At 67.6% G+C, this 115,343-nt stretch carries 105 protein-coding genes, 5 pseudogenes and 2 riboswitches (2 of these 112 only partly in view); of the genes and pseudogenes, 67 read left to right on the top strand and 43 right to left on the bottom strand.

All coding sequences use genetic code 11. From position 1 onward, the window contains the following. From K0O64_RS16515 to dtd, 5 genes and pseudogenes are all read left to right on the top strand, one after another. Nucleotides 1-794, top strand: the 3' portion of a protein-coding gene (locus tag K0O64_RS16515; RefSeq protein ID WP_071944129.1) for an acyl-CoA dehydrogenase family protein. The gene continues 373 nt to the left of window position 1, outside the view; only the last 794 of its 1,167 coding nucleotides appear in the window; its start codon lies beyond the left edge, outside the window; its stop codon occupies nt 792-794. After that, nucleotides 794-1,741 carry an acyl-CoA dehydrogenase family protein gene (locus tag K0O64_RS16510; RefSeq protein WP_071944131.1) on the top strand — a complete coding sequence of 316 codons (948 nt, stop codon included), beginning with the start codon at nt 794-796 and terminating at the stop codon, nt 1,739-1,741. Before K0O64_RS16515 ends, K0O64_RS16510 begins: the two co-directional genes overlap by 1 nt. Nucleotides 1,742-1,760: 19 nt before the next feature. Next, nucleotides 1,761-3,474, top strand: a pseudogene (locus K0O64_RS16505) (thiamine pyrophosphate-binding protein). 38 nt (nt 3,475-3,512) lie between these two features. After that, a complete protein-coding gene (locus K0O64_RS16500; protein ID WP_071944133.1) occupies nt 3,513-4,949 on the top strand; it encodes an aldehyde dehydrogenase family protein in 1,437 nt (478 codons plus the stop codon). A gap of 36 nt (nt 4,950-4,985) precedes the next feature. Continuing rightward, complete coding sequence (gene dtd / locus K0O64_RS16495) at nt 4,986-5,417, top strand: D-aminoacyl-tRNA deacylase (protein ID WP_071944135.1); 432 nt, start codon at nt 4,986-4,988, stop codon at nt 5,415-5,417. On the opposite strand, the gene K0O64_RS16490 is transcribed toward dtd, so the two are convergent. Both K0O64_RS16490 and K0O64_RS16485 read right to left on the bottom strand, forming a co-directional pair. After that, nucleotides 5,395-6,669 carry an MFS transporter gene (locus tag K0O64_RS16490; RefSeq protein ID WP_225933469.1) on the bottom strand — a complete coding sequence of 425 codons (1,275 nt, stop codon included), beginning with the start codon at nt 6,667-6,669 and terminating at the stop codon, nt 5,395-5,397. The genes dtd and K0O64_RS16490 overlap by 23 nt on opposite strands. Before the next feature lie 136 nt (nt 6,670-6,805). Next, nucleotides 6,806-7,471, bottom strand: coding sequence for a hypothetical protein (locus K0O64_RS16485; RefSeq protein WP_071944137.1), 666 nt, complete (start codon nt 7,469-7,471; stop codon nt 6,806-6,808). A gap of 143 nt (nt 7,472-7,614) precedes the next feature. On the opposite strand from K0O64_RS16485, the gene K0O64_RS16480 reads away from it, so the two are divergent. Beyond that, the gene (locus K0O64_RS16480; RefSeq protein ID WP_225933468.1) at nt 7,615-8,214 is read left to right on the top strand and encodes a TetR-like C-terminal domain-containing protein; all 600 of its coding nucleotides are present in this window, start codon (nt 7,615-7,617) and stop codon (nt 8,212-8,214) included. Nucleotides 8,215-8,224: 10 nt separating this feature from the next. Here K0O64_RS16480 and K0O64_RS16475 read toward each other — a convergent pair whose 3' ends face one another. Then, nucleotides 8,225-8,749, bottom strand: a complete 525-nt coding sequence (locus tag K0O64_RS16475) for a DUF421 domain-containing protein (protein ID WP_071944139.1) — start codon at nt 8,747-8,749, stop codon at nt 8,225-8,227. Between the two features lie 74 nt (nt 8,750-8,823). On the opposite strand from K0O64_RS16475, the gene K0O64_RS16470 reads away from it, so the two are divergent. The 10 genes and pseudogenes from K0O64_RS16470 to K0O64_RS16425 form a co-directional block, all read left to right on the top strand. After that, nucleotides 8,824-10,308, top strand: coding sequence for a phytoene desaturase family protein (locus tag K0O64_RS16470; RefSeq protein ID WP_198044411.1), 1,485 nt, complete (start codon nt 8,824-8,826; stop codon nt 10,306-10,308). Nucleotides 10,309-10,406: 98 nt separating this feature from the next. Beyond that, nucleotides 10,407-12,188, top strand: a complete 1,782-nt coding sequence (locus K0O64_RS16465) for a glycoside hydrolase family 15 protein (protein WP_071944143.1) — start codon at nt 10,407-10,409, stop codon at nt 12,186-12,188. Then, nucleotides 12,185-13,192 (top strand): SDR family oxidoreductase, encoded by a 1,008-nt coding sequence (locus K0O64_RS16460; protein WP_071944145.1) that lies wholly within the window; start codon nt 12,185-12,187, stop codon nt 13,190-13,192. Before K0O64_RS16465 ends, K0O64_RS16460 begins: the two co-directional genes overlap by 4 nt. Nucleotides 13,193-13,435: 243 nt before the next feature. Continuing rightward, on the top strand, nt 13,436-14,428 hold the full coding sequence (locus K0O64_RS16455; RefSeq protein WP_225933467.1) for a ferredoxin reductase: 993 nt from the start codon (nt 13,436-13,438) through the stop codon (nt 14,426-14,428). A gap of 13 nt (nt 14,429-14,441) precedes the next feature. Then, complete coding sequence (locus tag K0O64_RS16450) at nt 14,442-15,830, top strand: fatty acid desaturase family protein (RefSeq protein ID WP_071944147.1); 1,389 nt, start codon at nt 14,442-14,444, stop codon at nt 15,828-15,830. A gap of 125 nt (nt 15,831-15,955) precedes the next feature. Continuing rightward, nucleotides 15,956-16,432, top strand: coding sequence for a nitroreductase family deazaflavin-dependent oxidoreductase (locus K0O64_RS16445; protein WP_225933466.1), 477 nt, complete (start codon nt 15,956-15,958; stop codon nt 16,430-16,432). Nucleotides 16,433-16,534: 102 nt separating this feature from the next. After that, nucleotides 16,535-17,035: a MarR family transcriptional regulator gene (locus K0O64_RS16440; RefSeq protein ID WP_071944151.1), complete on the top strand. Its 501-nt coding sequence runs from the start codon at nt 16,535-16,537 to the stop codon at nt 17,033-17,035. A 64-nt stretch (nt 17,036-17,099) separates the two neighbouring features. Further along, the gene (locus K0O64_RS16435; RefSeq protein WP_071944153.1) at nt 17,100-17,657 is read left to right on the top strand and encodes a hypothetical protein; all 558 of its coding nucleotides are present in this window, start codon (nt 17,100-17,102) and stop codon (nt 17,655-17,657) included. A 9-nt stretch (nt 17,658-17,666) separates the two neighbouring features. Further along, nucleotides 17,667-18,434, top strand: coding sequence for an alpha/beta fold hydrolase (locus tag K0O64_RS16430; protein ID WP_071944155.1), 768 nt, complete (start codon nt 17,667-17,669; stop codon nt 18,432-18,434). A 67-nt stretch (nt 18,435-18,501) separates the two neighbouring features. Continuing rightward, nucleotides 18,502-19,539: pseudogene (locus K0O64_RS16425) on the top strand (phosphatase PAP2 family protein); the annotation flags it as partial. On the opposite strand, the gene K0O64_RS29920 reads toward K0O64_RS16425, so the two are convergent. Next, nucleotides 19,525-20,304 carry a hypothetical protein gene (locus K0O64_RS29920; protein ID WP_396928623.1) on the bottom strand — a complete coding sequence of 260 codons (780 nt, stop codon included), beginning with the start codon at nt 20,302-20,304 and terminating at the stop codon, nt 19,525-19,527. The pseudogene K0O64_RS16425 and the gene K0O64_RS29920 sit on opposite strands and share 15 nt — an antisense overlap. Before the next feature lie 89 nt (nt 20,305-20,393). Here K0O64_RS29920 and K0O64_RS16420 point away from each other — a divergent pair, with 89 nt between their 5' ends. Further along, entirely contained in the window at nt 20,394-21,704 is a 1,311-nt protein-coding gene (locus tag K0O64_RS16420; protein ID WP_096311587.1) for an NAD(P)/FAD-dependent oxidoreductase, read from the top strand. On the opposite strand, the gene K0O64_RS16415 is transcribed toward K0O64_RS16420, so the two are convergent. From K0O64_RS16415 to K0O64_RS16390, 6 genes are all read right to left on the bottom strand, one after another. Further along, a complete protein-coding gene (locus tag K0O64_RS16415) occupies nt 21,705-22,748 on the bottom strand; it encodes a PDR/VanB family oxidoreductase (RefSeq protein ID WP_225933465.1) in 1,044 nt (347 codons plus the stop codon). It lies immediately after the preceding gene. A gap of 53 nt (nt 22,749-22,801) precedes the next feature. Continuing rightward, nucleotides 22,802-23,701 (bottom strand): metal-dependent hydrolase, encoded by a 900-nt coding sequence (locus K0O64_RS16410; protein ID WP_096311585.1) that lies wholly within the window; start codon nt 23,699-23,701, stop codon nt 22,802-22,804. Between the two features lie 49 nt (nt 23,702-23,750). After that, nucleotides 23,751-24,164, bottom strand: coding sequence for a hypothetical protein (locus K0O64_RS16405; RefSeq protein WP_071944168.1), 414 nt, complete (start codon nt 24,162-24,164; stop codon nt 23,751-23,753). A 129-nt stretch (nt 24,165-24,293) separates the two neighbouring features. After that, complete coding sequence (locus K0O64_RS16400) at nt 24,294-25,778, bottom strand: cryptochrome/photolyase family protein (protein WP_096311584.1); 1,485 nt, start codon at nt 25,776-25,778, stop codon at nt 24,294-24,296. 10 nt (nt 25,779-25,788) lie between these two features. Further along, nucleotides 25,789-27,231 carry a serine/threonine-protein kinase gene (locus K0O64_RS16395; protein WP_096311583.1) on the bottom strand — a complete coding sequence of 481 codons (1,443 nt, stop codon included), beginning with the start codon at nt 27,229-27,231 and terminating at the stop codon, nt 25,789-25,791. Between the two features lie 9 nt (nt 27,232-27,240). Then, nucleotides 27,241-27,894 (bottom strand): TetR/AcrR family transcriptional regulator, encoded by a 654-nt coding sequence (locus K0O64_RS16390; protein ID WP_096312881.1) that lies wholly within the window; start codon nt 27,892-27,894, stop codon nt 27,241-27,243. A 218-nt stretch (nt 27,895-28,112) separates the two neighbouring features. Here K0O64_RS16390 and K0O64_RS16385 point away from each other — a divergent pair, with 218 nt between their 5' ends. The 11 genes from K0O64_RS16385 to K0O64_RS16335 are packed head-to-tail and all read left to right on the top strand — an operon-like array spanning nt 28,113 to nt 39,746. Beyond that, nucleotides 28,113-30,110 (top strand): dipeptide ABC transporter ATP-binding protein, encoded by a 1,998-nt coding sequence (locus K0O64_RS16385; RefSeq protein ID WP_096311582.1) that lies wholly within the window; start codon nt 28,113-28,115, stop codon nt 30,108-30,110. After that, nucleotides 30,110-30,979, top strand: a complete 870-nt coding sequence (locus K0O64_RS16380) for an ABC transporter permease (protein ID WP_071944176.1) — start codon at nt 30,110-30,112, stop codon at nt 30,977-30,979. Before K0O64_RS16385 ends, K0O64_RS16380 begins: the two co-directional genes overlap by 1 nt. Nucleotides 30,980-30,990: 11 nt before the next feature. Then, nucleotides 30,991-31,995: an ABC transporter permease gene (locus K0O64_RS16375; protein WP_096311581.1), complete on the top strand. Its 1,005-nt coding sequence runs from the start codon at nt 30,991-30,993 to the stop codon at nt 31,993-31,995. Beyond that, nucleotides 31,996-32,637 (top strand): cysteine hydrolase family protein, encoded by a 642-nt coding sequence (locus K0O64_RS16370; RefSeq protein ID WP_071944180.1) that lies wholly within the window; start codon nt 31,996-31,998, stop codon nt 32,635-32,637. Further along, the gene (locus K0O64_RS16365) at nt 32,634-34,214 is read left to right on the top strand and encodes an ABC transporter substrate-binding protein (RefSeq protein ID WP_071944182.1); all 1,581 of its coding nucleotides are present in this window, start codon (nt 32,634-32,636) and stop codon (nt 34,212-34,214) included. The genes K0O64_RS16370 and K0O64_RS16365 overlap by 4 nt, the downstream gene beginning before the upstream one ends. Nucleotides 34,215-34,219: 5 nt before the next feature. Further along, nucleotides 34,220-35,053: an N-acyl homoserine lactonase family protein gene (locus K0O64_RS16360; RefSeq protein ID WP_096311580.1), complete on the top strand. Its 834-nt coding sequence runs from the start codon at nt 34,220-34,222 to the stop codon at nt 35,051-35,053. Continuing rightward, the gene (allB, locus tag K0O64_RS16355) at nt 35,050-36,396 is read left to right on the top strand and encodes an allantoinase AllB (protein ID WP_096311579.1); all 1,347 of its coding nucleotides are present in this window, start codon (nt 35,050-35,052) and stop codon (nt 36,394-36,396) included. Before K0O64_RS16360 ends, allB begins: the two co-directional genes overlap by 4 nt. Further along, complete coding sequence (locus K0O64_RS16350) at nt 36,393-37,139, top strand: aspartate/glutamate racemase family protein (RefSeq protein ID WP_096311578.1); 747 nt, start codon at nt 36,393-36,395, stop codon at nt 37,137-37,139. Before allB ends, K0O64_RS16350 begins: the two co-directional genes overlap by 4 nt. After that, the gene (locus tag K0O64_RS16345) at nt 37,136-38,146 is read left to right on the top strand and encodes an allantoicase (RefSeq protein WP_096311577.1); all 1,011 of its coding nucleotides are present in this window, start codon (nt 37,136-37,138) and stop codon (nt 38,144-38,146) included. The genes K0O64_RS16350 and K0O64_RS16345 overlap by 4 nt, the downstream gene beginning before the upstream one ends. Before the next feature lie 5 nt (nt 38,147-38,151). Continuing rightward, nucleotides 38,152-38,718 carry a hypothetical protein gene (locus K0O64_RS16340; protein WP_225933464.1) on the top strand — a complete coding sequence of 189 codons (567 nt, stop codon included), beginning with the start codon at nt 38,152-38,154 and terminating at the stop codon, nt 38,716-38,718. Beyond that, nucleotides 38,715-39,746: an isopenicillin N synthase family dioxygenase gene (locus tag K0O64_RS16335; RefSeq protein WP_096311576.1), complete on the top strand. Its 1,032-nt coding sequence runs from the start codon at nt 38,715-38,717 to the stop codon at nt 39,744-39,746. Before K0O64_RS16340 ends, K0O64_RS16335 begins: the two co-directional genes overlap by 4 nt. A 24-nt stretch (nt 39,747-39,770) precedes the next feature. Here the strand turns inward: K0O64_RS16335 and K0O64_RS16330 are convergent, their stop codons facing one another. From K0O64_RS16330 to malQ, 4 genes are read right to left on the bottom strand one after another with little or no spacing between them, the layout of a single operon-like run. Beyond that, the gene (locus K0O64_RS16330) at nt 39,771-40,226 is read right to left on the bottom strand and encodes a nuclear transport factor 2 family protein (protein ID WP_071944194.1); all 456 of its coding nucleotides are present in this window, start codon (nt 40,224-40,226) and stop codon (nt 39,771-39,773) included. Then, nucleotides 40,223-41,104: an LLM class F420-dependent oxidoreductase gene (locus K0O64_RS16325; RefSeq protein ID WP_096311575.1), complete on the bottom strand. Its 882-nt coding sequence runs from the start codon at nt 41,102-41,104 to the stop codon at nt 40,223-40,225. Before K0O64_RS16325 ends, K0O64_RS16330 begins: the two co-directional genes overlap by 4 nt. A 9-nt stretch (nt 41,105-41,113) precedes the next feature. Further along, nucleotides 41,114-41,614: an NUDIX hydrolase gene (locus tag K0O64_RS16320; protein WP_096312879.1), complete on the bottom strand. Its 501-nt coding sequence runs from the start codon at nt 41,612-41,614 to the stop codon at nt 41,114-41,116. 2 nt (nt 41,615-41,616) lie between these two features. Further along, nucleotides 41,617-43,758 carry a 4-alpha-glucanotransferase gene (gene malQ, locus K0O64_RS16315; protein WP_425574771.1) on the bottom strand — a complete coding sequence of 714 codons (2,142 nt, stop codon included), beginning with the start codon at nt 43,756-43,758 and terminating at the stop codon, nt 41,617-41,619. A gap of 30 nt (nt 43,759-43,788) precedes the next feature. Between malQ and K0O64_RS16310 the strand changes: the two genes are divergently transcribed. Then, complete coding sequence (locus K0O64_RS16310) at nt 43,789-44,982, top strand: MFS transporter (RefSeq protein ID WP_096311573.1); 1,194 nt, start codon at nt 43,789-43,791, stop codon at nt 44,980-44,982. On the opposite strand, the gene K0O64_RS16305 is transcribed toward K0O64_RS16310, so the two are convergent. Both K0O64_RS16305 and K0O64_RS16300 read right to left on the bottom strand, forming a co-directional pair. Beyond that, the gene (locus tag K0O64_RS16305; RefSeq protein ID WP_071944199.1) at nt 44,951-45,274 is read right to left on the bottom strand and encodes a DMT family transporter; all 324 of its coding nucleotides are present in this window, start codon (nt 45,272-45,274) and stop codon (nt 44,951-44,953) included. The two genes, K0O64_RS16310 and K0O64_RS16305, sit on opposite strands and share 32 nt — an antisense overlap. Continuing rightward, nucleotides 45,274-45,618 carry a DMT family transporter gene (locus tag K0O64_RS16300; RefSeq protein ID WP_071944201.1) on the bottom strand — a complete coding sequence of 115 codons (345 nt, stop codon included), beginning with the start codon at nt 45,616-45,618 and terminating at the stop codon, nt 45,274-45,276. Before K0O64_RS16300 ends, K0O64_RS16305 begins: the two co-directional genes overlap by 1 nt. Before the next feature lie 160 nt (nt 45,619-45,778). On the opposite strand from K0O64_RS16300, the gene K0O64_RS16295 reads away from it, so the two are divergent. From K0O64_RS16295 to K0O64_RS16270, 6 genes are all read left to right on the top strand, one after another. Continuing rightward, nucleotides 45,779-47,323 carry a carboxylesterase/lipase family protein gene (locus K0O64_RS16295; RefSeq protein WP_096311572.1) on the top strand — a complete coding sequence of 515 codons (1,545 nt, stop codon included), beginning with the start codon at nt 45,779-45,781 and terminating at the stop codon, nt 47,321-47,323. 109 nt (nt 47,324-47,432) lie between these two features. After that, the gene (locus K0O64_RS16290; protein ID WP_071949789.1) at nt 47,433-48,314 is read left to right on the top strand and encodes a sterol desaturase family protein; all 882 of its coding nucleotides are present in this window, start codon (nt 47,433-47,435) and stop codon (nt 48,312-48,314) included. 33 nt (nt 48,315-48,347) lie between these two features. Continuing rightward, a complete protein-coding gene (locus tag K0O64_RS16285; protein ID WP_071944205.1) occupies nt 48,348-48,830 on the top strand; it encodes a cation:proton antiporter regulatory subunit in 483 nt (160 codons plus the stop codon). A gap of 5 nt (nt 48,831-48,835) precedes the next feature. Further along, nucleotides 48,836-49,960 carry a cation:proton antiporter gene (locus K0O64_RS16280; RefSeq protein WP_071944207.1) on the top strand — a complete coding sequence of 375 codons (1,125 nt, stop codon included), beginning with the start codon at nt 48,836-48,838 and terminating at the stop codon, nt 49,958-49,960. 28 nt (nt 49,961-49,988) lie between these two features. Next, a complete protein-coding gene (locus tag K0O64_RS16275; protein ID WP_096311571.1) occupies nt 49,989-51,395 on the top strand; it encodes an NAD(P)/FAD-dependent oxidoreductase in 1,407 nt (468 codons plus the stop codon). Nucleotides 51,396-51,535: 140 nt separating this feature from the next. Continuing rightward, a complete protein-coding gene (locus tag K0O64_RS16270) occupies nt 51,536-52,228 on the top strand; it encodes an Rv1815 family serine proteinase (RefSeq protein ID WP_096311570.1) in 693 nt (230 codons plus the stop codon). Nucleotides 52,229-52,289: 61 nt separating this feature from the next. On the opposite strand, the gene K0O64_RS16265 is transcribed toward K0O64_RS16270, so the two are convergent. Beyond that, a complete protein-coding gene (locus tag K0O64_RS16265) occupies nt 52,290-52,730 on the bottom strand; it encodes a nitroreductase/quinone reductase family protein (RefSeq protein ID WP_071944211.1) in 441 nt (146 codons plus the stop codon). Nucleotides 52,731-52,831: 101 nt separating this feature from the next. Between K0O64_RS16265 and K0O64_RS16260 the strand changes: the two genes are divergently transcribed. Genes K0O64_RS16260 through K0O64_RS16250 form a run of 3 tightly spaced genes read left to right on the top strand, consistent with a single transcriptional unit; the run spans nt 52,832 to nt 55,521 of the window. Further along, a complete protein-coding gene (locus K0O64_RS16260) occupies nt 52,832-53,524 on the top strand; it encodes a TetR/AcrR family transcriptional regulator (RefSeq protein WP_071944213.1) in 693 nt (230 codons plus the stop codon). A 45-nt stretch (nt 53,525-53,569) separates the two neighbouring features. Next, on the top strand, nt 53,570-54,061 hold the full coding sequence (locus tag K0O64_RS16255; protein ID WP_071944215.1) for a VOC family protein: 492 nt from the start codon (nt 53,570-53,572) through the stop codon (nt 54,059-54,061). Next, a complete protein-coding gene (locus K0O64_RS16250; RefSeq protein WP_096311569.1) occupies nt 54,058-55,521 on the top strand; it encodes an FAD-binding protein in 1,464 nt (487 codons plus the stop codon). Before K0O64_RS16255 ends, K0O64_RS16250 begins: the two co-directional genes overlap by 4 nt. Nucleotides 55,522-55,526: 5 nt before the next feature. On the opposite strand, the gene K0O64_RS16245 is transcribed toward K0O64_RS16250, so the two are convergent. The 5 genes from K0O64_RS16245 to K0O64_RS16230 form a co-directional block, all read right to left on the bottom strand. Continuing rightward, nucleotides 55,527-56,192 (bottom strand): response regulator transcription factor, encoded by a 666-nt coding sequence (locus K0O64_RS16245; protein WP_096312877.1) that lies wholly within the window; start codon nt 56,190-56,192, stop codon nt 55,527-55,529. Then, entirely contained in the window at nt 56,189-57,370 is a 1,182-nt protein-coding gene (locus K0O64_RS16240; RefSeq protein WP_225933463.1) for a sensor histidine kinase, read from the bottom strand. The genes K0O64_RS16245 and K0O64_RS16240 overlap by 4 nt, the downstream gene beginning before the upstream one ends. A gap of 86 nt (nt 57,371-57,456) precedes the next feature. Further along, nucleotides 57,457-57,585 carry a hypothetical protein gene (locus K0O64_RS30175; RefSeq protein ID WP_256385459.1) on the bottom strand — a complete coding sequence of 43 codons (129 nt, stop codon included), beginning with the start codon at nt 57,583-57,585 and terminating at the stop codon, nt 57,457-57,459. 174 nt (nt 57,586-57,759) lie between these two features. Further along, nucleotides 57,760-58,320: a cadmium resistance transporter gene (locus tag K0O64_RS16235; protein ID WP_096312876.1), complete on the bottom strand. Its 561-nt coding sequence runs from the start codon at nt 58,318-58,320 to the stop codon at nt 57,760-57,762. Nucleotides 58,321-58,365: 45 nt separating this feature from the next. Further along, entirely contained in the window at nt 58,366-60,279 is a 1,914-nt protein-coding gene (locus K0O64_RS16230) for an ABC transporter ATP-binding protein/permease (protein ID WP_096311568.1), read from the bottom strand. A gap of 150 nt (nt 60,280-60,429) precedes the next feature. On the opposite strand from K0O64_RS16230, the gene secA2 reads away from it, so the two are divergent. The 11 genes from secA2 (at nt 60,430) to gcvP (ending at nt 71,707) form a co-directional block, all read left to right on the top strand. Further along, complete coding sequence (gene secA2 / locus K0O64_RS16225) at nt 60,430-62,763, top strand: accessory Sec system translocase SecA2 (RefSeq protein WP_096311567.1); 2,334 nt, start codon at nt 60,430-60,432, stop codon at nt 62,761-62,763. 15 nt (nt 62,764-62,778) lie between these two features. Continuing rightward, a complete protein-coding gene (locus K0O64_RS16220; protein WP_071944225.1) occupies nt 62,779-63,381 on the top strand; it encodes a CDP-alcohol phosphatidyltransferase family protein in 603 nt (200 codons plus the stop codon). Next, nucleotides 63,368-64,282 carry a DUF881 domain-containing protein gene (locus tag K0O64_RS16215; protein ID WP_071944227.1) on the top strand — a complete coding sequence of 305 codons (915 nt, stop codon included), beginning with the start codon at nt 63,368-63,370 and terminating at the stop codon, nt 64,280-64,282. Before K0O64_RS16220 ends, K0O64_RS16215 begins: the two co-directional genes overlap by 14 nt. Nucleotides 64,283-64,294: 12 nt before the next feature. Next, nucleotides 64,295-64,627 carry a small basic family protein gene (locus K0O64_RS16210; RefSeq protein WP_036344963.1) on the top strand — a complete coding sequence of 111 codons (333 nt, stop codon included), beginning with the start codon at nt 64,295-64,297 and terminating at the stop codon, nt 64,625-64,627. 1 nt (nt 64,628) lies between these two features. After that, nucleotides 64,629-65,384 (top strand): DUF881 domain-containing protein, encoded by a 756-nt coding sequence (locus K0O64_RS16205; RefSeq protein ID WP_071944229.1) that lies wholly within the window; start codon nt 64,629-64,631, stop codon nt 65,382-65,384. Nucleotides 65,385-65,406: 22 nt separating this feature from the next. Next, nucleotides 65,407-65,802, top strand: a complete 396-nt coding sequence (gene gcvH, locus K0O64_RS16200; RefSeq protein WP_071944231.1) for a glycine cleavage system protein GcvH — start codon at nt 65,407-65,409, stop codon at nt 65,800-65,802. A gap of 155 nt (nt 65,803-65,957) precedes the next feature. Further along, nucleotides 65,958-66,425, top strand: a complete 468-nt coding sequence (garA, locus tag K0O64_RS16195; RefSeq protein ID WP_071944233.1) for a glycogen accumulation regulator GarA — start codon at nt 65,958-65,960, stop codon at nt 66,423-66,425. Next, nucleotides 66,425-67,165: a transcriptional regulator FtsR gene (gene ftsR / locus K0O64_RS16190; RefSeq protein WP_096311566.1), complete on the top strand. Its 741-nt coding sequence runs from the start codon at nt 66,425-66,427 to the stop codon at nt 67,163-67,165. The genes garA and ftsR overlap by 1 nt, the downstream gene beginning before the upstream one ends. Nucleotides 67,166-67,213: 48 nt before the next feature. Then, nucleotides 67,214-67,708, top strand: coding sequence for a bifunctional nuclease family protein (locus tag K0O64_RS16185; RefSeq protein ID WP_071944237.1), 495 nt, complete (start codon nt 67,214-67,216; stop codon nt 67,706-67,708). A gap of 245 nt (nt 67,709-67,953) precedes the next feature. Further along, entirely contained in the window at nt 67,954-68,598 is a 645-nt protein-coding gene (locus tag K0O64_RS16180) for a MerR family transcriptional regulator (protein ID WP_071944239.1), read from the top strand. A gap of 13 nt (nt 68,599-68,611) precedes the next feature. Then, nucleotides 68,612-68,709, top strand: a riboswitch (glycine riboswitch). Then, a riboswitch (glycine riboswitch) is annotated at nt 68,710-68,831 on the top strand. A 35-nt stretch (nt 68,832-68,866) separates the two neighbouring features. Next, nucleotides 68,867-71,707, top strand: coding sequence for an aminomethyl-transferring glycine dehydrogenase (gcvP, locus tag K0O64_RS16175; protein WP_096311565.1), 2,841 nt, complete (start codon nt 68,867-68,869; stop codon nt 71,705-71,707). Here gcvP and K0O64_RS16170 read toward each other — a convergent pair whose 3' ends face one another. From K0O64_RS16170 to K0O64_RS16125, 10 genes are all read right to left on the bottom strand, one after another. Further along, a complete protein-coding gene (locus K0O64_RS16170) occupies nt 71,708-72,019 on the bottom strand; it encodes a hypothetical protein (protein WP_096311564.1) in 312 nt (103 codons plus the stop codon). A gap of 48 nt (nt 72,020-72,067) precedes the next feature. Next, nucleotides 72,068-73,948: a substrate-binding domain-containing protein gene (locus K0O64_RS16165; protein ID WP_096311563.1), complete on the bottom strand. Its 1,881-nt coding sequence runs from the start codon at nt 73,946-73,948 to the stop codon at nt 72,068-72,070. Between the two features lie 51 nt (nt 73,949-73,999). Further along, nucleotides 74,000-76,183 carry a malate synthase G gene (locus K0O64_RS16160; RefSeq protein WP_096311562.1) on the bottom strand — a complete coding sequence of 728 codons (2,184 nt, stop codon included), beginning with the start codon at nt 76,181-76,183 and terminating at the stop codon, nt 74,000-74,002. 19 nt (nt 76,184-76,202) lie between these two features. After that, nucleotides 76,203-77,120 carry a 3-methyladenine DNA glycosylase gene (locus K0O64_RS16155; RefSeq protein ID WP_096311561.1) on the bottom strand — a complete coding sequence of 306 codons (918 nt, stop codon included), beginning with the start codon at nt 77,118-77,120 and terminating at the stop codon, nt 76,203-76,205. Then, nucleotides 77,113-78,168: a hemolysin family protein gene (locus K0O64_RS16150; RefSeq protein ID WP_071949793.1), complete on the bottom strand. Its 1,056-nt coding sequence runs from the start codon at nt 78,166-78,168 to the stop codon at nt 77,113-77,115. The genes K0O64_RS16155 and K0O64_RS16150 overlap by 8 nt, the downstream gene beginning before the upstream one ends. Beyond that, complete coding sequence (locus tag K0O64_RS16145; protein WP_096311560.1) at nt 78,168-79,529, bottom strand: hemolysin family protein; 1,362 nt, start codon at nt 79,527-79,529, stop codon at nt 78,168-78,170. Before K0O64_RS16145 ends, K0O64_RS16150 begins: the two co-directional genes overlap by 1 nt. Before the next feature lie 186 nt (nt 79,530-79,715). Further along, nucleotides 79,716-81,152 (bottom strand): GuaB1 family IMP dehydrogenase-related protein, encoded by a 1,437-nt coding sequence (locus K0O64_RS16140; RefSeq protein WP_096311559.1) that lies wholly within the window; start codon nt 81,150-81,152, stop codon nt 79,716-79,718. A gap of 23 nt (nt 81,153-81,175) precedes the next feature. Continuing rightward, entirely contained in the window at nt 81,176-82,630 is a 1,455-nt protein-coding gene (gene gnd / locus K0O64_RS16135; protein WP_071944255.1) for an NADP-dependent phosphogluconate dehydrogenase, read from the bottom strand. A 44-nt stretch (nt 82,631-82,674) separates the two neighbouring features. Continuing rightward, nucleotides 82,675-83,601, bottom strand: coding sequence for a M56 family metallopeptidase (locus K0O64_RS16130; RefSeq protein ID WP_096311558.1), 927 nt, complete (start codon nt 83,599-83,601; stop codon nt 82,675-82,677). A 14-nt stretch (nt 83,602-83,615) separates the two neighbouring features. Then, the gene (locus K0O64_RS16125; protein ID WP_071944259.1) at nt 83,616-84,032 is read right to left on the bottom strand and encodes a BlaI/MecI/CopY family transcriptional regulator; all 417 of its coding nucleotides are present in this window, start codon (nt 84,030-84,032) and stop codon (nt 83,616-83,618) included. Nucleotides 84,033-84,271: 239 nt separating this feature from the next. On the opposite strand from K0O64_RS16125, the gene K0O64_RS16120 reads away from it, so the two are divergent. From K0O64_RS16120 to K0O64_RS16085, 8 genes are all read left to right on the top strand, one after another. Continuing rightward, nucleotides 84,272-84,991: an iron reductase gene (locus K0O64_RS16120; RefSeq protein WP_096311557.1), complete on the top strand. Its 720-nt coding sequence runs from the start codon at nt 84,272-84,274 to the stop codon at nt 84,989-84,991. A gap of 169 nt (nt 84,992-85,160) precedes the next feature. Then, the gene (locus K0O64_RS16115; RefSeq protein ID WP_096311556.1) at nt 85,161-85,580 is read left to right on the top strand and encodes a PaaI family thioesterase; all 420 of its coding nucleotides are present in this window, start codon (nt 85,161-85,163) and stop codon (nt 85,578-85,580) included. Between the two features lie 49 nt (nt 85,581-85,629). Continuing rightward, a complete protein-coding gene (locus K0O64_RS16110; RefSeq protein WP_071944265.1) occupies nt 85,630-85,932 on the top strand; it encodes an urease subunit gamma in 303 nt (100 codons plus the stop codon). Nucleotides 85,933-85,950: 18 nt separating this feature from the next. After that, nucleotides 85,951-86,256, top strand: coding sequence for an urease subunit beta (locus K0O64_RS16105; protein WP_096311555.1), 306 nt, complete (start codon nt 85,951-85,953; stop codon nt 86,254-86,256). Between the two features lie 34 nt (nt 86,257-86,290). Next, nucleotides 86,291-88,012, top strand: a complete 1,722-nt coding sequence (locus K0O64_RS16100) for an urease subunit alpha (RefSeq protein ID WP_096311554.1) — start codon at nt 86,291-86,293, stop codon at nt 88,010-88,012. Then, entirely contained in the window at nt 88,012-88,647 is a 636-nt protein-coding gene (locus K0O64_RS16095; protein ID WP_096311553.1) for an urease accessory protein UreF, read from the top strand. Before K0O64_RS16100 ends, K0O64_RS16095 begins: the two co-directional genes overlap by 1 nt. Before the next feature lie 10 nt (nt 88,648-88,657). Beyond that, entirely contained in the window at nt 88,658-89,338 is a 681-nt protein-coding gene (gene ureG / locus K0O64_RS16090; RefSeq protein ID WP_096311552.1) for an urease accessory protein UreG, read from the top strand. Nucleotides 89,339-89,344: 6 nt separating this feature from the next. Further along, nucleotides 89,345-89,977, top strand: coding sequence for an urease accessory protein UreD (locus tag K0O64_RS16085; RefSeq protein ID WP_096311551.1), 633 nt, complete (start codon nt 89,345-89,347; stop codon nt 89,975-89,977). Here K0O64_RS16085 and K0O64_RS16080 read toward each other — a convergent pair. From K0O64_RS16080 to K0O64_RS16060, 5 genes are all read right to left on the bottom strand, one after another. After that, nucleotides 89,968-91,281: a sensor histidine kinase gene (locus tag K0O64_RS16080; RefSeq protein WP_096312875.1), complete on the bottom strand. Its 1,314-nt coding sequence runs from the start codon at nt 91,279-91,281 to the stop codon at nt 89,968-89,970. The two genes, K0O64_RS16085 and K0O64_RS16080, sit on opposite strands and share 10 nt — an antisense overlap. Before the next feature lie 112 nt (nt 91,282-91,393). Then, nucleotides 91,394-91,759, bottom strand: a complete 366-nt coding sequence (locus tag K0O64_RS16075; protein WP_071944277.1) for a heme-binding protein — start codon at nt 91,757-91,759, stop codon at nt 91,394-91,396. Between the two features lie 112 nt (nt 91,760-91,871). Then, nucleotides 91,872-93,242 (bottom strand): type II NADH:quinone oxidoreductase Ndh, encoded by a 1,371-nt coding sequence (locus K0O64_RS16070; RefSeq protein ID WP_071944278.1) that lies wholly within the window; start codon nt 93,240-93,242, stop codon nt 91,872-91,874. Nucleotides 93,243-93,350: 108 nt separating this feature from the next. Further along, a complete protein-coding gene (locus tag K0O64_RS16065; RefSeq protein ID WP_096311550.1) occupies nt 93,351-94,280 on the bottom strand; it encodes an LLM class F420-dependent oxidoreductase in 930 nt (309 codons plus the stop codon). Nucleotides 94,281-94,324: 44 nt separating this feature from the next. Next, nucleotides 94,325-94,996: an SDR family oxidoreductase gene (locus K0O64_RS16060; RefSeq protein WP_071944282.1), complete on the bottom strand. Its 672-nt coding sequence runs from the start codon at nt 94,994-94,996 to the stop codon at nt 94,325-94,327. Nucleotides 94,997-95,112: 116 nt separating this feature from the next. Between K0O64_RS16060 and K0O64_RS16055 the strand changes: the two genes are divergently transcribed. The 5 genes from K0O64_RS16055 (at nt 95,113) to K0O64_RS16035 (ending at nt 99,606) form a co-directional block, all read left to right on the top strand. After that, nucleotides 95,113-95,928, top strand: coding sequence for an ABC transporter permease (locus K0O64_RS16055; protein WP_164520082.1), 816 nt, complete (start codon nt 95,113-95,115; stop codon nt 95,926-95,928). Continuing rightward, entirely contained in the window at nt 95,921-97,003 is a 1,083-nt protein-coding gene (locus K0O64_RS16050; RefSeq protein WP_096311549.1) for a sulfate/molybdate ABC transporter ATP-binding protein, read from the top strand. Before K0O64_RS16055 ends, K0O64_RS16050 begins: the two co-directional genes overlap by 8 nt. Nucleotides 97,004-97,122: 119 nt before the next feature. Then, on the top strand, nt 97,123-98,115 hold the full coding sequence (locus tag K0O64_RS16045) for an APA family fibronectin-binding glycoprotein (protein WP_096311548.1): 993 nt from the start codon (nt 97,123-97,125) through the stop codon (nt 98,113-98,115). A gap of 102 nt (nt 98,116-98,217) precedes the next feature. Then, on the top strand, nt 98,218-98,517 hold the full coding sequence (locus tag K0O64_RS16040) for a GlsB/YeaQ/YmgE family stress response membrane protein (RefSeq protein WP_071944288.1): 300 nt from the start codon (nt 98,218-98,220) through the stop codon (nt 98,515-98,517). A gap of 66 nt (nt 98,518-98,583) precedes the next feature. Beyond that, on the top strand, nt 98,584-99,606 hold the full coding sequence (locus tag K0O64_RS16035; protein ID WP_096311547.1) for a zinc-binding alcohol dehydrogenase family protein: 1,023 nt from the start codon (nt 98,584-98,586) through the stop codon (nt 99,604-99,606). Between the two features lie 7 nt (nt 99,607-99,613). Here K0O64_RS16035 and K0O64_RS16030 read toward each other — a convergent pair whose 3' ends face one another. Together K0O64_RS16030 and K0O64_RS16025 are read right to left on the bottom strand one after the other, a co-directional pair. Continuing rightward, nucleotides 99,614-100,378: a CPBP family intramembrane glutamic endopeptidase gene (locus K0O64_RS16030; protein WP_096311546.1), complete on the bottom strand. Its 765-nt coding sequence runs from the start codon at nt 100,376-100,378 to the stop codon at nt 99,614-99,616. Nucleotides 100,379-100,424: 46 nt separating this feature from the next. Continuing rightward, entirely contained in the window at nt 100,425-102,851 is a 2,427-nt protein-coding gene (locus tag K0O64_RS16025; protein ID WP_071944294.1) for a phosphoketolase family protein, read from the bottom strand. Between the two features lie 71 nt (nt 102,852-102,922). Between K0O64_RS16025 and K0O64_RS16020 the strand changes: the two genes are divergently transcribed. Together K0O64_RS16020 and K0O64_RS16015 are read left to right on the top strand one after the other, a co-directional pair. After that, entirely contained in the window at nt 102,923-105,262 is a 2,340-nt protein-coding gene (locus K0O64_RS16020; protein WP_096312874.1) for a CaiB/BaiF CoA transferase family protein, read from the top strand. Further along, the gene (locus tag K0O64_RS16015) at nt 105,259-106,695 is read left to right on the top strand and encodes an aldehyde dehydrogenase (RefSeq protein WP_096311545.1); all 1,437 of its coding nucleotides are present in this window, start codon (nt 105,259-105,261) and stop codon (nt 106,693-106,695) included. Before K0O64_RS16020 ends, K0O64_RS16015 begins: the two co-directional genes overlap by 4 nt. Before the next feature lie 67 nt (nt 106,696-106,762). Here K0O64_RS16015 and K0O64_RS16010 read toward each other — a convergent pair whose 3' ends face one another. After that, nucleotides 106,763-107,167 carry a hypothetical protein gene (locus K0O64_RS16010; RefSeq protein ID WP_164520081.1) on the bottom strand — a complete coding sequence of 135 codons (405 nt, stop codon included), beginning with the start codon at nt 107,165-107,167 and terminating at the stop codon, nt 106,763-106,765. Nucleotides 107,168-107,392: 225 nt separating this feature from the next. Here K0O64_RS16010 and K0O64_RS16005 point away from each other — a divergent pair. Further along, a pseudogene (locus K0O64_RS16005) lies at nt 107,393-107,731 on the top strand (glutathione-dependent formaldehyde dehydrogenase); the annotation flags it as partial. A gap of 688 nt (nt 107,732-108,419) precedes the next feature. Here K0O64_RS16005 and K0O64_RS16000 read toward each other — a convergent pair. Beyond that, a protein-coding gene (locus K0O64_RS16000) for an IS3 family transposase (protein WP_096311544.1) occupies nt 108,420-109,681 on the bottom strand; the annotation gives its coding sequence in 2 pieces (ribosomal slippage) (nt 108,420-109,393 and nt 109,393-109,681; 1,263 coding nt in all). 239 nt (nt 109,682-109,920) lie between these two features. Between K0O64_RS16000 and K0O64_RS15995 the strand changes: the two are divergent. Together K0O64_RS15995 and K0O64_RS15990 are read left to right on the top strand one after the other, a co-directional pair. Next, nucleotides 109,921-111,052: pseudogene (locus K0O64_RS15995) on the top strand (IS256 family transposase); the annotation flags it as partial. Between the two features lie 384 nt (nt 111,053-111,436). Further along, a pseudogene (locus tag K0O64_RS15990) lies at nt 111,437-112,670 on the top strand (IS256 family transposase). 310 nt (nt 112,671-112,980) lie between these two features. Here the strand turns inward: K0O64_RS15990 and K0O64_RS15985 are convergent. Further along, entirely contained in the window at nt 112,981-113,553 is a 573-nt protein-coding gene (locus K0O64_RS15985) for a DUF5994 family protein (RefSeq protein WP_071944298.1), read from the bottom strand. A gap of 1,073 nt (nt 113,554-114,626) precedes the next feature. Next, the gene (locus K0O64_RS15980) for an IS3 family transposase (protein WP_096311543.1) occupies nt 114,627-115,343 on the bottom strand (it continues 443 nt past the right edge of the window). Within the gene, nt 114,627-115,343 belong to an annotated coding region that runs on past the window's edge; the region does not span the whole gene.

Below are 115,343 nucleotides of genomic sequence, written 5' to 3'. Positions count from 1 at the left end.
CCGAACCCGAAGCCGGATCCGATCTGGCGGGCCTTCGTACCACGGCCCGGCGGGTGAACGACACCTATGTGGTGAACGGTCAAAAGATCTGGGCCAGTGGGGGATTGCACGCCGACTGGTGTCTGCTACTGGCCCGGACCGATCCCGACGCCCCGAAACGGCGCGGCATCTCGTATTTCCTGCTGGACATGACTACGCCGGGGATCGAGGTGCGGCCGATCCGCAACGCCGTCGGCGAATCGCACTTCTGCGAGATCTTCCTCGACGACGTGGTGATCCCCGCGGCCAACCTCATCGGTGCGGAGAACGAAGGCTGGCAGGTCGCCCAGGCCACCTTGGGCGCCGAACGCGGTATGACGATGCTGGAGCTGGCCGAGCGCCTGGGCAATGCGGGCTTTCGGTGGCTGGTGCAGGCCTGTCAGCCGGTCGACGATGCACTGGTCGCCGACCGTCTGGCGCAGTTCGAGATCGAGATCGCCGGGCTGCGCGGGTTGTGCCGCGACCTCGTGCTCAGCCACGACACCGGCGGTGTCGGAGCGGCGGACGCGTCGGTGGTGAAGTTGTTCTACAGCGAACTGCTGCAGCGCATGACCGATTTCGGCGCCGAGATCGGCGGCCTTGCCGCTCACACCACGCTCACCAAACCGGCCTCCAGCGGCTGGGAGTCGGGCTCGTGGATGCTGGACTTCATCGGCTCCTGGGAGTGGACGATTCCGGGCGGAGCCAGCGAGATCCAGCGCACGATCATCGCCGAACGCGGGCTGGGATTGCCGCGCGAACCGAGTGTGACTTGATGGTGGGCGAGTTCGACGAGTTTCACGCCGAGCTGCGTTCGGTGGCAGGTGATCTGCTCGCGAAGGACAGGGCGGTCGAGTGGGCCGCGCTCGCCGACGCGGGCTGGGTCGGACTGGAAGTGCCCGAGCAGTTCGGTGGCGCCGGCGCGACGTTCGCCGAGGTGGCCGTCATCTGCGAGGAGATGGGCCGAGCGGCCAGCTCCACCAACTTCCTCGGCAGCGCCGTCCTGGCCGTCGGCGTGCTGAACAGTCTGGCGCCCAGCGACACTCGTGACCGGCTGCTCACCAAGGTGGCGGCCGGCGCCACCCGGGTGGCCGTCGCCGTCGAACCGTTCGACTTCGTGCCCGATGCCGAGGGCGCCGACACGGTTATGGTGGTCACCGATGACGGGGTCACCGAGGCGACGGTGACCGTCGCCCCGCAGCCGGTACTCGACGAAACCCGCAGGCTGGCCCGGGTAAGCGTCGAACAGTACTCGGACACCTTGGCATTCACCGACGAGTCCGCCGTGCGCCGACTGCACGAACGCGCCGCTGTCGCGATCGCCTGCGACAGCCTGGGCGTGGCCGAGGCCATGCTCGCCGCGACCGTCGCCTACGTAAAGGTGCGCCACCAATTCGACCGGGCCATCGGCTCCTTCCAGGCGGTCAAACACGCCTGTGCCGACATGTACGTGAAGATCGCGGTGTCGCGGCAACTGGTGGACGCCGCGGTTCACGCCGTAGCCACGGACGGGGCCGACGCGAAAGTTGCTGCGGCAATGGCCAAGTCGTATGCCTGCAGCACTGCTGTCGACGTCGCCGGGAAGGCCATGCAATTGCATGGCGGCATCGGCTACACGTGGGAAAGCGGGATCCACGTCTATCTCAAGCGCGCCGCGCTCAACCGCTCGCTGTTCGGCTCACCGGCCGCGCATCGGCACGAACTCGCTCAACGCTATCTATAACGGAATCAAGGAGTTTCGCATGGGTGTACCGGTTTACAAACGCATTCTCGACCTGTTCGAGGCCGAGGGTGTGAACACACTCTTCGGCATCCCGGACCCAAACTTCGTGCATATGTTCACCGAGGCCGAGGCGCGCGGCTGGTCGGTCGTGGCGCCGCACCATGAGCTCAGCGCAGGCTTCATGGCCGAGGCCGCGTCCCGGATGACGGGCAAGCCCGGCTTGTGCATCGGCACGCTCGGCCCCGGGATGGCGAATATCGCCGGCGCCATCCAGTGCGCACTCGTTGAGAACTCACCGGTCATCTTCCTGGGCGGTCAGCGGGCCCGCGTCACCGAGCGCCGGGTCCGCCGCGGACGCATCCAATTCGTCCAGCAGGAACCACTTTTCGCCGCGTCGGTGAAGTACAGCTCGTCGATCGAGTACGCCGACCAGACCGACGAAATCATTCACGAGGCCATCCGCAAGGCGATGTCGGGCACCCCGGGTCCCACCTATGTCGAATTCCCGTCGCACGTCATCCTCGAAGAGCTCGACGTCGATGCCGCGCCGCCGCCGTCGGCCTACCGGCTGGTGAACCAGGGCGCGGGCAGTCGCGAGGTGGCCGAGGCAGCCGCGCTGATCCGGGAAGCCAAAAGCCCGGTGCTGCTGGTCGGTCACGGTGTGCACACCTCCCGCACCCAGCAGGAGGTCAAGGAACTGGCCGAGCTGATGGCCTGCCCGGTGATCCAGACCTCGGGCGGTACCTCGTTCATCCCCGGGCTGCAGGACCGCACGTTCCCGTACCTATTCTCCCCGGCCGCCAACGAGGCCGTCGAAGAATCTGACCTGTGTGTCGCCCTCGGGACCGAGCTCGGTGAGCCCATGCACTACGGCAAGACCCAGCACTGGGCCGCGGGCAACGCGAACCGCAAATGGGTGATGGTGGAGCAGGACCCGACCGCGATCGGTGTCAACCGGCCCGTCGACGTAGCGCTGGTCGGCGACCTGCGTGGCGTGGTGCCGCAGCTGGTCGAGGCCCTGCGGGACAACCCACGTTCGCCGTCACCGAATCTCGAGACGCTGATCAAGGCCGATGCTGCAGAGCTGGTCCGGGTGGCCGAGGAGGCGCCGAGCGGGCGCACCCCGGTGCACCCGGCGCGCTACGTGGTCGAGGCGACCAAGGCATTCGACGAACTCGACGACGGCATCCTGGTGCGTGACGGCGGTGCGACCGTGATCTTCCAATGGACCTATTCGCAGACCAAGCCGCGCGATGTGATCTGGAATCAGAACTTCGGCCACCTCGGCACCGGTCTGCCGTACGCCGTGGGCGCTTCGGTCGCCGAGGGGGGGCACGCGCCCGGTCATGCTGCTCACCAGCGACTCGGCGTTTCTGTTCCACGTCGCCGAGCTGGAGACCGCGGCCCGGCTGAACCTGCCGCTGGTGTGCGTGGTGGGCGTCGACCACCAGTGGGGCCTCGAGGTCGGCGTCTACAAGCGGACCTTCTCCCAGCCGTCGCCGCAGCCGGGGGTGCACTGGAGCAAGGACGTCCGGATGGACAAGATCGCCGAGGGCTTCGGGTGCCACGGTGAGTATGTGGAAAAGGAGGAGGAGATCGGCCCGGCGATCGCCCGCGCCTACGCCAGTGGCAAAGTCGGCGTGGTGCACGTGTGCATCGACCCGAAGGCCAACTCCGAGGAGATGCCGAAGTACGACCGTTTCAGGACCTGGTATGCCGAAGGCACCCAATAACGACCACGGGCGGGCAAGGATTGAGGAGGATGAGAGCCATGCGTGAATATCTGAAGTTCTACATCGATGGCCAGTGGGTGGACCCAATCGAGCTGAAGACTCTCGACGTCGACAACCCGACCACCGAGCAGGTCGGCGGCAAGATCGCGATCGGCAGCGAAGCCGATGTCGACAAGGCGGTCAAGGCCGCTCGCAAGGCGTTCAACACCTGGGCACAGTCGACGCGCGAAGAGCGCCTCGAGGTACTGGAAGCGGTGCTGGCCGAATACCAGAAGCGCGCCGGTGACTTGGGCGACGCGGTGCACGAGGAGATGGGCGCGCCGCCCTCGCTGGCGTCGGGCTCCCAGGTGATGATGGGCATGCTGCAGCTGTCCACCGCCATCGACGTGCTGAAGAACTACTCCTTCGAGGAGCAGAAGGGTGCCACCCTGGTCGCCAAGGAGCCGATCGGGGTATGCGGGCTGATCACCCCGTGGAACTGGCCGATCAACCAGATCGCTTGCAAGGTGTTCCCCGCCCTGGCCGCCGGTTGCACGATGGTGCTCAAGCCGTCGGAGGTCGCGCCCTTCAGCGGGCAGATCTTCACCGAGGTCATGGATGCGGCGGGCGTGCCTGCCGGGGTCTACAACATGGTCTTCGGTGACGGGCCGGGCGTCGGCACCGCCCTGTCCAGCCACCCCGGCATCGACATGGTGTCGTTCACCGGATCGACGCGGGCCGGTATCGAGGTCGCGCGCAACGCGGCACCGACGGTCAAGCGGGTGGCTCAGGAACTCGGCGGCAAGAGCCCGAATATCGTGCTCGACGACGACGCCTTCGCACAGAGCGTTGCGGCCGGTGTCTCGGTGATGATGGTGAACTCCGGCCAGAGCTGTAACGCCCCATCTCGGATGCTGGTGCCGAATTCGCGGCTCGACGAGGCCGTCACAGTGGCTCGCGCGACCGCCGAAGGGGTCAAAGTCGCTGACCTGTCCGACAATTCGGCGATCGGTCCGGTGGCATCGAAGATGCAGTTCGAGAAGGTTCAGGGTTTGATCCAGAAGGGTATCGAGGAGGGCGCGACTGTGGTCGCCGGCGGCCCCGGCCGCCCCGACGGCATCGACACCGGGTATTACGTGCGCCCCACCGTGTTCGCCGACGTGAACAACGACATGACGATCGCCCGCGAGGAGATCTTCGGGCCGGTGGTGTGCATCCTCGGCTACGACGATCTGGATCAAGCCATCGAGATCGGCAATGACACCGACTACGGCCTCTATGGTTACGTCTCGGGCGCTGATCTGGAACAGGCCCGCGCCCTGGCCCGCCGGATCCGCGCAGGCACGGTGACCATCAACCACGCGTTCGACATCACCGCGCCGTTCGGCGGCTACAAGCAGAGCGGTAACGGTCGCGAATGGGGCGAGGAGGGACTCGACGAGTTCCTCGAGTCCAAGGCCATCCTGGGTTATGCGCCGGCCGGCACGGGGGAGTAGCGCGGGCCTGACTGTCTCGCACTAGCATCGGCACCCATGCGAGTGCTGGTGCAACGGGTCACCTCGGCGTCGGTGTCGGTGGGTGGTGACGTGGTCGGTGAGATCCGGCCGTCCGGTCAGGGCCTGTTGGCTCTGGTGGGTGTCACCCATTCCGACACCGATGCCGTTGCTCGACGGATGGCCGAAAAGCTCTGGCAATTGCGGATTCTCGACGACGAGCGGTCGGCCGCCGACACCGGCGCGCCGATCCTGGTGATCAGTCAGTTCACGCTGTACGCCAACACCGTGAAGGGGCGCAGGCCGAGTTGGAACGCGGCGGCGCCGGGGTCGGTCGCCGAACCGCTCGTCACGGTGTTCGCCGATGCGTTGCGGGAGTTGGGTGCCCACGTCGAAACCGGGGTGTTCGGCGCGGACATGAAAGTCTCGCTGATCAACGACGGCCCCGTCACGGTGCTGCTGGAACTGTGACCCCAAGCTCCTGCAGGGGCTTGCCTTTCGTCTCCCGAATCGTCAGCACCGTGGCCAGCGACACGACCGCGGCGATGATCACGTAAATGCCTGCGGCATAAGCGTTGCCGGTGCGGGCGGCCAGCCACGTCACCACGTACGGTGTGGTGCCGCCGAACACGGCCACCGAGACGTTGTAGCCGATCGAGAGTCCGCTGTAGCGCAGGCGGGTGGCGAACAGCTCGGCCGCCACCGCCAGCGACACCGAGACGAACACCGCCTCGATCGCGGCCAGCAGACAGTGCGCCAGCACGGCGTAGGCCAGTGACCCCGAATTCAGCATCACGAACGCCGGATACGACAGCGCGACGAAGCCGACCGCGCCGGCAATCAGCAGCGGCCGTCTGCCGATCCGGTCCGACAAGGCCGCCAGCGGCAGGATGAGTGCCAGCGCGACGACGCTGGCCGTGGTGATCGAGACGAACGACGCCGTCTTGGAGAAATGCAGCGTCTTGATGAAATAGGTTGGCAGGTAGGTGAACACGACGTAGAACGCGACGTTGTGGATGATCATCAGGCCGATGACCTGGAGGATCGGCCGCCACGCAGTAGTGACGGCCTCCCGCAGCGGTGATGCGGCCACCTCGTCGGCTTCGGACAGTTCGGCGAAGGCCGGAGTGTCGTGCAGTCGTAGCCGGATGTAGAGGCCCACCAGGCCCAGCGGGCCGGCCAGCAGGAACGGAATCCGCCAGCCGTAGCTCTCCATGGCGCCGGTCGGAAGGAGCGTCGTCAGCAGGGTCACGGTGACCGAACCGAGCAGGAAGCCCAGCACCGCCGACCAGACCAGGAACCCGACCACCAGTCCGCGACGGCGGTCGGTCGCGAATTCCGCGAGATAGCATGCGCCACCGCCATATTCGCCGCCGGAGGAGAATCCCTGCAGGCAGCGCAACAGCAACAGCAACAGCGGAGACGCCACCCCTACGGCGGCGTAGGTGGGCAACATGCCGATCAACAGCGTTGAGCCGGACATCAACAGGATCACCACGGCCAGCACCCGCTGACGGCCGATGCGATCACCCAGCGGGCCGAAGAAGAACCCGCCCAGCGGGCGCATGAAGAACGCGGCGGCGAAGATCGCGAAGGTGTTCAACAGCGCGGCTGTTTCATTGCCGGGCGGGAAGAACTTGACCGAGATGATCGTGGCGAGGAAGCCGTAGATCGCGAAGTCGTACCACTCGACGGCGTTTCCGATCGACGCCCCGACGATCACCCGGCGAAGGGGGGATGTGTTCGCTATGTGATCATCGCTGGGCAAAGTGCGTTCTCCTGCAATCGAAGTCACCAGCACGATAACGATAATCGCGGCGAACGTCGGCCGATTGCAGACCGCGCGGGCGCGGCCGGGTTCAGAACCGCATGCCGCCGCTCACTCGCGTCGCCGTCACCTGCGTCGAATCGATATTCGCGCTCCATGTTCCGAACTGCATCGGCGGTGCCTGCCGCATCTGCTGATCGATACGCATCTGCCGGACCTGCTCGAGATGCTGCTGCTGCTGGGCCGCCAGCGCGTCGGTCACCTTGTGATCGCCGGGGGCGCTGTTGTTCATCACGCCGGTCATCGTGTGGTCCGGCCGCACCACCCACGATGCGCGCGAGGAGTTCATCGTCGCGGTGTAGATACCTGCGGGAGCGGCGGCGGGTGCGGCGCTGAAAGCGTGCGGCGCCGAGGCGTCGTTCATGGTGAGCGTGCCGCGCAATGCCGAACCGTCGTAGGTGGCGTCGATCCGGTCGGCGTACATCGATGTCATGCTCATTTTGCCGCCCTGCTGGGACCCGAAGAACCATGCCTCCTCGTCTGTTCCGTTCGTTGCGTAGCCGACGACCTTGTCGCCGTCGACGGTCACCGCCAGCGTCATCGGCGGCTCGTCCTGGGCGGCCATGTCGACGATGAAGGTTCCGTCGGAGGGCATCGTGACCGCGTTTGCCTGACCGGCTGCCAAGCCGACGACCGCGGCGACATTGACGATCGCCAGACCAATTCCCATGGCGATGGCGCGAGTGGTCGGTTTCATGTCGAGGTAACTCCTTGATGCACTGGCACCCGCGGTGTGCGGGGTCTTCATCGCGGTGGTGCCGCTATCGCCGCGTGGCGTTACAGCCGATTGCTCGAGAACCCCACCCGGGGGATGGTTCACTGGATGCGGACACCGCACGGGTGGGAGGTCGAGCGATCACAACCGATGCCGAGAGCGCCGACGCCGGCGTCCCCGAGGACGTCCGGCACGCGGTGATGACCGCCGTGTACGACGAGCTGACCCGATGGGGCCTGGAGCGGTTCGACGTTCCGACGATGTGCGCTCGTCACAAAATCGACGAATCAGTGGTGACCAAGTACTGGGGCGACGGCAGCCGGCTCGCACTCGAAGCGCTCCTGTACTGGAGCAACGACGTTCTCACCGCGCCGGACACCGGCTCACTGCGCACCGATCTGCAGGCTCTGGCCACGGCGGTGGCCGAGCAGGTCAACGACACCATGGGCCGCAGCCTCCTGCGTGCGATGGTGGTCGACGATCGAGCCGCATTCGCCGATGACACCAGGATGGCGTTCTGGATGAGGCGGTTCGCCGGCATCCGCTCGGTTTTCGACCGGGCAGCCGCGCGCGGTGAGCTGCGCGACGGCGTTGACACCATCGCCGCGATGCAACTCGTGCTCGCCCCGATCAACGTGCGCGCGCTCTACACCCGGGAGCCGATCGCCGATCACTACTGCGCCGCCATCGCCGATCTGGCCTGGCACGCTATCGCTAAGCGGTGACCGACCCCAATCACACCCGTTGTCTGCGAGGCTTTCGCTGAGTGTGCGGTTCACCGGACGCCATCACGAAGCTGAACTCCCCGTCGGATTCCATGTAAGCGCGGCTGACCCGGCTGATGTCGTCAATGCCTTGCTGACGCAGCTGACCCATCAGTTCTTCGGGAGTAACCAACTCGCGACGCATGTTGCGGCGCAACATTTGACCATCACGAACCAACGGCAGGGCCCGCGGCCGGATCAGCCGCTCAGCCCACTTCCAGCGGTAGGCGATCACATCAAGCACAAACGACCACCCGATGATCACAGCCACCAGCAGCAGTCCGTCGGAAACCGAGTCATAAGTACCGGCCATGCCGTTCTGCGCGGCGTCGGCGATCAACACCACCACCAGCAGGTCGGTCATGCCGGTGGTTCCGCTCTCACGCTTGAGCAGCACCCGCAGCAACGTGAACAGCGCGAGGTACATCAGCGTGCCGCGGATGACGATCTCCAGCGGTGGGGTCTGCAGCGCGAAGACCTTGGCCCAATCGATCATGGCCCGCGGAATACCCCGCCCGGCGACGGTTAGCAGGGTCCGAGCAGTGGTACCTGACGACGATGAGCGCACCGGTGGACGTGGTGGTCGTGGGCTCCGGCCCGAACGGGCTCGCGGCCGCCGTGATCGCCGCCGCGGCCGGGTTGTCGGTCCGTGTGCTGGAGTCCGAATCGACGCTCGGCGGCGGTGCCCGCACCGAGGAACTCGACCTCGGAGTGCCGCTGCTGCACGATGTGTGTTCAGCGGTGCACCCAATGGCGGTGGCCTCGCCGTTCTTCGAACGGTTCGATCTTCGTGCGCGCGGCGTCGAGTTGCGGCACCCGTTGATCCCGTTCGCTCAGCCGTTGCTCGACGGCCGGGCCGCGGTGGCCTATGAGGATCTCAACCGCACGGTCGGCGAGTTGGCCGAGGACGGCGCGCACGAAGGCCGGACGTATCGCCGGGTGATGGCTCCGCTCGTCGAGGGCTGGTCGGCCGTTCGCGATCTAGGACTCTCTGATGTTCGGCACCTGCCGGGCAGTGCGGTGCGGCCCTCCGGGTTGGCGGGGACGGCGGCACTGGCTGCTCGGGCGTTGGAGCTGGGGACCCCGCTGTGGGATCGGTTGACCAGGGCGCCGCGCGCCGGTGCACTACTGACGGGTGTTTCCGCCCACGCCAACGTCGAGATCCCGTCACTGGCCGGTGCGGCGACGGCGTTGCTTCTCGGCACGTTGGCGCACAGTCACGGGTGGCCGATACCGGTCGGCGGCAGCCAGTCGATCACCCAGGCGTTACTGGCCGATCTTGCCGGCCGCGGGGCCGAGGTCGTCACCGATTGTCAGATCACCGACTCCGCCCAGTTACCACCGGCACGGACGTACCTGTTCGACACCTCGCCGTGGACGCTGACGAAGGTGTTCGGGGCTCGGTTGCCCGAGAGCTATCGGTCGGCGCTCGGGCGCTTCACGCCCGGAAACGGGGTTGCCAAAGTCGATTTCGCGTTGTCGGGCCCGGTGCCGTGGACGGATCCGCGACTGGCCGAGGCGGGAACCCTGCACATCGGTGGCAGCCGCGAGGAGATGAAGCAGGCCGAGGCCGACACCGCGGCCGGCCGGCACAGTCCGACTCCGATGACGCTGGCCAGTCAGCCGACCGTGGTGGATCCCACCCGGTTCGGGCCCGGCGGAGGCCGACCGCTGTGGACGTATGCCCACGTACCGAACAGCTCGACCCACGACATGACCGAGGTGGTGACTGCACACATCGAACGGTTCGCCCCCGGCTTCCGTGATGTGGTGATCGGCTCGCGTTGCATCCCGGCCGCCGCGATGGCGGGGCACAATCCCAACTATGTCGGCGGTGACATCGCGGTGGGCACCGTGTCGATGTATCGCATCCTGGCCCGGCCGGTGCCGCGGTGGAACCCCTACCGCACGCCGCTGGACAATGTGTATCTGTGCTCGGGCTCGACTCCACCCGGGCCCGGAGTGCACGGAATGTGTGGCATGCACGCCGCGACCCACGTCCTGCGCGAGCAATTCGGCATTCGTGAGCTGCCCGACATCGGTCCCGGAAGTTGACCTGACAAAACAGTTGCCGTGAGGCAACTATTTAAACGTTCGGTGAGGATGTGCCCAAGACCGGATGGATCCGGTGCGCAGCCGGGTAGCCGATAAGCATGTCGACGCCGAGCACACCCGAACCCTGGACACTGCGGGACTACGCGTTCATCGCCGATGGCGAACGCGGTGTGCTGATCGGGCCGCACGGCGAATACGCCTGGATGTGCGCCCCGCACTGGGACAGCGACGCCGTCTTCAGCTCGCTGATCGGCGGCGGCGGCAGCTACACCGTCACCCCGGCCGCGCCGTCGGTGTGGGGCGGCTACTACGAGCCCCGCTCGCTGATCTGGCGGTCGCGATGGGTGACGACATCGGGCATCACCGAATGCCGTGAGGCGCTGGCCTACCCTGGGCGTCCCGAGACCGTCGTGATGTTGCGGCGCATCGAGGCGATCCGCGGCGACGCCCGCCTCGATGTGCTGCTGCGGCCCGCGGCCTCCTTCGGCCACAAGCACATGCGCAACATCCGCCGCGACGATGCGACCGGCACCTGGTCGGCCACTGTCGGGTCGCTACGTATGCGCTGGTCCGGCGCCCCGGACGCGCAGGTCACCGGGGACGGGGCCGCCGACCGCGCGCTGACCGCAAGCGTGGTGCTGCACGAGGGTGACAGTGTGGACTTGGTTCTCGAACTCTCCGAACATGAACTGCCGCCCCGGCCGGTGGTGGCGCCACAGGCCTGGGCCGACACCGAAAAGGCCTGGGCGGAAGCCATTCCGCGGTTCGGCCGGACGGCCGCACCCCGCGATGCCGAACACAGCTACGCGGTGATGCGCGGGATGACCACAGCCACCGGCGCGATGGTCGCAGCCGCCACCATGAGCCTGCCCGAACGGGTCAACGAAGGTGCCAACTACGATTACCGGTACGCCTGGATCCGCGACCAGAGCTACGCCGGAGTCGCCGTCGCCGCCGACGGGCCTCACGAATTGCTCTGCACCGCAGTCTCATTCGTTTCCGAACGGCTTCTCGCCGACGGTCCGAAGCTGATGCCGGCCTATACCGGCACCGGCTTGGCGGTCCCGGAGCAGCGGCGACTCGATCTCGCCGGGTATCCCGGTGGCTACGACTTGGCAGGCAATCACGTCCGCGATCAGTTCCAGCTCGACATGTTCGGCGAGGCGCTGCTGTTGTTCGCCGCCGCCCACCGCCACGACGTGCTGACCAGTGACGCCGCACACGCGATCGACGTCGCAATCGATGCCATCGAGGACAACCTGGACCGGCCCGATGCGGGTATCTGGGAACTCGAGAACAGACTGTGGGCACATTCGCGGCTCGCGTGCGCCTCGGGGTTGCGCGCGGTGGCAGCTGCCGGCGCGGCCCGCGATCCGGGTCGTCTCAGTACCCTTGCCGACCGGATCGTGGCCGACACCTCCGCGAACTCCCTGCATCCCACCGGGCGCTGGCAGCGTGCCCCCGACGACGAACGCGTCGACGGCGCACTGCTGTTCCCCGCCTTACGCGGCGCGCTGCCGCATGACGACCCGCGCTCGGTGGCCACTTATCGTGCGGTCGAGCGCGAACTCAGCCGTGACTACTACGTCTACCGGTATCGCTCCGAGCGCGGTCTGGGCACCCACGACAGCGCATTCCTGTTGTGCGGCTTCGTGATGGCCCTCTCCGCGCTGCAGCAGGGCCACACCGTGGACGCGTTCCGGTACTTCGAGCGCAATCGCGCCGGGTGTGGCACGCCAGGCCTGTTCTCCGAGGAGTACGACATCCGGCAACGCCAGCTCCGCGGCAACCTGCCACAAGCGTTCGTCCACGCCCTGATGTTCGAAGCGTCCGCCCGACTCGCGCAACACGCGCCAGACAATGAAAGGAATGACCCATGAGTACGTCGGTCAAGGGAAAGACGGTCGTCGTCACCGGCGCCAGTGCAGGCATCGGACGAGCGGTGGCGCGCGAGTTCGGACGGGCGGGGGCCAACGTCGCCCTCCTTGCCCGCGGGCGTACCGGCCTCGAAGCGGCGGCTGCCGACGTCGAAAAGTGCGGCGCCCGAGCACTTGTCATCCCCACCGACATATCGGACTACGCGCAGGTGGACGCCGCGGCGCAGGCTGTCGAATCCGAACTGGGACCGATCGACATCTGGGTCAACGTCGCATTCACGTCGGTGTTTGCGCCGTTCCACGAGATCACCCCCGACGAGTTCAGGCACGTCACCGAGGTGACCTATCTGGGGTTCGTCTACGGCACGATGGCCGCGCTGCAGCGGATGCGGCCCCGCAACACCGGAGCGATCGTGCAGGTCGGCTCGGCGCTCGGCGGCCGCGGCATCCCGTTGCAGTCGGCGTACTGCGGAGCCAAACACGCCCTCAACGGCTTCACCGAATCACTGCGCACCGAACTGCTACACGACCACAGCAACGTCCACGTCACCGTGGTGCAGATGCCTGCGGTCAACACCCCGCAGTTCTCCTGGGTACTGTCCCGGCTTCCGAAGCATCCGCAACCGGTACCGCCGATCTATCAGCCGGAGATTGCCGCGCGCGCGGTGCTGTTCGCCGCGAAACACCCTCAGCGCAAACAGTTCTGGGTGGGAGCCAGCACTGTCGCGACGCTGCTGGGCCAGCGGGTGGCACCGCGAGTACTCGACCGCTACCTCGCGCGGACGGGGTATGCGTCGCAACAGACCGATGCGCTGGCCCCCCGCACCCAGCCCAACATCTGGCAGCCACGAGATGACGAACCTGGTGCCGACCACGGGGCTCACGGCGCTTTCGACGACCGATCCCACGCTCATAGCCCGCAGTGGTGGCTGCGGGAACACGCGGCGCCGATCGCCGCGGTGGCCGGCGGAGCGGCCGCGGTGGCCCTGGCGGTGGGGAGCCGGTAGACGGCTACTGCTGCGCCCGGCGTTTTCGTGCGATCTGACTGTGAGAACTCGTGGAGCGGTTTCACTGCGGACCATCGCGGCAACACGTGCGTCGGGGGTGTGGCACGGCTCACAACGTGGGTGGGAGGGAACGGCGATATGGCTGAACGTGGTGCGCAGCCACCAGTGCCGCGGGGGCGACGGCTGTTTTTGAAGGCGGTGCGGCATCTGTTCAGCCCGTTGAAGCCCGACGACTACCTGTAGATGGTCAATCCGCTCTGGACCACCAAGGAGTTGCGCGGCCGCGTGGAACGCGTCGAACCGCAGGGATCGGAGGCGGCGAGCGTACTGATCCGGCCGAGTTACGAATGGCCCGGCCACAAACCCGGACAGTATGTGCGCCTCGGCCTGGTCATCGACGGTCGCTATCACTGGCGCGCGTACTCACTGACGTCCGACCCCCAGCCTGAGGACGGGTGGATCAGCGTCACGCCGAAGAAGGTCGATAGCGGTGTGGTGTCGCCGTACCTCGTCAGCAAGATCCAGCCGGGGGAACTGGTGCGGCTCGGCGATATCGAAGGCGTATTCACGCTACCCGAACCGGTGCCGGCGAAGATGCTGTTCATCAGCGCGGGCAGCGGCATCACGCCCATCATCAGCATGCTGCGCAGCCTCGATCATCGGGATGCGCTGAACGACGCGGTGGTAATCCACTCCGACCGGTGCCGCGACCACGTCATGTTCCTGTCGGTGCTCGAAGACCTGGACCGTCGCCATGACGGCGTACAGCTCGACATCCGCCTCACCGCCGAACGCGGACGCTTGTCACCGGAGGAACTCGATGAATTGTGTCCGGACTGGCGCGGGCGGGAAGCGTTCTGCTCGGGGCCCGGCGACCTTCTCGACGGCCTGATCGAATTCTGGGACCGCAACGGGGATCCCGAACGGCTGCACTACGAGCGCTTCCAGCCGAAGATCGGCGGCAACCCCGGCGAGGGCAAAGGCGGGAAGGTGACATTCACCGACAGTGACGTCACCGTCGATTGTGACAGTGGCACACCGATATTGGAGGCCGGTGAACAAGCCGGAATCAACCTGGCATTCGGCTGTCGCATCGGTATCTGTCACACCTGCGTGGGCACCGTGAAGTCAGGCAAGGTGCGCGATCTGCGCTCCGGCGATGTCACCGAGCCCACCGGTCAGGACGTGCGGATCTGCATCCATACCGCCGAAGGCGACGTGGAACTCGAATTGTGATCGGAAGGAACTCATGACCACCACCATCCAGAGCCCGCTTGCCCGCCTGACCGATCGAGAGCTCGAGAAGCTCGCCAAGGAATTCGACGCAATCCACGACGAGGTCTTCGCCGAACTCGGTGATCGCGATCGCCGCTACATCAAATCCGTGATCACCGCGCAGCGCCAGATCGTGGTCGTCGGACGCGTGTTGCTACTCGCCTCGCGGTCGCGGACCGCCTGGGTGCTCGGCACAGCGTGTCTGAGCATGGCGAAAATCCTGGAGAACATGGAGCTGGGGCACAACATCCTTCATGGTCAATGGGATTGGATGAACGACCCCGACGTCCACTCTTCGGTATGGGACTGGGATACGGCATCCACGGCCAAGGCGTGGAAGCACTCCCACAACTACGTCCATCACACGTACACCAATATCTTGGGCAAGGACCGCGATCTCGGATACGAGATCATGCGAATCGATCCCAACCAGCCGTGGCATCCCGTCTGGCTGGCGCAGCCGCTGTTCAACTTCCTGCTGATGATGCTCTTCGAGTGGGGAGTTGCCGTCCACGACATCGACTTTCGTGCCGCACAGCGCGGCGACAAGCCGTGGTCCGAAGTTCGCTCGGAGTTGAAGGGAATCTCGGGAAAGGCGCGCGCGCAGATAGTCAAGGACTACCTGGGTTGGCCTGCGATCAGTGCGGGTGCGTTCGCGCTGGCGCAGGCCGCGACGCGAGGCCGGCTCGAACAGCCGAAGCATTCGCGTGTCGGGCGTCGGCTTCGGCAGGTGTCGGCAGGCCGAATGGGTTCGGCGGCAAGCTTCCTGGACCGTGCTCTGCCCGGTGTCGAAAGCACGTTCCTGCGCACGCTGGGCGCCGATATGCTGGCCAACCTGATTCGCAACGTGTGGGCGCACTCGATCATCTTCTGCGGCCACTTTCCCGACCAGACATACACGTTCACCGAGGAAGAGGTCGCCAACGAGACCCGCGGCGGCTGGTACGTGCGGCAACTGATCGGTGCGGCCAACATCGAGGGGAGCCCGCTCTTTCACCTCGTCAGTGGCAACCTGGGCTATCAGGTCGAACACCATCTGTTCCCCGACATGCCCAGCAGCCGGTACTCCGAGATCGCTCCGAAGGTCAAGGACATCTGCGAGCGTTACCAGCTGCCATACCACTCGGGGCGGTTCTCCAAGCAGCTGTTCACGGTGCACCGCACCGTCTTTCGTCTGTCGTTCCCCGGCGGAAAACCCCGGCCCAAGCCCGGACCGTACCAAGGCGACGGCGCCCAGTCGCCGAAAGGACCCAGCGAAGCGACGCGTTTCCGCGAGCGGGTACCCGCCGAGCATCCCGACGCCGGGCCGGAACATGAGTCGGGCGGTGTGGCCGTCCAGCCGCCACCGCGTGGACGGGACTGACTGCGCGGCATCCGAATCCGGGATCTGGTGATGTGGACCATCGACCTTCGGCCGTCATCCGATGCTGTTGTCTTCCTGCGTGACGATTTCGGTCTACCAGATTGCGATGTGTCATCGTGAAGATAGTGAGAACGGTCCAATCTCCAAAGAAGTTGGGGCGATTTCTGTTTCGCATCCCGGTGTACATCTACCGGCTGGGCCTCGGCGGGATCTTCGGCGGTCGCCTGCTCGTGCTGTATCACCGTGGGCGCGTGACCGGAAGACAGCGCCAGACTGTTCTCGAAGTGGTGTCTCATGACATCACCGACGACAGCTATGTCGTCGCCAGCGGGTTCGGTACCTCGTCGATGTGGTACCGCAACGTCATCCAGACACCCGAGGTCAGCATTCAGGTGGGGCGGCACACGCTCGACGTGGTCGCGATGCCGGTTCCCAAACACGAGGGCGCCGATATATTCGCCGCCTACGCGACGCGACACCGGCTGTTGGCCAAGTATCTTCTCCCGCGTTTACTCGGATTCGAGGTCGACGGTTCCGAGGAGGATTTCCGGGCCGCCGGGCAACAATTGCCCTTCATCAGATTTCTTCCTCGGCACGGATGACTTCGCGGATTCTCGCCATTCGGCTGGACGGCGTCGGTGGTTTTCGTGCGTTCGCGCTGCACGGCGACCGCACACATGACCGCACCTGGCAGAATGCCAGGCATGAGGAGGCAAGCTGCGCAGCAGGCAGACGACGGGCCGTCGGCGGCCGATGTCGATGCGGTACTGCGGGCTTCCCGGGCGCTGGTGGGCATCGCGGCCGCCTCGATTGCCGAGACCGCTGACGTCGTCACCGTGCCGCAACTGCGGGTGCTGGTGATGATCGACACCCACGGGCCACTGAATCTCGCGTCGGTTGCCGCCGCGCTGGAGATCAGTCCGTCCAACGCCAGCCGGATCTGCGACCGGCTGATCAAAGCCGGCTTCCTGCATCGGCAGGACTCGGCGGAAGACCGCCGCAACATCTCCCTGTCGTTGAGCACGGAGGGGCGGCAACTCGTCCGCAAGATGAATCGCCATCGCCGCCGGTCGATCACCCGGGTCTTGCGCACGATGAGCGCTGAGGAGCGTGCTGCGGTGATCGCCGCGCTGGACACCTTCGCCGTCGCCGCCGGTGAATCGGCTGACGACGCCGGGCTGCGTCTGGTGTGGCCGCCGGCCTGACACGACCGATTTGTTACCGGTCCGCGCTCTGGCGTCCACATCAGACGTGAGAACGTAGACCCCTATGCACACGCACAACTTCGTCACCTACGAAGAATTCGGTCGCCGATTCTTCGAAATCGCGGTGACCGAGGAGCGGGTGGCCGCCGCGTTCGCCGAGATCGCCGGCGGTGAGTTCGAGATGGGCCCGATGGCGCAGGGGCCCGCGGGTCTGGCCAAAGTCACCGCCAAGGTCAAGATCCAGCAGCCGACCGCCCGCCGCAGCGTCGGCGACACCATCACCTTCAACGTCCGGATCCCGCTGCTGATCGAGCTGATCGTCGACCTGCGGGTGGACAAGCAGCGATTCACCGTCGACGGCGATATCGCCCTACGTGCGACCGCGCGGGCGGCCGAACCGCTCACGCTGGTGATCGACGTCGCCAAGCCGCGGCCCTCCGACATCGCCGTGCACGTGACCTCGAAATCGGTGCGCGGCGAGATCTTGCGTATCGTGGCCGGCGTCGACACCGAGATCCGCCGCTTCGTCGCGGCCTATGTCGCCGACGAAATCGACAGCCCGGCATCGCAGGAAGCGAAGGTGATCGACGTCGCCGAAGCAGTCGCCTCGGCCTGGGACTGAGGAGTTCGGGTGCGGTTCGTCTTCGTCCACGGCGGCTTTCACGCGGGCTGGTGCTGGGAGCGCACGATCGCCGAACTCGACCGATTGGGGCACGAGTCGGTGGCGGTTGATCTGCCCGGTCACGGTTCTCGCGTCGACGACCCGTTGAGCGAGTGGACCATCCCGTGCCGCCGTGACGCGATCCTTGCCGCGATCCGTCCCGGCGACGTGCTGGTCGGCCACTCCGGCGGCGGCTTCGACGCGACGGTGGCCGCCGACGCCGCCGTCGACGACGTCAGTCACATCGTGTACTTGGCCGCGGCACTTCCTCGGGAGGGGCGCAGCTATCCCGAGGCGATGGCGATGCGCAACACCGAGGACGGTGAATTCGACGGTGACGTCGGAGAGATGCTGGGCTATCTGCACTTCGACGACGAGGGTGCGATGACCTTCGCCGATTTCCACGGGGCTTGGCGCTACTTCTACCACGACTGCGACGAGGCGACCGCTCGTTGGGCGTTCGATCGCCTGGGGCCGGAGAAGTTCGGCGCGGTCAACGACACCCCGGTCTCCGTGCCTCGGTTTTGGGCGGCGGGGATCCCTCGCAGTTTCATTCGCTGCACCGAGGACCGGTCGATGCCCCGCTGGCTGGCCGACACCGTGACCGAGCGCCTCGGGGTCGAACAGCTGACCATCGAGGCGTCCCATTCGCCGTTTTTGAGCCGTCCGGCCGAACTGGCTGAGCTGCTGGTGCATGCGACCACCACCAAGCCGGTCGGGCCTTTACAGCCGGATTAACCGTGCCTTAACGGAATCTTGCGTAAAGCGGGTAATCCGATGCGATGAACCGGTTGAGTGGGCAGCGATGACCGCGATCGACATCGAGCCGCACGCGCCGGAAGACGACCAGGCACCGCCAAGCAACCGGCTCATCCTTGCGCGGCGTATCGCGATCGGAGCCTGGCTCACGGCGATCGTATTGTGGACGGCCACAAGCGGTTTGGCGCTCAATCGGGAATTGATTCTGCTCTATGTGTGTACCGGCCTGCTGGCCGCCAGCATCGGCAGGCGACGGGTGCTGCTGATCGTGCGAGACTGGCTGCCATTCGCGCTGGTGCTGATCGTCTACGACCTCAGCAGGGGAGCGGCCAATCTGATCGGCATGCCCACCCAGTGGACGTGGCAGCCGGATGTGGACCGCCGATTGTTCGGCGCGGTACCGACCGTGTGGCTGCAGGAACACCTCAAGATGCCCTCCCCGCCCTGGTGGGAGGTGGTCATCAGCACGGTGTACATGTCGTTCTTCATCCTTCCGTACGTGGTCGCCGCCGTGCTGTGGCTGCGCGACCGGGCGGAGTGGAAGGCTTTCGTCCGTCGCTTCGTGGTGTTGTCGTTCACGGCGCTGGTGATCTACGCAGTCGTGCCCGCCGCGCCGCCATGGGCAGCGGCGCGCTGCGAGGCAGCCGACGTGGCCGGCAGACCGTCGGCACCGGCATGCATGTTCCGCCCGGTGCCGCTCGCCGACGGCGGCCTGCTGGGGTCCGTGACCACCGCGCACGCGGGCGCCAACGACTTCATCGAGCGGATCTCCACCCGCGGCTTCGCGATGCTGCATCTGGATGTGGCCCGCGCTCTGCTCGACGAGGGGCAGGCCAGCGTCAACCTGGTGGCGGCCATTCCGTCGCTGCACGCTGGGCTGTCGGCGATGATCGCCGCGTTCCTGTGGGGCCGGGTCGGACGCCGGTGGCAGCCGCTACTGGCCGGCTACGTCGCGATCATGGCGTTCACCCTGGTGTATTCGGCCGAGCACTACGTCATCGACCTCCTGCTCGGCTGGGCGCTGGCCGCGGTCACCGCGCTCGCCATCCGCCGCTACGAGCGACGGCGGCTAGGTGCGGCGGGGGCGCCCGGTGAAATTCAGTGGCCGACCGACGACGCTGAGCTGGGCGAGAAGGTCGTCGACCCGCGTTCCGGGCACTTCGGTGCGCCACTGGGGCACGCTACCGGTCAGATGTAGGGATCCGGGCCCGAGAGACAGGCTGGTCAGGGTCAGCCCGCTGGCCAGTTCGGGCACCCGTACCGGGTAGGCCGGCAGTCGGGTGGGCAGCGCCCAGCGGCGTCGACGGGTCCGCACCGCGCGCGGACGCAGCCAGAGTGTGGAGCCGTCCAATGTCACGTCGACCTCGACACTGCCCAGCGCGGGGCGGCGCGACCAGCGCAACCGCGCGACGCCCTCGTCATCGACGTGCCCCGACAGTCGCGGCAGCGCGTCGGTGAATACCGCGTCGAGCGCATGGGTGGAGACGGCCATGGTCACCTCGACCGGTGCGGCCACCAGGACCGGCGGCACGCCCGGCTTCAGATGCACGTTGTGCAGAACGACGGTAGCGGACTCGAAAGAGCGCTCGCCCCAACGGATGTCGGTGGCGGCGATCCGCACATCGTTCAGCTGGCCGACGGCCAGCCCCCGGACATCGAGACGCGAATCGAATTCGGTGACGGTCAGCGTGATGTCCCCGCCGTCGAGTCGCACGGTCATCGTCCGGCCCACCACGAGCCGCTTGATGGTCATGAACACGGTTCGGTACGCCACCGCGGCCCCGGAGCTCACCGGCAGGGCGGTCGCCGTTGACCACACCGAGGACAGCAAACCCAGCGAACGCGACATAGGGTCTCCCATCCTGCTCGGTCCGCACCGCGTGGCGCAAGAGTCTTTGCGTACGTTTGTAATCCGTGCGCTCGGGTATAAATGAGCCGATGACGTCCGTGGTGATTGTGGGAAGCGGCTTCACCGGGTTCGAGTGTGCGCGCCGCCTGCAGCGGCGGCTCCGCAGGCAGGACGCGGACGTGCAGATCACTCTCATCTCGCCGATCGACTACATGCTCTACACGCCGCTGCTACCCGACGTGGCCGGCGGACTGGTCGACGCCCGGTTCGTCTCCATACCCCTGGCCGGCACGCTGCCCGGCGTTCGAGTGATTCGAGGCCGGGTGGACAGCGCGGACCTGACGGGGCACACGCTGGCCTACACCGACCCCGAGGATCGCACTCACGAGTTGGCCTGGGATCGGCTGGTGCTCACCCCCGGTTCGGTGACGCGGTTGTTCGACATCCCTGGTCTGGCAACTTACGCACGCGGACTGAAGTCGATCGCCGAGGCGCTCTATCTGCGTGACCACTTCCTCGAGCAGCTGGAGCTGGCCAGCATCGACGACGACCCGGCGGTGGCGGCAGGCCGGCGCACGATCGTGGTGGTGGGCGCGTCCTATTCGGGCACCGAACTTGTCGTGCAGCTACGAGCTCTCGCCGACGCCGCGGCCCGTCAGATGGGCTTCGATCCCGAGTCGGTGCGCTTCGTCCTGCTGGATCTCGCCGAACAGGTGATGCCCGAGGTGGGTGAGAAGCTCGGCAAGGCGGCCATGAAGGTGCTGCACGACCGCGGCATCGACGTGCGGCTGGGTTTGACGCTCAAGGAAGTACACGCCGATCACGTTGTGCTCAGCGATGATTCGCGCGTGGATACTCGGACGGTGGCGTGGGTGACCGGGGTGACCGCCGCGCCGTTGATCGAGACGCTGGGTCTGCCCACCGAAAAGGGCAGGCTCAAGGTCGGCGCAGACCTGCGGGTGCCCGGCCATCCCGACGTGTTCGCCGCAGGCGACGCCGCAGCCGTCCCAGACCTGACCCAACCCGGCACGATCACGCCGCCGACCGCCCAGCATGCCGTGCGGCAGGGAAAAGCGTTGGCGCGCAACGTCGCCGCCAGCCTCGGGTTCGGCACGCCCAAGGACTACAAGCACCGCAACATGGGGCTGGTCGTCGACCTCGGCCCGCACAAGGCGGTGGCCAACCCGCTCAACATTCAGGTCTCGGGTCTGCCTGCGAAGGCTGTCACCCGCGCCTACCACCTCTACGCGATTCCGCGAGCAGTCAACCGCTGGGCGGTCGGCCTGGCATACCTCACGGACCTGATCTTTCCGCGCACCCTGGTGTCGATGGGGCTCGCCAGTCAGGAGGACGCCCAGTTCTCCACCAGCGAGGGCATCCCGATGCTCAAGGCCGACTGACTACAGATCCAGCCTCAGATGGCCGCCCTCGGGTGCGCGCGACACACAGGTCAGCATCAACCCCTGCGCCCGTTCCGGCCCGGTGAGCAGCGTATCCCGGTGTTGCACAACACCATCGAGCACGCGGACGCGGCAGGTGCCACAGAAGCCCTGTTGGCAGGAGTACGGGGCGCTCACATGTTCCCGCTGCAGCGCGGCCAGTAGCGTCTCGTCGGCGTGCACGAGCACGCCGGCGCCTGTGGAGGCGATGGTCGCGGTGAACGTCGTGCCGTCGACCACCGGTGCGGCGGCGAACCGCTCGAAGTGCAACTCGACGTCATCGCGGCCGGCCAACGCGGTGCGGATCGCCGTCAGCATCGGCGCCGGCCCGCACGTGTAGACCGTCGTACCGTCCTGGCAGTCGCCCAAAAGGTCTGCAGCAGTGGGTATTCCGTGCACATCGTCGGTGCGGATCTGCACCCGTTCGCCGAACCGGCGCACCTCGTCGAGGAAGGGGATGGACTCGTCGTTGCGCCCGGCGTAGATCATCGACCAGTCGACACCCAGCCGCTGCGCCAGGCCCAGCATCGGCAGGATCGGCGTGATGCCGATGCCGCCGGCGATGAACCGCAGCCGCTGGGTGGGCGAACCGTAGCCGGGAACCGTCAGCGGGAAGGCATTGCGCGGCCCGCTGGTCGTCACCGTCGCCCCGATGTCGAGGCTGTCGTGCACCTCGATGGAGCCGCCCCCGCCATCGGGGATGCGGCGCACCGCAATCCGGTAGTGGGTGGCCACGGCGGGATCCCCGCACAGTGAGTACTGCCGCACGCGGCCGCTGGGCAGATGGATGTCCAGATGTGCGCCGGGATACCACGGTGGCAGCGGCGTTGCATCCGGCGCTGCCAGTGTCAGTGCCACCACGTTCTGGTCCCGGGCGACGACCTGGCGGTCGACCACCTGCAGGGTGAGCGTCCGGTCGCGACCCGCGGGGATCACCGGGCGACGAATCGCCCCGCTGATCGCCCACAACGCGGTGATCGACGCATCGGTGAGGCTCAGCAGCACGTCGTGACGGGTTCGGCCCGACGCGCTCGGCGGCGCGGACCGTGGCCGGATCCTCACAGGTGCGCGGCGCGGGCGGCCGGTGAGCTGGCGAGGTAGGCGACGGCCTGCGCGGTGGAGCCGACGTCCTCCGGTGAGTAGTTCGGCCGGAAATAGGTCAACGTGGTGGAACCGAACAGCTGCCGGTATTTGGGCAGCAGACCCAGTTTGGAGTCGCGGGCCCGCAGCCGCTGCATCTGCCACCAGCTCATGTCCAGGGTCGGGTCGGTGCGGCACAGATACCAGCTGCCGCGGTTGAAGAAACCGGCGATCAGCGTCACCGCCATCACCATCGACCGGATCCGGTCGAGATAGCTGTCGTGGAAGTAGACCGCGACGTCGTGTGCGACGGTGCGGTGCTCGACCTCTTCACTGCCGTGCCAGCGGAACACGTCGACCAGGGTGGGATCGGCGCCGTAGTCGTCCCAGGCACAGTTCAACGCGAAGTCGCCCAGCACCGCGGTGTAGTGCTCGATCGCCGCGATCAGCCACAGCCGGTCACAGAGATGGTTCAGCCGCTTGCGCGGATCGGCGGACGGGCTCGGCGACAGCACCTGGCCGAACACGTAGTCGAGTTGGCGCAGAATCGGCTCGGGATCCACGCCGCGGGCCACCATCAACTCCTGCAGCACCCGGTCGTGGGTGTCGGCGTGAGTGGCCTCCTGGCCGATGAACCCGCGCATGTCCTCGGCCAGCCGAGGATCTTTCACCAGCGGCAACGCCTCGTTGTAGGTGTCGACGAACCAGCGTTCGGCGACCGGGAGAACCACGTGGAGCAGCCCGACCACATGGGAGGCGACCGGGTGGTCGGGAATCCAGTGCAGCGGGGCTTCGGAGACGTCGAAAGCTACCTTGCGAGCCTGGATCTGCACCGGCCCCGGATCGATCTCGCGGGGGAAACGGCGTGGGCGCAGCATGGGCGAAACCTCCCGGATTGTTGCCCGGAAGTCTAGCCGTCGAGCTGCGTCAGCCGACCTGAGTCGGCGTGACGATGACGGTCCCCGGAGCGCCCGGCGTCGGGCGCGACCCGCCGTCGGACGGGATCTGCTGGGCAGGCGCCGAGCCTGGCCCGCTGGGCGCAGGTGCCTCGGGCTGAGCGGCCTTGGTGCAGTTCAGCATCAACGACATCTTGCCGCTGGCCAGATACTTCTGGCTCTGAACCACACACTTGGCCTGGGGCACGTCGCTGCCGACCGAGCCGCCGAAGACCGTCTGGATGCCCTGCGCATGCAGGATCGCGACCGCCTTGTAATACGGTTCGCCGAGGATGTTCATCGTGCCGCCGGCATTCGGGTCGGCGCTGCTGGCCCCCATATTGAGGGCGGCTACTGCCGAACCCGCGGCAAGCGCGCCGGCGGCCACCAGGATGAGCCTCTTCACTCCAACCTCCGTCTGTCTCCGGTCGAACATAGCCCAGGGAGCTTGGAGGTCGCTCTTCGAGCAGATCCCACCAGCCTCTTGCGACGTCTATCGCCACAGGGGCATGGGAACGTTTCAGCCCGCCGCCGACTAAAAGGTGTCGCGGTGACGTTCCTGCTCAACGACGGCATCCAGGTCCGACAGTCGCGCCATCGACGACACCGCTCGCGCCGTACGGCGATTGTTCGCCAGCAGATCCTGGTGGCGATGCACGAAGGCCCAATAACCCGCGGTGAACGGGCAGGCGTCGGCGCCGAGACGGACCTTCGGGTCGAAGCTGCAGCTGCGGCAGTGGTCGCTCATCTTGTTCACGTACGCACCACCGGAGGTATACGGCTTGGTGGCCAGCATCCCGCCGTCGGCGTGCTGGCTCATGCCGATCACATTCGTCGGCATCACCCACGCGAACCCGTCGACGAACGCGGTGGCGAACCACTCGGTCAGCGCCCGCGGCTGGTAGCCGCGCTGCAGCGCGTGACTTCCCAGCACCATCAATCGCTGAATGTGGTGCGCCCACCCGCGGTCGCGCACCCCGCCCAACGCATGCCGCAGGCACTCGGCGGTGACCGAGTCGGCATCCAGCTCGGTCCACCAGGCCGGTAGCGGAGTCTGCGCGGCCAACGCGTTATTGCCCAGATAGTCCGGGTCGAAATGCCAGTACAGATGCCACATGTACTCCCGCCACCCGAGAATCTGCCGGATGAACCCCTCGACCGCGGCCAGCGGCGCCGTGCCGTCCCGGTAGGCCTGCTCGGCGGCATGCACCGCGTCCAGCGGGTGCAGCACACCGAGATTCAACGGCACCGACAGCAGCGAATGCGCCATCGTCCAGTCGCCGCCCATCATGGCGTCCTCGTAGCGGCCGAACAGCGGTAGTCGCCGGTCGATGAACCGGGCGAGGGCACGGCGCGCCTCGGCCGGGGTCACCGCGAACAGCCGCGGCCCGTCGACGCCCACGGTGTCGAGACCCATCGCGTCGAGGTCGCGGCGCACCGCCTCGTCGATATCGTCTTCGCGCGGCCGGTACGGCGCATCGATATCCAGGGCCGCCGCGTTCTTCGGCGGGGACTCGCGGTTCTCGGTGTCGAAATTCCACCGGCCACCCACCGGCTCGGAGCCGTCCATCAGCACGCTGAACCGGCGGCGCTGCTCGCGATAGAAGTCCTCCATCCGGAACCGTCGGCGATCCCCGGCCCACTGCCGGAACTCCGCGCGCGGCAGCGCGAACGTCGGGGTGGGCAGGATGTCGGCGACCAGGCCGTCGCGGTGCAACCGCTGCACGAACCGCTCGGCCGCGAACGACGTCGGCTCATGCACCAACACCGGCCTGCCGTAACGGCGCAGTGCCTCGGTGTAAGTATCGGTGCGCAGGAAGGTGGCGCGCTCACCGAGGTCGGCTGCGGCATGCCGCAGCGCGGACAGCACCAAGTGCAGCTTCTGCCGGTGATAGCGGCGGCGGCGCAGCACCGAGGCCGCCTCGACCAGAAGGACGGGACGGTGGGCGTGCTCGCCGCCATACACTTGCGGGCCGAGCTGGTCGGCGAACAGCCACAGCGGGGTGTCGTCGGCGCTCATCCGGTCGGTCCTAGCCGCCGTTGCCGCGCAGGATCTCCTCGGCGCATCGCAACCTGGTATGCCCGGTTTCCTGCATGCAGACACGGACCGGGGATTCGGTCTCGGTCGGTGGCGCCACGATCGGAGCCGTCGGCGACGACGTGACCACCGGATTCGGGATGACGTCCTGATGCACCGACCACAGATAGCGGTTGGTGTACTGCAGCTTCGTGCAGTAGGCCGTGGCCCCGTCCGCGGTGGTTCCGGTGGCGCCCGGCTCGCTGCAGTCCGAGCCGATCACCGCGGTCGGGGTCGGTTCCACGGTGACGGTGTCGGTCGGTGCGGTGGTGGTGGTGGTGGTCGTCGTGCTCGTCGTCATCACGGGCGGTGGCGGCAGGGCGGGCTGAGTCGTTGTGGTCGTGGTGCGGACGTCCTTGGCGGCGACGTCCTCGCCGCGGTCGCGCCCGGCGATGAACGCGGCGGCCACACCGACGATCAGCAGTACCAGCAGCAGGGGAAGCAGGATCTTCAGCCACCGATTGTGCGACTGCGGCGGCGGCTCGCCGATCGGGGCGGCATCGGTGATCGGAGTCAGCCGGGTGGCCTCGGGGTCGGTGAGGCCGTCACCCGACAGCGGCGTGGTGACGTGGTGGGACAGGGCGCGCGCGAAGTCCACGCAGCGGTCGAAGCGCTCGGCGGGATCCTTGGACAACGCCTTGCGCAGTGCCGCGTCGAGGTTCGCGAGCTCCGGACGGTGCTCGCCCAGGCTCGGGGGCGATGCCGACAGATGCTGGCTGATCACCACCGCGGGATTGGAATGCGGGAACGGCGGTGTGCCGGTGAGCAGGTGATAGGCGGTGGCGGCCAGCGCGTATTGGTCGCACCGCCCATCGAGATCGCGGCCCATCAGCTGTTCCGGCGCGGCGTACGACACCGTGCCGACCGTCATATTGGTCTGGGTCAACCCGCTGGCGTCATTGTCCCATCGCGCAATGCCGAAGTCCGCCAACAGAATTCGTTCCTCGCCGGACTCCAGTTTGGAAACCAGGATGTTGGCCGGCTTGACGTCGCGGTGCAGCAGGTGGCGTTGGTGGGCGTAGTCCAGCGCCTCGGCGACCGCGGTGACGATGTTGAGTACTTCGCGCTGCGGCAGGCCGTTGGGAAACTTCGCCAAAAGGTCGGCGGCGTCGTTGCCGTCGACGTAGTCCATCGCGATCCAGAGCTGACCCTCGAATTCGCCGCGATCGTGGACACCGACGATATGCGGGTGCCACAGCGTGGCGGCGATGTCGGCTTCACGCTCGAACCGGGCGCGGTATTCGGCGTCGCTGCTCACCGAGGCCGGCAACACCTTGAGGGCATCGTGGCGGGGTAGGCGCGGATGCTGGGCCAGGTAGACCTCGCCCATCCCGCCCGCGCCCAGCAGTCGCAGGATCGAGTAACCCGCGAAAGTCTCGCCTTCGGCCAGCGGCATGGCCCGATACTACAAATGTCCTGCCCGAACAGGTCCGGACGCGCGAAGCTCAGCAAGCTCGTCCGAGGTGATGCCGAGTACCCGCAGACAGGCGTCGGCCACGTGGCCGGCCAGTGTGGCGGGGTCCGGATGCGGGGGTGGTATCCACATGTTCACCAGCGACTCGACCAAGCGGAACGGAAGATCGGCCGCGTCCTCGGCGACCCCTGTCGCGGCCAGTACGGTGCGGCTCAGATCGAGATAGGCCCGCCGCAGCCGCTCACGTTCGGTCCAGAACGCGGCCAGTCGGGCCTCACGCAGTTCCGGCAGGAGATAGAGGGCACCGAGGTTCCACCGCGACGTCAGCAGTTGGGCGCCGTCGAAGGCAGCCAGCGCGTGCAACGTCCGCGCTGGCGAATCGTGGTCCAGCGCGGCCAGGAACGTCAACGTCGGCGTGACGGTCTGGTGCAACAGCGCCGACAGCAACTCGTCCTTGGTCTTGAAGTAGTGGTACAGCGAGGCCTGCCGGATGCCGACCGCCTCGGCGATTGCCCGGGTGGACGTGCTGGCATAGCCGCGGGTGGTGAACAGCTCCGCCGCGGCGTCGAGGATCTCGTCCCGGGCCGTCGTGCCGGGTCTGCGCCGCTCGGTCAAGCGCGGGCGGCCCGCCCGCGTTGTCTCCATGAATCCGATGTTGACCCACATCACCTGCGAAAAGACAGACCCAGGGATTTTCTGTCACACGACAGAAACGCGGGTTACCTATCGGTTACGCGCCGCCACGGGTTGGTTACGCCAGCGACACCCACCACGACATGCGGCCCGTAAAACTGTCAATCGACAGGTTGATGACTCACCGGTGAGCTCATTCTCGTGACCTCCTAACCTCGGGGAGACTCTGCATGGCGAGCGCCGCAAGTGTTGCGCTACGACCGGACACCCCGGCGACGATGCCGGACGACGTGGTCGCGGCGGTGGACAATCTGTGTGTCACGTTCCGGCGCAACGGACGGGACGTGCATGCACTCCGAGGCGTGTCACTGCAGATCGCACCCGGGGAAATCGTCGGTCTGGTCGGCGAATCCGGTTCGGGCAAGAGCGTTTTGGGCTTCAGCATGCTGGGCTTGCTCGGTGCCGCGAAGACCGTTGGCAGCGTTTCGGTCTGTGGTACCAACATGCTCACCGGTGCCGCCAAGCAGTTGCGCAAGGTCCGCCGGTTGGACCTTGGCGCGGTATTCCAGGACCCGATGACGTCGCTGAATCCCACCATGCGGATCGGCAAGCAGGTCGAAGAGGTCGCCGGCAGCAGCGAAGAAGCACTGAAACTGCTCACCGCGGTGGGCATTCCGGACCCCGAGCGGCGGATGCGGGCCTACCCGCACGAACTGTCCGGCGGTCTGCGGCAGCGGGTGATGATCGCGATCGCGGTGGCCGGTGATCCCGAACTGATCATCGCCGACGAGCCGACGACCGCGCTCGATGTCACGGTGCAGGCCCAAGTGCTGGCGCTGCTGCAGCGCCTGCGCGCCGAAATCGGTTGCAGCATTGTGTTGATCACCCATGACCTCGGTGTCGCCGCACAGATCGCCGACCGCATCGCGGTGCTCTACGCCGGGCGAATCGCCGAAATCGGCCCCACAGCAGACGTTCTCGCCACGCCTGCTCACCCGTACACCCACGGCCTGCTGCAATCACGGCTGACCCTGGACACCGCGCGTGATCGCCCCTTGGCGGCGATGGCCGGACAGGTGCCAAGCCCGACCGCGCCACTGCCGGGTTGTGCGTTCGTACCGCGGTGCGCGCTGGCCCGGCCCGAGTGCTCGGTCACACCAACGGATCCGGTGCTCGTCGCCGCCGACCGGGTCAGTGCCTGCATCGTCGAACCGGCGCAGATGCGCACCGAACTGGCCGGCGTGGTCGCGGCCGAGACCGAGGCTTTCGCCGATCGGACCGAGATCGCGGTTGACGCCCCACCCGCCGTCGACGTCCGCACCGTCACCAAGGCCTTCACCGTGCGGCGCCGTCGGCTCGATCGCTCCGGCGCGTCCGGGGGCAAGCTGCAGGCGTTGCGCGGGGTGTCGCTGACCGTCGCGCAGGGTGAATCGGTGGCCCTGGTGGGGGAGAGCGGCTCGGGCAAGTCGACTCTGCTGAGAATCATTGCCGGACTAGAGAAGCCGACGACCGGTGAGGTCGAGCTGGCCGGGGATCGACGTCCACAGATGGTCTTCCAAGACGCCGGCGCATCGCTGACGCCGTGGTTGTCGGTGGGCGAGCTGATCGGGGAGCGGCTGCGCGGTACCTCCATGTCGCGCGGCGAGCGGAAGGACGCCGTCGCCGCGGTGCTCGAGCGGGTCGGGTTGCCCCTCGACGTGGTCAAGTCCCGAGCGGCGCAGCTGTCCGGCGGTCAGCGGCAACGTGTTTCGCTCGCACGCGCCACGGTGATCCCGCCGCAGGTGCTGTTGTGCGACGAGCCGACCAGTGCGCTCGACGTGTCGCTGGCGGCGTCGGTGCTGAACCTGATCGGGGAACTGCGCCGCACGCTGGACATGTCAGTGGTGTTCGTGACCCACGACCTCTCGGTGGCACGGGTGGTGGCCGACCGGATCGCGGTGATGTATCTGGGCCGGATCGTCGAGATCGGCCCCGCCGAAGACGTGATCGGCCGCCCGACCCATCCCTACACCCAGGCCCTGGTCGACGCGATCCCCGATCTCGGCCGCGACTGCCGGGTGCTGGCCGGTGAACCTGCGAGCCCGTTGTCGCCGCCGACCGGATGCGCCTTCCACCCGAGGTGCCCGATCGCGATCGACACGTGCCGTGATATCGAGCTCGACGTGCGTCTGGAGGGCATTCCCGGCAGCCCGCACCAGGTCGCCTGTATCGAACGAAAGGCGCGCTGATGGCCATCGCGATACCTGCCCCGGCGCTGCTGCGCAGCCGCGAGAAGCGGATGGCCGGACTCCCGAAAGACCGTGCGCTGATCCTGAATTGGCTCGGTGTGTCACTGATCCTGGTGCTGACGGTGATCGCCGTCGCCGTGCCGCTGCTGGCCCCGCACGATCCACTGGTCCCGGTCGGCATGCCGCTGCAGGCGCCCGGTAAGAACGGGTTCCTGCTCGGCACCGACAGCGTCGGGCGCGACATCTTGAGCCGCGTGCTCTTCGGTGTCCGGTCGAGCTGGTTCGCCGCGCTGGTGGTCGTCGGCGTCGGGCTGCTCATCGGTGGTCTGGTCGGGCTGATCGCCGGCGCCACCGGCGGCTGGATCGACGCGACCCTGATGCGAATCACCGACGGTTTTCTGTCGCTGCCGGCTCCGGTACTGGCGATCGCCGTCGTCGCTGCGCTCGGACCCGGCTTCGTCCACACGCTGATCGCGGTGTCGATCGTGTGGTGGCCGTTCTACGCCAGGCTGGTTCGCGGTGAGATCGCCCGGCTGAAGGCACGCCCGCACGTCGAGGCCGCCCGGCTGGCCGGCGTCGGACGCATCCGGGTGGCGGTGCGCCACCTGCTCCCTGGAGCGGTGCCCAACGCGCTGGTGGCCGCGAGCCTCGACCTCGGCACGCTGATCCTGACGCTGGCGGCCCTGTCGTTCCTCGGACTCGGGCAATCCGCCCCGGCCCCGGAGCTCGGAGCTGATGCCGCCCGCAACCTGAGCTACTTCCTGCAGCAGTGGTGGGTTCCGGTGATGCCCGGCCTCGGGGTTCTGGTCCTGGCAGTGATCGGCAACATCGCCGGTGACAGCCTGCGCAACATGATGAAGACGAGCTAGGAGGACGTGAGATGAAAACGTTCATTGCCTCCCGACTGGCGGCCACGGTTGCGATTCTGGTCGCGCTCACCGCGGTGATGTTTGTGCTGCAGCACATTTCGCCGCTGGATCCGGTCAAGGCCCAGATGGGAGCCCAGTCGTCGGCGTCGGCGGTGGCAGCACGCCGGGAAGCGCTCGGCCTCAACGACCCGATCGTCACGCAGTTCTGGCACTACCTGACCGGGGCCGTGCAGGGTGATCTCGGCACGTCATACCGGACCCGGCACCCCGTCGCGTCCGATCTGGGCAGCTTCTTCCCGGCCACCCTGGAACTGGCGATCTACGGCATCGGGATCGCGCTGATCCTCGCGGTGTTGCTGGCCTTCAGCACCACATTGAAGTGGCGCGGCTCGGCGGTGCTGCGCGGGGTGCTGTTCACCGGTGCGTCGGCGCCGATGTTCCTCCTCGGCATTCTCGGGCTGATCGTCTTCTACCAGAAGCTCGGCTGGGTACCGGCCAACGGCCGTATCGGAATCAGCAATCCGCCCACCGGGCCCACCGGGCTGCTGACGGTCGATGGACTCATCAGCGGACGCTTCGACGTCGTCGCCGACGCGCTGCACCACCTGATACTGCCCGCGCTGGTGCTGGCGCTGGGCCCGGCGGTGGCGATCGGCCGGGTGCTGCGATCCAGCCTGCTGACCGATATGGACAGCGACTACGCGCGGACCGCACGGGCAAAAGGGTTGTCGGAGAGCCGGATTGTGGCCGGACACGTGCTGCGCAACTGCGTCGGTTCGGCCTTGTCGATGACCGGGCTGCAGGTCGGCCTGATGTTCGCCGGTGTGCTGGTTATCGAGCAGGTCTTCGGCTGGCCCGGCATCGGCCAGTACATCGCGCAGAGCATCCCGGTGGCCGATTTCCCGGCGATCGCCGGCGTGACGCTGATGCTCGGCGCCCTCTACGTCTTCATCAATACGGTCGTGGATCTTCTCCAGGCCGCCGCAGACCCCCGCATCGCAGTTACAGGAGGATAGGTGCCGAAACAGCCACTGATAGTGGGCAATCCGGTCTTGGTCGTCGTCGACATGCAAGAGAGCGGCGATATGCCCGTCGAGGAGGTGGGCATCCCGCACATGGCCGGATACGCCGACCGCATCGGCCGGGCGCGGCAGCTCATCGCCGCCGCGCGCGCCGCGACCATCCCGATTGTGTTCTTCCAGGAAGTGCACCGCGCCAACGGCATCGACTTCGGCCGCGAACTCGACGGTGTCGAAGGACCGCACTGCATCGACGGCCGGCCAGGCACCCCGCTGCACCCCGAGCTGCTGCCCGACTTCGACGGCCCCAATCACGAATTCCATATCGTGAAGCGCCGTTACTCCGGCTTCATCGGGACCGAATTCGAGATCGTGCTGTCCGGCCTGAAGGCCGACACACTGATCCTGATCGGCGGCCTGACCGACGTGTGCGTGCACTACACCTTCGCCGACGCCCATCAGCGTGACTTCCACGTGCGGGTGGTGTCCGATTGCGTCGGCGGTTCGTCGGAGTATCGGCATGAAGCCGCACTGGATGCCATGGAATATCTGCAAACCGGCGCAACGCGGACCACCGAGGAGATCCTCGACGCTTTTGCATCCCTCACCACCCCGGTACTAGAAGGAGCCGCCCGATGAAGAAAATCACCACGCTGCTCGCGATCGGCGCGACCGCAGCACTGGCTCTGACCGCCTGTGGCGGTTCGAATTCCGGTGGCAGCAGCACCCCGAACGCGGCTCCGACCGACAAGGTGCTGAAGCTGTCGTTCCTGCAGGATCCGGGCCAACCGCCGGACCCCGACATCTACTATGCAGGCCAGGGCCTGCTGCTAACCACCAACACCTATGAGGGTCTGCTGCAGTACAAGGGCGGCACCGACAAGGCGGAACTCCAACCGCTGCTGGCCACCGAGTGGACGGCGTCCCCGGACAACAAGGTGTTCAACTTCAAGTTGCGCCAAGGGGTGAAGTTCCACGACGGCACACCCTTCACCTCGGCCGCGGTCAAGGCGTCCTTCGATCGGCGCGCGGCCGTCAATCAGGGCCCGGCATACATGGTCTCGGACGTCGAATCGGTCACCACTCAAGGCGATTACGACGTCACCGTCACGCTCAAGGCGCCGAACTCGGCATTCCTGGACTACCTGGCCTGCCCATACGGTCCGCGCATGATGAGTCCCGACGGCCTGCAGAAGAATGGCGGCACCGACCACGCGCAGGGTTATCTGACCACCCACGACCTGGGCACCGGTCCGTACACGCTGACCGCCGCCGAGGTCGGCTCGAAGTACCAGCTGACCGCCTTCGGCGACTACTGGGGCGCCAAGCCGTATTTCGAGAAGGTCGAACTGCCGGTGATCACCGACGTCTCGGCTCAGCAGCTGCAGTTCAACAACGGTCAGCTCGCCGCGATCCTGCATGACCTTCCGTCCTCGGCAGTGCAGTCCTACCTGGACAACAAGTCGTTCACGAATTACTCACTGCCGACGATGATGTCGAACTTCGTCTACATCAATCCCAAGAAGGGGATGATGACCGACGCGAAGAACCGCAACGCCGTCATGCAGGCCATCGACGTCGACGAATTGGTCAAGCAGACCTACTTCGGCCGCGGCAAGAAAGCCGACCAGATCTACCCCGCGAACATGATGGCCGCTGAATACGGCAAGCAATCGGTGACCCATGATCCGTCGGTGCTGACCTCGCTGGCGGCGGGCCTGCCCGCTGACCAGAAGTCGGTCACCATCGGTTATGACTCGTCGAACCCCGATAACCAGTTGATTTCCAACCTGATTCAGACCCAGCTGGCGGCGGCCGGACTCAATGCCAAGGTTCAGGCCTACCCGACGTCGGAGATCTATGGATGGGTCGGCGGTGACGGTCAGGCGGCACCGGAGATCATGACCTACCTCGGCTGGCCGGACGCGCCGTCGCCCTACACCTGGGGGCACATCTCCTGGGATGCCGACGGCGGCCTGAACTTCTTCGGCTGCTCGGCCCCGCCGATCACCGACGCGCTGGCCAAGGGTCTGCCCACCGGCGACCTTGCGGATTTCTCCACCGCTGGTGAGGAAGCCGTGAAGACGGGTTGCTGGCTCAACATCGCCAATGTCAACGACTTCATGGTGGCCCAGCCATGGCTCAAGGGTGTCGAGCAGGCGCACGTGGTGACTGACCCGAACACGCTCAAGTTGGCCGCGCTGTCGGTAGGCTGAGCCGAATGGTTCTGGGAGACGGGAAAGTTCGCCGGATCGTCCTGCTGACCCTCGGTTGGGAGGAGCTGCCTAAATCGGTGTCGGTCTACGGGGCGCCGCCGGAGCTGCGGATGCGTGAGCCGGTTCCCGGTGTGCTGCTGCAGACCGACGGCGGCTGGGTGTTGCTCGACACCGGGTTCAACACCGCACTGATCCGCGATCCGGCGTTGTACCGGCGGTTCTTCCCGACCGTCGAGTACATCCCGGTACTCCCAGGACCCGGCGAGCCGATCGAGGAGTCGTTGCACGACATCGGCATCGACGTCGACGACATCCACCTCGTGGCGCTGTCGCATCTGCACCACGACCACGCGGGCGGCGTGAAGCTGTTCGCCGGCAAGGTCCCGGTGCATGCGCAGCGCCGCGAGCTGGAGTACGGGTTGTCGAACCATCCCGAGCCCGAACACAACGCGATCAACCGGATCGACTTCGACGATCCCCGCATCGACTGGGTGCTGGCCGACGGTGAAGCGCAGATCGCACCCGGGATCACCGCGGTGCCCACCTACGGCCACACGCCGGGGCATCAGAGCTTCGTCGTCGACCTCGACGAGTCGGTGGGCGGCGGTGGGTTCGTGTTCGCCTTCGACGCCGCCGATCTCACCGAGAACATCGAGCACGAGTTGCCGATCGGCGGGTTCATCGACGTCGACCCCGCCGAGACGGTCGAGCCGATCCGCCGGCTGAAGCGACTGGCCGCCGAGAAGGGGTACGAGCTGGTGCCCGGCCACGACCCGCATGTCTGGCCGGAACTGACGAGGGCCTTCGCGGAGCGGTTCGGCCCGGTGCCGCCACCGTGAGCACGGGCGCCGTCGAGCACGTCATTCGCGCACCGCGCGCGGTGGTCGACGGTGTGGTTCGCTCGACCGCGATCGGCCTGGCGGACGGCATGATTCGGGCCGTCGATTCGTTTGACGCCGGCTTCGGCGGGGTCAACGAGACGGTCCTCGATCCCGAAGTGGTGTTGCTTCCGGGCCTGGTGGACACCCATGTCCACATCGACGAGCCGGGTACCGACTGGGAGGGCTTCGAATCGGCCACCGCGGCGGCGCTGGCAGGCGGCATCACCACGGTGGTGGACATGCCGTTGGACAGTGATCCCGTCACCACGACAGTAGCGGCGCTGGAGGCCAAGCGATCGGTCGCCGACGGGGCGTGCCGCGTCGACACCGGATTCTGGGGTGGCATCGTGCCGGCCAACCTCGCGTCGTTCTCCGTGCTGGCCGGGGCAGGCGTGCTCGGGTTCAAGTGTTTTCTGTCTGAATCGGGAAACCCGAACTTCCCGCCCCTGGATGCCCACCAGTTCCGGGCGGCGATGGCCGTTGTGGCCGAACTGGATTCGGTGCTGCTGGTGCACGCCGAAAGCCAGCGGGTGCTGACCGGTTGCCCAGCACCGGCCGGCCGGTCGTACGACGATTTTCTGCGGTCGCGGCCCGACACCGCCGAATTGGATGCGGTCCGCATCGTGCTTGACGCGGTCGCGCAGACGGGTGCCCGCGCCCACATCGTGCACGTTTCGAGCGCGCAGGTGTTGCCGCTGATCGCCGACGCCAAATCGGCGGGCCTTCCGGTGACCGCTGAAACATGCCCGCACTATTTGACTTTCACCGCCGAGACCATCCCCGATGGTGGGACCCTGTTCGCAGCGTGCCCACCCATTCGCGGCGGTGACAACCGCGACCGGCTGTGGGCGGCCTTGGCCGACGGCACGCTCGATATGGTGGTCTCCGACCACTCGCCGTGCGCCGGTGAGTACAAGGATCTGATCGGCGGTGACTTCGGCCATGCGTTCGGCGGGATCAGCTCGCTGCAGATCGCACTCCCCGCGCTGTGGACGCACGCCGCTCGAGTGGGATTCGGCCTGCCTGACGTGTGCCGGTGGATGGCACAGGCACCAGCCGAACTGGCCGGTCTGGCCGACCGCGGTGTCATCGAGCCCGGGAAACGCGCAGACTTCTGCGTATTCGACCCCGACGAATCCTGGGTGGTGCGCGGCGCCGACTTGCGACACCGGCACCCACTGACTCCCTATGAGGGGCTCCCGCTGGCAGGAGCGGTGCGTCAGACGTGGCGGGGCGGACACATCGCCGGAGACGACAGCCGCGGGCAATTGCTGCGCGCCTCAGTTCGGGAGCCGGCATGAAAATCCTGGTCCTCAACCCGAACACGTCGGTCACGATGACCGCCGAAATCGATGCTGCGGCACGGTCCGCCGCTGCTCCCGGAACCGAGATCGTCTCGACGCAGCCGAATTTCGGGGCGGCCGCGATCGACTCCGCAGCGGAAAGCTATCTGTCCGCCGTCGGAGTGATGGACGTCGTCGCCACCCAGTTGGCCGCCGGGACGTTCGATGCCGACGCCGTGGTCTTGGCGGGATTCGGCGAGCACGGCAAGGATGCGCTGCAGGAGATGCTCGACGTCCCGGTGCTCGACATCGCCGAATCCGCCGCCCACGTCGCGCATCTCATCGGCAGGCGGTTCTCGGTGGTCACCACGCTGGCCCGCTCGATCGCCCCGATCGAGGATCGGCTGCTGCTGGCCGGTCTGGGCGCACACTGCGTGTCGGTGCGAGCATGCGGACTCGGGACCGCGGAGGTCGACGCCGACCCAGCCGGTGCGGTCGCCGCGATCGTGGCCGAAGCCGAACGCGCGGTGACCGACGACGGCGCAGACGTGATCTGCCTGGGTTGCGCGGGCATGGCGGGTGTCACCGCCGCAATCGCCGAGAAAGTCGGTGTGCCGGCCGTCGACGGCGTGGCCGCCGCAGTGGGTCTGGCGCAGATGCTCGTCGGGCTCGGTCTGTCCACCAGCAAGGCCGGGGTGTATGCGGCCGGACCGGGCAACGCGCGCACACATTGGCCACTATCGCAGGCGTTGGGCACATGACCGGATTGGACCTGGCCAGCCGTGCGGTCGGCGGCAGCGTCGTGGCGGCCAGCGACGAATCGTTCGGCTTCAAGGAGCAGCTGATCAAACCGGCCGAACCCGCCTTTGTCCCAGGCACTTTCGATCTGCGCGGTGAGGTGGTCGACGGCTGGGAGACCCGCAGGCACGCCGCCGCGCCGGATTGGGCCATCATCCGGCTCGGAGTGCCGGGACGGTTGCGCACCGTCGACGTCGACACCCGCTTCTTCACCGGAAACCATCCCACCGGCTGCACGCTGTACGCGGCGACGCTGGCTGCCGATGACGACCCGTGCGGCCCGACCGTGAACTGGCGGCTGCTGTCACCCCTGACCGCGCTGAAAGCCGACGCGCACAATCCATTCGCCGTTGACGACCCGCGCCGCTACACCCATCTCAAGCTGGTGATCGCCTCCGACGGCGGCGTGGCAAGGCTTCGGGCGTACGGCGATCCGATTCCCGACCCGACGCTGTGGGCCGGCGTGACCGTCGAAGTGTCCGGCGCCGAGCAGGGCGGACGCGTCGAGCACTGCAGCGACACGTTCTACTCCGACGCGCGGGCGATCATCGCCGCGGACCGGCCGCAGAACATGGGATCGGGCTGGGAAGCCCGGCGTCGGCGCGACATCGGTCCGGACACCCACGATGCGGTGACGATCTCGTTCCTGACATCCACCGACCTGGACCGGGTCGAAATCGACACCTCGTACTTCGTGTTCAACGCCTCCCGTGAAGTCTGCGTGTGCGGCACCCGCGACCGGCCAGACGAGCGGCGGCCCTGGTGGGCGTTGCCCTTCGACGAGATCGTGCTACCCCGCACCCGACTGCTTCCCGACGCACGGCAGGTCTTCGTGGTCAATGCTCCCGCGATCACGGCGATTCGCGTGCAGGCCTATCCAGACGGCGGCATCGCACGGGTTCGGGCGCTGGGCCGGCCGACCGGCGCCGGAATGGCACAGCTGCGGGCACAGTGGGACGCAGCACTGTGACACCGGTGATCACCGACTGCGCCGGACTCTGGCGTCGCACACTGCTGATCGACGCCGATGGGTCCCGCGACACCGGGACGAATGTGCTGTGGCTGCAAGGACTTTCCCTGTTCGTCGATGTGCGGGGTCCAGGGGAGGGGTTCGCCGGGCGGCTCGGGCAGCACGACGACGTCTTCGAGTGGAGCCGCCTGGTCGACCTCCAGCCACCTGGTCTGCCGGACGCGGGCCGGATGAGCTGGGCCGGTGACACCCTGGTCGAGGTCGGCGTGCACGCCGACTACACCGAACACTGGCAGCGTGAGCCCGGTGGCGCGCAGCCGTGTTGGGGATTGCTGGCCTCGGCAGCGGACGCGACGGGCGTGCTGGTGCGAGTGGGGGACCGATTTGGCTGGGCCCACCCGGGCGAGATCTCACTCGGAGTCGTCAGTGAAACCGACTGGCGGATAACCGAATCCAGCCATTCGGATCGAGCCGGCGCGGTACTGCGCCCTCGACTGACGTCAGGACAGCTGGGAGTCGACGACGACATCGCCTGGGACATCAACGACAGCGAAGGACACGTGACACTGTGAGCGGGACGACATCATTTCAAACGGTACCCGTCATCGACATCAGCGGATTGCGGTCCGCAGACCGGGCCGAACACGACCGGGTAGCAGCCGAACTCGGCGCAGCCGCCCGCGAGGTGGGGTTCTTCTACATCTCCGGCACCTCGGTCAGTGACGAGCTGTTCGGTCGGCTGCTCGATGCGACCAAGCAGTTCTTCGCCCTCCCAGTAGAGGAGAAGATGAAGTCCTATATCGGACTGTCCCGGTGTCACCGCGGCTACGTCCCGGTGGGCGAGGAGGGCTTCTACGGTGACAAGCCCGATGTCAAGGAGGCGTTCGACACCGCACTGGACCTGCCCGCCGACGACCCCGACCACCTGGCCGGCAACCCGATGCTCGGACCCAACGTGTGGCCAGAGCTACCCGGCTTCGCCGACACCGTCACCGAGTACTACCAGGCTGTGCTGGAAGTCGGCCGAGATCTGTTGGGCGCGTTCGCCGTTGCCTTGGGCGAGGATCCGGACACCTTCACCAGACATGCGACCAAGACGCCGAGCCAGCTGCGGCTGATCTACTACCCGCACAATCCGGACGCCGAAGACGCGCAGGGAATCGGTGCGCACACCGACTACGAGTGCTTCACGCTGCTCAAGCCCACCGCCCCGGGACTCGAGGTGCTCAATGGCGCAGGCGAATGGATCGACGTTCCGCCGATTCCCGGCACGTTCGTGGTCAACGTCGGCGACATGCTCGAGTTGTGGACCAACGGCGCCTTCGTCGCGACCTCACATCGTGTGCGCAAGGTGAAAGAGGAGCGGTACTCGTTTCCGCTGTTCTTCAACGTCGACTATCACACCGTGGTGCAGCCGTTGCCGCAGTTCGCCGACGGACCGTCGCGACCGGCGCTGGTGGCCGGCGAGCATCTGTTCGCCCAGACCGCGCAGACGTTTGCCTACTTGCGGTCACGGCTGGAGAGCGGTGAGCTGGTGCTGCCCGACGGGTCGTTGCAGACCGGCACCTTCGGCCAGCAGGCATTGCAATCGCGCGGCTGACTGCGCCGAGTGTGGACTCTGTTCTCAGCGCAGCCGGCGGGCAGGGCGAGTCTCGATCGCGTCGATGATCAACGCGCGGCGGGTCAGCAGCCACCCCGAGTCCGACCGCTGATAGTCGTCGTCGTAGCGCAGGTACCACACCAGATCGGTGACGCCCTCGGAGGCGCGGCTCCAATGGTGTGCGGTCGCCGCGATACGTCCCTGTGCGACATCGGAATCCGGGCCCGCGGTGTACACCTCGGAGTCGACGCTGTGATGGGTGCGCCCGACGCTGGTCACGGCGGCGAGTGCCTCGCGAATGGCGCCGCGGCCGCGATGCGACCGCGCCGGGGTCAGCACATCGGGAGGCTCCGGTAACACCAGTTCACCGTCGCTTGCGAACAACTCGAGCACGGCGTCGACATCCCGATCGTCGACTGCCGCGGCGTACCGGTGCACCACGCTCGACAGGTCCAATCGATCCGGAACCGAGAGTGTCACGGCGACAAGCCCAGCCGTTGAGCGCAGGCAGACAACAGATCCTCGGCCTCGGAGAGATCGGTGACCGGCGGCATACCCAGGACCAGCCGATCGGCGCCGGCCTCGGCCAGCCGTCCGGCGCGGTCGGCATCGACCTTGGTGACCAGATGGCCCAGTGACAACTCGAGGGAATCGGGGTCGCGGCCGGCATCCTCGGCCGCCACCCGCATCACCTCGACCAGCGTCGCCAGCTCACTGCCGCCGACCCCGAGCGGCTGGAAACCGTCGCCCAAGCGTCCTGCCCGGCGCGCCGCGAGCCGGCTGTGGCCGCCAATGTGAATTGGAATACCCTCGGCAGCAACGGGTTTGGGGTACGACATGGCATGGTCGAAGTCGTAGAAGTCACCGTGATGGCTGACGCCGTCGGGGTTATCGGCCCACAACGCCCTTAGCACCTCGATCTGTTCGTCGGCGAGACGGCCCCGACTCTCGAAATCCGCTCCGCACGCTTCGATCTCTTCGCGCAACCACCCGACCCCGACGCACAACCGCAGCCGTCCGCCGGACAGGACGTCGACCGTGGCGGCCCGCTTGGCCAGCATCACCGGCTGATGGTTGGGCAACACGAGCACCCCGGTGGCCAGACCCAGCGTCGTGGTCTGGCCCGCCAGGAAAGCCAGCATCTCCAGCGGATCGGGAACCGGACAATCCGGTGCCACCTCAACCCGCCCGGACGGATCGTAGGGATACACGCTGGTGTATTCGGTCACCAGCACCGTGTGCTCGGCCATGACGATCGACTCGAAACCACATGCCTCGAGATGGCGGGCGAACCCGGCCATCCACGCCGGGTCCGCGGTGACCCCGGCCCCGATCGGAGCGACGACGGCGACCTTCACGTCGTGAGGTTAACCCGCGGGATCTGGATCGCCTTCGCCCAGTCCCGGCAGATGAGTCATCAGCCGGTCCAGGAACACCACATGGCCATTGAGCAGCTTGCGGCGTGCCTGTGCCACCGGGAACCAGCCCACCCGGTCCAGCTCGGGGAACTCCTGAATGCGGCCCGATCCCTTCGGCCACTCCAGCGCGAACGTATTGCTCTGCGCCTCGGTCACATCCAGGTCGGCGTCCACTGCGAATACCGTCAGCACTTTGCCGCTGGGCTGCTTGACCGCGTCGAACTCGATCCGCGGGCCGACCGGCACGTCGCAGCCCAACTCCTCGGCGAACTCGCGCTGCGCAGCCGACCACGGGTCGTCGGTGTCGGGGTCGTACTCGCCCTTGGGAATCGACCACGCACCGTCGTCCTTGCGCGCCCAGAACGGCCCCCCGGGATGGCCGATGAGCACCTCGACGACGGCGCCGTCGACACTCCGGTGAAGCAGCACGCCGGCACTGTATTTCGGCATCGCTAGTCCGGCGGCGGCGTGGTCGCGGAGTGCATCGCCGCGGCGAGCGCCTGCGCCCGCGGGCACGTCAGCACGTCCTCGAGCAGCAGCGGAGACCCGTCGGGCCCGGTCAGCGGAACGCGCCAATTCGGATACTCGTCAGTGGTGCCCGGCTGGTTCTGCGTGCGACGGTCGCCCACCGCATCGGTCAACGACAGTGCCAGCAGCCGCGACGGGGTGCGGGCCAGATAGCGATACAGGCCGAGGATCACCTGCTCCTCGTCGGCACCGTCGCCGAGCAGCCCGACCCGGCGCAGCTCGGCCAGCCAGGCCGCCTGCTCGATACCGTCCTCGGCCAGTTCGTCCTCTGCGGGGCGGGTGAGCAGGCCGAGGCGGTCGCGCAGCCGCACATGTTCGCCGGCCAGATATCCCGGCGTCGGCGGCAGGTCATGGGTGGTGACCGAGGACAGGCACAGTTCACGCCACCGCTCAGCCTGAAGCGGTCCGCCGTCGCCGTCGCGATCCAGCTCAAACCACAGGATCGACGTGCCCAGCACCCCGCGGGCGCGCAGGTAGTCGCGGACCCACGGTTCCACCGTGCCCAAATCCTCGCCGACGACGACCGCGCCGGCCCGGTGCGCCTCGAGCGCGACGATCCCGATCATCGCGTCGTGGTTGTAACGCACGTAGGTGCCCTTGGTCGGCGCGGCGCCCGCCGGGATCCACCACAACCGGAACAGGCCGATGATGTGATCGATGCGGACCCCGCCCGCGTGCCTCAAGATGGCGGCGATCAGCGCGCGAAATGGTTGGTAGCCAAGCTCTTCGAGCTGATCGGGTCGCCACGGTGGTTGCGACCAGTTCTGGCCGAGCTGGTTGAACTCGTCCGGTGGCGCACCGGCGGTGACCCCGAGGGCCAGCACGTTTTGCAATGCCCAGGCGTCCGCGCCGTCGGGATGAACGCCCACGGCCAGGTCGTGCATGATGCCCAGTGCCATCCCGGTGCGCACGGCCTGAGACTGAGCGGCGGCGAGCTGATCGTCGAGTTGCCACTGCAGCCAGCGGTGGAAGTCCACGGCGGAGCCGTGCCGTCGAACGAAGTCGGCCACATCGGGATTGGCCGGATTCCGTAGGCCCTTCGGCCATTTACGCCAGTTGCCGCCGTACTTCTCGGCCAGCGCCGACCAGGTGGCGAAGTCGTCGAGGGCCTGACCCTCCCGTTTTTTGAAGGCTTCGAAGGCCAGCTCGCGGCCCGCTGACCGAGGAACACGGTAAATCGCTTTCAGCGCAGTGCGTTTCGCGGCCCATGCTGAGTCCCGGTCGATCGCGTCGATCTTGCGTGAGCGCGCCTGCACCGCGGCGCGCAATTTCCACACCCGTCCGCGTTTGGGCAGATACGCGAACTCGGGGACCGCCTCGACACGCAGGTACAGCGGATTGGTGAACCGCCGCGATGTCGGCAGGTAGGGGGAGGGCTCCATAGGTTTGGTCGGCGCAGCCGCGTGCAATGGGTTGACCAAAATGTAGCCGGCTCCGTGGCGTGCCCCCGCCCAGACCGCCAGGTCGGTGAGATCGCCGAGATCGCCTACGCCCCAAGAGTTCTTGGAGCGCACGCTGTATAGCTGGGTAGCCAGGCCCCACGTGCGCCGCGTACCCAGCCGCGCCGGTAGCCCCAGCCAGGACGGGGTGACGATCAAGGGCGTGCTCGACTCGGTGGCGCCCGAACGCAGATGCACGCGGTGATAGCCCAGCGGCAGATCGGCAGGCAACACGAACGTCGCCTCGCCGACGAGCCTGCCGTCCAAGTCATACGGCGGGGTGAAGTTGTCGGCCTGCCGCACACCGGTGCGGACGGTGCCGTCCTCCAGACGGACCCAGACGTGCGCCGGGTCACCGTGGGTGACATGGACCCAGAAGGACGTCTCACTGTCGGCGCGGCCGATGATCGTCGGCGGCAGCGGTCGCGACCAGTGGCGGGTGTCCTGCGCCGAAAGCGCTGCGGCGCGCCCCTCTTCGGTATGCGCCTCGACACCGAGCGCGGCCAGCACCGCAATCAAGGTGTCCTCCTCGACCGGCACCGAACGTCCGGTCCAGTCGTGGTACTCGGTGGCCACCCCGAACCGGTGGGCGAGTTCGGCCAGCGACGCAGCAGTCATGGCTGCCATCTTGCTCGGTTGCCCGTAACCTCGCCTCACATGGGCCGCCCGGGACGCGATGTGCACCATCGGCGGGCCCGCGTCGCCAGCGCCGCACTGTTCCTCACGAACGGGGCGTTGTTCGCCAACCTGCTGCCGAGGTTCCCCGAGATCAAGACCGACCTCGGACTGTCGAACACCGCGTTCGGGCTGGCGGTGGCCGCGTTTTCGGGCGGCGCGCTGCTGACGGGGCCGGCGGCGCCGGCGTTGATCCGCCGGTACCGCTCGTCGGTGGTCGCGGTCGCGGGCAGCGTGCTGATCGCCGTGTTCACGATCGTCGCCGGCCTGGCGCCGACCGGCCCGGTCCTGGCGGCGGCACTGTTCTGCGCCGGGGCGGCCGACTCGGTGACCGACGTCGCCCAGAATGTGCACGGGCTGCGGGTGCAGCGCGCCTACGGCCGGTTCATCATCAACTCACTGCACGCGGTGTGGTCGTCGGGTGCCGTGCTCGGCGGCCTGATGGGCGCTGGCGCAATCTATCTCGGCATTCCGCGCGCCGTGCAACTGTCGGCGTCCGGCCTGGTGTTCAGCGTGCTCTGCCTGATCGCCTACCACTTCCTGCTGCCGGGACCCGACCACGACGACACCGAATCCCGTACCGACGAGCGCGTCGCCGGCGAGTCCGGCCGCAGCGTCCACCTCGTGCTGGCCGCACTGGTGGCGATCGCGATCGCCGGGGCCGCCGTGGAGGACGCGGGCAGCTCGTGGGCCACGCTGTATCTGCGCGATTCGCTGTCAGCGCCCGCTGCGCTGGCCGCCTTCGGTTACGTCGCGCTGGTCGGCTTTCAGTTCATCGGCCGCCTCGTCGGCGACCGGCTGACCGACCGATGGGGACCGTGTGCGGTGGCCCGCGCCGGCGGACTGATCATCGCGGTGGGCATGGCGACGGCACTGGCGTTCCCCAGCATTCCCGGCACCATCGCCGGATTCGCCGCCGCCGGATTCGGCTCGGCCACCTTGGTGCCGGGCGCGATGCACGCCGCCGACGAGCTGCCGGGACTGCGGGCGGGCACCGGGCTGACGGCACTCACCTGGCTGATGCGGGTGGGGTTCCTCGGCTCGCCGATCCTCGTCGGTGCGATCGCCGACGCCGCGTCACTGCGTGCTGGCTTGGTGACGGTCCCGGCGGCCGGACTGGTGACCGTGCTGCTCGCTCGAGCTCTCAGTCCGCGGCGCCGGTCAGCTCGATCGTGAGCACCCCGGCGATGATCAGCCCGATGCCCCCCATCATCAGCGGCGTCAGCGGCTCGGCGAACAGCACCCGCGCGATCACCGCGATCAGGGCGACACCGGCCGCCGACCACACGCCGTAGGCGACACCGACCGGCATTCCCAGCGACAGCGTGACCGACAGCAGCGTGAACGACGCCAGATAGCCGATCAGCATCGGCGCGATCCAGACCTTCTTGCGGAAACCGTCCGAGGCGCGCAGGCACAGGGTCGCGCACACCTCGATGAGGATGGCGCCGGCCAGCGTCAGCCACATCACGGCGCGCCCTCCTCGTCGGCGACGTGCCGCGACCCGAGTTCCACCATCAGCACACCGGCGATGATCAAGACGATCCCGACGATGATCGGAGCGGTGAACGGGTCGCCGAAGATCAACGCGGCCAGCACGGCCGTTGCCGCAGTGCCGATCGCACCCCAGACGCCGTAGGCCACCCCGACGGGCATACCGGCGCGCAGGACCAGCGCCAGGAAGTAGAACGAGGCGAGGTAGCCGGTGACCACGAGGACCAGCCAGGCCGAATGATCCTGCGACGCGCGCAACGACAGGGTGCCGGTGACCTCCACGGCGATAGCGGCGAACAGCAGCAGCCATTTCCGCACGCCGGTCAGGATAGCTGGGCCGGCGAGTGTGGTCGCCGTCATACCGCGCCGCAGCGGTGACCGGATAGACGAGCCGTGCTGCGGCCGGTCACGTTACCCGTGGGTAGCGTGGATGGGTGGCGTCGTTCATCGACACCGCGCGAGCTGCAGGAGGTAAACGATGACAGCGGATGCGAGCATTCGGCCGGTCGTGGACAGTCCGGTCGTCGAAACCAGTTACGGGCCGGTCCGCGGCGCCGACGATGGCCGGGTCAAGACGTGGAAGGGCCTTCGCTACGCCGCCCCGCCGGTCGGCGATCTGCGCTGGCGCGCACCGGTGCCCCCGCAGCCCTGGACCGACGTGGCCGACGCGACGACGTTCGGTCCGGTGAGTCCCCAGCCGCGCAGCCCGATTCCGATGGGCCTCGGGACCCGCGCCGACGAGGACTGCCTGTTCCTCAACGTGTGGGCTCCGTCGGGCACCCAGCCCGGCGACGCCAAGCCCGTCATGGTGTGGGTGCACGGTGGCGCCTACATCTTCGGATCGGGCAGCCAGCCGATGTACGACGGCACGGTGCTGGCCCACGGTTCCGACGTCATCGTCGTCACGATCAACTACCGGCTAGGTGCGCTGGGCTTCCTCGATATGTCGGCGGCCGGATTCGACAGCAATGTCGCCCTGCGCGATGTGCTGGCCGCACTGCGCTGGGTTGCCGACAACATCGCCGCCTTCGGCGGTGATCCGGACCGGGTGACGTTGTTCGGCGAATCCGCCGGAGCCGCCATCACCACGACACTGCTGGCCGTGCCCGAGGCCGCGGGGCTGTTCTCCCGGGCCATCGCCCAGAGCGCGCCGGCCACCTCCATCTACGGCAGGGAACGCGCGAAGGAGATGGCCGAGCTGTTCCTCGAGCGGCTCGGTATGACGGCGGACGAGGCGCAGCGGGCTCCCGTCCAAACGCTGGTCGACACCTCGCAGGAGGTGTTCGACCACGTCCCGTCGACCAGGCCCGGACTACTGGCGTTCGCCCCGACCGTCGACGGGGACCTCGTCCCGGACTACCCGGTGAAGCTGGCGCGGGCCGGCAAGACGCATCCGGTGCCGCTGCTGATCGGGACCAACAAGAACGAGGCGGCGCTGTTCCGGCTGATGCGCTCACCGTTGATGCCGATCGCGCCGAAGGGCGTCCGAACGATGTTCGGTGAGATGGCCAACGACCAGCCGGGCCTGCAGCTGCCGACCGCCGAGCAGATCAGTGCGGCCTACCCCGCCAAGATGGCCCGCACCCGCAGCCTCGGCGTGGCCAGCGACGTGGGCTTCCGGATGCCGACGGTGTGGTTCGCCGAGGGGCATACCGCGGTGGCGCCGGTGTACCTCTACCGGTTCGATTGGGCCACACCGCTTTTCAAGGCCATTCGGCTGGGCGCAGCGCATGCCACGGAGTTGATCTACGTGTGGGGCAACCTGATCTCGGGTCCCCGTGACGTGACCTTCAAACTCGGTGGGCTCAAGACCGGCGAGGAGCTGAGCGAACGCATGCGAGCGCGGTGGACCAGCTTCGCGGCCACCGGCGATCCGAACCTGCCGATGGGGCAGCCGCGCTGGGCGCCGTACCGCACCGACGACCGCGCCACCCTGCTGATCGACCGCGAGGACCGGGTCGTCGACGACGTGGACGGTCCGATCCGGCAGGCCTGGGGCGACGAGGTGCTCAGCTTCCGCTGACGCTTCTTGACGCCGTGTCTAACAAGGCGTCGAGATCGGGTTAGACTCCCGGTCAGGAGGTGTCAGAGTGGACCGAATCGGGGAACTGTTGTCCGTTCTCCCGCCACAGATGCGCGAGCCGGTGTTGTTCGCGATCCCGTTCTTTCTGCTGCTGCTGACGATCGAGTGGACCGCCGCCCGCAAGCTCGAGCGGCTGGCTGAAACCGAGCAACCCGCCTCGGGCGCCTACCACACCCGCGACGCGTGGGCCTCGATCTCGATGGGCCTGATGTCCGTGGCGACGATGGGGGCCTGGAAGTTCGGTGCCCTGCTCGGCTACGCCGCGCTCTACGCCTACGTCGCGCCGTGGCACCTGTCGCCGACGAAGTGGTACACGTGGGTGATCGCGATCGTCGGGGTCGACGTGCTGTTCTACGCCTACCACCGCATCGCCCACCGGGTCCGGCTGATCTGGGCCACCCATCAGGCGCATCACTCCAGCCGGTACTTCAACTTCGCGACCGCGCTGCGCCAGAAGTGGAACAACAGCGGTGAGATCATCATGTGGATTCCCTTGCCGCTGTTGGGCATTCCGCCGTGGATGGTGTTCACTAGCTTCTCGATCAGCCTGATCTACCAGTTCTGGATCCACACCGAGCGCATCGACAAGCTGCCGCGCGCCTTCGAGTTCGTGTTCAACACGCCTTCGCACCACCGGGTGCATCACGGGATGGATCCGGAGTATCTCGACAAGAACTACGGCGGGATTCTGATCATCTGGGATCGGCTGTTCGGCACCTTCCAGCCCGAGCTGTTCCGCCCGCACTACGGCCTGACCAAGCCGGTCACGACGTTCAACATCTGGAAGCTGCAGACCCACGAGTACGCGGCGATCGCCCGCGACGTGCGCTCAGCTCGCCGCTGGCGCGACCGGCTGGGCTACATCTTCGGGCCGCCCGGCTGGCAACCCACCACTTCGGCGCGGCCGGCGGCTACGGTGGCCACCAGTTAGTCAACATCGGTGCCGTCATCGAGGATGGAGCCCATGGAGGTCAAGGAAGTCCTGCTGCCGGGAGTCGGGCTGCGCTACGAGTTCGACAACGCCGAGGGCAACCGCATCGGCGTGATCGCACGTCGCAGTGGCGATTTTGAAGTCGTCGTCTACGGCGCCGCCGACCCCGACCAAGCCCGCCCGGTGTTCCGCCTCACCGACGAGGAAGCCGACGCACTGGCCCAGATCCTCGGGGCGCCGCGCATGGTGGAGAGCTTTGCCGACCTGACCAAGGAAGTGCCGGGACTGGACGCCGGCCAGGTCGAGATCGTGGCGGGATCGCCGTTCGTCGACCGGCCGCTGGGTGACACCAAGGCACGCACCCGCACCGGTGCGTCGATCGTGGCGATCGTCCGCGACGAAGAGGTCCTGGCCTCACCCAAACCCGACCAGGTGCTGCACGCCCGCGACGTTCTGGTGGTGATCGGCACCGAGCAGGGTATTTCGGGCGTCCGTCGAATCGTCGACCAAGGCTGATCTAGGTGGCTGTGTCGGCGGCGCTTCTCCTCGAACTCGGCGTCATCTTCACGGTCCTGACGATCCTCGGAACCCTGGCGCGCCGCTACGCGCTGTCGCCGATCCCGCTGTACTTGCTGGCCGGGCTCGCGCTGGGCAACGGCGGGATCGCTCCGATCCCGGCGGCGGGGGAGTTCGTGTCCGCCGGCGCCACGATCGGCGTGGTGCTGCTGCTGTTGACCCTGGGCCTGGAGTTCTCCATCGGCGAGTTCGCCGCCAGCATGCGGCGTCACCTGCCGTCGGCCGGCGTCGACCTCGTTCTGAACGCCACCCCGGGGGCCATCGCCGGCTGGCTCCTCGGCCTCAACGTCGTCGGCATCCTGGCGATGGCGGGCATCACCTTCATCTCCTCGTCGGGCGTCATCGCCCGGCTGCTCAACGACCTGCGCCGGTTGGGTAACCGCGAAACCCCTGCGGTGCTGTCGATCCTGGTACTCGAAGACTTCGCGATGGCCGCCTACCTGCCGCTGCTGGCGGTGCTGGCGGCCGGCGGAACGTGGTGGGAGGCGCTGCTGTGGATGGGCGCCGCGATGATCGCGCTGGCGGCGGTATTCGCGGCGTCGTATCGCTGGGGCCACCACCTGGGTCGGCTGATCAGTCATCCGGACGACGAGCAATTGCTGTTGCGCATCCTCGGGCTGACCCTGCTGGTGGCGGCCGCCGCCGAACATCTGCACGCCTCGGCGGCGGTAGGTGCGTTCCTGGTCGGGTTGACGCTGACGGGGGATACCGCCGATCGGGCCCGCGCGGTGCTGACCCCGCTGCGGGACCTATTCGCGGCGGTGTTCTTCGTGGCGATCGGGCTGTCGGTGGCCCCGAGCGATCTGGTGCCGATGCTGCCCGCGGCCGTGCTGCTGGCGGCGGTCACCGCGGTCACCAAGGTGGCGACCGGTGTGTACGCGGCCCGCCGTGACGGCGTCGGCAGGCCGGGCCAGCTGCGCGCGGGCACCGCACTGGTCGCCCGCGGCGAGTTCTCGCTGGTCATCATCGGGTTGGCGGGCACCACCGTCGCCGCGATCGGATCGCTGGCCACACCGTATGTTTTCGTGCTCGCCATCGTCGGGCCGCTACTCGCGCGGTTCGCCCGGTAGCGCGGCCACGTCATGGCACCATGCTGGGGTGCAGACCGTATTCGATCGCCGAGTCGACCCCGCCCTGATCGCCCGGGCGCTGGGGTCAGCCGCGCATCGATCGATGTGGTTGGACATCCCGCGGCCCGACTACCCGACGCTGTCCGGCGGCCTGACCTGTGACCTGCTGGTGGTCGGCGGCGGGTACGCCGGTTTGTGGTCGGCGCTGCACGCCAAGGAGCGTCATCCCGGCGCGCGGGTGGTGTTGATCGAAGCCGAGCAAGTCGGCTGGGCGGCCTCGGGACGCAACGGGGGCTTCGTCGAAGCCAGCATCACCCACGGCGCCGAGAACGGAAAGTCGCGCTGGCCAACCGAATTCGATCGTTTGGAGAAACTCGGCCTGGCCAACCTCGACGGCATGCAGGCCGATATCGAGTCCTACGGCATGAACGTGGACTGGGAGCGCACCGGCATGTTGACGGTGGCCACCGAGCCGCATCAGGTCGAGTGGCTGGCCGAAGGGGCCGACGACGGCGAGGGCCGGTTCCTCGACGAGGCCGCCGTCCGCGATGAGGTCGCCTCGCCCACCTACCGGGCCGGCCTGTGGGCCACCGACACCTGCGCGATCGTCCATCCTGCCCGGCTGGTGTTCGAGCTGGCCCGCGCCTGCGCCGAGGCCGGCGTGGAGATCTTCGAACACACCGCGGCGCTGTCGGTGCACCGGGAACGGCGGGGGATTCGGGTGGAGACCCGCGCCGGCACGATCGAGGCCGATCAGATTGTGTTGGCCACCAACGTCTTTCCGAGCCTGCTCAAGCGCAACCGATTGCACACCATTCCGGTCTACGACTACGTCCTGGCCACCGAGCCGCTGACCTCCGAACAGCTGGACCGCATCGGATGGCGCTCACGGCAGGGCATCGGCGACAGCGGCAACCAGTTCCACTATTACCGCCTCTCGGCGGACAACCGGATCGTCTGGGGCGGCTACGACGCCGTCTACCACTACGGCCGCCGAGTCGACCCGATGTACGAGGACCGGCCGGAGACCTACCGCAAGCTGGCCGCGCACTTCTTCATCACCTTCCCGCAACTCGAGGACGTCCGCTTCAGCCACCGCTGGGCCGGTGCGATCGACACCAACACGCGGTTCTGCGCGCACTGGGGGCTGGCCGGCCGCGGCCGGATCGCGTACGTCAACGGATTCACCGGTCTGGGCGTGGGTGCGGCCCGGTTCGCCGCCGACGTCTGCCTGGATCTGCTCGACGGTCACGCCACCGAGCGGACCGAGTTGGAGATGGTCAACCGCAAGCCGCTGCCGTTCCCGCCCGAACCGGTGGCCAGCGTCGGTATTCAGGCGACCCGGTGGTCGCTGGATCGGGCCGACCACAACCAGGGCAAACGCAATCTCATCCTGCGCACTCTCGATCGACTGGGACTGGGTTTCGATTCCTGAACCCAACTGACGGGGATTCCTGCGGCGACACGCCGGGTACGTCATAGTTCGTTGGTAACGATTTGAAATCGGCGCCGATACACAGTCGAGATACTTTCGCGGCGCGTCCTTGACGTACCGCCGACCGATCGGGGTGTAGGGTGACTCGCTTTTCACTGGGATGTGTCGTCTCCGCCGCGGCCGTGGCCGTGTCCGCGTTCATCGCCCCGATCGCCCAGGCCGCGCCCGGTGTGGTGGTGTCGCCCGGGATGGAAATCCGCCAGGCCAGCAATGTCTGCACGCTCGGCTACGTCGACCCGGTGGCGCGAGTCGCGTATTCAGCAGGCCACTGCCAGGCCGACGGCCCGGTGACCGACCGTGACGGCCGGTTCATCGGCATGGTGACGAATTTCCAGGACAACACCCCGGACGGCGCCGTCGTGCGCACCGATCAGGTGATCTCCGACTACGAGATGATCGCCCTGGGCGCCGACGTCGCGGTCAACAACATCCTGCCCGGTGGCCGTCAGCTGGTCGCCGAGGCCGCCCCGCCGATGGTCAACGGCCAGCCGGTGTGCCACTTCGGTGTGATCACCGGGGAGAGCTGCGGCTCGATCGAGCGGGTCAACAACGGCTGGTTCACCATGCAGAACGGTGTCGTGAGCCAGAAGGGTGACTCCGGTGGCCCGGTGTACATGCCGATCGACAACAACAAGGCCGTGATCGTCGGGCTGTTCAACAGCACGTGGGGCAACCTGCCCGCCGCGGTGTCGTGGGTGGCCACCAGCCAGCAGGTGCGTGCCGGCGCCGACGTCGTCAATGTGGCAGCCGCGGAACAGGCCAACGGCAACTGACATTGAGTGAGCGCTGACGCCGCATATGCCGCGCGGACCTGACACGTGAGCGCTCAATCAACTAGCGGGCGAGCGCGAACACCGGGATTTGCGGTGCGGCAGCGCGCAATTCGTCGGTGCTCGACTCCGGTGTGAGACCGGCGATGTGCCCCTTCACCTCCCAGTACCACCGGTCGAGATAACTCTTGAGCAGTTCCGGCTTGGCGTCGTCGTCGACCTCGGTGAGCGCGACGGGGGTGCGCCGCCAGCGTGGGCCCATTTCCACCGCGCCGGCCGCCCGCGCGTTGCGTGCCCACTGGGTGTTGCCCCGAGGTGAGACCAGGTAGTCGGTCCCGTCGACCCGCAACACGTTGACGACCACGCGGTGTGGCGCCCCGGACTTGCGTCCCCGCACCTGCAGGGCGCGGGTGCCGGCGATGCTGATCCCCGCCTCGGCGAGCTGACGGATGACGACATTGAACGCGCGGGCGGCGGCGTTCGGGCGGTCATAGTGCGTGGTCATGGATCTCCTACAAAGTTAGAGAGCACTGCTCTTGTTTTGAGAATGCCAGGCGCTCTCGGAAAAAGCAAGAGCAGTGATCTCGAACGTGCGAGACTCGGCGCGTGGGGAAACGACAGGACGCGCGACAACGCATCGAGGCCCAGATCGTGGAGCTCGGGCGCCGGCAGCTGGCCACCGAGGGTGCGGCCGGATTGTCGGTGCGCGCGATCGCCCGCGAACTCGGCATGGTGTCCTCGGCGGTGTACCGCTACGTCGCCAGCCGCGACGCGTTGCTGACCCTGCTGCTGGTCGATGCCTACTCCGACCTCGCCGACTCCGTCGGGCAGGCCCGCGCAGGCGCCGATGGCAGCTGGCGTGACGATGTCGCCACGATCGCCCGCGCCATCCGGAACTGGGCGCTGGACCAGCCGGCCGAGTGGGCGCTGCTGTACGGCAGTCCGGTGCCGGGCTATCACGCCCCGGCCGAACTCACCACCGGGCCGGGCACCCGGGTGATCGGCATGCTGTTCGACGCGGTGGCCACGGGCGTGGCGACCGGGGACATCAGCCTCACGGAACATCATGTCGCACAACCGATGTCGACAGATCTGCTGCGCGTGCGCGACGAGTTCGGCTTCCCCGGTGACGACGCGCTGGTGATCCGGTGCACCGCGGTGTGGGCCATGATGATCGGCGCCGTGAGCCTCGAGGTCTTCGGCCAGTACGGGACCGATACGTTCACCGATCCCCGGGTGTTGTTCGACCAGCAGATCGAGCTGGCCGTCGACCTGCTGACCGCCGGGCCGCAAAACTAGAACACGTTCTAGCCACACCGGCAGGGCGGGGATATCCTCAAACCGATGACCAACCAGACACCTGTCCAGATCGCGTGGGTGACCCGCGACCTCGACGCCACCGAAGCGGCGCTGACCACGCTGCTGGGGGCCAGGAAATGGATCCGGATGCCCGACGTTCACTTCGGGCCGGACAGCTGCCAGCACCGTGGCGCGCCCGCCGATTACACGGCCGACATCTCCCTGAGCTACGCCGGCGACACCCAGCTGGAGCTGATCGCGCCGACCCGCGGCGAGAGCATCTACACCGAGTTCCTCGCCGAAAGCGGACCGGGGCTCCACCACATCTGCGTGGAAGTCCCTGACGCCGACGCGTTCGAGGCGGCGCTCACCGGCGCGGGCCCGACGGCCGAGGTGGTCGCCCGCGGTGTGATGCCGGGCGGGATGCAGTTCGCGTACCTGTCCGCCGCCGCAGCCGGGGTGCCCTACCTCGAGATCGCGTACATCCCCGACGACATCCGCACGTTCTTCGACTATGTGAAACAGGAGCAGCAATGAGTGGCCTGGACATTCCCACGACCGTCGCCGCCTCGGACGTGACCGAGTGGTCCGACGAGTTCGACGTTGTGGTGATCGGGTTCGGCATCGGCGGCGGCTGCGCGGCGGTCAGCGCCGCGGCTGCGGGCGCGCGGGTCCTGGTACTCGAGCGCGCCGCCGTCGCCGGTGGCACCACCTCGATGGCCGGCGGCCACTTTTACCTCGGCGGTGGGACCGCGGTCCAGCAGGCGACCGGCCACAGCGACAGCGTCGAGGAGATGTACAAGTACCTCGTCGCGGTGTCGCGGGAGCCGGAACTCGACAAGATCCGCGCCTACTGCGAAGGCAGCGTCGAGCACTTCAACTGGCTCGAGGAACTCGGCATCGCATTCGAGCGGACCTACTACCCAGAGAAGGCGGTCATCCAGCCCAACACCGAGGGCCTGATGTTCACCGGCAACGAGAAGGTATGGCCGTATAAGAACATGGCGGTGCCCGCCCCGCGCGGCCACAAGGTGCCGGTGCCCGGTGACACCCAGGGTGCCGCGATGGTGATCGACCTGCTGCTCAAGCGGTCCGCCGAACTGGGTGTGCAGATCCGCTACGAGACCGGCGCCACCAACCTCATCGTCGACGGCGATGCCGTGGTCGGAGTCGCATGGAAGAAGTTCGCCGAGACCGGCTCGATCCGCGCCAGAGCCGTGGTGATCGCCGCCGGCGGGTTCGTGATGAACCCCGACATGGTCGCCAAGTTCACGCCGAAGCTCGCCGAGAAGCCGTTCGTGCTCGGCAACACCTACGACGACGGTCTCGGCATTCGGCTGGGTGAGTCGGTGGGCGGAGCGACCAAGCACATGGACCAGGTGTTCATCACCGCGCCGGTCTACCCGCCGTCGATCCTGCTGACCGGCATCATCGTCAACAAAGAGGGCAAGCGGTTCGTCACCGAGGACTCCTACCATTCGCGCACATCGGGTTTCGTGATGGATCAGCCGGACAGCGCGGCATACCTGATCGTCGACGAGGCGCACATGCAGCGCCCGGAGATCCCGCTGATCACCTTCATCGACGGATGGGAGACCGTCGAGGAGATGGAGGCCGCGTTGGGCATCCCGACCGGCAACCTCGTCGAGACGCTCAAGAACTACAACGAGAACGCCGCCAAGGGTGAAGACCCTGAATTCCACAAGCAGCCGGAATTCCTTGCGCCGCAAGATAAAGGGCCGTGGGGTGCCTTCGACCTGACGCTGGGCAAGGCGATGTACTCGGGCTTCACCGTCGGCGGCTTGGCCACCGACGTCGATGGCGAGGTGTTGCGCGCCGACGGCAGCGTGATCCCCGGCTTGTATGCGGCGGGGGCGTGTGCGTCCAACATCGCCCAGGATGGCAAGGGCTACGCCAGCGGCACGCAGCTGGGGGAGGGCTCGTTCTTCGGCCGCCGGGCCGGAACGCACGCCGCCAAGGTGGCAGCCGCCGTCTGAAACCCTTAGGGCGACGACACTATCCGGTGGTCGTAGGCGAACACGATTGCCGAGGCGCGGTCGCGCAGCCCGAGCTTGGTGAAGATCCGGCCGATATGGGTCTTGACCGTCAGGGCCGAGATTCCCAGCTCGTGGGCGATCTCGCTGTTGGTCCGGCCGCGGGCGATCAACGTCAGCACATCCTTCTCGCGTGGTGTGACACCGTCGAGGGCTGGGGAGGGGCGGGCCGGCGCGGCAGCGCTTCGGTATGCGGTCAAGATGCGGGCGGTCACCGCCGGATCGAGGAAGCCGTTCCCGGACGCCACCGCGTGCACCGCCCGGATGAGCTCTTCGGCCGGTGAATCCTTCAGCACGAAACCGGCTGCACCGGCACGCAATACGCCCGACAGCAGTTCGTCGTCGTTGAAGGTCGTCAGTGCGAGGACCGGCGGGCCGCCGATGTCGCAGAGCCGCCGGGTCGCCTCGATCCCGTCCACGCGCTTCATGCGCAGATCCATGACGACGACATCGGGCCGATGGCGCTGCACCGCGTCGGGGACCTCGTCGCCGTCGGTGCATTCGCCGACCACCACCACGCCGTGCTGGCGCTGCAGGATCAGCGTGAGACCGGACCGCACCAACTCCTGGTCGTCGACGATCAGCGCGGTGACGACCTGTTCTACGGCGGTCATGAGGCGCTGCCCAGTGGCAGTCGCGCCCGCACCGACCACCCGTCACCCCATGGACCGGCATCGACTGTGCCACCGAAGATCTCGACTCGCTGCTGCATACCGTTCACACCCCGGCCGCGAGTTGCGGCCGGACGCCGAACCGCGTCACCCATGTCGTTGACGACGCTCAACGTTGCCTCGTGCGCTGAGATCGCCAGCGCCAGGCGCGAACTCGACGACGGCGCGTGCTTGGCGATGTTGGTCAGTGATTCTTGGGCAATGCGATACAGGGCCAAGCCGGCAGCCGGCGACACGTCGGCATAGGACCCGCTGATGTCGGCGGTCAGGCGCAAGCCGGCCTGGATGAACTCGTCGGTCAGGCCGGCGATGTCTTCCACCCCGGGTTCCGGTGCCAGCGAGTCGTTTCCGGCGTCGAGCAGACCCACCGTGCGGCGCACATCCGACATCGCCTGACGGCCGAGATCCTCGGCCTGCCGCAGTGCGTCGACGGCCGCGGCACTGTCAAGGCCGTGCTCGAGCGCATGCCGGGCGCCCGTCAGATGCAACAGGGTGATGCTCAGCGAATGTGCGATCACGTCATGGATCTCGCGGGCGATCCGGCGTCGTTCGTCGGCGGCCGCATGCGCGGCCAGTTCGGCCTGGGTCCGTTGTTGGCTGATGAGCAGCTGGCGCTGAACGTGAACGAGGTAGCCGACGAGCCAGCCGATGCCCAGAAACGCCAGATACAGCTCCGGGGTGTCCAACCGGTGCGCGGCCGCGGCTCCGATCAGAAGTGCTGCGGCCGTCGCGGCCGCGAGGAATCCGCCGAGCATCGAGGTGATGGCTCCGACGACCCCCACAGTCAACGTGAGCAACAGCGGTGCGAAGTCGCCCCGCACCGGCGTGGAGGTGGCGAAGAGCAGGACCGCCGTCCCCGCCATCCATGCGGCCCACAGTGCCTGGCCCTCGTACTTGCAGATATTGAAGACGAAGAACAGCACCCACGGTATGAAAGCCACGGCGATCGCCGCCAGCGCCACCGGCCAGTCGGACATCGGTCGCTGAAGGGTCGCGATCAGCCCGATCGCGGCCATCGTCACGTCGATGATGATCACGAAGGTCCAACTAAAGCCCGCCGGGATCATCGGCTCCCGGCTCCTGGCCCACGCGTGGAACTGTCGCTTGACCGCAACCAGCATGGTGTCAGCCTAGGGCGGGCGGCTCGTGCTGCGCATCGTCCGTCGGCACGACGGCGAGGTACTCCCGTGGTAGGACCCCGGTGAGCTCAGAGCCGGTGCATTTCCCGCGCCATCGCGGCTTCTTCCATGAATTCGGTGCGCAGCGGCGGGTATTGGGTGCGCAGCCGATCACCCGACGCGGCCGCGGCCGCGCGGACCGCAGCGACGCAACCCATCAGCCAGTCGGCGAGTGGACGGTGAAATGCTATGCGCGGTTGTGGGATTCGGACCGCTTGACCAGATCTGGCAACGTGTGAATATGTCATGGCATCGACGCTATGAACTTCGAGCGCCGAGCACATCGTGCCGGGGACTGATCTTGATCTACGACTATGGGAGGATGCCGCGGGCTACCCCGCGGCGAAAACGCCGCCCTGGACGAGAATCGACAGGCCGATGGCGATGAGTACCACCGGCACGATGACGTGGCCCCACCGCGACAGCACCGTGGCGACTGCCGGATGGCCGGTGACAGCAATACCGGCGACGCACCAGAGTGCCACGCCGACCAGGAAGATCGCGACGGACCCGAGCATGCCGCCGATACCGGCGACGGCGAACACCGGGACGTAGACGCCGATGTTGTCCCCGCCGTTCGCGAAGGTCACCGCAGCGACACCGAGGATGCCGACAGCGTTGTCTCGGCCGTCGTCAGGTCCGTCGTCGCCGGGTCGCCAGGCTTGCCAGGCGGCGCGCACACCGAGTAGCAGCGGCAAGATCCCGAGGTACGCGATCGCCCGTTCGGGTAGCAGACTCGCACCCAACGCCCCGAGCGCCGAAACAGCAAGGATGCCAACGAATCCGAAATAGTGACCGGCAATCACCCGCAGCACCTCGGGCCTGCGGCGTGCCGCCCGGCCGAAGAGCACTGCGAGCACGACGATGTCGTCGATGTTCGTCACCGCGAACATGGCCGCCGCCTTGCCGACCAATCCCAGGCCGCTCACGGCGGGAGGCTAGACGGTGGCCGGCTCGTTGCCGTCGACGTGACCAAGGCGCCACTGGCCCTCGCCGAGCAGTTCCAGATGCTTGACATGGTGCTGCTCGACGGTGCTGCGGTGGCTGACGCTGACCAGGATCGTGTTCGGCAGCTCGGTGCGCACCATCTCGTAGAGCGCGAACTCCAGACCCTCGTCGAGCGCCGAGGTGGCCTCGTCGAGGAAGACCGCCTTGGGCTTGGTCAGCAGAACGCGGGCGAATGCGATGCGTTGCTGCTCGCCCGGTGAGAGCACCTTGGCCCAGTCCTGGGACTCCTCGAGTCGAATCGTCAAGTGCGACAAAGCAACTTTGCTCAGCGCGCGCTGCAATTCGTCGTCGCTGATCTCCCCGGAGGTGGCGGGGTAGGACACCACCGTGCGCAGGTCGCCCAGCGGCACATACGGCATCTGCGACAGGAACATGGTGTCGTGGTCGTCGGGCCGGCACAGGGTGCCCGAGGTGAACGGCCACAGCTGCGCCAGGCTGCGCAGCAGCGTGGTCTTGCCCGCGCCCGAAGGCCCGGTGATGACGAGGGTCTCGCCCGGCTCCAGCCGCAGGTCGATCGGATCGACGAGCCGGGTGCCGCTGGGCGTGCGAACCTCGACCTGGCGCAACTCGACCGACCCGTCATGGGTGGCAAGCGTGGTCAGCTTCGGCAGCTCGCGCGCTTCGGCATTGGTCTCCACCAGACCGTGCAGACGGATGATCGCCGCGCGGTAGGAAGCGAACGAGTCGTAGGCGTTACGGAAGAACGACAGCGAATCGTGGATGGAGCCGAACGCACTCGAGGACTGGGTGACGTCACCGAGGTCGATCTGTCCGGCGAACAGCCGCGGGGCCTGGATCACCAGCGGCAGCGGGTTGATGATCTGGCTCATCGACAGGTTCCACCCGGTCAGGGCGATCGTCCGGTTCACGTAACGCTTGTAGTTCGCGATGATCTGGGCGAACTTGGTGCGCAGCAGGCCGCGCTCGGCATTTTCGCCGCGGTAGAAGCCGACCGCCTCGGCGGCGTCCCGCAGTCGCACGAGCGCGTAGCGGAAGACGGCGTTGGTGAGCTCGTTGCGGAAGCTCAGCTTGATCAGCGGGTGACCGATCCAGAAGGCGATGATCGTCGCGAACACCACGTAGACCAGGACCACCCAGAACAAGGCGTGCCCGAGCGTCACCCCGAGGAACGTCAGCGGACCCGAGAGGTTCCACAGGATCACGGTGAACGAAACGACGGTCACCAACGAGTTGATGGCGCCGAACAGCAGGGTGTTGGAGCTCATGATCGTCGGCTGGTTCGTCGACGAGCCGACGCCGGCGGTGAAGATATCGATGTCCTGCTGGATGCGCTGATCCGGGTTGTCGATATCGGAGTCGGTGAAGCGGGTGCGGTAATACGCGTGGTCGTCGAGCCAGTCACAGGTGAGCCGGTCGGTGAGCCACACGCGCCAGCGGATGATGAACCGCTGCATCAGATAGATGTCCAGCATGACCCGGCTGATGTAGATGGTCGCCAGAATGCCGAACAGGATCAGCGCCGCCCAGAAGCCGTGGATACCGGACTGGCGGACCTCTTCATTGCCGCCGCCGGCCCCCTGGAACGCCACCTGCAGCGAGGTGTACAGGTCGTTGCTGTAGTAGCTGAGCAGCACATCGAGGCGCACCGAGATGATCGTCGACAACAGCAGGACGCCGACCCAGATCCAGGTCACGATGCTCTGGCGACCCTTGAAGTAGTCGCCGGTGATCCGCCAGTACTGCCTGCCCCACACCGTGTACTTGGCCAGCAAAAACAGCACGATCAGGCTGAGAACGGCGCTGATGCCCCATGCCTTGGCAATCCAGATCAAGGACGGGACGAGCTCGTGTCCCCAGTCCATCGACGGGGTGAACTTCTCCAACGCGGTTCTCCTCTTGAGGCGTCGCCCAGCACGGCGCCCAATCCGGCGGCTTTTCCGGCGAACCTACCCCGGCATTCCGGCGAAGGCGCGCGTGTGTGTCAGATGGCTGGCGAAATGTGAGCTTCAATCCGCCGACGGTACCGTTGACACGTGGCGAAAACTCGCAAGGACAGCGTTGCCGGACCCGGCCGCATCAGCCGGGGCTTCTGGCGCCTGCTCGGTGCCACCACCGAGAAGACCAAAGCGGCGTCGATGGCCGAGGTGGACGCCTCGGCCGAGTTCGACGAGAAGGCCAAGGGCCTCGACGACGAGCAACTGGCCAAGGCGGCGAAGCTCCTGGAACTCGGCGACCTGGCTTCGTCTGCGGACATCCCACAGTTCCTGGCCATCGCCCGCGAGGCGGCCGAGCGCACCACCGGTCTGCGTCCCTTCGACGTACAGCTGGCCGGGGCGCTGCGCATGCTGGCCGGCGATGTCATCGAGATGGCCACCGGTGAGGGCAAGACGCTGTCCGGCGCGATCGCGGCCGCCGGCTACGCCCTCGGTGGGCGCAACGTCCACGTCGTCACGATCAACGACTATCTGGCCCGCCGCGACGCCGAGTGGATGGGTCCGCTGATCGAGGCGATGGGGCTGTCGGTCGGCTGGATCACCGCCGAGTCGACGGCGCAGGAACGCCGGGCCGCCTACGAATGCAACGTCACCTATGCCTCGGTCAACGAGATCGGCTTCGACGTGCTGCGCGACCAGCTGGTCACCGACGTCGCCGACCTGGTCTCGCCGAACCCCGACGTCGCGCTGATCGACGAAGCCGACTCGGTGCTCGTCGACGAGGCGCTGGTGCCGCTGGTGCTGGCCGGCACCACCCACCGCGAGACGCCGAAGGTCGAAATCGTCCGTCTGGTGGGTGAATTGGCGGCCGGCACCGATTACGACACCGACGCCGACAGCCGCAACGTGCACCTCACCGAGGAGGGTGCCAAGAAGATCGAGGCCGCGCTCGGCGGTATCGACCTGTACTCCGAGGAGCACGTCAGCACGACGCTGACCGAGGTGAACGTCGCCCTGCACGCGCATGTGCTGCTGCAGCGCGATGTGCACTACATCGTCCGTGACGGCGCCGTGCAGCTGATCAACTCCAGCCGCGGGCGGATCGCCCAGCTGCAGCGCTGGCCCGACGGTCTGCAGGCGGCGGTCGAAGCCAAGGAAGGCATCGAGACCACCGAGACCGGCGAGGTGCTGGACACCATCACCGTGCAGGCGCTGATCAACCGCTACCCGACCGTGTGCGGGATGACCGGTACCGCGCTGGCCGCCGGCGAGCAGCTGCGCCAGTTCTACAAGCTGGGCGTCTCGCCGATCCCGCCGAACACGCCCAACATCCGTGAGGACGCCGACGACCGCGTCTACATCACCGCGGCGGCCAAGATCGAGGCGATCATGGAGCACATCGTCGACGTGCACGCCACCGGCCAGCCGATCCTGGTCGGCACCCACGACGTCGCCGAGTCCGAGGAACTGCACGAACGGCTCGTCCGCCGCGGCGTCCCGGCGGTCGTGCTGAACGCCAAGAACGACGAGGAGGAGGCCGCCGTCATCGCCGAAGCCGGCAAGCTCGGCACCGTCACGGTCTCGACCCAGATGGCCGGCCGCGGCACCGATATCCGGCTCGGCGGTTCCGAGGAAACCGATCACGACAAGGTCGCCGAACTGGGTGGCCTGCACGTCATCGGCACCGGACGGCACCGCACCGAACGCCTCGACAACCAGCTCCGCGGCCGCGCCGGCCGCCAGGGCGACCCCGGCTCGTCGGTGTTCTTCGCCAGCTGGGAGGACGACGTCGTCGTCGCGCATCTCGACGAGGGCAAGCTGCCCACCGAGGCCGACGAGACCGGGCGGATCACCAGCCCGAAGGCGGGCGCCCTGCTCGACCACGCCCAGCGCGTGGCCGAAGGCCGGCTGCTCGACGTGCATGCCAACACCTGGCGCTACAACCAGCTCATCGCGCAGCAGCGCGCGATCATCGTCGAGCGCCGCAACACCCTGCTGAGCACGCCGACGGCGCGCAACGAGCTCAAGGAGCTCTCGCCGGACCGCTACGAACAACTCGCGGAGAAGTCCAGCGAGGAGCAGCTGGAGGTCATCTGCCGCCAGATCATGCTGTTCCACCTCGACCGCGGCTGGGCCGACCACCTGGCGTATCTGGCCGATATCCGGGAGAGTATCCACCTGCGCGCGCTGGGCAGGCAGAACCCCCTCGACGAGTTCCACCGGATGGCCGTCGACGCGTTCGCGCACCTGGCCGCCGACGCCATCGAGGCTGCGCAGCAGACCTTCGAGACCGCCAACATCCTCGAAGAGGAGCAGGGTCTGGACCTGTCGAAGCTGGCCCGCCCGACCTCGACGTGGACCTACATGGTTCACGACAACCCGCTCAACGACGACACGTTGTCGGCGCTGAGCCTGCCCGGGGTCTTCCGCTAGCGCTAGGTTTTGTCCATGACGCGCCACGCCCGCGACCGGGTGCTGACGATCCCGAACGTCCTGTCGGCGATCCGGCTCGTCCTGGTGCCGGTATTCCTCTACTTGCTGCTCGCGACCGATGCCTACGGATGGGCGGTCGCGATCCTGATGTTCAGCGGCTTCTCCGACTGGGCCGACGGCAAGATCGCCCGGCTGGTGCCCAACCAGTCGTCGCGGCTGGGGGAGCTGCTCGACCCGCTGGTCGACCGGATCTACATGCTGGCCGTGCCACTCGGCATGGGGTTCGCCGGCGTGGTGCCCTGGTGGTTGGTCGCCACGCTGATCGGCCGCGACCTGGTGCTGGCCGCCACCCTGCCGGTGGTCCGCAGCCGCGGATTGACTGCCCTGCCGGTCACCTACATCGGCAAGGCGGCGACGTTCGCGCTGATGTCCGGCTTCCCGCTGGTGCTGCTCGGCCAGTGGGACGCGACGTGGAGCCACGTGATCGGCGCGTGCGGCTGGGGCTTTCTGATCTGGGGCGTCGGCATGTACCTGTGGTCGGCGGTGCTGTATCTGCTGCAAGTCCGGCTGGTCGTGACCAGGCTGCCCAAGGTCGGCGTCAGCGATGCCCGCATCTGACAGCGCGCTCGGCGGCTACGACCCGCGGGCCGGCCGCAGCGAACGCCACGAGCAGCGGCCGACCCTGATTCCGCTGCCGGGTCTGCTGCGCTCCCTGCTGACCGAACACCTCGACCCTGGCTACGCGGCCGCGGCCGCCCAGCGGGAAACAACCGGGCAGTCCCGCCGGCCGCTGGAAACCCATGCCTGGCAGGCGCTGGCCGCGGTGCTGATCGCGGTGGTGTTCGCCGCCGCGGTCGCCCAGGCGCGGTCCACCGCGCCCGGCGTCAACGCCGCCCAGCAGGTGCTCGCCGCCAGCGTGCGCTCCGCCGAAGGCACCACCGACCGGCTGACCCGCCGCCGCGACGAGCTCGCCACCCAGGCCGACACCGTCCAGCGTCGCCAGCTGCGCGAGGACGCGGCCGGCCGCGACCTGCTCAGCCGGCTCGATGCGCTCAGCCTGGCCGCGGCCACCACCGCCGTCATCGGGCCCGGCCTGTCCGTCACCGTGACCGACCCCGGGGTGGGCCGGGATCTGTCCGACGTCTCCAAGCAGCGGGTGGCGGGCAGCCGCCAGATCATCCTGGACCGCGATCTGCAGCTCGTGGTGAACTCGCTGTGGGCCAGTGGGGCCGAAGCGATCTCGGTCGGCGGTGTCCGGATGGGACCGAACGTGACGATCCGCCAGGCGGGTGGCGCCATCCTGGTCGACAATCATCCGATCAGCAGCCCGTACACCATCCTCGCGGTGGGATCGCCGGGCGAGATGCGCGATACCTTCGACCGCAGCGGCGGACTGCAGCGGTTGCGGCTGCTGGAGGTGTCCTACGGGGTGGGGGTCAGCGTGAGCAGTGGCGACGGCCTGTCGTTGCCCGCCGGTGCGGTGCGGGAGATTAAATTTGCCAAGCAGATCGGCCGATAGGGGGCGCGTCAGGTGATCGGAATCGCCGCACTCATCGTCGGCATCGTGCTGGGTCTGGTGCTGCACCCCAGCGTTCCCGAGGTCATCCAGCCCTACCTGCCGATCGCCGTCGTCGCCGCGCTCGATGCGGTGTTCGGCGGTCTGCGTGCCTACCTGGAGAAGATCTTCGACCCCAAGGTGTTCGTGGTCTCGTTCGTGTTCAACGTGCTGGTCGCGGCGCTGATCGTCTACGTCGGCGACCAACTGGGCGTGGGCACCCAGCTGTCGACGGCGATCATCGTCGTACTCGGCATCCGCATCTTCGGCAACGCCGCCGCGCTGCGCCGCAGGCTGTTCGGGGCATGAGGTGACCGACGAAGAACACGGCCGCCACGAACTGCCCGGACCGGCGCCGGTGCGCCGGTTCCGCGGTCGCACACAGCTGATCTTCGGTGCGCTCGGCGTACTGCTGTGCCTCATGCTCGGTGTGGCGATCGCCACCCAGGCGCGCCAGACCGAGACCGGCGACGCTCTGGACACCGCACGCCCGGCCGACCTGCTGGTGCTGCTGGGCTCGTTGCAGCAGCGCGAAGCCACGCTCAACACCGAGGTCGCCGAACTGCAACGCAACCTCGCGGCCATGCAGACCGCCGGCAGCAGCGACCAGGCGGCGATCCAGAACGCCCAGGCCAGGCTGGCCGCGTTATCGATCCTGATCGGCACCGTCGCCGCCACCGGACCGGGCGTGACGATCACCATCGACGATCCCGGACCCGGGGTGGCGCCGGAGACCATGCTCGATGTGATCAACGAGCTGCGGGCCGCCGGGGCGGAGGCGATGGAGATCCGCTCCGGCCAGCAGGCCGTCCGGATCGGCGTCGACAGTTGGGTGGTCGGCAGCCCCGGGGCGCTGGTCATCGACACCCAAACCCTCGGCCCGCCGTATTCTGTTCTGGCCATTGGCGATCCACCCACCCTGGCCGCCGCGATGAACATCCCCGGCGGCGCCGTCGACAGCGTCGAACGGGTGGGTGGGCGAATGACCGTCGCGCAGTCGGACAAGGTGGACATCACCACCTTGCGGCAACCGAAAGCGCGCCAATACGCTCAGCCCGTCAAATGAGCGTCCGACACCGAGGAGCACTGTGAGCGAAATCCCAGCCGACCTGCGCTACACCGCCGAGCACGAGTGGGTGCTGCGCATCGGTGACGACACCGTGCGCGTCGGCATCACCGACTTCGCCCAGTCCTCGCTGGGTGACGTGGTGTACGTGCAGTTGCCCGAGGTGGGCAGCGACGTCACGTCCGGTGAGTCCTTCGGCGAGGTCGAGTCCACCAAGTCGGTGTCGGACCTTTACGCGCCCGTCACGGCCAAAGTGATTGCGGTCAACGGCGAATTGGAAGGCAGCCCCGGGCTGGTCAACTCCGATCCCTACGGTCAGGGGTGGTTGTTGGAGTTGCAGGTCGACGGCGATACCCTCGAACAGGGGTTGGCGGCGTTGCTCGATGCGGACGCCTATCGGGACACTGTGACTGAATGACATTGTTAGGGTGCCTGCCAGCCACCGATCCGGCGGTGGTGGGCACAACGACGACCACTGCGCGGTACGGTCGACGTAAGTGATTGTTGAGGCGGACGGGCGCCTTGTGCGGATACCCGCCAAGTACAGCCACGGCAGCCAGTGAGGAGCAGCGGGTGACCGACAAGGACCAGAACTCGGACGAAGTCACCGTGGAGACGACCTCCGTCTTCCGCGCCGACTTCCTCAACGAACTGGATGCCCCGGCAGCCGCCGGCGGCGAGAGCGCGGTATCCGGGGTCGAAGGTCTCCCGGTCGGATCGGCGCTGCTGGTCGTCAAGCGTGGCCCGAACGCGGGCTCGCGGTTCCTCCTGGATCAGGCGACGACCTCGGCCGGCCGCCACCCGGACTCCGACATCTTCCTCGACGACGTGACCGTCAGCCGCCGGCACGCCGAGTTCCGCTTGGACGGCAACGAATTCCAGGTCGTCGACGTCGGCAGCCTCAACGGCACCTACGTCAATCGCGAACCCGTCGACTCGGCCACGCTGGCCAACGGTGACGAGGTCCAGATCGGCAAGTTCCGCCTGGTCTTCCTCACCGGCCCGAAGTCGTCCGACGACGAAGGTGGTCCAGGAAGCTAGTGTCCGCACCCGATAGTCCCGCGCTTGCCGGGATGTCTATCGGAGCGGTCCTGGACCTGCTGCGACCGGACTTCCCGGACGTGACGATCTCCAAGATTCGGTTCTTGGAAGCCGAGGGCCTCGTCACGCCGGAGCGCAGCGGTTCGGGCTATCGGCGGTTCACCGCGTACGACTGCGCGCGGTTGCGGTTCATCCTGACCGCCCAGCGCGATCACTATCTGCCGCTGAAGGTCATCAAGGCCCAGCTCGACGCCCAGCCGGACGGCGAGCTGCCCCACGTCGGATCGCCTTACGCCGTACCGCGTTTGGTGACCGTCGCCGACCAGGATGCGCCCGGCGCCGACGACGACATCGACGTGGCGCGCACCCAGGTGCGGCTGAGCCGCGAAGACCTGCTCGAGCGTTCCGGGGTGGGCGAGGAGTTCCTGACCGCACTGTGCAAGGCGGGTGTCATCACCACCGGCCCGGGCGGGCTGTTCGACGAATACTCGGTGGTGATCGCGCAGTGTGCGCGGGCGCTCGGCGAGTACGGCGTGGAACCCCGGCACCTGCGGGCATTTCGGTCCGCGGCCGACCGTCAGTCCGATCTGATCGCCCAGATCGCCGGCCCGGTCGGCAAGGCGTCGAAGACGGGTGCGCGCGACCGCGCCGACGATTTGGCGCGGGAGGTTGCCGCTCTGGCGATCACGTTGCACACGTCACTGATCAAGTCCGCTGTACGAGACGTTCTCGACCGCTGAGGACTAGACTCCAAAGGACTGCAACGACAGCGCGGAGGTCAGACACAGATGGGTGAGGTTCGTGTGGTTGGCATCCGTGTCGAGCAGCCCCAGAACCAGCCGGTTCTGCTGCTGCGGGAATCCAACGGCGACCGTTATCTGCCCATCTGGATCGGCCAGTCGGAGGCCACCGCGATCGCGCTGGAACAGCAGGGCGTCGAGCCGGCCCGGCCGCTGACGCATGACCTTTTCCGAGATGTCATTGGCGCACTGGGGCATTCGCTCAAAGAGGTGCGGATCGTGGACTTGCGGGAAGGCACCTTCTTCGCCGACCTGATCTTCGACCGTGACGTCAAGGTTTCCGCGCGTCCGTCGGACTCGGTGGCGATCGCACTGCGGATGGGTGTGCCCATCTATGTCGAGGAGGCGGTGCTGGCCGAGGCCGGGCTGCTCATTCCCGACGAGAACGACGACGAATCCACCGGTGCCGTCCGCGAGGACGAGGTGGAGAAGTTCAAAGAGTTTCTCGACAGCGTGTCGCCGGACGATTTCAAGGCGACCTGACCGGGTATCCCGGTGCCTGGCGAACGCCATCGACCGCAAGATCACGGATGCGTCTCACTTGGCCTGCAGCGGTTCGACACGCGCGGCGGATGACGCGGAGCACGGCCAAGGACAGCCATACTTTGATTGCGAACGACGAGCGCGACTGCCCGTCGAAAAGCGTATGCTCGGTGGACTCGGACTGGGCAAACGTGGTTGGTGGAGCGGTCAGCGGGCCATAGGTTCGAACGGCGAGAGGAAGCATCGTGGGCGAGCAGCCACGTCAGGGACAGTTGGACCTTGCTGGCACGGGCTCTGATTCCGATGGCCGCTTTGAGGCGGACATACCCACCGGCGCGCCGGTGAGTGAGCCGGTGCAGCCAGGCCTGTTCCCCGACGACTCGGTTCCCGACGAGCTGGTCGGTTACCGGGGCCCCAGCGCCTGCCAGATCGCCGGGATCACCTACCGGCAGTTGGACTACTGGGCCCGCACCTCCCTGGTGGTGCCGTCTATCCGCGGCGCGGCCGGCTCGGGCAGCCAGCGGCTGTACTCGTTCAAGGACATCTTGGTCCTCAAGATCGTCAAGCGTCTGCTCGATACCGGCATCTCACTGCACAACATTCGCGTCGCCGTCGACCATCTGCGTCAGCGCGGCGTGCAGGACCTGGCCAACATCACCCTGTTCTCCGATGGCACAACGGTCTACGAGTGCACGTCGGCCGAAGAGGTCGTCGATCTGCTGCAGGGTGGCCAGGGTGTGTTCGGCATCGCGGTGAGCGGTGCCATGCGGGAATTGTCCGGCGCGATCGCCGACTTCCCGGGTGAGCGGGCCGACGGCGGCGAGTCGATCGCCTCGCCGGAGGACGAGCTGGCCTCCCGGCGCAAGAGCCGCGACCGCAAGATCGGTTAGAATCGCGGGGTATCGCCCTCGCGCGGGAGAGCTTCGTGGCAGCCAGTCACGGACGCCGAAGGAGCAACACCTCTCCGTCAACCTCTCAGGCACCCGGACCGCGCGTGGCCACGATGCCTCTGGAAAGCGGTGATCTGACGGTCGCCCGCCCATGGGGAAAGGCAGTCTCGCCGCCAGGCGAGCTCGCCGAATCTCTCAGGCGCCCGGTCCGGGTGGACGACAGAGGGAGAGGACGCCGCTGACGGCTGCGCCGTAAGTCAGGAGTCCCGTGTCCAATCACACCCCCACCTTCGCCGATCGTCACATCGGACCGGATTCCGATGACGTCGCCACCATGCTCGACGTGATCGGGGTCGCCTCGCTCGAAGAATTGGCCGCCAAGGCGCTGCCGGCGGGCATCCTCGACGCACTCGCCTCCGACGGTCTGGCGCCCGGCCTCGATCAGCTGCCCGCCGCCGTCGGCGAGCACGAAGCACTGGCCGAACTGCGGGGGTTGGCCGACACCAACACCATCGCGGTGTCGATGATCGGGCAGGGCTACTACGACACGCTCACCCCGTCGGTGCTGCTGCGCAACATCCTGGAGAACCCGGCCTGGTACACCGCCTACACGCCGTATCAGCCGGAGATCAGCCAGGGCCGGCTCGAGGTGCTGCTGAACTTCCAGACCATGATCGCCGACCTGACCGGGCTCGAGGTCGCGAACGCCTCGATGCTCGACGAGGCCACCGCGGCCGCCGAGGCGATGACCCTGATGCACCGCGCCGTGCGCGGCACCGGCAACCGGCTGGCCGTCGACTCCGACCTGTTCCCGCAGACCGCGGCCATCCTGGCCACCCGCGCCGAGCCGCTCGGCATCGAGATCGTCACCGCCGACCTACGCGGCGGGCTGCCCGAGGGTGAGTTCTTCGGCGTGATCGCGCAGCTGCCCGGCGCCAGCGGACGGGTGACCGACTGGTCCAAGCTGGTCGAGACGGCCCATGAGCGCGGTGCGCTGGTGGCGCTCGGCGCCGACCTGCTGGCGATGACGCTGATCGCCCCGCCCGGCGAGCTCGGGGCCGACGTCGCCTTCGGCAGTGCCCAGAGATTCGGCGTGCCAATGGGATTCGGCGGTCCGCACGCCGGCTTCCTGGCCGTGCACAGCAAGCATGCCCGGCAGCTGCCCGGCCGGCTGGTCGGCGTGTCGGTCGACAGCGACGGGGCGCCGGCCTACCGGCTGTCGCTGCAGACCCGCGAACAGCACATCCGCCGCGACAAGGCGACGTCCAACATCTGTACCGCCCAGGTGCTGCTGGCGGTGATGGCCGCCTCCTACGCCAGCTACCACGGTCCGGACGGGCTGACCGCCATCGCCAAGCGCGTGCATGGACACGCCCGTTCGCTGGCTGCCGGTCTGGGCGCCGCGGGCGTCGAGGTCGTGCACGACACCTTCTTCGACACCGTGCTGGTGCACGTCCCGAACCGGGCCGCCGCGGTGCAGGCCGAGGCCAAGGGCCGCGGCATCAACATCTGGCGGGTCGACGCCGACCACGTCTCGGTCACCTGCGACGAGGCCACCACCGAAGCGCACGTCGCCCTGGTGCTCGAGGCGTTCGGCGCCGCTGTCGCCGGAGACTATGCCGGACCCGAGATCGATTCGCGGACAACCGAATTCCTGACCCATCCGGCCTTCCACCGGTACCGCACCGAGACCGAGATGATGCGCTACCTGCGCACGCTGGCCGATAAGGACATCGCGCTGGACCGCAGCATGATCCCGCTGGGGTCCTGCACGATGAAGCTCAACGCCGCGGCCGAGATGGAGTCCATCACCTGGCCGGAGTTCGGCCGCCAGCATCCGTTCGCCCCCGCCGGTGACACCCCGGGGCTGCGCAAGCTCATCGCCGACCTGGAGAACTGGCTGACCGGGCTGACCGGATACGACGCAATCTCGTTGCAGCCCAACGCCGGATCGCAGGGCGAGTACGCCGGCCTGCTGGCCATCCGCGAGTACCACCTGGCCAACGGCGACACCGGTCGCGACGTCTGCCTGATTCCGTCCAGCGCGCACGGCACCAACGCCGCGTCGGCCGCGATGGTCGGTATGCGGGTGGTCGTGGTGGCCTGCCGGGAGAACGGCGACGTCGACCTCGACGACCTGCGCGCCAAGGTCTCCGAGCACGCCGATCGGCTGGCCGCGCTGATGATCACCTACCCGTCCACGCACGGGGTGTACGAGCACGACATCGCCAACATCTGCGCGGCGGTGCACGACGCCGGCGGACAGGTCTACGTCGACGGCGCGAACCTCAACGCGCTGGTCGGTCTGGCCCGGCCGGGCAAGTTCGGTGGCGACGTCAGCCACCTGAACCTGCACAAGACGTTCTGCATCCCGCACGGCGGCGGTGGCCCGGGCGTCGGCCCGGTGGCGGTGCGGTCACACCTGGCGGCGTTCCTGCCCGGCCATCCGCTGGCCGAGGAACTGCCGAAAGGGCACCCGGTCTCGGCCGCCCCGTATGGCTCGGCGTCGATCCTGCCGATCACGTGGGCCTACATCCGGATGATGGGCGGTGACGGCCTGCGCAATGCCACGCTGACCGCGATCGCCTCGGCCAACTACATCGCGCGCCGCCTCGACGAGTACTACCCGGTGCTCTACACGGGCGAGAACGGGATGGTCGCCCACGAGTGCATCCTCGACCTGCGGGGCATCACCAAGGCCACCGGGGTGACCGTGGACGATGTCGCGAAGCGGTTGGCGGACTTCGGTTTTCACGCGCCGACGATGAGCTTCCCGGTGGCAGGCACGCTGATGGTGGAGCCCACCGAGAGCGAAAGCCTCGCCGAGGTGGACGCGTTCTGCGAGGCGATGATCGCGATCCGCGCCGAGATCGACAAGGTCGGTGCGGGGGAGTGGCCGGCTGAGGACAACCCGCTGCGCAATTCGCCGCACACCGCCGAATGCCTGCTGGTCGACGAGTGGACCCACCCGTACACCCGCGAGCAGGCGGCCTACCCGCTCGGCAAGGGTTTCCGGGCGAAGGTCTGGCCGCCGGTGCGCCGGATCGACGGCGCGTACGGCGACCGGAACCTGGTGTGCTCGTGCCCGCCGGTGGAGGCGTTCGCCTAACTACGGGGCGTAGCAGGGCTCCGTGCCGGGCGTGTAGTACGGCAGGCCGGTCGGCGAAATGCACGGCGCCTCGCCGGGGAATGCGGGAACCAGGGAGTACGCGTAGCTCTCCGGGAAACCGTAGCGGGCCCAGTCGCCCGCCACCGCGGCGTCGATGGCGTCACCGGCGATGCCCGGGGTGCACCCGCCGACGGTCACGTGCCGACCACCGACATCGCCGCAGATATCGGCCTGGGCCACCGGGGCGATCGCCGCGGGGATTGCCGACAATGCGGCCACACTCAGCAGAATTGCTGCAGTTTTCTTCGACATGCCGTCATTGTCGCAGGCGAATGAGCGTGCGTTACGCTCCCGCAAAATTTAGGACAGCAGCGTCGAGATTGCCGTCGCGAGGTCCGGCGAATCGGACGTCGCGACGTTTTGATAGGTGCCGCCGGAGGCCTGGGCGACCGCTTCCCACGTCGCGCGGTCGGAGTCGTCACCGAAGTCGATGACGTTGATCGCCACGGGCTTGGCCGGATCGGCCGCCGACTTCACGTACTGAATCAAGCCGGGGCCGTCCAGCGTCTGGTCGGTGTGCGGACCCTGGGTGATCACCAGCAGTGAGTTCGTCTGGCCCTGACGGAAATTCGCCAACGCCTCGCCGTACGCCAGCCGCAGCGTCGTGAACGACACCGCTCCGCTGCCCGAGGGCGACAACCCACCCAGGGTGTTGGTCAGTGCGGCCGACTGGTCGCTGACCGGTCCCAACGGCACCGCCGACTTGCCCTCGACACCGTTGAACGTCCACAGCCCCACCGCCGCGTTCGGCGGCAGTGCGCCGATGCGATTGTTCAGCGCGGTCACGACGTTGGCCAGCCGTGACTTGCCGCCCTCGTCGGCGCCCATCGCCTGGTTGAGCATGATCGTGGTGGTCGAGCCGGTGGCGGGGGTCGACACCGCGGCGGCCAGGGTGGCCCGCACGGACTCGTCGTCGATCGTCAGGGGTGACCCGACCTGCGGGAAGCTGACCACGTCATTGCCCGGCGGGGTGGTGCCCTCGGCGCGGAACCCCGCTTTCGCCAGGGCGCTGAGCTGTTCGGGTTTACGCATGTACCGCGCGAATTGGCTTGCCGCACTGACCTGTTCTTCGGACAGCCAGTTACCCGACAGCAGGACGGTGGGGTAGTCGGCCACGGCCACCGGGCCCTGCGGCAGCCATTCGGCCACGGCGCTCTTGGCGTCCTGGGTCGACGACACCCTGGCGAACAACTGCTGTTCGGTGATGGCCACGGCGTGCACCGGAGCGCCAGCGGGATCACCCGCCCCGAGCAGCGTCTTCCACGCCGTGTCGGCGGTGTTGTCGGCGAGCTTGGGCTGACCGGCGACCAGTCCGTTGACCGCACCGAGCCCGGCGGTGGCGGGCGAGTTCGCGGGTGCCGACGCCGAGGCCACCGCCTCGGCGGCCAGATAGGTGGCGTCAGCATCTCCGACGGTGGGCAGCGCCAGCCGCAGCGAACCCCACCCGGGCAGGTTCAGGCCGTCGAGTGCCGTGGGATTGGCCTGCAGCCCGGGCAACGCCGACCAACCCTGTTGGCCGAGGGCGTCTTTGAGCTGAGGGCGCACGGCGAGCACGACCGGCGAACTGACCAGTGAGCGGGCGTCGCTGACGACTTCCTTGCCTGCGGTGGACTGCAGACGCGCCGTCCCGATGGAACTCGCCGGAATCCACAGCGCCGGACGCTCACCAAGATCGCCGGGCCAGTTCGCGACGAAACCATCGACCACGCGATCCGAATCAGCGCCTGTCACAACCATTTTCACGCAGCGATCGCCGACCGGGGTGACCGTCGCGTTGAAGCCCTGGGCGAACGTCTTGACGGTGTCGGCGATCGACGGATCGGCGACCACCCCGACATTGAGCGTGCCGCCCAGACACTTCTGGGCCGCGTCGGTGGACCGGTGGGACAGCGCATCACCGAAGAACCGCCACAGGATCACCGCGCCGACGACCACCACCACGGTGATCAGCGCGACGATCACCCCGACGCTCACCCCGCGGCGGCCGCCCTCGTTGCGGTGCCCGCCTTCGAAAGCGATTCTGCGACGGGCGGTGTCGGTCAGCGCCGACGAGCCGGTGTCGTCGTCGACATCGGGCGTGTCGGCGTCGCCACCAGAGCGGGCGAAGCGACCGGTCGGGTTGTCGTCGGCAGGCTCGTCACCGAAGGAACCCCCGGGACCCGGTCTGCTGTGCCTGCCCATGGCGGTGCTTCATCCTCTTTCGTCGAACGGCAATGCGGTGCTGCGTGCAGGTCAGGCGCCGGTGCTGGCCTTGTACTCCCGCCGGCGCCGATGCAGGATCGGCTCGGTGTAGCCGTTCGGCTGGGCGGCGCCCGCCAAGATCAGCTCCTGCGCGGCCTGGAACGCGATGCTGTTGTCCGGGTCGGTCGCCATCGGCTTGAAGTCGGGATCAGAGGCGTTCTGCTCGTCGACCACCGCCGCCATCCGGCGCAGGCTCTCGCGAACGTCGTCCTCGGTGATCACCCCGTGCCGGAGCCAGTTGGCCAGCAGCTGGCTCGAAATACGTAGCGTCGCACGGTCTTCCATCAACGCGACATCATGGATGTCGGGCACCTTCGAGCAGCCGACACCGGCGTCGATCCAGCGGACCACGTAGCCCAGGATCGACTGGCAGTTGTTGTCGACCTCTTCGTGGATCTCCTCGGGCGACCACGCCAGCTCCTTGGCCAGCGGGATCGTCAGTAGTTCGTCGATGGTGGTGCGGGACTTTCCGGCCAGCTCCTTGTGCACCTCGTAGACGTCCACGTAGTGGTAGTGCATGGCGTGCAGCGTGGCCGCCGTCGGGGACGGCACCCACGCGGTGGTGGCGCCGGCCTTCGGTTGACCGATCTTCTGCTCGACCATGTCGGCCATCAGGTCGGTCATCGCCCACATGCCCTTGCCGATCTGCGCCTTGCCGGAGAACCCGGTCGCCAGGCCGATGTCGACGTTCTGGTCCTCGTAGGCCTTGATCCACGGCTGGGTCTTCATGGCGCCCTTGCGGATCATCGGGCCGGCTTCCATGGAGGTGTGGATCTCGTCGCCGGTGCGATCCAGGAAGCCGGTGTTGATGAACGCCACCCGGTCGGCGGCGGCCTTGATGCAGGCCTTGAGGTTGGCCGAGGTGCGGCGCTCCTCGTCCATGATGCCGACCTTGATCGTGTTCTGCGGCAGGCCCAGCACATCCTCGACGCGGCTGAACAGTTCGCAGGTGAACGCGACCTCGTCGGGGCCGTGCATCTTCGGCTTCACGATGTAGATCGAGCCGGTGCGGCTGTTCTGCCGCGGGCTGCCGTCTTCGGCCTTGAGCCCGTGCACCGCGATCAGGCTGGTGAACAGCGCGTCCTGGATGCCTTCGGGGATCTCGTTCCCGTCGGCGTCCACGATCGCGTCGTTGGTCATCAGGTGGCCGACGTTGCGGACGAACAGCAGGCTGCGGCCGGGCAGCGTCAACTCGCCGTCGCCGGGCGTCTTGTAGGTGCGGTCGTCGTTGAGCACGCGGGTGAAGGTCTTGCCGCCCTTGCTGACCTCTTCGGCCAGATCACCCTTGTTCAGGCCCAGCCAGTTGCGGTAGCCGAGCACCTTGTCGTCGGCGTCGACGGCCGCGACCGAGTCCTCGAAGTCCATGATCGTGGTGATCGCGGACTCCAGCACGACGTCCTTGATGCCGGCCTTGTCGGTCTTGCCGACGGGGGATTCGGGGTCGATCAGGATCTCGATGTGCAGACCGTTGTTGACCAGCAGCACCGACCAGGCCGGTTCGCCCAGCTCGCCGGTGTAGCCGAGGAACTTCTCCGGGCTGGCCAGTCCGGTGGACTCGTCGCCCTGAGCGATCTCGAGTGCGTCGTCGGCGACGCTGATGCCGGTCGCGTCGGCCCATGAGCCCGATGCCAGCGGAACCGCCTTGTCGAGGAAGTCACGGGCGTAGGCGATGACTTTGTCGCCGCGGACCTTGTTGTAGCTGGTGCCCGGTTCGGCGCCGCCCTCGGTGCTGATCACGTCGGTGCCGTAGAGCGCGTCGTACAGCGAGCCCCACCGCGCGTTCGCGGCGTTCAGCGCGAAACGGGCGTTGAGGATCGGCACGACCAGTTGCGGGCCGGCGGTGGTGGTGATCTCGTCGTCCACCCCGGAGGTCGTGATGCTGAAGTCACCCGGGTCCGGCTGCAGGTAGCCGATGTCGGTGAGGAACTGCTGGTATTCACCGGCGTCGATACCGCCGATGATCCGCTGGCGATGCCACTTGTCGATCTGCGCCTGCAGATCGTCGCGGCGGGCGAGCAGGTCCTGGTTCTGCGGCGTCAGGTCGGTGACGACCTTGTCCACACCGGCCCAGAAGCTGTCGGCATCAATCCCGGTGCCGGGCAGCGCCTCGTTGGTGATGAAGTCGTACAACACCTGCGCCACACGCAGGTTGCCCACGGGCACGCGATCGCTCATCTGTCCTCCCTCACGACAATCAATTCATCTTACCCGCAGGTAGGAACCCCTCCGACACAGTGTCGTAGGCCACGTCCGCGCTCAACAACCGGTCACACCACCCCAGCAGCCGAGCACGCAACGGAGCTGCGCGCTCGGCTATAACTCCCTGGCACCGCACGTATTCCGCCCGCCCGGCGGGTTCCTCAACGGTGATGGGCTCAAACCCGAGGTCCGTCAGGTCATAGGGACTGGCCCGCATGTCGACCTCGCGGGCCTCGGCGGCCAGTTCCAGGCAGTCCACCAGTAACTCGGACGCGACCAGCGGACCGAGCTTGAAGCACCACTTGTACAGATCCATGTTCGCGTGCAGACAGCCCGGCTGCTCCCAGTCGCGCTGGGCGGCGCGGGTCGGTATCCCGCGGTTGCGCGGAGCGGCCGCGGCGGTGAAGAACCGGTAGGCGTCGAAGTGCGTGCAGCGCAACGGCATCGACTCGACCACCGCGTCGGTGCCTGCGCCGCCGAGTCGCAGCGGAACCGCGCCGTGGCGAACGGCGTCGGTGCGGTAGACCATCGCCCACTCGTGCATGCCGAAGCAGCCGAACTGCGGTGCGCGTGCCTCGGTGGCCCGCAGCAGATCGGCCACGAAAGCGACCGTGGACAGTCGCGTGCGCAGGAAGTCCGCGCTGACGGTCACGCCGTCGGGCGTTGCCTCGTAGCCGGCGCGGTCGAGGTATTCGGCGCCGGCCGGCCCGGCCAGCGCGGTGCCGTAGCCGGGGTGCCACACCCGCAGCTGGCGCGGCCGCAGGCTGTAGTAGGTGAACAGGAAATCCCACACCGGGTGAGCCTCACCGCGCCGAGCCCGCTCGCCATGCGGTCCGGTGAACGTCTCCACCCGGGTGCGGTGCGCGTGCGCCCGGGCCAGCCACTCGTCTTCGGCCAGCACGCCGTCAGGCACGGTGCATTCCGTCGCGCACGGTGCCGATCAAGTCCTCGACCAGGTCTTCGAGCGCGACCATCGCACACACCGACTGGTCGCCGTCGGTGACCAGCGCCAAATGGCTGTTGTCGCGGCGCAACTGCGACAGGGCGTCCGGCAGCGGCATGTTGGCGGGCACCCGGGGCAGCGGACGCACCACCGATCCGTCGACCACCGCGTCGCGCTCGTCGATCATGTCCAGGATGTCCTTGATGTGGACGAAGCCGACGAAGTCGCCGCGCGCATCGGTGACCGGGAATCGGGAGTAGCCCGTCTCGTTGAGCGCCTCTTCGATGGCACTGACCGTGGGCCCGCCGCCGGGGCGCGCGACCGGAACCGCGCGGATATCGCGCACCGGCACGGCCACGTCGTTGACCACCCGATTGCGGATCTGCAGCGCCCGGGTGAGCCGCATGTGCTCTTCGGGGTCCAGCAAGCCTTCGGACCGCGATTCGGCGATCATCTCCGCGAGCTCGACGGTGGAGACGGTGACGTCGAGTTCGTCCTTCACTTCGATGCCGAATGCGCGCAGCGTGGTGTTGGCCGCCCAGTTGTAGAACGCGATGAACGGCCGGGCGAAGCGCACGTAGACCAGATACACCGGCACGACGAGCATCGCCGTCTTCTCCGGGCCCGCGATCGCGATGTTCTTCGGCACCATCTCGCCGAGCAGCACGTGCAGCGTGACCACGATGCCCAGCGCCACCACGAACGACACCGTGTGCAGCACGGCGTCGGGCACGCCGACCAGATCGAACGGTTTCTCCAGCAGGTGCGCCACCGCCGGCTCGCCAACCCGGCCCAGCAGGATCGAACACACGGTGATGCCCAGCTGTGCACCGGCCAGCATCAGCGACAGCTGCTCGCCGGCGCGCAGCACCGTGACCGCGCTGCGCTTACCTTGTTCGGCAAGTGCTTCCAGCCGGTCGCGGCGGGCTGAGATCAGCGCGAACTCCGACCCAACGAAGAAGGCGTTGGCGGCCAGCAGCGCCACGGTCAGCAGCACGCCGAGAATGTCGCCGCCCATCAGCGCTCCCGCCCCTCGTCGCCGTGCGGGGCGATCTGGGTCAGCACGAGCTGGTCGATGCGGCGGCCGTCCATCGCGACGACGGTGGCCCGCCAGCGGACCGGTTCGTCGAAGAGCGCGTCGGGGTCGAAGGCTGACAGTTCCACGGATTCACCCGGCTCCGGGATGTGGCCCAGCGTCTCCAGCACCAGCCCGCCGATGGTCTCGTATTCGCCTTCCGGTGCGCGGAAGCCGGTCGCCTCGGCGACCTCGTCGATGCGCAGCAGCCCGGAGACCCGCCAGCCCTGTCCCGCCTTCTGGAAGTCGGGCGTGGAGTCGTCGTGCTCGTCGCGGACGTCGCCGACGATCTCTTCGATCAGGTCCTCCACGGTGACCATTCCCGCGGTGCCGCCGTATTCGTCGACGACCATCGCGGTCTGCAAGCCGTGGCCGCGCAGCTGGGTCATCAGCGCATCGCCGTCGAGGGAGGACGGCACCGTCGGCACCGGACTCGCCAGCGACACCAGCCGCGTGGTCGACCGCTCGGCGGCGGGCACCCCGAACACCTGCTTGACGTGCACGATGCCGATGGTTTCGTCCAGGTCGCCGCGAACGATCGGGAAGCGGGAGAAGCCGGTGCCTGCCGAGGCGGTCACCAGATCGGCGACGGTGTCGTCGGCGTCGAGCGCCTCGATCTCGGTGCGCGGCGTCATGAACTCTTCGGCGATGCGCGACCCGAACTGCAGCGAGCGGTTCACCAGTGCCGCGGTGGCTTCGTCGAGCGACCCGTGCTCGGCGGAGCTGCGGACCAGCGAGCCGAGTTCCTCGGGGGAGCGCGCCGACCGGAGTTCCTCGGCGGGCTCGATACCCATCCGCCTCAGGATCCAGTTGGCGGTGCCGTTGGTGAGGTTGATCGCCGGTGTCATTACCTTCGAGAACAGCAGCTGGAAACCGGCGGTGGCCCGCGCGGTCGGCACCGGACGGGCCACCGCGAGGTTCTTGGGCACCAGCTCGCCGAACACCATCGACAACGAGGTGGCGATCAGGATCGCCAGAACCAGTGCGATGCCGGGGACCGCCTTCTCCGGGATGTGCAGGAGATCAAGGACCGGGTCGAAAAGCCGCGCCAGCACCGGTTCGGCGAGGTAACCGGTGGCCAGAGTGGTGATCGAGATGCCGAGCTGGGCGCCGGACAGCTGGAAGGACAGCGTGCGGTGGGCGCGCTGCACAAAGTGGTCGCGGCGGTCACCGCTGCGGGCGTTCGCGTCGACCGTGCTGCGTTCCAGGGCGGTCAGCGAGAATTCGGCCGCGACGAACAGCGCCGTCCCGAACGTCAGCACGACGATCGCCAGCAGGCTCAGAACGGTGTACAGGACGCTCATGAGGGGGAGCCGGGCCGATTGCCCGGCCGACTAGTGGAAGGTTCGGCGTCGGCCTCGTCCGCGGGCCGCTCGGCCCGGGCAGCCCGATCCGCGGGGGCCTCGACGGGTGCCTGCGGCACGGGATCCCTTTCCTCGGTCAGAGCAGAACAAATCCCTATGGTAGCGGCAACCTCGACAGCGTCCGGCTCACCAGCCGGTGGGTAGCGGGTGCCCTTCGGCGAATCCGGCGGCCGACTGCACGCCCAGCACCACCCGTTCGTGCAACTCGGCGATGGTGGACGCCCCGACGTAGGTGCAGGTGCTGCGGACTCCGGAGGTGATGTGGTCGAGCAGGTCCTCGACCCCGCCGCGGTCGGGGTCCAACGCCATCCGCGAAGTGGAGATGCCCTCCTCGAACAGCGCCTTGCGGGCACGGTCGAAGGCGCTGTCGGCGGAGGTGCGGGCCGCCACCGCCCGCTTGGAGGCCATGCCGTAGCTCTCTTTGTAGGGCCTACCGTCGCGGTCGCGCATCAGGTCCCCGGGCGATTCGTAGGTGCCGGCGAACCAGGATCCGATCATCACGTTCGACGCGCCGGCGGCCAGGGCCAGTGCCACGTCGCGGGGATGACGAACGCCGCCGTCGGCCCAGACGTGGGCCCCGAGTTCCCGTGCGGCCGTTGAACATTCGAGTACCGCGGAGAACTGCGGGCGTCCGACGCCGGTCATCATCCGGGTCGTGCACATGGCGCCAGGGCCGACTCCGACCTTCACGATCGAGGCGCCCGCACCGATCAGGTCGCGTGTCCCCTCGGCGGAGACGACGTTGCCTGCCGCCAGCGGGACCCCGAGGTCCAACGACGACACCGCCTTGATCGCGTCGAGCATCTTGAGTTGGTGGCCGTGCGCGGTGTCGACCACCAGCACGTCCACGCCGACCTCGGCCAGCGCCTGCGCCTTGGCGGCCACGTCTCCGTTGATACCGACCGCGGCGGCGATCCGCAGCCGGCCTTTCCCGTCGACGGCGGGGGTGTAGATGCCTGCGCGAATAGCGCCGATGCGGGTCAGCACCCCGGCCAGTGCGCCGTCGGCGTCGGTCAGGACGGCCACGTCCACCGGCGCGTGCTCGAGCAGCTCGAACACCTGGCGTGGTTCGGTGTGCACGGGCGCGGTGACGAAGTCGGTGATCGCGATGTCACGCACCCGTGCGAACCGGTCGACCCCGGCGGTGGCGGCCTCGGTCACCAGGCCGATCGGCCGACCCTCGAACACGACCACGGCCACGCCGTGGGCGCGCTTGTGGATCAGCGCGACGGCGTCGGACACCGAGTCGTCGGGCGCCAGGACCACCGGGGTGTCGGCCACCAAGTCGCGGCTCTTGACGAACTCCACCGTCTGCTTGACCGCGTCGATCGGAAGGTCTTGCGGCAGAACCACAATGCCGCCGCGGCGGGCAACCGTCTCCGCCATCCGCCGCCCGGCCACCGCGGTCATATTGGCCACGACGACCGGGATCGTCGTGCCGGTGCCGTCCGAGGTCGACAGGTCGACGTCGAAGCGCGACGCGACGTCAGATCGGTTGGGGACGACGAAGACGTCGTCGTAGGTCAGGTCGTACGGAGGCCGCTGGCCATCGAGAAACTGCACGTACCTCAGGGTACCGCCAGTTCTCAGGCCTCGACTTCGGTGCGATCGCCGCTCCACAGCGTATGGAACCGCGCGGCCGGGTCGGCGTCGGTGCGGCCGTAGGTGTGCGCACCGAAGAAGTCGCGCAGGCCCTGGGTCAGCGCCGCAGGCAGCCGCTCGGTGCGCAACGCGTCGTAATACGACAGCGCCGAGGCGAACCCGGGGATCGGGATGCCCAGCTCGGTGGCCTTCACCACGACGCGACGCCAGCTGTCGATGCCAGCCTCGACGGCATCGCGGAAGTACGGCGCCGCGATCAGCGTGGCCAGGTCGGCGTTCTCGTCGAAAGCCTCGGTGATCCGGTTGAGGAACTTGGCCCGGATGATGCAGCCGCCGCGCCAGATTCGGGCCATGTCGCCGGGGGTGATGTTCCAGTTGTATTCGGCGCTGCCGGCCTGGATCTGGTTGAAGCCCTGCGCGTAGGCGATGATCTTCGATGCGTACAGCGCCTTGCTGACGTCGTCGATGAATTGCGCTGCGTCCGTGGGGCGTTCACCCAGATTGCCGGAGGCCAGGCCGGTGGTTGCCTTGCGCTGGGCGACCGACCCCGACAGCGCGCGGGCGAAGACCGCCTCGGCGATACCGGTCACCGGCACCCCGAGGTCCAGCGCCGACTTGACCGTCCAGCGGCCGGTGCCCTTCTGCTCGGCCTCGTCGAGGATGACGTCGACCAGCGGCTTGCCGGTCTTGGCGTCGGTCTGCTTGAGCACCTCGGCGGTGATCTCGATGAGGTAGCTGTCCAGGTCGCCGTTGTTCCATTCGGCGAAGATCTCGGCGATCTCCGGGGCGCTCTTGCCGAGCCCGTCACGCAGCAGCTGGTAGGCCTCGCCGATGAGCTGCATGTCGGAGTACTCGATGCCGTTGTGCACCATCTTGACGAAGTGGCCCGCGCCGTCCGGGCCGATGTGGGTGCAGCAGGGAACGCCGTCGACGTGTGCAGAGATCTCCTCGAGCAGCGGGCCGAGCGACTTGTAGGACTCGGCCGGGCCGCCCGGCATGATCGACGGTCCGTTCAGCGCACCTTCCTCACCGCCGGAAATGCCGGCGCCGACGAAGTGCAGACCGCGCTCGCGCACTGCCTTCTCCCGGCGGATGGTGTCGGTGTAGAGCGCGTTGCCGCCGTCGATGATGATGTCGCCGGGTTCGAAGACCTCACACAGCTCGTTGATCACCGCATCGGTGGGGTCGCCGGCCTTGACCATGATCAGCGCGCGACGGGGCCGCTCGAGCGCGGCGGCGAACTCGGCCATGGTCTCGGTGCGGACGAACTTGCCCTCCGACCCGTGCTCGGCGAGCACGGCATCGGTCTTGGACACCGAGCGATTGTGCAGTGCGACGGTGTAGCCGTGGTGGGCGAAGTTCCGCGCGATGTTGGAGCCCATCACCGCCATTCCGGTAACACCGATCTGTGCAGTGCCGTCCGTCTGCGGTGAGCTCATATCGCGCCTTTCAGTTGTGTGATTTTGTTGTGGCACAGTTGATTTCAGTACAGAAACAGCCGACGCAGCTCGGTCAGCCACGGCATCGCGACCGCGACCGTGGGCACCACCAGCACCGCGGCGGCCGCGGTGTAGGCCGCCAGCGCCAGCAGCAGGCTATTGGGCTCGCCCGCCAGCCGGCGCACCCGGATCAGCGTGGTGGGGCCGCCGCCGGCCAGGGCTCCCTTCGGCGTGCGTCCGGCGGCGCAGGCCACCAGGGCGCGGGCCAGGGGAGCGGGTCCCGCGGTGCGCACCGCGGCGTCGTCGGCGAGCATCTCCACGAGCAGCCGGACCGCATTGAGCGCGCTGCCGCTACGGACGAAGCGGGGGAAGGCGGTGTGCACGGCGATGAAGGCCTCGAGCACCAGATCGTGGCGCGCCCGCAGATGTGCCCGCTCATGGCTGAGGATCGCGGCGAGTTCGGTGTCGCTCAACGCCGATAGCGTGCCTTCGCTGAGCACGACCCGGCTGCGCACTCCGGGCAGGCAGTAGGCCAGCGGCTCGGATACGTGCAACACCCGCAGCCCGCTCATGCCGTGCCGGCAGTCACCGAGCAGATCGACGACCATCCGGTGGTGCGCCCGACGGCGCCGGGTGGCGACGGCGACCTGGACCACGGCAATCAACAGCCGGGCACCGATGAGCAGCGTGATCGCGAAGACCACCACATAGGCCGCCCACAGCGGCCAGCCCAGAACCGCGATCTCACTGGTGATCGTCGCGGTCGGGCGGCCGTCGGGTCCGGGGGCGAAAAGCCGGCTGGCGATCGCCAATCCCGCGCTGAATGCCGAGAGCACGGCGGCCACCGCGATCGACTGCCAGAGCACGATTGCGGCCCGCGGCGCACGCATCGGCCACGACGCTCGAGCCAGCAGCGCAGGCACCGGACCAACCAGCATCAAGGCGAGGAAGGTGAAGGCCAGCGCGGACACGCTGAAATTGTCCCTCAGGCGTTGGGCGTGCCGCCAGCGGGCCAGGTTGAACGGTGCTTGGACTCCAATTCCGCCAAGGCTCGGCGCAATGCGTCGGCCTCATCTACGCCCACCCGCTCGACAAAGTGCACCAGGGCGGCCTGCCGGCTGCCGGAGTCGGACGCCTGATCCAGCGCATCGACCATCAGTCCGGCGACCAGTTCGTCGCGGCCGTGGACCGGGGCGTACTGATGGGCCCGGTCATCGCGGATCTGGGACACCAGATTCTTGCGGGCGAGGCGCTGCAGAACGGTCATCACCGTGGTGTAGGCGAGGTCTCGTTCGGTACAGAGGGCCTCGTGGACCTGTCGAACCGTGAGCGGCTCACCAGCGGCCCACAAGTGGTCCATCACCGCGCGTTCCAGTTCGCCCAGACGAGTCAACTTGGCCATTTCCGTTCATCTCCGTAGGCAGTCAAATCAGAGTACTCCCGGTTACTACCGCGCGTCGTACCCAACGTGTCGATCAACTCCGCTCCTGCAGACCGTGTTCCCGCGGGACGGCCCCCACAAGCGTCTGTGCAGGCCACACGGCGAAAATCCGCCAACACTGTGACGGCACTCACAGGGCGCATGACTAACTGGCCGTCCTCTCTTATGGTTAGGCTTACCTAACCACATGAGGAGGTGCCGTGACCACAGCCGTGGTTGACCCGTTGATCGACGGAATGACCATCCGCCGGATCCTGCCGTTGCATGAATCCAGCCGCCGACTGCGCGATCTGAGCCCGGATTCGCCCCGGGTCCACGGAGTCGCCGTGATGGCCGACGTGTCCCGCCGCCGGTGGTGGCCGCTGGATTCGGTGACGTCGACGGGCCGGCTGGCGACCATGTTCGAAGCGGCAGCCGGCGAGCTCGATGACCGTCGCGCCGCCGCCCAGCAGTTGGCCGCCACGTTCACCCACGCGGTACTCGGCCGGGCCGTCACCCTGTTCGTCCTCGAGGGCCGGGCCTGGGACGCCGGGCCGGGGAACCTGTGGATGCATGTCGACTCCGAGGGGGCGATCGACTGGGCCGCCGTCGTGGATCCGATGCTGCGGGTGCTGCCGGACGATCCGGCGACCACCGACGTGGTCCGGCTGCCCAACGAGCTCGCCCTGGCCACCTGGACGGCACACCGCTGCCATCGCTCCCTGGAGCCGATCTTCGAGTCCCTGCATCACCTCAGCCGCGGCTCGCTTACCCCGGCGGCCATGTGGCAGATGGTCGGCTCGGCGGTGGTCATCACCGCAACCCAGGTGCCGATGCTCACCGGCAGCGGTGAACTCACCTGCATGCGTCGCGGCCAGGGGGTGCTCGACGCACTGACCGGCTTCGGCTTACCGGTGCGGGCGCTGCGGCGGGTGGGGTAGGTCTTGTAACTTAGGCAAGCCTTGCCTAGCCTGATGACACCAGACCATCGGACCGCGCCGGAGTTTCTGAGGGCTGCAGAAACCCCCGGTCCATGCCGAGGACGGGCCCCGTGCTCTGCGTGCGGGGCCCGTCCCTCGTCTCGGACCCGCTGGTGTAGACACTGAAGACGTGCAATCAGAACAGCCGTCGATCGAGCAGATCGCTTTCTCCGCCCCGTTCGACAACGAACTCGGGCTGACGTTCACCGAACTGACCGTCGATGGCGCCAAGGCCCAGCTGGAGGTGCAGCCCAAACTGCTGCAGCCGATGGGCATCGTCCACGGCGGGGTCTACTGCTCGATGATCGAGTCGATGGCCAGCACGTCGGCCTTCGTCTGGCTGGCCGCCAACGGCGGCGGCAACGTCGTTGGGGTCAACAACAACACCGACTTCCTGCGGGCGATCTCCGGCGGCACCGTGTACGGGGTCACCGAGCCGGTGCACCGCGGCCGTCGCCAGCAGCTGTGGCTGGTGACGATCCGCGACGACAAGGACCGGCTCATCGCTCGCGGTCAGGTGCGGCTGCAGAACCTCGAGCCCGAAGCGTAGGACCTCGCCGCCCTGCTGATCCCGTGCGAGCGTGGCAGGATCGCGCACTATGCAACTGACACCGCACGAGACCGACCGGTTGCTGCTGTCCTACGCCGCCGACCTGGCCCGCCGCAGGCAGGCTCGCGGGCTCAAGCTCAACTATCCCGAGACCGTCGCGATCATCACCGACCACGTCCTGGAGGGCGCGCGCGACGGTCGCACCGTCGCGGAGTTGATGGTCACCGGCCGCGAGGTGCTCTCGCGCGACGAGGTCATGGAGGGCGTGCCCGAGATGCTGCACGACGTGCAGGTCGAGGCCACCTTCCCGGACGGCACCAAGCTGGTCACCGTCCACCACCCGATCCCGTGAATCCCTGGAGAGGACAGCATGATTCCCGGTGAAGTCTTCCTCGGTGACGGTGACATCGAGATCAACGCCGGCGCGGCGCGTGTCGAGCTGGAGATCGTCAACACCGGGGACCGGCCGGTGCAGGTGGGCAGCCACGTGCATCTGCCGCAGGCCAATGCGGCGCTGTCGTTCGACCGGGCGGCCGCGTACGGGCACCGGTTCGACATTCCCGCGGGGACCGCGGTGCGCTTCGAACCCGGTGTGCCGCAACGAGTCTCCCTCGTGCCGCTGGAAGGTCGACGCGAGGTACACGGGCTGAGCCTGAATCCACCGGGAAAGTTGTGACGCCGATGAGCGCTTGCGTGAAGAGAGTAGACCGATGACGTCGCTGTCGCGGGCGCGCTACGCCGCACTGTTCGGGCCCACCGCCGGTGACCGGATCCGGCTTGCCGACACCGATCTGATCGTCGAGATCACCGAGGACCGCAGCGGCGGCCCCGGCCTGGCCGGCAACGAAGCGGTGTTCGGTGGCGGCAAGGTGCTGCGCGAATCGATGGGGCAAGGCCGGGCCACCCGCGCCGACGGCGCCCCCGACACCGTGATCACCGGCGCGGTTATCATCGATTACTGGGGAATCATCAAGGCCGACATCGGTATTCGCGACGGCAGCATCGTCGCGATCGGCAAGGCCGGCAACCCAGACATCATGTCGGGTGTGCACCCCGACCTGGTCGTGGGTCCGTCGACGGAGATCATCGCAGGCAACGGGCGCATCGTCACCGCCGGCGCGATCGACTGTCACGTGCACCTGATCTGTCCGCAGATCATGGCGGAGGCCATCGGCGGCGGCATCACCACGATCGTGGCCGGCGGAACCGGTCCGGCCGAGGGATCCAAGGCCACCACCGTCACGCCGGGCGCCTGGCATCTGGCCCGCATGCTGGAGTCGCTCGACCACTGGCCGCTGAACATCGCGCTGCTGGGCAAGGGAAACACCGTCAACCCTGACGCGATGTGGGAGCAATTGCGTTCCGGTGCAGCGGGTTTCAAGCTGCACGAGGACTGGGGGACCACCCCGGCGGCGATCGACGCGTGCCTGACGGTCGCGGAGGCGGCCGGGGTTCAGGTGAACATCCACACCGACACCCTCAACGAGGCAGGCTTCGTCGAAGACACCCTGGCCGCGATCAAGGGCCGCAACATCCACGCGTATCACACCGAGGGTGCCGGCGGCGGGCACGCGCCGGACATCATCACGGTGGCGGCGGAGTCCTATGTCCTGCCCAGTTCCACCAACCCGACCCGGCCGCACACCGTCAACACTCTCGACGAGCATCTCGACATGCTGATGGTGTGCCATCACCTGAACCCCAGCGTGCCTGAGGATCTGGCGTTCGCGGAGAGTCGCATCCGCCCGTCGACCATCGCCGCCGAGGACCTGCTGCACGACATCGGGGCCATCTCGATGATCGGCAGCGACGCCCAGGCGATGGGCCGCATCGGCGAGGTGGTGCTACGCACGTGGCAGACCGCGCATGTGATGAAGCGCCGCCGCGGAGCCTTGGAAGGCGACGGCGCGGCGGACAACAACCGGGTGCGCCGCTACATCGCGAAGTACACGATCTGCCCGGCCGTCGCCCACGGGCTCGATCGCGAGATCGGGTCCGTCGAAGTCGGCAAGCTGGCCGACCTCGTGCTGTGGGAGCCGGCGTTCTTCGGTGTGCGCCCGCACGCGGTGCTCAAGGGGGGCATGATCGCCTGGGCCGCGATGGGCGACGCCAACGCCTCCATCCCGACCCCGCAGCCGGTTCTGCCGCGCCCGATGTTCGGCGCCGCACCCGCCGCCGCGGCCGCCACCTCCGTGCACTTCGTCGCTCCGCAGGCCATCGAGGACGGACTGGCCGACCGGATCGCGGTCACCCGCCAACTGGTGCCGGTCGGAAACGTCCGCGCCATCGGCAAGGCGCAGATGCCGCTCAACGACGCCCAGCCTCGCATCGAGGTCGACCCCGACACGTTCACCGTGCGGATCGACGGCGAGGTGTGGGCCGAACAACCCGCCACCGAACTGCCGATGGCGCAACGGTATTTCTTGTTCTGATGGCGTCGCTTTCCACCCTGCTGACCCTGGCCGATTCGCGCCTTCCCACCGGCGGCCACGTGCATTCCGGTGGGGTGGAGGAGGCGGTGACCAGCCGGCTGGTCGTCGACCTCGGCACGCTGGAGGCCTATCTGCGCCGCCGGATCCGCACCAGCGGGTTGGTGACGGCGTCGGTCGCCGCCGCTGTCCACCGCGGTGACCTGGCGCCTGCCCATGCCGATGCCGAAACCGACGCCCGCACACCGTCTCCCGCCGCCCGCCAGGCGTCGCGCGCGCAGGGCCGCGGGTTGCTGCGCCTGGCCCGCCGGGTATGGCCGGATGCCGATTGGGATTCCCTCGGACCCCGGCCGCATCTCGCGGTGACCGCAGGGCGGGTCGGTGTGGTCAGCGGGCTGGCGCCCGAACAAACCGCACTGTCGCTGGTGTACACCACGATGACCGGCACTGCCACCGCCGCACAGCGGCTGCTGGCCCTGGATCCCGCGGATGTCGCGGCGCTGACCTTCGGCTTGGCGCAGCTGTGCGAAGACACCGCCGAGGTGGCCGCGCGCGACCTGGCCGACCTGTCCGATCCGCTGCTCGACGAACTCGCGCAGCGACACGCCGAGCGCGAACGCCCCCTGTTCGCTTCCTGAAAGAAGTTGTATGCCTCCACATTTCATTGACGGTCAGCCGCACGAACATCCCGACCGGCCCAAGCGAACCCGCCAGCCGGGCGAGCCGTTGCGGATCGGGGTCGGCGGCCCGGTCGGGTCGGGTAAGACCGCTCTGGTGGCCGCGCTGTGCCGCCAGCTGCGCGACGAACTGTCGCTGGCAGTGCTGACCAACGACATCTACACCACCGAGGATGCCGACTTCCTGCGCCGCCACGCGGTGCTGCCCGACGACCGGATCGCCGCCGTCCAGACCGGCGGCTGCCCGCACACCGCGATTCGCGACGACATCACCGCCAACCTCGACGCCATCGACGATTTGATCGCCGGGCATGACGATCTCGACCTGATCCTGGTGGAATCGGGTGGGGACAACCTGACCGCGACGTTCTCCTCCGGCCTGATCGACGTACAGATCTTCGTCGTCGACGTGGCCGGCGGCGACAAGGTGCCGCGCAAGGGCGGCCCCGGCGTGACGTTCTCGGATCTGTTGGTGGTCAACAAGACCGACCTGGCGCCGCTGGTCGGTGCCGACCTCGACGTGATGCGCCGCGACGCCGCCAAGGTACGCGAGGGCCGCCCGACGGTGCTGATCTCGCTGACCGAGGATCCGGCGGCATCGCCGGTCCTGGCCTGGGTGCGCGAGCAGCTGCGCGTCAACGAACCCGCCTGAGCCGCAATGCGTTCGGATGTCATGGTGGTGGCGCAGCCCGGCCGGCTGCCCCGGATCGAGTGTCGCGGGGCGCTGGCCGCACGGCACACCGAACCCGACACCGTGCATTTGGTGTCGGCGGCCGCGACACCGCTGGGCGGGGACACCATCGCAATCCGGATCATCGTGGAACCCGGAGCGCGACTGCGGTTGCGCAGTGCCGCCGCGACCGTCGCGCTGCCCGGCGCGGCCACCACCGACTCGCACGCCTGCTGGCACATCGAGGCCGCCGGTGAACTCGACCTCGACCCCGAACCGACGATCGTCGCCGCCGATGCCCTGCACTCCAGCGAGATGACGGTCTGCTTGGACGATGTGGCCCTGCTGCGGATCCGGGAGCGGGTACAGATCGGCAGAACCGGTGAGCGCGAGGGGTTTTGGAGCGGTGCGATGCGTGCCGACGTGGCCGGCGCGCCGCTGCTGCGGCACCGGGTGGAGCTGGGGCGAGCGTCGGTGGCCGACGATGCGCTGGGCGCTCCGCTGGCCTGCGTGAGCGAACTGCGCTACCCCGAACCGGCCGCCGATGCTGCGGGGGTCACCCTGAAGCTGGCCGGCGGCGGCAGCCTCTCGACCTGGCAGGGTGCCCGCCTCTACTCGTGACGACCGGCGAGGGTCAGCACCAGCCGGGCACCGCCCAGGGGGCTGCTGGTCAATGATGCTGTGCCGCCGTGCAATTCAGCCTGCTGGGCCACCAGCGCCAGGCCAAGGCCGGACCCGGACCGGGATGCGGTGGAGCCGCGGGAGAACCGCTCGAACACCGCGGCCCGCTCGTCTTCGGGCACCCCGCTGCCGTTGTCGTCGATGGTGATCTGCACACCGGCGGCCGAACTGGACACCGACAGCTGGACTTCGGTGGCGGCGCCGTGCTTGACGGCGTTGGCGATCGCGTTGTCGATCACCAGCCGCAGGCCCACCGGCAGCCCGACCATCAGCACCGCGGGGGACGGCACCAGCGACACCTTCAAGTCGCGGTAGATGCGTTCGGCGTCGTGCGCGGCACGGTCGAGTAGTTCGGTGACGTCGAACGGCACGAAGTCGTCGGCCGTGGTCAGCTCGCCCTGGGCCAGCCGTTCCAGCGCGGTGAGCGTGGCCTCGATGCGGCTCTGGGTGCGGATGACGTCGCCGATCACCTCGTTGCGCTGTTCGGGCGCGAGGTCCAGCGTGGAGAGCACCTCGAGGTTGGTGCGCATGGCGGTCAGCGGGGTGCGCAGTTCGTGTGAGGCGACGGCCGCGAAGTCGCGGGCGGACTCCAGCGCGGCCTTGGTGCGGCCTTGCTCGTCACCGATGCGGGCCAGCATGCCTTCGACGGCCTCGGCGATCTCGACCGCCTCCTTGACGCCGCGCACCTGTACCTCGTCGGGGTTGGACTGGGCGTTGATGGCGCGGGCCTGCTGCGCCAGCAGCCGGAACGGGTTGATCATGATCAGCGAGATCAGCCAGCCCACCACCACGGTGCCTGCGATGACACCGGCGCAGATCAGCAGCACGCGCAGGTGCAGTTCGGCGATCCGGCGCTGGGTTTCGGCCAGCGGTGCGCCCAGGGCGATCGTGGCCCCACCGACCGAGAAGGTCCGTACCCGGTACTCGACGCCGTCGATCGTGGTGTTGGCGTAGCCGTTCTCCAGCTGGGGCAGCACGACCTCGGGCGGTACCGACATCGCCATCGCGCCGACCCGGATGGTGCGCACCAGGTTTCCGTCGGGGGTGGGTGTGCCGACTCCGCCGGGCTTCGCGGTCGTCAGCAGCGAGCCGACGTCGCCGAGGCTGCTCACCGAGTCCAGCCGGCGGTCCAGCTGGCTGTACTGGTCATTGGTGACGCCCAGCCACACCCAGGTGCCCAGGGTCAGTACCAGGATGACGACCGACAGCGCGGCGACGATCACGATCGTGCGCAGCGAGAGCATGCGGGTAGGCAGCCGCTGCAGCACGCGGTAGACGATCTCGTCGGGCTTCACGACCACGCCGACCACCTTAGGGCGCGGCGTGCGACGGGCGTGGGAGCGCGCCGGGGCGCGGCTAGATCACTCCGGGTGCCAGCGGGCGCTGCGGGAGACCGCAGCGGCTGCGGAAGTCGGTCGACGGCTGGCGAATGCCATCCAGGTCGGCGCGGATTCCCGGGTTGGCGTCCAGGTACTGCTGCGTCTGAGCCTTGACCTGAGCCTTCGGCAGACCCTGCAGCCCGGTGAAGAACGCGTTGACATCCGGATGCGTGAACAGATAGTTCGACATCGCCGCCGACACCCCCGACATGATGCCGGTCATGTCCGCGGTGGTGCAGTTGGGCGGCGGGTCGGCTACGGCCGGGCCCGCCACGCTGAGCAACACCGCGCCGGCGCCGATCGCTGCCGCAGCCGCGCGACGCACAGAACGATTGAATGTCATCGAGCCCCCTCGTAGTCAGACGGTCTTCGCCGATCATGCTAGGGCAGCCGGTGGGTGGACGCGCTGATTTCGCCTGCGCTCACGGGCGATTCCCAGTAAGCCCAGGCGGACGTCAGCTGGCGGCTTTCTCGTCCTCGACCGTCGCCGCGATCTCCTCGAGTTGCTCGATTCGGGTCCTGGCGTAGGCCTGCTGCTCGGTGATCGTCAGCTGACCACGGTGGCTGCCGATGAACGTGCTGATCCACGACAGCGAGGTGGTCAGGCGCGCCTTGAACCCGACCAGGTAGATCAGGTGCAGGAACAGCCACGCCAGCCAGGCGATGTACCCGCCGAATTCGATCTTGCCGATCTTGGCCACCGCCGAGTAGCGCGACACCGTGGCCATCGAGCCCTTGTCGAAGTACTGGAACGGCTCGCGCGTGGCGGGGTCGGCGCCCTTCAGCTCGGCCTTGACCAGCTTGGCGGCGTACTTGGCGCCCTGGATGGCGCCCTGTGCCATACCGGGGACACCCTCGACGAAGGCCATATCGCCGATCACGAACACGTTCGGGTTGCCCGGAACGGTGAGGTCGGGCAGGACCTTCACCCGGCCGGCGCGGTCGATCTCGGCGCCCGACTGGTCGGCGATGATCTTGCCCAGCGGGCTGGCCGACACACCGGCCGACCAGACCTTGGTGGCGCACTCGATGCGGTCGAGGCTGCCGTCGCCGCGCTTGACGGTGATGCCGTTGCGGTCGACGTCGGTGACCATCGCGCCCAGCTGGATCTCGACGCCCAGCTTCTCCAGCCGGTCGGCGGCCTTCTTGCCGAGCTTCTCGCCCATGGGCGGCAGCACGGACGGGGCGGCGTCGAGCAGGATCACCCGCGCGCGGGTGGAGTCGATGTGCCGGAACGCTCCCTTGAGGGTGTGGTCGGCCAGTTCGGCGATCTGTCCGGCCATCTCGACACCGGTCGGGCCGGCGCCGACGACGACGAACGTCAGCAGCTTCTCCCGGCGCACCGGGTCGCTCGACCGCTCGGCCTGCTCGAAGGCGCCCAGGATGCGGCCGCGGAGTTCCAGCGCGTCGTCGATGGTCTTCATGCCGGGCGCCCACTCGGCGAAGTGGTCGTTACCGAAGTAGGACTGCCCGGCGCCGGCGGCCACGATCAACGTGTCGTACGGGGTCCGGTAGGTGTGGCCCAGCAGGATCGAGTCGACGGTCTTGTTGGCCAGGTCCACGTTGGTGACCTCGCCCAGCAGAACCTGGCAGTTCTTCTGGTCGCGCAGCACCACGCGGGTCGGCGGGGCGATCTCGCCCTCGGAGATGATGCCGGTCGCCACCTGGTACAGCAGCGGCTGGAACAGGTGGTGGGTGGTCTTGGCGATCATCTTGATGTCGACGTCGGCTCGCTTGAGCTGCTTGGCGGCGTTCAGGCCGCCAAATCCCGATCCGATGATGACGACCTTGTGCTTATCCGATGGAGTGGCACCGGGGTGGGTCATTTCTGCTCCTCAACGACATGCACAGGACACTTACTACGGTAGTCGCCCGGGCAACCGGTTTCGCGCCGGTACCCGGGCCGATCAGGTGATGTAGGCCACGCCTTGGGGCTACCCGCCCAGCAGCGGTCGTAAGACCTCCGCGACGGCGGTGATCCGGCCCGGGTGGTAACCGTCGAGGTGGGTGACCGGACTGAGGATGACGCCGTCCACGCCGGCGTCGAGCACCTTGGTCTTGATCTGGTCGGCGATCTGGTCGGCGGATCCCCACACCGCGCGCTGCCGGACGTCGTCGGGGATGAAGTCTTCGGTGATGTTGTCGTCGATCAGGCCGAAGACCAGCATGCTGGTCTCGAGCGTGGCGGGGTCGCGACCGATCTTCTCGCACGCCTCGTTGACGACCTGGATCTTGCGGGGCAGCTCGTCGAAGCCGGCGATGACATTGAGGTGGTCGAAGTGCTTGGCGGCCAACGGGATTGTCTTCTTCTCGCCGCTGCCGCCGATCATCAGCGGGATGTGGTCGCGGAAGCGGGGGATCGCGAACGCCTCATTGGTCCGGTAGTACTTCCCGCTCACGGTGACGCGCTCGCCGCGCAGCATCGGCAGGATGATCTCCAGCGCCTCGTCGAGCTTGTTGAACCGGTCGGTGAAGGTGCCGAACTCGTAGCCCAGTGAGTCGTGTTCGAGTTCGAACCAGCCGGTGCCGATGCCGAGGATCGCGCGGCCCTGGCTGATCACGTCCAGCGTGGTGATCGCCTTGGCCAGCAGCGTGGGATTGCGATAGGTGTTGCCGGTGACCAGCGTGCCCAACTGCACCCGCTGCGTGGCGTTGGCCAGCGCGCCCAGGGCGGTGTAGGCCTCCAGCATCGGCTCCTCGGGCTTGCCGAGGTTGGGCAGCTGATAGAAGTGGTCCATCACGAAGACGGCGTCCGCGCCGGCCGCTTCGGCCTCCTGGGCCTGCGCGATGACCGTGGGGAACAGCTCCGGAACGCCGGTTCCGTAGGAGAAGTTGGGGATCTGAATTCCGAGTCGAATCGTCACGGATTCGACGTTAGCCCCCGCCGGCGAACTGCGGGTTAACCCCGTCAGCCGAAGTTGGCGAGCGCGCCCCGGCCGACGTGCACCGTCTGGCCGGTGATGTGCCGGGCCGCCGGGGTGGTCAGGAACAGCGCCAGGCGCGCGATCTCCGCAGCCACCGACGGTGGCGTGGTGGACAGCCCGTCGTACGACGGCTCGGCGCTGCGGCCACAGGCCACGGTGTTGACGGTGATTCCGCGGGTTCCGAAGTAATCCGCTTGTCCCGCAGTCCAATTCGACAGTGCAGCCTTGACCGCGGCGTCGGCGCCGCCGTCGCGCGGGTTTTCCGGGACGACGGTCACGATCGACCCACCCGAGCGCAGGTGATCACCGATGTTCTGCACCAGCAGCACTGCCGAGAGCACGCTGGCGTCCAGCGCGGTCCGCCAGGCCTTCGCGGTATCGCTCAGCGTGTAGGCGCGGGGGTCGCCGCCGACCCAGGCCGGCGCGGGTACGTGCACGATGGTGTCCAGGTGATGCGGGAACTGGCTGCGCAGGTCGCCCAGAGTCTCGGCATCGGTGGTGTCGCACACGATGGCGTCGACGTCGAGCTCCTTGGCGGCCACCTCGAGGTCGTCGCGGCGGGCCCCGCTGATGACGACCTTGTGGCCTGCGTCGCGGAAACCTTCCGCAATCGTGCGACCCAGTTCGGTGTCACCTCCGGTGACCAGCACGTCCATCGCCTTCAACCTCCTCGTTGGATTGGAGGAAATGTTACTGGACGGTAGCTAAAGAGGCCAATGCCGCGCCGACACGATCCGGACACGGCACGGTGTTTCGCCCTAGGGTGTGTCGGGTGAAGCGCAGCCGGGCGCACCGCACGCAGCCCCCGCTGCCCCGGTGGGTGTACGTGCCCGCGGCGCTGGGCGCGGCGTTCGTGGTGCTGCCCCTGGCGGCGATGGCGGTCAAGGTCGACTGGACGCATTTCTGGTCCCTGATCAGCAGCGCAGCGTCCCAGGCCGCGCTCCTGCTGAGCCTGCGCACCGCGGCGGCCAGCACGGCGATGTGCCTGATCGTGGGTGTGCCGATGGCCCTGGTGCTGGCCCGCAACGACGGCCGCATCGTGCGGGCGCTGCGCCCGCTGATCCTGCTGCCGCTGGTCTTGCCGCCGGTGGTCGGCGGTATCGCCCTGCTGTACGCGTTCGGCCGGCTCGGCCTGCTCGGCAGCTATCTGGAGGCGGCCGGCATCCAGATCGCGTTCACCACCACCGCGGTGGTGCTGGCGCAGACGTTCGTCTCGCTGCCGTTCCTGGTGATCGCGCTGGAAGGTGCGGCGCGCACCGCGGGGGCCGAGTACGACGTCGTGGCGGCGACGCTGGGGGCTAGGCCGGCGACCGTGTGGTGGCGGGTGACGTTGCCGCTGCTGACCCCGGGCCTGGTGTCGGGCGCAGTGCTGGCCTTCGCACGGTCGCTGGGGGAGTTCGGGGCCACGCTGACCTTCGCCGGATCGCGGCAGGGCGTCACCAGGACACTGCCGCTGGAGATCTACCTGCAACGCGAGAGCGACGCCGACGCGGCGGTCGCGCTGTCGCTGCTGCTGGTCGTCGTGGCCGCGGTGGTGGTGCTGGGTCTCGGGGCGCGACGGCTGTCCGGCTGGACCGGCAATGGCTGAGCTGCAGTTCGCCGCCGCGGTGGCCGAACGCTCCTACGAGGTGGCCTTCGAGGTCGCGGCGGGAGAGGTGCTGGCCATCCTCGGGCCTAACGGCGCGGGCAAGTCCACCACGCTGCACGTGATTGCCGGTCTGCTGCAACCGGATTCGGGCATGGTCCGGGTCGGCGGGCGAACGCTGACCGACACAGCGGACGGTATCTCGGTGGCCACCCACGACCGTCGCGTCGGCCTGCTGCTGCAGGACCCGCTGCTCTTCCCGCATCTGAGTGTGCAGGCCAACGTCGAGTTCGCGCCGCGCAGTCGCGGAGCGGGGCGTGCGGCGGCCCGCCGCAGTGCCGCGAGCTGGCTGGCCGAGGTGGGACTGACCGAGCTGGCCGATCGCAAACCGGACCAGCTCTCCGGCGGGCAGGCCCAGCGGGCCGCGATCGCGCGGGCACTGGCCGCCGAGCCGGAGGTGCTGCTGCTCGACGAGCCACTGTCCGGTCTCGACGTCGCGGTGGCCGCCTCGGTGCGGGCGCTGCTGCGCCGGGTGTCGTCGCAGTCGGGCCGGGCGACCGTTCTGATCACCCACGATCTGCTCGACGTGCTGACGCTGGCCGACCGGGTGATGGTGCTCGACGACGGACGCGTCGCCGAGGTCGGCGCGGTCGGCGAGGTCCTGGCCGCGCCGCGCAGCATGTTCGGCGCTCGCATCGCCGGGGTGAATGTCGTCCGGGGCGAGGCGGCCGGTCCGGAGGCCCTGCGGGCCGCCGACGGAGCCCTATGGCACGGCCGCCACGATGTGGAACCGCAGGAGGCGGGCGCGCTCGTCGCGGTGTTCTCGCCGGCCGCGGTCGCGGTGTACCGCGAGCTGCCGCACGGCAGCCCGCGCAACAGCGTCCAGATCCGCGTCGCGGAGCTGGACGCCGACGGCGCGCGGGTGCGGGTGCGCGGCCAGGAGCAGGCCGACGGCGCGCCCGGACTGGCCGCCGACATCACCGCGGAGTCCGCGGCGGGCTTGCGGCTGGCAGCCGGGGACGACGTGTGGTTCACAGTCAAGGCCCAGGAAGTCGCCCTGCACCCGGCGGCCCGCTGACGAGCCCGCGGCGACCTGCGTCGATGGCCGATTTTGTAAGCTCGCAACAGCGTTACACCGCGCCACATCGTGAGCAGGCCACACTTGCGTCACGGCTGTAACACGGTAGGTTCATCGCCATGACGCAGCCGGACTCGATTTCGCGACGGCCGGGCCTGTGGACGGCGTTCGCGGTCACCGCGGTGACCGCCGCCACCGCCGTCACGATCGCCCTGCCGTCGACGTCTGCCGTCGCGGATCCCGCGACGCCGACACCCACGACGGCGGCCCCGGCCGCCCCGCCGCCGGCCGCGCCGCCGGCCACCGATCCCAACGCCCCGGCGGTGCCGCCCCCGCCGCCGGCGGATCCGAATGCGCCGCCGGTCGCTCCGCCGCCGGCGGACCCGAACGCCCCGCCGGCCGACCCGAACGCCGCGCCGCCGCCTCCTGCGCCGCTGGAGCCGGGCCGCATCCCGAACACCTCCGGTGGCTTCAGCTACCTGCTGCCCGCGGGCTGGGTGGTTTCCGACGCGTCGCGGCTGAACTACGGCCAGGCGCTGCTGAGTAAGACCACCGCGCCTGCCGAGAACGGTCAGCCCGCCCCGACCGCCAACGACACCAGCGTCATCCTCGGCCGACTGGACCTGAAGCTGTTCGCCGGCGCCGAGCAGGACAACAGCAAGGCCGCGATCCGGCTGGCGTCGGACATGGGCGAGTTCTTCATGCCGTTCCCCGGCGTGCGGATCAACCAGCAGAGCGGGGCGTTGCAGGCCGGTGACATGCCGGGCTACTTCTCGTCCTACGAGGTGAAGTTCACCGACACCACCAAGCCCAACGGCCAGATCTGGGCGGGCGTCGTCGGCACCGCCGTCCCGAACGCGCCGCGCGATCAGCGCAACCAGCGCTGGTTCGTGGTGTGGCTGGGCACCGCCAAGGATCCGATCGATCCGGCCGCCGCCAAGGCGCTGGCCGAGTCGATCCGGCCGTACACCGCGCCGCCTGCGCCGGTGGCCGATCCCAATGCGCCGGTGGCAGACCCGAACGCGCCGCCGCCCGCCGCGGGTGGCCGGATCCCGCTCGGTGTCCCCGTCCCGGTGGAGACCCCGGTCCCGGGAATGACGCCCGGCCAATAGCCGATCGTGGCCGTTTGAGCAGGCCAATCGTTATCTGCCAGGCGTATACCGAAGGGATGGCGGCCAGCATCGGCGCTGGCCGGCGACCTGTAGGAGACCGTCATGGACATGGTGGCAGCGACTGAATTTCTCGCCCGTTCGACGACGCTGACCAGTGTCGGCTGGATCGGCTACATCATCATCGGCGCGCTTGCCGGCTGGATCGCCGGCAAGATCGTCAAGGGCGGCGGTTCCGGCATCCTGATGAACATCCTGATCGGGATCGTCGGTGCGCTCATCGGTGGATTCCTGCTGAGCTTCTTCCTCGATACCGCCGCAGGCGGGTGGTGGTTCACCTTGTTCACCGCGATCCTCGGCTCGGTGATCCTGCTCTGGATCGTGGGGATGGTCCGGCGCACCTGACCCCCGTTGCGCAGGCGATGGCCCGGCTGAGCCGACAACCTCAGCCGGGCGTTGCACGATAGGGAGATGGCGACCTCACCCACCACGATGCGCGCTTGGCGAGTACGCAGGCCCGGACCGATGCGCAGCGACCCACTGGAGTGGGACAGCGCCGCCCCGATCCCGCAGCCGGGGCCCGGCGAACTGTTGGTGGCGGTACTGGCCTGCGGTGTCTGTCGCACCGACCTGCACGTCACCGAAGGCGACCTGGCCGTGCACCGCCCGCACGTCACGCCCGGCCATGAGGTGGTCGGTGAGGTCGTCGGGATCGGGCCCGGCGTCGAGGACTTCGCCACCGGCGACCGGGTCGGGATTGCCTGGCTGCGCCACACCTGCGGACAGTGCCAGTACTGCCTGCGCGGCGCGGAGAACCTGTGCCCGAACTCCCGCTACACCGGCTGGGACGCCGATGGGGGATATGCCGATTTCGCCACCGTCCCAGCTGATTTCGCGCACCGGCTGCCCGCCGGATACTCCGACAGCGAGCTGGCGCCGCTGCTGTGCGCCGGAATCATCGGCTACCGGTCGCTGGTGCGGGCCGAGCTGCCGCCCGGCGGCCGGTTGGGGTTGTACGGATTCGGCGGCAGCGCGCACATCACCGCCCAGGTCGCCCTGGCGCAGGGCGCCGAAATCCATGTCATGACGCGCGGCGCCGACGCGCAGGAACTCGCGCTGAGCCTGGGTGCGGCCTCGGCGCAGGGAGCCGCCGACCCGCCGCCTGTCCCGCTGGACGCGGCGATCATGTTCGCTCCGGTCGGCGACCTCGTGCTGCCGGCCCTGGAGGCCCTCGATCGCGGCGGCACGCTGGCGATCGCGGGGATCCACCTCAGCGACATCCCGACGCTGAACTATCAGCGCCATCTGTTCCAGGAGCGCCAGGTCCGATCGGTGTCGTCGAACACCCGCGCCGACGCCCGCGAGTTCCTGGCCTTCGCGGGCCGTCACCGCATCGAGGTCACCACACCGGAGTATCCGCTCGACCACGCCGATCAGGCGTTGACCGACCTCGTCGAGGGCCGGATCGCCGGTGCGGCGGTGCTGCTGCCGTAGCCGGCGCTCAGGTGGACAGGTGCCAGACCAGGGCGGCGGCCAGCGCACCGAGGCCGTTGAGTGACCAGTGCAGCGCGATCGGTGCGATCAGGCTGCCGCTGCGTCTCCGCAGCCAGGTGAACACGAAACCGGCGGCGCCGGTGGCCAGGACCGCCATCACGACCCCGGCGAGCATGCCGAGGAAGCCCCCGCCGAACAGCCGGGTGAAGCCGACATTGCTGCTGGTCAGGCCCAGTGAGGTGGCGACGTGCCACAGTCCGAACAGTAAGGATCCTGCCGCGGCAACGCCCCGGAAACCCCAGGCGCGATCCAGCGCGCCGTGCAGGACGCCACGAAACGCCAGCTCCTCGGGAATGACGGTCTGCAGCGGGATGATAATCATGGAGGCGAGCAGCGCGCCGGACAGCGTCGCATAGTGGTTGTTCAAAAACATCGGCCGGGTCCACGGCAGCAGGGCGCCAACCGCGATCACGGTCAGCACCAGTAGCACCGCGCCGAGCGCATAGAGGGCGCCGGACTTCCAGTGTTCGCGTCCCAATCCCAGCTCAGCCCAACCCAATCCGCGGGAACGCACCAGCATCAGCAAGCCGACCGCGGCGGCGGGCACCACCGCGACGTTGGCCCACGGCGTGGTGAAGTGGGCGAGCAGGTTGGTCATCGCGAGCACGACGACAACGACGCCGATGTCGACGTAGATGCGGAAGTGGTGCAGGGCAGCCAGCTGCGACACATGCGGATGCGGATGGGCGGCGACTGCGGCGTGCTCGGACATAACGGCGTCAATATTACCTGGCGCGGCCGAGTGCCCCAGCTAACTTCTATTCGTTGTCCCCTCCGGTGGCGGCGGTGGCGTCGATCGACACACCCGGTTGCGCGCCGCCCGCGCCCGGCCACACCCAGTCGCGCACCTCGGGGATGTCGTCGCCGTGGGCCCGGGTGTACTCGCGGGCGGCCAGCCGCTTGTCGACCATCTCCTGGCGCAGCGTCGCGCAGCTCGACTGCAGGTGCGGAACGCGGTCGATGACGTCGATGACCAGGTGGTAGCGGTCCAGGTCGTTGAGCATCACCATGTCGAACGGTGTGGTGGTGGTGCCTTCCTCCTTGTAGCCGCGGACGTGGATACGGCTGTCGTTGCTGCGGCGGTAGGTCAGCCGGTGAATCAGCCAGGGGTAGCCGTGATAGGCGAAGAGGACCGGCTTGTCGGCGGTGAAGATCATGTCGAACTCGCGGCTGGACAACCCGTGCGGATGCTCGGTGTCGTCCTGTAGCCGCATCAGGTCCACGACGTTGACGAAGCGGACCTTCAGTTCGGGCAGATGCCGGCGCAACAGGTCGACTGCCGCCAGCGCCTCCAGCGTCGGCACATCACCCGCGGCGGCGATCACCACGTCGGGCTCTTCCCCGACGGTCTCGTTACCTGCCCATTCCCAGATCCCCAGACCGCGGGTGCAGTGCGCAATCGCCTGCTCCATCGTGAGGAAATTCGGGTGCGGCTGCTTGCCGGCGACGACGACGTTGACGTACTGGCGCGACCGCAGGCAGTGGTCATAGGTCGAGAGCAGCGTGTTGGCGTCCGGAGGCAGGTAGACCCGCACCACCTCGGCCCTCTTGTTGACGACGTGGTCGATGAAACCGGGATCCTGATGGGAGAAGCCGTTGTGGTCCTGACGCCAAACATGGCTCGACAGAAGGTAATTGAGGCTGGCGATCGGGCGCCGCCACGGGATGTGGTTGGTGACCTTCAGCCACTTGGCATGCTGGTTGAACATCGAGTCGACGATGTGGATGAAGGCCTCGTAGCAGTTGAACAGCCCGTGCCTGCCGGTCAGCAGATAGCCCTCCAGCCAGCCCTGGCATTGGTGTTCGGACAGCATCTCCATCACCCGGCCCGCGCGGGCCAGGTGCTCGTCGACCTCGGGGCCGAAAAACTCGGCGTTCCACTGTTTGTCGGTCACGTCGAACACGGCCTGCAGCCGGTTGGAGGCGGTCTCGTCTGGTCCGAAGATCCGGAAGTTGTCCGGGTTGAGCCGGATCACCTCGGTAAGCCACTGGCCGAGTACCCGGGTGGCTTCGGCGACGGTGGCGCCCGGTGCGGGAACGTCGACACCGAATGTGCGGAAGTCCGGCAGGCGCAGATCCTTGAGTAGCAGGCCACCGTTGGCGTGCGGGTTATCGCTCATCCGCAGGTGACCGGCCGGTGCCAGCGCGGCGATGCGCGGGTCCAGCGTGCCGTCGGCGTCGAACAGTTCTTCGGCGCGATAGGAGGCCAGCCAGTCGGCCAGCACCTGCAGGTGCTCGGGGGTGTCGCGGGCGTTGGACAGCGGAACCTGGTGTGCGCGCCACGATCCGGTGGTCTTCTTACCATCGATGTAGGCCGGGCCGGTCCACCCCTTGGGGGTGCGGAACACGATCATCGGCCAGGCCGGCCGCTCGTCGCCCGGCTGGGCTTTGATCTCGGCGATCCGGTCCAGCACCTCGTCGAGCAGGGCCGCGAACCGGCGGTGGGCGTCGGTGTGATCGGTCGACCCGTCGTCGGGCACCTCGAAGAAGAACGGCTCGTGGCCGAAACCGACCATCAGACTGCGTAATTCGTCGTCCGGGATGCGGGCCAGCACGGTGGGGTTGGCGATCTTGTAGCCGTTGAGATGCAGGACCGGCAGCACCACACCATCGCGGGCGGTGTTGACGAACTTGTTGGAATGCCAGCTGGTGGCCAGCGCACCGGTTTCGGCTTCCCCGTCGCCGACGACCGCGACGACCAGGAGATCGGGATTGTCGAACGCGGCGCCGTACGCGTGCGACAGCGCGTACCCCAGTTCACCGCCTTCGTGGATCGAGCCGGGCGTCTCTGGGGCGACGTGTGAGGGAATGCCGCCGGGGAAGGAGAACTGGCGGAACAGCCGGCGCAGGCCCTCGGTGTCCTGGGTGATGTCGGGATAGGTCTCGGTGTAGGTGCCGTCGAGGTAGGCATTGGCCACCAGTCCGGGACCGCCGTGGCCGGGCCCGGTGACGTACACCGTCGACTGCTCGCGCTGCTTGATCGCGCGGTTGAGGTGCGCGTAGAGGAAGTTCAGCCCGGGCGTGGTGCCCCAGTGGCCGAGCAGCCGGGGTTTGACGTCCTCGCGGGTCAGCGGTGTGCGCAGCAGCGGGTTGTCGAGCAGGTAGATCTGTCCGACGGAAAGGTAGTTGGCTGCCCGCCACCAGCCGTCGAGTTGATCAATGGTCTCCGCGCTTATCGAGTCCATGTCCCCATCAAACCCCGAGTCGCGCGACCGTGCCGCCGGGGCACCGATTGTTCACCACTACGCTGTCCGACGTGCTCGCGTCGGAACCTTTGCTCGCTGGAGTCCGAGTGCTCGACCTGTGTGACCAGACGGGTGATGCGATCGGACGGCTGCTCGCCGATCTCGGCGCCGACGTCATCAAGGTCGAGCCGCCCGGTGGTAGCGCCGCGCGACGCGCGCTGCCCACCCTCGACGGGGTCAGCATCCCGTTCGCTCTGCACAACGCCAACAAGCGCACGATCGTGCTCGATCCGGCGGACACTGACGACCGACGGCAGTTCCTGGAACTGGCCGGCGGTTCCGACATCGTCGTCGACAGCGGGGCGCCCGGGCTGGCGGCCGCGTTCGGCACGTCGTGCGACGCACTGGCCGATCAGTTCCCGCACCTGGTAGCCATGTCGGTCACCGACTTCGGCGCCGACGGCCCACGGGCGTCGTGGCAGGCCACCGACCCGGTGCTGTATGCGATGTCCACAGCGTTGTCCCGGTCCGGTCCGACGACGGGCACGCCGGTGCTGCCGCCGGACGGCATCGCGTCGACCACCGCGGCCGTGCAGGCCACCTGGGCGGTCCTGGTCGCCTACTTCAACCGGTTACGATGCGGGACAGGCGATTACATCGACTTCTCCCGGTTCGACGCCGTGGTCCTGACGCTGGACCCGCCGTTCGGCACCCAGGGTCAGGCCGCGACAGCCCGCAATGCGGGCGAACGCTGGCGCGGGCGGCCGAGGAACCAGGACTCCTATCCGATCTTCGCCTGCCGCGACGGGTATGTGCGGATCTGTGTACTGGCGCCGCGGCAGTGGCGCGGCATGCGGGCCTGGCTGGGCGAACCCGAGCAGTTTCAGGATCCGGTCTTCGATTCGATTGCCGCCCGCACCAAGGCCTTCGGTGAGCTGAGCCAACTGATGGCAGCGCTGTTCGCCGACAAGACGATGGCCGAGCTGGTCGTCGAAGGGCAGGCGCACGGCGTGCCGATCGCCGCGGTGCTGACCCCGTCGGAGGCACTGGAATCCGAGCACCTCGCCGAGGTCGGAGCGCTGGTCGACACCGAGGTCGCACCCGGTGTGACGGCCCGCGTTCCAGCCGGTTACTGGGTGGTCGACGGTAAGCACGCCGGTTACCGCACACCCGCACCCGAAGCCGGTCACAGCGACGAGCATTGGCAGACAGCACGATTCGCGCCAGCTGCCACGCAGGCGGTGGGCGCGCGTCCGTTCGAGGGCATTCGGGTGCTGGATCTCGGCGTGATCGTCGCGGGTGGCGAGCTCAGCCGGCTGTTCGGCGACCTGGGCGCCGAGGTCATCAAGATCGAGAGTGCCGGCTACCCGGACGGACTGCGCCAGAAGCGTCCGAATCAGCAGATCAGCGAATCGTTCGCCCGCGCACATCGCAACCAACTCGGGCTGGGACTGGAACTTCGCAGCCCTGCCGGGGCTGAGGTGTTCAGCAGCCTGGTGGCCGCCGCCGATGCGATGTTCGCCAACTTCAAGCCGGGAACGCTTGCAGCTCTTGGCTTTTCCCACGACCGGTTGCGGCAACTCAACCCCGGTCTGGTGCTGGCCGAAAGCAGTGCTTTCGGCGATGCCGGGCCGTGGAGCAAGCGCCTGGGCTACGGCCCGCTCGTGCGCGCGACGATCGGGGTGACGCGGTTGTGGACGTCGCAGGAACCGCCAGCGCCCACCGCGCGGCACGCGTTCTACGACGCGACGACGATCTTCCCCGATCACGTCGTGGGCCGGATCAGTGCGATCGGGGCGCTGGCCGGGCTGATCCGCCGCCAGCGTGACGGCATCGGCGCCCGCATCCCCGTGTCGCAGGCGGAGGCGGCGATCAATCAGCTCGACACTCTCTACGTCACGCTGGCCGCGGCGGCGAGCGGTGCCGGACAGGTCGAGGCGGATCCGGCCGAGCATCTGGTGCTGCCGTGTGCGGGCGATGACGAATGGTGTGTGGTGTCGATCCGTTCGGACGCCGACCGCCGTGCGGTGGCCGCCGTCATCGGCGACACCGACCTGGCCGATTGGGTGAAGGCCCGCCCACCTTGGGAGGCCGCCGAGGCTCTCCAGGCCGCCGGGGTGCCCGCCGGCCCGATGATCCGGGTCACCGAGCTCGCCGATGATCCGCAGCTTCGGTTACGAAAAGTGTTCAGCGACATGGTTCATCCGTTGCTCGAGCATCCGCTGCCGACCGAGGCCGGTCCGGCGCCCTACCGCCACATCCCGCCGGCACCGCAGCGCCCGGCGCCGCTGCCGGGTGCCGACACCCGCCAGGTCTGTCGCGACGTCCTCGGCATGGCGGACGATGAGATCGACCAGTTGATCGCCGATGGCGTGCTGTTCGCCGCCGAGACCACAGGAGTGACGAGATGACCACGACCGCGGAGATCTTCGTCGACGGCGCGTTCCGTCGTGCCGACCAGGTGCAGCCGGTGATCGAAGCGGCGACCGGTGAGCCGCTGGGCGACGGCGCCAGCGCCACCGAGGCCGAGATCGACGCCGCGGTTGCCGCGGCCCGGGCCGCACTCGCGGACTGGCAGTCCGCCTCGCCCGATCACCGGGCGGAGGTGCTCACTGCCTTCGCCGCAGCGCTCGACAAACGTGCCAAGGGCACCGACGAACTGGTGACCCGCGAGAACGGCATGCCGATGTCGTTGTCGCGCGGGGCCAACGGCCGCTTCCCGGCGGCCCTGCTGCGCTACTACGCGCAGCTGATCACCGACACGCCGATCGAAGAGATCCGCCCGAGCATGATCGGGCACACCGTGGTGCGCCGCGAGGCCGTCGGCGTGGTGGCCGCGATCGTGCCGTGGAACTATCCGCAGGCGCTGGCCGCGTTCAAGCTGGCGCCCGCGCTGGCCGCCGGCTGCACGGTGGTGCTCAAAGCCGCCCCCGAAACAGCGTTGGACGCCTTGGTGTTCGCGCGTGCCGCCGAGGAGGCGGGCCTGCCTGCCGGTGTGCTCAACATCGTTCCCGGTGGTGCGGCCGCGGGGGCCTACCTGGTGGCTCATCCCGGGGTGGACAAGGTCACGTTCACCGGCTCGACGGCCGCCGGTCGCGCGATCGGCGAGGTGTGCGGACGGCTCCTGCGTCCGGTCACTCTGGAGCTGGGCGGCAAGTCCGCGGCGATCATTCTCGACGACGCGGACCTGGACGCCACGATCAAGGGTCTGCGCACCGCATCGTTCGTCAACAACGGCCAGACCTGCCACCTCAGCTCGCGGATCCTGGCACCGCGGTCGCGCTACGGCGAGGTGTTGGACGCGCTGGCCGGCATGGTGGGCGAGCTGAAAGTCGGTGACCCGCTGGACACGTCGACCGACATCGGACCACTGGTCAGTGCCCGCCAGCGCGACCGCGTGCTGGGCTACATCGAATCCGGCAAGAACAGCTCGGCGAAACTCATTGTCGGCGGCTCGGTTCCGGCCGACCAGCCCCGCGGCTGGTTCGTCTCGCCGACGGTGTTCGCCGACGTCGACAACTCTGACCGGATCGCCCAGGAAGAGGTCTTCGGCCCGGTGCTCGCGGTGATCCCGTACGACACTGACGACGAAGCGATCGCGCTGGCCAACGACAGCGAGTTCGGCCTGGCCGGCACGGTCTGGTCGAGCGACGACGAGCGGGCCATCGAGGTGGCCCGTGCGGTGCGCACCGGCACGATCGGCATCAACGACTATCAGCTGGACTTCCGCGCCCCGTTCGGCGGGGTGAAGGCCAGCGGGATCGGCCGTGAGTTGGGCCCGGAAGGCCTCGACGCGTTCTTCGCGCTCAAGTCGATCTATCGGGTGGGACCGGCAGACGACTGAGTGGCCACCCGTGACGGGCTCTGCCGCGTCACGAATGGCCACTCAGATCGGGGTCTCTAGCCTGTGGTTAGCCCGTTCCCAGGCAGCCGACGCCGTTCACGCAGCCGCCGGCACCGCCCGGTCCCGCGCCGCCTTGGACGCCCGGAGCGGATCCGCTGACGCCGCCGGGTCCCGCACCGCCTTGGACGCCCGGGGCGGATCCGCTGACGCCGCCGGGACCCGCGCCACCCTCGACGCCGGGTGCCGTGCCCGTCACGCCGCCCGGTCCTGCGCCACCGTTGACGCCCGGTGCGGTACCCGTCGCGCCGCCGGGTGCTGTGGTGTCACCGCCGGCCGGGCTGGTCGTCACCACGACAGACGAGGTCGGCGACGTCGTCGTGGTGGTCGTCGACGTGCTCGTCTTGGAATTGTCATTGCTGCTACCGCAGCCGACGGCAAGCGTCAGCACCGCGGCTCCGCCGACGAATGTCATAGCGGCCCTTGAAATCACTCCCGATCCCACAGCCATGCGGCCCTCACTTCCTTGTTAGGGGACGCTTACGCGTACCCCCCGCGCCCAAAAACAAACCCTGCGTGCCCGTTTGACCGCCAAGGCCTGGGGTATCGACTGTTCTCGACGAAGGGAGCACGAGGGTGAGCGTCCTGGACAGCGCGAAGGGTCAGATCGCCGGACTGGTCGACAAAATCGCGGACGCCGCGCCAGCCGCTGCTGGGATATCCGTCCGGCGGGATCTACGGCTACACCCATCCCTTCGGCGGATACGCCGGTTCGCACGCCGAATACATCCGGGTGCCGTTTGGCGACGTGAACTGCTTTCCGATCCCCGCAGGCGTCAGCGATGAACAGGCGCTGTTCCTGTCCGACGCCGCGCCCACCGGGTTCATGGGCGCTGACTTCTGTGACGTCTCCGCGGGCGACACCGTCGCCGTCTTCGGCGCCGGCGGAGTGGGGTTGATGGCGGCCAAGAGTGCGCTGCTGTTGGGCGCCGAGCGGGCGATCGTGATCGACCGTGTCCCGGAACGACTTTCACTGGCTATTATATAGGTTCCAAATTTCCATGGCGGATTCCAAAACTCGATGGCGGATTCTGGCGGATCCGCCATCGGGATTGGAAATTACCTAGGCCGTCTAGGTATCGGCGCAGCAATCATGGCGATGATCGATGCCGGTGCGTGTTCAGTGGCACGCTCCCCGTGACGCGCAGGGGGCATCTCTGTCGTTCATCTCCCATGGGGCGACATCCTCTCCGACATTGCTACCGCCCGTCCCATATGCCGTGGTCGAGAACGCATCTGGCTTGACGAGCTACATACCTACCTGACAGAAGTGATACGCATGCGCTCGGTAACCGACAGCTTGGTCTACTCCGTGGTACTCGACGAGGAACGTCCCGGTGGCGACCGAACCCCAACCTTCCGCGAGTTCGTCACAGTGGAAGAGTGCTACTTCCATCCATACGGTGTCCGAGGATGACCCACCGACCCGCCCAACTTCATAGCGTTCCGGTGGTCGGGCGCCGTTCAACGGATCCACCGCATCATGCAAGCAGACGTCATCCCCACTATCCGCGATCGATTCCCCTTTCTTCCGCAAGGAGACGCCAGCGATCGACCCCATGCTGTATACGACCTCGGCCCGAGGATCCCCCCGCTCGACCCAATCCCTAACGGTCCCGGTATTTTGAACCGCCCCGGGGAGTCCGGAGATTTTCTGATTTGAGGACTCAGCCGGCGGCTGGCCTCGCTTGTTGAGCGTAGTAGGCAGCCTCAATCTCGGCTGGCGGGACGTCGCCGCAGTACTCGTAGAGCCGGCGGTGGTTGAACCAGTCGACCCAGCGCGCGGTCGCCAACTCGACGTCCTCGACGGTGCGCCAGGGCTTGCCCAGTTTGATCACCTCGGTCTTGTACAGCCCATTGATGGTCTCGGCGAGCGCGTTGTCATACGAGCTGCCGACCGCACCGACCGACGGTTGGATACCGGCTTCGGCGAGACGTTCCGTGAATCGGATCGACGTATACTGCGAGCCTCTATCCGTATGGTGGACAACATCTTTCAAATCGAGGACACCGTCTTGCTGACGCGTCCAGATGGCCTGCTCGATCGAGTCGAGCACCATCGTGGTCGCCATCGTCGACGCCACCCGCCAGCCCAGGATCCGCCGAGCGTAGGCATCGGTGACAAACGCGACGTAGGCGAACCCCGACCAGGTCGACACATAGGTCAGATCGGCCACCCAGAGCCGATTCGGTGCGACCGGACCGAAGCGCCGACCGACCAGATCGGCCGGACGCACTGCGGCCGGATCAGCGATCGTGGTCGGTTTGGCCTTACCACGTACCGCACCGGACAGGCCGAGTTCAGCCATCAGCCGCTCCACCGTGCAGCGGGCAACCCCGATGCCCTCGCGATTCAGTGCTAGCCACACCTTGCGCGCCCCGTACACGCGATAGTTCGCGGCGTGAACACGATTGACGTGGGCTTTGAGCTCCTCGTCGCGAATCTCGCGACGACTGGGCTCACGCTCGAGATGCTCGTAGTACGTCGACGGGGCGATCTGCACACCGAGCCGGACGAGCTCATCACAGATCGACTGGACACCCCACCGCAGACCATCAGGGCCCTCCCGGCGGCCCTGATGCTCAGCGATGAATCGACAGACTAGTGGTGTGGCCGGTCCAGCTCGGCCGCGAAGAAAGCCGACGCCGTCTTCAAGATCGCGTTGGCCCGCTTGAGCTCGGCGTTCTCCCGGCGCAGCTTCTTAAGCTCGGCGGACTCCTCGGTCGTAGTTCCCGCCCGGGCGCCGGCATCGACCTGGGCCTGGCGCACCCACTTGCGCACCGTCTCAGCCGTACCGATCCCTAGTAGCCGGGCGACTTCGCCCATCGCCGCCCACTCCGACTCGTGCTGATCGCTGATCTCAGCGACCATGCGCACCGCCCGCTCACGAAGCTCCGGCGGATACCGCCTCGACGAACCACCTGACATGACCCCATCCTTCCCAACAAATGGAGTCTCCGGACATGCCGGGGCGGTTCATTTTCCCCTCATCTCGGCTCTGGGTACTACTCGACCAACTCCAAACAGCGCCAACACTCAAGGAAGCACTCACGGGAACCCGCGCACTGCAGGAGAATTGGTCGAAGGCCTAAACGACGCCGGAACTGTGGATTGTCGGTGTTTACGGCCTGACGCGCCGAGCGTTGCTCGGCGGGGAAGGTGCCGTGATGACGACACCGGATGATGTGGCGAAGAAGAAAGCAGGTGGAGCAGTCCGCCGAGCAGCAAGCTGCGGTCGAGCCGGTGCGGCTGGCCCAGCGGCAGGGACTGCCGATGACCGGGCCCGACGGGATGCTCAAGCAGCTGACTAACACGGTGCTCGAGACTGCGCTCAACGAGGAGCTGGCTGAGCCCCTGGGCTATGAGAAACACGATCCGAACAGGTGCCGGGACCGGCAATATCCGTAACGGCACTCGGACCAAGACGGTGCTGACCGACACCACCGGCGCTGTCGAGATCGATGTGCCGCGGGATCGGGCGGCGAGTTTCGAGCCGCAGATCGTCAAGAAGCGTCACCGCCGACTGTCTGGCATCGATGAGGCTGTGCTGTCGCTGGACGCCAAGGGGTTGGTGTCGAAGGAGACGATCAGCCGGATCACCGACAAGGTGGTCGAGGAGATGAATGACTGGTCGGTGCGGCCACTCGATGAGACCTACGCCGCGATCTTCGTCGACGCGATCGTGGTCAAGGTCATCGACGGCCCGGTCGCTAACCGGCCGTTCTACGCCGCCATCGGGGTCACCCCGGCCGGGGAACGCGACACCCTCGGGCTGCGGGCCGGCACCGGCGGTGAGGGCGTCAAAGTTCTGGATGAGCGTGCTCACCGACGTGCGCAACCGAGGCGTCAAGGATGTGTCCTTTGTGGTGTGTGACCGGCAACAAGGGCTGCCGGAGGTGGTGAGTAACGTCTGGCCGCGAGCAATCGTGTAGACGTGCATTATTCATCTGATTCGCAACACTTTTCGGCTCACCTCGCGCAAGTACTGGGATGAGATCAAACGCGATATCAAACGGCCTACACCGAGGTCAACGCGACCGCGGCCCGGGTAGCGTTCGACGACCTGACCGAGAAATGGGGACAGCGCTACCCGGCGGTGATCCGGCTGTGGGACAGCGCCTGGGCAGAGTTCCTTCTGTTCCTGGACTACGACGTCGAGATCCGCCGGGTTCTAGTACCAACGCGATCGAGTCGCTCAACGCCCGCTACCGGCGTGCGATCAAGGCCCGCAGTCACTTCCCCTCCGAGCAGGCCGCGATGAAGTGCTTCTACCCGGTCACCAGATCGCTGGACCCAACCGTTGAGCCCGTGGAGGTCCGGATATCAGGGCCAGCAGCAGGCGTTGCAGTTCCTTTGGGTGTGGGTTGGATTTGGTGAGTTGGTGGTAGCCATAAGCAACACGGTCACAGCCGGAATCGCTCGGCTGTCGTATCGGTGGGCTAGCCGCGGGGTATGACGCCTAGGGCGCCTCCCTCAGCTTCCCACCGTTGGATGGCGATTGGGGAGAGGTGTCGAGTGTCGGGAGCGAGCATCTCGGCTGCGACCAGGTTGCGTCCAGCAGAGTGGTGTACGAGTCGGACCTGATCAGCGGTACCGGCGTGTCGTAGCCGAGTGATTGAAGGTCATCGCGTGATTCTTCGAGAGACCGTCCAAAGTCACTCGAGCAAAGAAGGAATCGACGCGATGACCGCTGCCCACAATATCGACCTGCCGGCCGTGCTGGCCGAACGACTCACCACTGCTCATCCCGACGTGCTGCGTGAACTGCTGGCCACGTTCATCCACACCCTGATGGGCGCGGAAGCCGACGCCCTGTGCGGCGCCGGTTACGGCGAGCGCAGCACCGAACGGACCAACTCCCGCAACGGCTACCGGCACCGCCAGTTCGACACCCGTGCAGGGTCTTTGGACCTTGCGATCCCCAAGCTGCGGCAGGGCTCCTACTTTCCGGACTGGCTGCTGGAACGCCGCAAACGAGCCGAACGGGCCCTGACAACGGTGGTGGCGACCTGCTACCTGCTCGGTGTCTCCACTCGGCGAATGGACAAACTGGTCGAGACCCTGGGCATTACCAGCCTGTCGAAGTCGCAGGTCTCGGTGATGGCTAAGGAACTCGACACCGCGGTGGAGGCATTCCGGAGCCGACCGCTGGATGCCGGTCCGCACATTCGTCGCTGCTGACGCCCTGGTGCTGAAGGTCCGCGAGGGCGGCAGGGTGGTCAACGTGCACGCCCTGATCGCGGTCGGGGTCAACTCCGAGGGCTACCGCGAGATCCTGGGTATCGACGTGTCCACCGCCGAGGACGGTGCCGGGTGGCTGACGTTCTGGCGGTCGTTGACCGCCCGGGGTCTGTCCGGGGTCAAGCTGGTCACCGGTGACGCGCACGCCGGTCTGGTGGCCGCGATCGGTGCCACGCTGCCCGGCGCGGCCTGGCAGCGCTGCAGAACGCACTACACGACCAATCTGATGGCCATCACCCCGAAGTCGTCGTGGCCGTGGGTGCGCACCCTGCTGCACTCGGTGTTCGATCAACCCGACGCGGAATCAGTTGCAGCGCAATATGACCGGATCATTGACGCGCTGGCCGACAAGCTGCCCAAGGTGGCCGACCACCTGGAAGCGGCCCGGTCTGACCTGCTGGCGTTCACCGCGTTCCCTAAGCAGATCTGGCGCCAGATCTGGTCGAATAACCCCCAGGAACGGCTCAACAAGGAGATCCGTCGGCGAACCGATGTCGTGGGCATTTTTCCCGACCGCGACGCCCTGATCCGCCTCGTCGGGGCAGTACTGGCCGAACAGCACGACGAATGGGCTGAGTCCCGGCGTTACCTCGGCCTTGACGTCCTGAGCAAATCACGCACCATCAACGACACCCCGACCGAACAGGAGGCCACCCCCGCGGTACTGACCGCCTGAACCATCACCACGAAGAATCACACGACGGCGTCGTACACCACGCCCCTGGACTTGACCTGCGACCAATGGGCGTGCAACCCGCACGTCGGCGATGCCGGATGGTGGCGTCATGCCGCTGGGGAGTGTATAGGGGGGTCTCTTAGGGGTTGCTGACATGTCCTGCCCTTTGGTCGTGGTCGTAATACTGGTTCGCCATGGATGCTGCCTGCGCACAATCGTTTTCGGAGACTGGTGGTTTTCAAGCCGAGGGGCAGCCATGGGCTCTGATCGGGCGCAGCCCGCGAATTGGCGTCCACCCTCAGGTCGTCGCTCAGACGTGTGTTAGGTGCTCATGCATGTGGCAGTTGAGGTTGTGATCGTGATGCAAGAGTGGTAGTGCTCCTCCGTCGGCTTCCCATCGTTCGGGCGCGATGGGCGAGAGCGGTCGGTCATCGCTGCGGCGCGTGATTTCGAGTAGTTGGTCGGGTTTGGACGCGTCGTCGACACTGGCCGCTTTTGTCATCACGTCGTACGCGTGGGTGGACTCGGTGTAGGGAGGTACGACCAGTAGGTCGAGCTTTCCGAATCGGGGGCCGAACAGCGAGATTGCGTTGGGCAATTCTTGGTGGGCACTGATGGTTACTTGATGGCCTTGGTGTTTGATGCCCAGGGGTGCTGGGGACCAGTCGTTTTCGTGGTAGTGCACGCTGTCGATCGAGCCGACTCGTAGCGAGAGTGCTGTCAGTAGGGCGGGTAGTTCGCTGCCGAGTTCGGTTGATCGTGGCCACCAGGCGCCTTGGACGAAGCCGCACGATCGGTGTGCGGGTTTGAGCCGCATCCGCAGGTTTGCCATGGCTGACCGGCTCGTCGATGCGTCGTGGAGGTTCTCGGTGATCGTCAACATGTGCTGCCTTCCGTTGTTGCGCTCTCTCACGACGAGTTCTATTCGGCGGCCGCATTCGTCGAGTGCATGGGTTAGCCGTCGGGGCGCTTACCAGGGCTTGTCCGCCGCGCCGCTCGTCGGAAGTGGTCATGTCCCATGGTGGTCGAAATGTGAGTGTTGCGCTTGCCGCACCCCGACAACAGCAGATCTGCTTTTTGTCGCGGTGGAACTGCGGCGAGCTGACCGGCTGGTCAGCTGTGAATCTTCGCCGTTTATCGACCGGACTTTTCATAGCGGAGGCTGTCTCAGCGGTCATCGCGCCCGCACGCCATGGCTGCGATGAGCCACAACACAGCGATGAGGGAGGAGTATCGTTCCGACTGGGCCTAGGTCAAACATATGTCAAACGCCGGGTTTTGGCCCGGGTGGTGCGGGTTGCGGTTCGCGCCGGCCGACGTTGAATTCGCCGCGGGTTTCGTTGATAAGGCCGTGGAACCTATGCGGTGCCAAGCGCGCTCGATGGCATCGCCGGGTATTCAATCTGCCCTAACCACAATCGTCAGACGATGCGGTGACGTCGGCGGCCTGGCGTGGTGTCGTCGGTGAGTTCGTCGATGACCGCAGAGGGTTTTGTTGCGGGCGACTAGCTCAGTCTCAGAGGCTTCGAGATCGCAGATTTTGCGATGGACCTTAGTGAGTTGAATTCTTTGAGCGTGAAGAAGGGAGGTCTTGTTGGCGACATGGAACGCCCTCATAACCGCTTGCGGCATCTCGTGGGCGTCGTTGTCGGGATCGCACAACGGTTTTGCTGATCGCTGCCGACACCGCCCGGCCGGCGTGTTGATGTAGGCGGTGTGTGGCCACTACGGCGTACTCGCAACTCCTGCTGCAATGCTGCTGGTGAATCGCCCTGGATCTCCCAGAGGCTCGGGCTATTGGATTCCGACCAGGGGTTGGTCAGTCCTTTGTGCATCGTAGAACGCGGCTTCGAATTCGGTGGGTGGGATGTCGCCGAGGTAGCTGTGTAGCCGGCTGGTGTTGTGCCAGTACACCCGGGACTGCCCCGAGTTCAGTTGACTCGCGGGGTGTGAATTTCAGGCCGCGGTTGCGACTGGTGTGTGGAGCAGTTCGAACTCTATCGGGGTGAGCCTGCCGAGTGCGCGTTGCCGGCGGCGTCGGTGGTAGGTCCGCTCGATCCAGGACACGATCGCCAGGCGTAGTTCGGCGCGGGTGGACCATCGGTGTCGGTCGAGCACGTTGCGTTGCAGCAGGGCGAAGAACGACTCCATGGCGGCATTGTCACCGCATGCTCCGACTCGACCCATCGATCCGTGTAATCCGTTGTGTGACAGTGCCTGGACGAACTTCCGAGATCGAAATTGGCTGCCTCTGTCGGAGTGGACAATCGTCGACACGGGCGACCGCAAGGCCACGGCGTTGGTCAAGGCGGCCACCGCCAGTGAGGACTTCATGCGGGAGTCGATGGAGTAGCCGACGATCCGGTTGGAGTAGACGTCTTTGATGGCGCAGAGGTAGAGCTTGCCTTCGTCGGTGCGGTGCTCGGTGATGTCGGCCAGCCAGACCTGGTTGGCGGCCGGGGCGCTGAACTGACGTTGCACGAGGTCGTCGTGTACTGGTGGTCCGGATCTGCGGTTCAGTCCACGCTTCTTGGCGAAGATCGACCAGATTCGTTCCTGCGAACACAGCCGCGCGACGCGGTTCTCGCCGGCGGTGATCCCACGCTCGGGCAACTCATCAGCGATGAACCGGTACCCGAAGGCGGGGTCATCGGCGTGGATGTCGCGGGCAGC

Origin of the sequence: Mycolicibacterium pallens (assembly GCF_019456675.1) — a bacterium.
Lineage (GTDB): Bacteria > Actinomycetota > Actinomycetes > Mycobacteriales > Mycobacteriaceae > Mycobacterium > Mycobacterium crocinum.
This window is presented reverse-complemented; position numbering and strand designations above follow the sequence as displayed.

Bases quoted from the DNA above. Each gene is read 5' to 3' on its own strand.
- K0O64_RS16510 (WP_071944131.1), top strand. From the start codon at position 794: ATGGTGGGCGAGTTCGACGAGTTTCACGCCGAGCTGCGTTCGGTGGCA.
- K0O64_RS16500 (WP_071944133.1), top strand. From the start codon at position 3,513: ATGCGTGAATATCTGAAGTTCTACATCGATGGCCAGTGGGTGGACCCA.
- dtd (WP_071944135.1), top strand. From the start codon at position 4,986: ATGCGAGTGCTGGTGCAACGGGTCACCTCGGCGTCGGTGTCGGTGGGT.
- K0O64_RS16485 (WP_071944137.1), bottom strand. From the start codon at position 7,471: ATGAAACCGACCACTCGCGCCATCGCCATGGGAATTGGTCTGGCGATC.
- K0O64_RS16475 (WP_071944139.1), bottom strand. From the start codon at position 8,749: ATGATCGATTGGGCCAAGGTCTTCGCGCTGCAGACCCCACCGCTGGAG.
- K0O64_RS16465 (WP_071944143.1), top strand. From the start codon at position 10,407: ATGTCGACGCCGAGCACACCCGAACCCTGGACACTGCGGGACTACGCG.
- K0O64_RS16460 (WP_071944145.1), top strand. From the start codon at position 12,185: ATGAGTACGTCGGTCAAGGGAAAGACGGTCGTCGTCACCGGCGCCAGT.
- K0O64_RS16455 (WP_225933467.1), top strand. From the start codon at position 13,436: ATGGTCAATCCGCTCTGGACCACCAAGGAGTTGCGCGGCCGCGTGGAA.
- K0O64_RS16450 (WP_071944147.1), top strand. From the start codon at position 14,442: ATGACCACCACCATCCAGAGCCCGCTTGCCCGCCTGACCGATCGAGAG.
- K0O64_RS16440 (WP_071944151.1), top strand. From the start codon at position 16,535: ATGAGGAGGCAAGCTGCGCAGCAGGCAGACGACGGGCCGTCGGCGGCC.
- K0O64_RS16435 (WP_071944153.1), top strand. From the start codon at position 17,100: ATGCACACGCACAACTTCGTCACCTACGAAGAATTCGGTCGCCGATTC.
- K0O64_RS29920 (WP_396928623.1), bottom strand. From the start codon at position 20,304: ATGTCGCGTTCGCTGGGTTTGCTGTCCTCGGTGTGGTCAACGGCGACC.
- K0O64_RS16420 (WP_096311587.1), top strand. From the start codon at position 20,394: ATGACGTCCGTGGTGATTGTGGGAAGCGGCTTCACCGGGTTCGAGTGT.
- K0O64_RS16410 (WP_096311585.1), bottom strand. From the start codon at position 23,701: ATGCTGCGCCCACGCCGTTTCCCCCGCGAGATCGATCCGGGGCCGGTG.
- K0O64_RS16400 (WP_096311584.1), bottom strand. From the start codon at position 25,778: ATGAGCGCCGACGACACCCCGCTGTGGCTGTTCGCCGACCAGCTCGGC.
- K0O64_RS16395 (WP_096311583.1), bottom strand. From the start codon at position 27,231: ATGCCGCTGGCCGAAGGCGAGACTTTCGCGGGTTACTCGATCCTGCGA.
- K0O64_RS16390 (WP_096312881.1), bottom strand. From the start codon at position 27,894: ATGGAGACAACGCGGGCGGGCCGCCCGCGCTTGACCGAGCGGCGCAGA.
- K0O64_RS16385 (WP_096311582.1), top strand. From the start codon at position 28,113: ATGGCGAGCGCCGCAAGTGTTGCGCTACGACCGGACACCCCGGCGACG.
- K0O64_RS16380 (WP_071944176.1), top strand. From the start codon at position 30,110: ATGGCCATCGCGATACCTGCCCCGGCGCTGCTGCGCAGCCGCGAGAAG.
- K0O64_RS16375 (WP_096311581.1), top strand. From the start codon at position 30,991: ATGAAAACGTTCATTGCCTCCCGACTGGCGGCCACGGTTGCGATTCTG.
- K0O64_RS16365 (WP_071944182.1), top strand. From the start codon at position 32,634: ATGAAGAAAATCACCACGCTGCTCGCGATCGGCGCGACCGCAGCACTG.
- K0O64_RS16360 (WP_096311580.1), top strand. From the start codon at position 34,220: ATGGTTCTGGGAGACGGGAAAGTTCGCCGGATCGTCCTGCTGACCCTC.
- K0O64_RS16350 (WP_096311578.1), top strand. From the start codon at position 36,393: ATGAAAATCCTGGTCCTCAACCCGAACACGTCGGTCACGATGACCGCC.
- K0O64_RS16345 (WP_096311577.1), top strand. From the start codon at position 37,136: ATGACCGGATTGGACCTGGCCAGCCGTGCGGTCGGCGGCAGCGTCGTG.
- K0O64_RS16320 (WP_096312879.1), bottom strand. From the start codon at position 41,614: ATGCCGAAATACAGTGCCGGCGTGCTGCTTCACCGGAGTGTCGACGGC.
- malQ (WP_425574771.1), bottom strand. From the start codon at position 43,758: ATGGCAGCCATGACTGCTGCGTCGCTGGCCGAACTCGCCCACCGGTTC.
- K0O64_RS16310 (WP_096311573.1), top strand. From the start codon at position 43,789: ATGGGCCGCCCGGGACGCGATGTGCACCATCGGCGGGCCCGCGTCGCC.
- K0O64_RS16305 (WP_071944199.1), bottom strand. From the start codon at position 45,274: ATGTGGCTGACGCTGGCCGGCGCCATCCTCATCGAGGTGTGCGCGACC.
- K0O64_RS16295 (WP_096311572.1), top strand. From the start codon at position 45,779: ATGACAGCGGATGCGAGCATTCGGCCGGTCGTGGACAGTCCGGTCGTC.
- K0O64_RS16290 (WP_071949789.1), top strand. From the start codon at position 47,433: ATGCGCGAGCCGGTGTTGTTCGCGATCCCGTTCTTTCTGCTGCTGCTG.
- K0O64_RS16285 (WP_071944205.1), top strand. From the start codon at position 48,348: ATGGAGGTCAAGGAAGTCCTGCTGCCGGGAGTCGGGCTGCGCTACGAG.
- K0O64_RS16265 (WP_071944211.1), bottom strand. From the start codon at position 52,730: ATGACCACGCACTATGACCGCCCGAACGCCGCCGCCCGCGCGTTCAAT.
- K0O64_RS16255 (WP_071944215.1), top strand. From the start codon at position 53,570: ATGACCAACCAGACACCTGTCCAGATCGCGTGGGTGACCCGCGACCTC.
- K0O64_RS16250 (WP_096311569.1), top strand. From the start codon at position 54,058: ATGAGTGGCCTGGACATTCCCACGACCGTCGCCGCCTCGGACGTGACC.
- K0O64_RS16245 (WP_096312877.1), bottom strand. From the start codon at position 56,192: ATGACCGCCGTAGAACAGGTCGTCACCGCGCTGATCGTCGACGACCAG.
- K0O64_RS16240 (WP_225933463.1), bottom strand. From the start codon at position 57,370: ATGCTGGTTGCGGTCAAGCGACAGTTCCACGCGTGGGCCAGGAGCCGG.
- K0O64_RS30175 (WP_256385459.1), bottom strand. From the start codon at position 57,585: ATGGGTTGCGTCGCTGCGGTCCGCGCGGCCGCGGCCGCGTCGGGTGAT.
- K0O64_RS16235 (WP_096312876.1), bottom strand. From the start codon at position 58,320: ATGTTCGCGGTGACGAACATCGACGACATCGTCGTGCTCGCAGTGCTC.
- K0O64_RS16220 (WP_071944225.1), top strand. From the start codon at position 62,779: ATGACGCGCCACGCCCGCGACCGGGTGCTGACGATCCCGAACGTCCTG.
- K0O64_RS16215 (WP_071944227.1), top strand. From the start codon at position 63,368: ATGCCCGCATCTGACAGCGCGCTCGGCGGCTACGACCCGCGGGCCGGC.
- K0O64_RS16185 (WP_071944237.1), top strand. From the start codon at position 67,214: ATGGGTGAGGTTCGTGTGGTTGGCATCCGTGTCGAGCAGCCCCAGAAC.
- K0O64_RS16170 (WP_096311564.1), bottom strand. From the start codon at position 72,019: ATGTCGAAGAAAACTGCAGCAATTCTGCTGAGTGTGGCCGCATTGTCG.
- K0O64_RS16165 (WP_096311563.1), bottom strand. From the start codon at position 73,948: ATGGGCAGGCACAGCAGACCGGGTCCCGGGGGTTCCTTCGGTGACGAG.
- K0O64_RS16160 (WP_096311562.1), bottom strand. From the start codon at position 76,183: ATGAGCGATCGCGTGCCCGTGGGCAACCTGCGTGTGGCGCAGGTGTTG.
- K0O64_RS16150 (WP_071949793.1), bottom strand. From the start codon at position 78,168: ATGGGCGGCGACATTCTCGGCGTGCTGCTGACCGTGGCGCTGCTGGCC.
- K0O64_RS16145 (WP_096311560.1), bottom strand. From the start codon at position 79,529: ATGAGCGTCCTGTACACCGTTCTGAGCCTGCTGGCGATCGTCGTGCTG.
- gnd (WP_071944255.1), bottom strand. From the start codon at position 82,630: ATGAGCTCACCGCAGACGGACGGCACTGCACAGATCGGTGTTACCGGA.
- K0O64_RS16125 (WP_071944259.1), bottom strand. From the start codon at position 84,032: ATGGCCAAGTTGACTCGTCTGGGCGAACTGGAACGCGCGGTGATGGAC.
- K0O64_RS16110 (WP_071944265.1), top strand. From the start codon at position 85,630: ATGCAACTGACACCGCACGAGACCGACCGGTTGCTGCTGTCCTACGCC.
- K0O64_RS16105 (WP_096311555.1), top strand. From the start codon at position 85,951: ATGATTCCCGGTGAAGTCTTCCTCGGTGACGGTGACATCGAGATCAAC.
- K0O64_RS16100 (WP_096311554.1), top strand. From the start codon at position 86,291: ATGACGTCGCTGTCGCGGGCGCGCTACGCCGCACTGTTCGGGCCCACC.
- K0O64_RS16095 (WP_096311553.1), top strand. From the start codon at position 88,012: ATGGCGTCGCTTTCCACCCTGCTGACCCTGGCCGATTCGCGCCTTCCC.
- ureG (WP_096311552.1), top strand. From the start codon at position 88,658: ATGCCTCCACATTTCATTGACGGTCAGCCGCACGAACATCCCGACCGG.
- K0O64_RS16085 (WP_096311551.1), top strand. From the start codon at position 89,345: ATGCGTTCGGATGTCATGGTGGTGGCGCAGCCCGGCCGGCTGCCCCGG.
- K0O64_RS16080 (WP_096312875.1), bottom strand. From the start codon at position 91,281: ATGCTCTCGCTGCGCACGATCGTGATCGTCGCCGCGCTGTCGGTCGTC.
- K0O64_RS16075 (WP_071944277.1), bottom strand. From the start codon at position 91,759: ATGACATTCAATCGTTCTGTGCGTCGCGCGGCTGCGGCAGCGATCGGC.
- K0O64_RS16070 (WP_071944278.1), bottom strand. From the start codon at position 93,242: ATGACCCACCCCGGTGCCACTCCATCGGATAAGCACAAGGTCGTCATC.
- K0O64_RS16060 (WP_071944282.1), bottom strand. From the start codon at position 94,996: ATGGACGTGCTGGTCACCGGAGGTGACACCGAACTGGGTCGCACGATT.
- K0O64_RS16050 (WP_096311549.1), top strand. From the start codon at position 95,921: ATGGCTGAGCTGCAGTTCGCCGCCGCGGTGGCCGAACGCTCCTACGAG.
- K0O64_RS16045 (WP_096311548.1), top strand. From the start codon at position 97,123: ATGACGCAGCCGGACTCGATTTCGCGACGGCCGGGCCTGTGGACGGCG.
- K0O64_RS16040 (WP_071944288.1), top strand. From the start codon at position 98,218: ATGGACATGGTGGCAGCGACTGAATTTCTCGCCCGTTCGACGACGCTG.
- K0O64_RS16035 (WP_096311547.1), top strand. From the start codon at position 98,584: ATGGCGACCTCACCCACCACGATGCGCGCTTGGCGAGTACGCAGGCCC.
- K0O64_RS16030 (WP_096311546.1), bottom strand. From the start codon at position 100,378: ATGTCCGAGCACGCCGCAGTCGCCGCCCATCCGCATCCGCATGTGTCG.
- K0O64_RS16025 (WP_071944294.1), bottom strand. From the start codon at position 102,851: ATGGACTCGATAAGCGCGGAGACCATTGATCAACTCGACGGCTGGTGG.
- K0O64_RS16015 (WP_096311545.1), top strand. From the start codon at position 105,259: ATGACCACGACCGCGGAGATCTTCGTCGACGGCGCGTTCCGTCGTGCC.
- K0O64_RS16010 (WP_164520081.1), bottom strand. From the start codon at position 107,167: ATGACATTCGTCGGCGGAGCCGCGGTGCTGACGCTTGCCGTCGGCTGC.
- K0O64_RS15985 (WP_071944298.1), bottom strand. From the start codon at position 113,553: ATGTTGACGATCACCGAGAACCTCCACGACGCATCGACGAGCCGGTCA.